The organism is Hymenobacter sp. 5317J-9, from assembly GCF_022921075.1.
GTDB lineage: Bacteria > Bacteroidota > Bacteroidia > Cytophagales > Hymenobacteraceae > Hymenobacter.
Map to the genome: position 1 here is coordinate 3545934 of NZ_CP095050.1, position 110129 is coordinate 3656062.

Consider the following 110129-nt stretch of genomic DNA (forward strand, 5'->3'; position numbering starts at 1 on the left):
ACGACCAATTGCCCTCAGACTTAGCCATGCTGCCGTGGCTGTTTTTGCAATACCTCAAAATGACGCTGCTGCTCGATTTCATTGTGTATCACAACTGCCGGCGCCAGGTAGAGCAGCACTTCGGGGCCATTCGGGCGGTGTACGAGGCCGTGGGCTACATCGACAGCGCCGTGGCGGTAGCCGGGTTTCGGGCGCGGCACAAATACTGCGCGCCGCAGTTCACGGCCGAAACCGGCCTGCGACTGACGGGCGCCTACAACCCGCTGGTGCCCGGCTGCGTGCCCAACGACCTGGCCGTGGCCGGGACCAGTGTGCTGCTCACGGGCTCCAACATGTCGGGTAAAACCACGTTCATGCGCGCCATTGGCCTGAACGCGCTGCTGGCCCAAACCGTGGCCACCTGCCCGGCCACGGCCTACGCCGCGCCCTTCCGCCGGGTGGTGTCCAGCATCAACCTCGCCGACAGCCTCACCGAAGGCAAAAGCTACTACTTTGCCGAGGCCGAAACCATTCTGGGCTTCATTCGGGCCGCCGAAGCGGGCGACAGCGGCTACCTGTTCATTCTCGACGAGCTGTTCAAGGGCACCAACACCGTGGAGCGCATTGCGGCCACGCAGGCCGTGCTGGCGTATTTGCAGCCGCGCAGCCTGGTGGTGGCCTCCACCCACGACGGTGAGCTGGGCGCCCTGCTCGCGCCCGCCTTCACCGAATACCACTTCTCCGAAACCGTGACCGAAACCGAGTGGTACTTCGACTACCTGCTCAAGCCCGGCCCGCTGCGCACCCGCAACGCCATCCAGCTGCTGGCGCGAGCCGGCTACCCGGCCAGCATTGTGCAGGCCGCGCAGGCCCTGACGCACACGCTGGAGGCAGCAACGCAGTAGAGACGCAATATTTTGCGTCTCGTCGTTGAACGACGACGTTCGAACGACATCCAGACGACTTACGAACGGCGCGGACGCAGAGACGCAATATTTTGCGTCTCTACACCAAGTCGCAGTACCAAAATCCCGTGTCGAACGGACTCGGGTCAGCCTCCTCGCCGCAATCGTACTGGGAGTCGTCGGCTTTGGGAGCCGGCGTGTAGTTGCGGTGCACGATTTCACCTTTCTCGAAAGTAATGGGCTCGCGGAACAGCGGCCCATCGAACACGAAGGTGTGGAATTCGCCGTTTTCGCCGCAGGGGTCCACGTTAGGCGGCAGGTCCTGCAAAAACTGCTCGTCAATCACGCGGCCCACAAAGCTTCGGTCGAGGTATTTCTCGTTGACGCAGGTGGTGATGGTTTTGAAGCCCAGCGCCAGAAACTCGCGAATGAGCTCGCCCGTGGGCACGCCCCACAGCGGAAACGCGGCCCGCCAGCCGGCTTCAGCCAGCTTGTTTTCGCGGTAGCGGCGCAGGTCTTCGAGTAAGATGTCGCCGAAAATGGCCACCTCGGCGCCCTGGGTTTGCAGCTCCTGCAGGGTGTTGCTCATCAGGCGTTCGTAGGCTTCCATGGTGGGCATTTCGGGCAGAAACAGCTTATGGCAGGGCAGCCCAAGGCTGGCGGCCTGCTGGTCGAGCAGCTCCACCCGCACGCCGTGCATAGAAATGCGCTGGTAAGGTTCGCTCACGGTAGTGAGCAGCGTCTGGATAGCATACTGGCCGCTTTGCCGCACCTTGTAGAGGGCCAGGGCCGAGTCTTTGCCCCCGCTCCAGTTGAAAATGGCCGGCTGCTGTGTCATGGAGCAAAGTAACCGTGGTAGCGCGGACTTTTAGCCCGCGGCTGGCGTGGCCGGGACTTTTTGGGCGCGGGCTAAAAGTCCGCGCTACAGCATCCGGCAACCTTTTCGGCCCGCGCCCGAACACACAGGCCATGCATTTTACCGTCATCACCCCCACCCACCAGCGCCGCGCGCTGCTGCCCGAAGCCGTGGCCAGCGTGCGCGCCACCGTGAGCGCCCCCCTCGATTTTTCCTTTGAGCACCTGATTTACGACAACGGCTCGCGCGATGGCACCGTGGCCTACCTGCGCGAGGCTGCTGCCCAGCCCGGCCCGCCCCTGCGGCACTGGCACTCGGCGGGCCGCCAGCTGGCCGGCCTGGCCCGCAACCTCCTCATCCAAGAAGCCCCCGCCGATGCCTGGCTGGTGCCGCTCGACGACGATGACATTCTACTTCAGCGCACGCTGCACAACTACGCCGCCCAAATTCAGGCCCACCCCGGCCGGCCCTGGTTCGTGGCCGACTTCCTGCGCGTGGACGAGCACGGCCGCTACCTGCCCAACGAGGACTACTACGCCTGGCAGTTTGATTCGCCCACGGCCATGCTGCAGGCCATTTTTCGGGCCGAGCACTTCATTCAGGGCAACGTGTGCTACCACCGGGCTTTCGTGGACGAGGTGGGCGGCTACGACGGCGAGCTGGCCATGGCCGAAGACCTGGACCTGTACGTGCGCTTCCTGCTGGCCGGGCAGCTGCCGGTGCTGTGCCCGCACATCAGCCACCTGCACCGCTTCCACGCCCGCAACGTGAGCATTGGGGTGGATGCGGCCACGCACAACGCCGACCTGCGGGTGATTTTCGACAAATACGCCCCGCAGCTGCAGGCCTTGGGCATTGAGGCGCCGGGGAATTAGCCGGCGCCTTATTTTTGGGCTTTTGCCCGCCACGTCCGCCCCCACGCCGCCGGTTTCCGAAGAAGTATACAGCATCCCGGCCGCCTACCGGAAGATGGAAAACACGCACATCCTGTTCTGGCTGCTGAAAGACATTGCCTGGTGCATGGTGTGGAAGCCCCTGGGCCTGCTCATGGTGGTGCCCACGCTCAGCATTGCCGTCATCATTGCCTGGCGCACCCGCGCCTACACCTCGGAGCTGGCCCACAACTTGGCCATTGTGTTCTGGATTACGGCCAACTCCTACTGGATGACCAGCGAGTTTTTCGGGTTCGATACTGTGCTGGTGGCGCCTCACGTCACGGGCAAGCACCTGGCCCTGGTGCCGTTTCTGATTGGGTTGGGCATATTGCTGTACTACTACCTGGTGACGAAACCGCGCGAAAACCGGGCAGAAACGGCCACGCTGTAGCGCGGACTTTCAGTCCGCACCCGAGAACCGCTGGAAGACGCGGACTAAAAGTCCGCGCTACATTTCGCCCATGAACCCCGACGAACAGCAGGCCCGCATCGAGCTCCGCGCCTGGCAGCTGCGCATGCAGCGCAAGCCTTCCTTCCTCAACAATTTTGCCCGGCGCGTGCAGGTGCGCATCAATGCCCTGCTGCCCGAAAAGGTGCACCAGGCCATCACCGCCGCCATCAAGCAGATGGTGCGCGGGGTGTTGTTTGGCTCACAGCACACCACCAGCCGCCCCTTGGCCGAGGCCACCTTCGCCACGCGCGAGGCCGAGGCGCGGGTCCGCATCCGCGACTACCGCACCATGGCCACCGCCGAAGGCGCCGTGACCGGCGCGGGCGGCTTCTTGCTGGGCCTGGCCGATTTCCCGCTGCTCATCGGCCTCAAAATCAAGCTGCTGTTCGACATCGCCGCCCTCTACGGCTACGACGTGAAGGAATTTCCCGAGCGCCTCTACCTGCTGCACATCTTCCAGCTGGCCTTCAGCAGCCAGCACACCCGCAACGCCACCTACCGCCGCCTCGCCACCTGGGACGAGTACCGCCACACCCTGCCCGCCGACGTGCACGCCTTCGACTGGCGCACCTTTCAGCAGGAATACCGCGACTACATCGACCTCGCCAAAATGGCCCAGCTGGTGCCCGTCATCGGCGCGGCGGTGGGCGCCGTGGCCAACTACAAGCTCATCGAGCAGCTCGGCGACACGGCCATGAACTGCTACCGCCTGCGCCACTTCGCCGCAGCCGCTGATGCACAGCTGCCCTCGCCAGCCACCGAAATTTCGCCCCCGCTCGTTTAGCCAGCTCCACCGCTGGCTCTTTGGCGTTGGGCTAGCGCGCCGGCGGCGACACGACTTTGGCTCGAAAAAACTCGTCCACTTTGCGATTGAACTCGTCGGCGTGCTCTTGCAGGGTGGCGTGGCCGCTGTTGGGAATTATCCAGAGCCAAGCGCGGGGCAGGTGGCGGTAGATGGCCACGGTGTGCTCGGGCACAATGACGTCGCGGTCGCCGGCCACGATGAGGGCCGGCACCCGCACACCTTTCAGCGCCGCGAGCGGAATGTTGGGCTGAAACACGTCGAGGCAAAATACCTTCCAGTCGTTCTTCCGCTTAGGGTCCGTGAATTTCATGTTTTTATTCTCATGGTAGCCGCGCTGCTGCTGGCGCCACAAGCTGGGCATGAGCGCAGTAGAGTCGGGCCAAAGATTGGCGCCGGTGGCCACCAGCCGCTTCACCTTCTTGGGGTGGCGCATGGCCAGCACCAGCGCGTTGATGCCGCCGTCGCTCCACCCTACCACGTAGGCCGAGTCGAGGCGCATGCTGGTGAGCAGGCCCGCAAAGTCGTCGGCCATCATCTCGAAGCTCAGCGAGTCGCCAGCGTCCACGGACTTGCCGTGGGCGCGGCTGTCCACGGCAATGACGCGGTAGCGCTGGGCCAGGTAGGGAATGTTCTTGGCAAAGGCCGAGATGTTGTCGCCGTTGCCGTGAATGAGGAGCAGCGGCGGGCCCTGGCCGTAGGTTTCGTAGTACAGCTTCACGCCGCGCACCAGCTGGTAGTGCCCGGCCGCGGGGTTGCGGCCGTAGGGGACGGCGGGCTGGGCGGTGGCCAGCAGGTGGCAAAGCAAAAAGCCAAACGCAAGCAGGCAGGCTTTCATCGCTGAGTACTTAATCATGGCCGTTACTTATGATGCTGCATGGTGCAAACCGTCCGAAAGCCTACTGTGGCCGATGGGCCGCTGTAGTGCCCCCGCGCTTTGATGGTGCAGCCTGCCAGGTCGTCGCGGTAGCTGCCGCCTTTGGCAATGCCTTGCTCCTCCACCATTTCCGCGGCATTGCCCAGCATTTGGTAGAGTCCGAAATCATTGGCCGGCCCCTGGTACACATATCCCGGCGAAGCCAGGCGCAGGAAATAGGGCTCCGCCTGTGCGTGGTTAATCCAGGAGCGCACGGGGTGCTGTTTGTTGTAAGCCGCAATGTCGGCTTTGATTTGCGCCACGGGCGTGGAAACGGCTGCCCGCTTCTGCAGATACGCGGCCGCTCCCTCGGCTACCTGCACCGGCAGTTGGGTGCAGGTGGTGCCATAAGGCTGCCCGCTGCGTACTTCGGCGGCCTCCTCCCATTCCGCCTCGGTTGGCAGGCGGTATTCGACGATGAGGTCAGACACTTGCTTGTCGCTGGTGCGGGCCAACGCCCTATTGACAACATCCGTGCGCCATTTGCAGAATAGCTTGGCCTGCTCGTAGCTGATGCCCACCACAGGGTAATAGGCATAGAAAGGGCTGGTGTAATAATCCTTGACCGGCAAGGCCGCCGCAGTCGGCAGAATAGTAGCCAGAATATCAGCCGAGGACGAGTCGGCCGGAAAGGCATCGGCCACGAACAGGCGCCAGTCCAGGTTCGTGATTTCGGCTTCGTCGATGGCCAGCCCGCTTGCCGAAAACACGATGACGCCCGGCGCAATCGGCCCACTCACCGCCTTGCTCAGGTCCGGCACGCGAAACGTGTCGCGGCACAGTTTCAGGCCAGAGGTGAATTTGACAACTTTGTAATCGTAGAAAGGCGCCGGGTTCGGCGTCGGCTGGCCTTCTATCGAGATTACCTCCGCATTGCCCAGTTGCTTCGGCGGCGTCTCGGTCACATAGCTGGCGGGCCACAGCGGAATTGCCGTGCTGGCACTGTAGTAACCGGGCCGCAGGCTGCTTGGCAGGCGCGCTCCACATCCCGAAAGCTGCAGAACCCCAACCAGAATCGATACGGAAAGGAATAGCTGTTTCATGGTGCGCAAAGCTCCACAAATTCAGCACATCACAAAACAGCCGCCCCGGTTTCCCGAGGCGGCCGTTGTTACCTAAGCGGCTGGCTGACGGTAATTACACCGTCTGGCCGGCTTCGCGCATGCGAATCAGGTTCAGAGCCGAGCCGGCCTTAAACCACTCAATTTGGCCCTCGTTGTAGGTGTGGTTGAGGGTGATGAGGTCGGTATCGCCGTCGGCGTGGTGCAGGCGGGCCTGCAGGGGCTGGCCTTCGCGGAAGGTGGTCAGGCCGAGGATGTCGATGGTGTCGCCTTCCTCAATCAGGTCGTAGTCGGCCTTGTTGGCGAAGGTGAGGCCGAGCATGCCCTGCTTCTTCAGGTTGGTTTCGTGGATGCGGGCGAAGCTCTTCACAATCACGGCGCGCACGCCAAGGTGGCGGGGCTCCATGGCGGCGTGCTCGCGCGAGGAGCCTTCGCCGTAGTTCTCATCGCCAATCACCACGGTGCCGATGCCCATGCTCTTGTAGGAGCGGGCCGACTGCGGCACGGTCATGTAGTCGTCGCCCTGCACGGCGAAGTTGCGCACCTTGTTGGCCTCGCCGTTGAAGGCATTGGTGGCCCCGATGAGCATGTTGTTGGAGATGTTGTCCAAGTGGCCGCGGTATTTCAACCAGGGGCCGGCCATCGAAATGTGGTCGGTGGTGCACTTGCCTTGGGCCTTGATGAGCAGGCGCAGGCCTTTCAGGTCCACGCCCTCCCAGGGCTTGAAAGGCTCGAGCAGTTCGAGGCGGTCGGAGCTGGGGCTCACCAGCACCTGCACGCCGCTGCCATCGGCGGCGGGCGCCTGGAAGCCGGCGTCCTGCACGGCGAAGCCTTGCGGGGGCATTTCCACGCCGCGGGGCTCGTCGAGCTTCACGGGGCCGTTGGCGCCCTGCAGGGTGTCGGTAAGGGGGTTGAAAGTCAAATCACCGGCGATGGCGAAGGCCGTCACGATTTCGGGCGAGGCCACGAAGGCGTGGGTGTTGGGGTTGCCGTCGTTGCGCTTGGCGAAGTTGCGGTTGAAGCTCGTGATGATGGAGTTCTTGCGCTTGGGGTCGTCGGTGTGGCGGGCCCACTGGCCGATGCACGGGCCGCAGGCGTTGGCCAGCACCACACCGCCCATCTGCGAGAACGTGTCGAGGAGGCCGTCGCGGGCCACGGTGTAGCGCACCAGCTCCGAGCCGGGCGTGATGGTGAACTCGGCGTTTACGGTCAGGCCCTTCTCCACGGCCTGCGCGGCAATGCTGGCGGCGCGGGTGATGTCCTCGTACGAGGAGTTGGTGCACGAGCCGATGAGGCCCACTTCCAGCTTGGCGGGCCAGTTGTGCTCCTTCACGGCAGCGGCAAACTGCGAGATGGGCCAGGCGGCGTCCGGCGTGAACGGGCCGTTCACGTAGGGCTCCAGCGTGTTCAGGTCGATTTCGATGAGCTGGTCGAAGTACTTCTCGGGCTGGGTGTACACCTCGTCGTCGGCGCGCAGGTGCTGGCGCACGGCGGCGGCGGCTTCGGCAATCTCGGCACGGCCGGTGCCGCGCAGGTAGTCGCCCATCTTCTCGTCGTAGGCAAACACCGACGTGGTGGCGCCAATCTCAGCGCCCATGTTGCAGATGGTGCCTTTGCCGGTGGCCGAGAGGCTTTCGGCGCCCTCGCCGAAGTACTCCACGATGGCGCCGGTGCCGCCCTTCACGGTCAGGATGCCGGCCACGCGCAGAATCACGTCTTTGGCCGAGGTCCAGCCGTTCATCTTGCCGGTCAGCTTCACGCCGATGACTTTCGGGAACTTCAATTCCCAGGCCATGCCGGCCATTACGTCCACGGCGTCGGCACCGCCCACGCCGATGGCCACCATGCCCAGGCCGCCCGCGTTGGGGGTGTGCGAGTCGGTGCCAATCATCATGCCGCCGGGGAAGGCGTAGTTTTCGAGCACCACTTGGTGGATGATGCCGGCGCCGGGCTTCCAGAAACCGATGCCGTATTTGTTGGAAACCGAGGCCAGGAAGTCGTACACTTCCTTGTTTTCGGCGTTGGCTTCGGCCAGGTCGGCCGTGGCGCCGTCTTTGGCCTGGATGAGGTGGTCGCAGTGCACGGTGGAGGGCACGGCGGCCGTGGTCTTACCGGCCTGCATGAACTGGAGCAGGGCCATCTGGGCGGTGGCGTCCTGCATGGCCACGCGGTCGGGGGCGAAATCGACGTAGGAAACGCCGCGCTCGTAAGCCTGCTTTACTTCGCCACCGTAGAGGTGAGCGTAGAGGATTTTCTCGGTAAGGGTGAGGGGGCGCGCCACGGCGGCGCGGGCTGCCTCAATGCGAGAACCCATGCCGGCGTACACCGCGCGAATCATTTCCAGGTCGAAAGCCATAGGATACTTAGGTAAAAGAGTGGTGGTGCAAATGTAGTACCCGCACGAAGTAGGACCTAGCCCCAACGCGGGGTTGCCCCGTTTGAAGGAGTAAACGTCGGTTTGGTAGGTGACGTTCGGGTGAGTTTTTGGAGCGGAGGCGCAACGGGCCGTTCCGAAGCGGCCGCCACCGACGCAACCTAAGCGGGCAGGGCGCGGTTGTGTAGCTTCCGTTTGCATTTTTGCCCCATCATGAAATCAACCTCTCTTTCCCTGCTGGCTGCGGCCGCACTGGGCCTCAGCTTCACCGGCTGCTCTTCCGATACTAAATCCACCTCGTCTGAAGCGGCCGGCGGCGCGGCCCCGGTGCTCACGCCCGGCCCTTGGCGCGGGGCGCTGGCCACCCAGGGCCAGGAAATCCCCTTCTTATTCGAAGTAAAAACCGAAGCCGGCAAGCCGGTGGTCTACCTTATCAACCAGGGCCTGAACGGCGAGGAGCGTCTGCGCTGCGAGGAAATCACCTCGGCCGGCGACTCCACCACCATCCGCATGCACGCCTTCGACGCCGCGCTGGTGGTGCGCGCCGATGGCAACAAAAAACTGAAAGGCACTTGGGTGAAGTACGACACCAAAGACCCGTACCGCGTGCCCATGACGGCCACAGCGGGCGCCCAGGAGCTCTTTCCGGCTGCCCAATCGACGGAGAAGGCCGGCAATTTTGCCGGCACCTGGCGGGCCACCTTCCACGACGGCGACGACAGCTACCCGGCCACGGGCATTTTTGCCCAGCAGGGCGGCAAGCTGACCGGCACCTTCCTCACCACCACCGGCGACTACCGCTACCTCAGCGGCCAGGTGAGCGGGCAGGACTTGCGCCTGAGCACCTTCGACGGCAGCCACGCCTTCCTGTTTACGGCCCACAACGGGCCGAAGGAGCCCATTGACATCACCAAGGAATACGCGCCCAATACGCTCATCGGCGACTTTTACTCCGGCAAGGCCGGCCACGAAACCTGGAGCGCCGTGCCCGACCCCAAGGCCAAACTGCCCGATGCCGACACCCTCGCCTACCTCAAAAAGGGCGAAAGCCGGCTGAATTTCAAGTTCCCCAACGTCATCGAAGGCGGAAGCATCTCCCCCACCGACCCCAAGTACCGCGGCAAAGTGGTGGTGCTGCAAATTCTGGGCTCGTGGTGCCCCAACTGCATGGACGAGACCAACTTCCTGGCGCCCTGGTACGAGAAGAACAAGCAGCGCGGCGTCGAAATCATCGGTCTGGGCTACGAGCGCAGCGGCGACTACAAGGTATCGGCGGCCAAACTGCGCAACATGCGCGAGCGGTTCAAAATCGGGTACGACGTGGCGTTTGCGGGCGTGTCCAACAAGGATTCGGTGGCGCGGTCGCTGCCGCAGCTGGCCAAGTTCCTGGCCTTCCCCACCACCATTTTCCTGGATAAGAAGGGCAACGTGCGCAAGATTCACACGGGCTTTTCCGGCCCCGGCACGGGCAAATATTATCAGGAAGAAATTGCCGGGTTTGAGCAGACGGTGGATAAGCTGCTAAAGGAGTAGGAGTTGCCCCCCTGTATAACGGTCATGCTGAGCGGAGTCGAAGCATCTCTACTGCTGTGACACTCCTTTCATAGGGATTAGTTGCGCGGGAGAGATGCTCCGACTCCGCTCAGCATGACCGTTTTTTCACCGTGCGCGAGCAGCCCTACGGACTTGACTTTCAAGTTTTAAATAGCTATATTAGGTAACATTCATCGGGGACAAGCGCTGGCTACGCAGCCGCACAGCCCCGGCGGATGAGACCTAATTTTTTTCAGCCATGAAAAACCTGCTGGTGCCCACCGATTTCTCGCCCGAAGCCCACCACGCCTACGAGGTGGCCTTGCAGCTGGCCCGCCACACCGGCGGCTCCGTGACGCTGCTCCACGTGCTCGAAGACCTCGACGAAGCCAGCGGCGGCATCAGCACGCTGGGCGGCAGCCTGGGCGGGCCGGGCATCGAGGCCATTTACCCCATCAAGCTCATGGAAGCCACCAAGCGCCGCCTGCTGGCGCTGATGGCCGAGGCGGCTCCGCTGGCCGGCAACGTGCCGGTGCGTGAGGTCATCAAAACCGGGCCCATCGGCGCGGGCATTCTGAAAGCCGTGGAGCGCCACCACATCGACCTGGTGGTGATGGGCGCGCGGGGCCACGGCGCCATGGAGCACTTTTTCGTGAGCTCGAACACCGAGCGCATGATTCGGCTGGCGCCCTGCCCGGTGCTGTCGGTGAAGCACCGGCAGGTACCGTATGCAGTGCGCACCATGGTGTTTCCGTCCGATTTTTCGGCCGAAGCCGCGCAGGCCATCGAGCCGCTGCACGAGGCGCTGGCGGCTTTCCCGGAGGCCAAGCTGCACCTGCTGCACGTGCTCGGCGACCGCGACGCTTTCGCGGCCCGGCAGCGCATGGAGGCCTTTGCCCAGCTTGCGCAGCTGCCCCCCTGCGAGATGAGCGAGGTGAACGCCAGCCGCACCGCCACGGGCATCGAGCAATACGCCGAGCAGGTGAAGGCCGACCTAGTGGTTATTCCCACCCACGCCCGCTCCGGGCTCAGCAGCTTCTTCCACACCAGCATTGCCGAGGCCGTGGCCACGCACGCCTTCCCGCCGGTGCTCACCTACCACTTCCGCAGCGTGGAGCCCGCCGCTGAGCCTAGCCTCGCCGCCGAATACGCCTATCCCATGTTTGTGTAAGTTGCTGAATTTAGCTGTCATCCTGAGCAAAGCGAAGGACCTTCTCACGCCAGCACAAAAGATGCAAACGTGAGAAGGTCCTTCGCTTTGCTCAGGATGACAGGCGGTTTGATTACTGCTGCACGCGAGATGCCTCGACTGCGCTCGGCATGACTAGTCCACACCGGAGGCCTACGTCAGCGCAGCCGCAGCCGCACCCGGAAATCGCCTTTGGGCCGCAGGGTAACGAGCGGCTGCATAGTCACGGGCGGCTGCCCGTCCACCCATTCCAGCTCGAACAGCCGCAGCAGCTCCAGCGTCACGAGCTGCATTTCGGTGAGGGCGAATTGCATGCCGATGCACAGGCGCGGCCCGCCCCGAAGGGCACGAAGGCGTTGGCCTGCACCGGCCGCGCCTGGCCGGGCGCGAAGCGGCTGGGGCGAAAATGTTCGGGTTCGGGCCAGTACTTGGGGTCGTGGTGCAGGCCGTGGAAGTAAAGCGAAAACAACGTGCCTTTCGGAATACGCAGGCCCTGGTACTCGTCGTCGGCCAGGGCCACGCGGTCCACCATCCAGGCGGGCGGGTAGCGGCGCATGGTTTCCTGCACGGCATATAGAGCCTGGCCCAGGCGCGGCAGGTCTTCGAAAGCAGGCGTGCGGCCGGCCAGCACGGCCTCGGCCTCGGCGCGGATGGCCACGGCCTCGGCGGGGTGGTGGGCCAGCAGGTAGCTGAGCCAGGTGAGGGCGTTGGCGCTGGTTTCGTGGCCGGCCACGAGCAGAATGAGGGCCTCGTCGAGTACGCGGTCGGGCGTCATGGGCTCGCAGGTGTCTTCGTAGCGCACGTCGAGCAGCATTTGCAGCAGGTCGTCGGGCGGGGTGGCGCCGGGCTGGGCGTTGGCCTGCTGGCGCTGGGCAATGAGGCGGCCTAGCAGGGTGCGCATCTCAGCAGCCAGCGCGTCGTGATACGTGAACCGGCCCCGCAGCTGAAACCAAGGCTTGAGGTAGGGCTGCCGAATGGAGCGCACAAAAAATGCCTGAATCTCGGTGATGAGACGGGCCAGGCGGTCAAGCTCCGCTTCCGGGAAATTGGTGCTGAACACCGAGCGCGCGATGATGCGGAAAGTCAGGCGCGTCATCAGCTCGTGCACTTCCACGGTGGTGGCGCCGCCTGCCTGCCGGGCCCGTGCCACCAGCGGGGCAAACGTTTCAGCCGTGATTTCCTGCATCAGCCCGGTGAGGCCGGCCACGCGCTGCCGATGAAAGCCGGGCTGAATGAGCCGGCGCTGCCGCAGCCAGTCGGGCCCGTCGTTGGTGAGCAGGCCGTGGCCGATGTAGCGCGAAAAGCCCTGCGTAAACTTCGATTTGGCGTAGTTGCGGTGGTTTTTCTGCAGGATGTGCTGCGTCAGGCCGGGGTCGCGGGTGAGGATGCTTTTCTCCACGCCGCCGATGTACAGCTCCACGGTGTCGCCGAAGCGCGCCAGCACCGCATCCAGCACGGGCAACGGGTCTTTGGCCAGGGCAAACGAGCGCAGCAGGGAGCGCCAGCGCGGCACCCGCGGCAGCTGAAACGCGGGAGCGGCGGCTTGTTCGGAGGCTTCCATTGTCATGTTTTTGAAGCCCGCAACGCGCCGGCCACTCAAAAATACCACCCGCCAGTGGCCACTTCATACTTTTTCGGTCCGGCCGCGTAAACCTCCACCGGGTTCCGGCCCACCTCTTTCTTTTCTTTCTCCCAACACCCGTTCTCTATGTGGATTCAGCAAAACCCCAGCACGCCCGCCCCGCTCGCCGATTTGCAGGGCCGCGCCGTCGGCCTCAAGTTTGAGTGCCAGCACTGCAACACCGAAGTCTTTACCGACCTCATCGGCGTGCCCGCCCCCAACGACCAGGCCGACTCGCCCGAGCACGCCGAAAACCACGAAATCGAGGAAATCAAATGCCCCGGCTGCGAGATTACCCACCAGCTGGAAGTCGACAGCACCTTCGACGGCGTGATGTTTAAAGTGAGCGACGCGAAACAGGTGAGCTACCAGGTAGCGGAGTAAAGCCCTGGAAATTTGTCATTGCGAGCGCAGCGCGGCAATCCTTCCTGTTCTCAGCGACTAGCTTCCTAATGTGAAAAGCCCCGGCTCTGCGCAGAGCCGGGGCTTTTTATTGGCTTGTCACGTCTCAGGGCTGGTCGCTCAGAGAGGACGGATTGCTTCGCTGCGCTCGCAATGACGGCTTTTTACTTCTCGCGCTCAATCGTGTAGTTAATCAGCTCCTCCAGCGACGTGCGGCTCGGCGATTCCGGGAAGGTGTGCAGGATGGCCAGCGCGTCGTCACGGTACCGCTTCATCGTGTTCACGGCATAATCCAACCCGCCCGACTTCTTCACGAACTCAATCACCTGCTGCACCCGGTCGCGGTGGCCTTCGTTGTTTTTCACATTGAAGATGACTTTGCGCTTTTCCAGCCAGGAGGCGTGCTGCAGGGCATAAATGAGCGGCAGCGTCATCTTTTTTTCTTTAATGTCGATGCCCACCGGCTTGCCGATTTCGGCGGTGCCGTAGTCGAACAAGTCGTCTTTAATCTGAAAGGCAATGCCCACCTTTTCGCCGAATAAGCGGGCCCGCTCAATGGCTTCCTTGTCGGCCCCCACCGAGGCCGCGCCCACGGCCGTACAGGAGGCAATGAGCGAGGCGGTTTTCTGCCGGATGATGTCGAAATACACCTCTTCGGTGATGTCCAGCTTGCGGGCTTTCTCGATTTGCAGCAGCTCGCCTTCGCTCAGCTCGCGCACGGCGTTGCTCACGATTTTGAGCAGGTCGTAGTCGTCGTTTTGCAGGGCCAGCAGCAGGCCACGCGAGAGCAGGTAGTCGCCCACCAGCACGGCAATCTTGTTCTTCCACAGCGCATTGATGGAGAAGAAGCCGCGGCGGTAGTTGCTTTCGTCCACCACGTCGTCGTGTACCAGCGTGGCGGTGTGCAGCAGCTCAATCAGGGCCGCGCCGCGAAAGGACGCGTCGGGCAGCGGGTCGCCGGTGTTGGGCTCGGGGCGGGCGGCGCGGGCCGTGAGAAACACGAACATGGGCCTAATCTGCTTGCCCTTGCGCTTCACAATGTAGCCCATTATCTTGTCGAGCAGCAGCACCTTGGTGCGCATCGACTGGCGGAACTTGTGCTCAAACTCTTCCATTTCGGCCGCAATGGGCGCCTGAATCTGGTCGAGGGAGAAAGTGGGTTGTTGGGGCATTTCGGCAACAATGATACGGCAGACGGGGTGGATTTGTGGGTTGGCGGGGATACGGGGCATTGAGCCCAAAGAAAGAACGTCATGCAGAGCGCAGCGAAGCCTCTTGCCTCCAGTAAGTAGCTTAACCGCCAAACCAAAGGATTAGTGGTGGCGGGCAAGATGCTGCGCTCTGCATGACGTTCTTTCACCATTTTGCCATCTCCCCTGCCCTACCTTCGTTTTATGCCCACTCACGCCTCTTTTTTGCTTACCGGCACCGGCCACGGCCGTCCTTTCGAGGCCGATGTTACTTTCCGGCCCGACGGCCAGCCGAAGCCGGTCGTACTGTTTGTGCACGGTTTCAAGGGGTTCAAGGACTGGGGACACTTTCCGCTGCTGGCTGATTTCTTCGCCGAGCGGGGCTTTGTATTCGTGAAGCTCAACCTGTCGCACAACGGCATCGTGGTGGGCGGCACCGGCGATTTGGAGGATTTGGAAGCCTTCGGCCGGAATAATTTCAGCATCGAGCTCGACGACATTGGGCAGGTCATCGACGCGTTGTTTGCGGGAGAGACGCCCGTGCCGGCCACTGAAATGAACCTGAACCGCCTGGGCTTGGTGGGCCACAGCCGCGGCGGCGGTCTGGTGCTGCTCAAAGCCGCCGAAGACCCGCGCGTGCGGGCCGTGGCCACCTGGGCCGCCATCGCCGAAGTACACCCGCACTGGCCCCAGGCCATTTTCGACGAGTGGCAGCGCACCGGCATCCTGCACGTGCCCAACACGCGCACCGGCCAGCAGCTGCCCATGCACTACCAGATTGTGGAAGACTACCACCGAAACCGCCCGCGCCTCGATATCGCCCACAACGTGCGCCGCAAGCTGCGCCAGCCGCTGCTGCTGGTGCACGGCGATGAGGACGAAACCGTGAACGTGTCCGCCGCCCATTCCCTGCACCAGCTCCGGCCCGACGCCGAGCTGCTGCTCGTGCCCGGCGCCATGCACATGTTTGGCGGAGCGCACCCCTGGCCGCACCAGCAACTGCCCGAGCCGGCCCGGTTGGTGGCCGAGAAAACCGCTGAGTTTTTCCTGCGCGCCACGTGAGCGCCGCCGTCACCGCCTACCTCCTGCTCGGCAGCAACCTCGGCGACCGGGCCGCGCTGTTGGCCACCGCCCGCGAGCAGCTAGCCGCCTCGGCTGGGGAAATAGTGGCAGCTTCGGCCCTGTATGAAACTGCCGCCTGGGGCCGCGAAGACCAGCCGGCATTCCTCAACCAAGCTCTAGCCCTACGCACCGCCCTGCCGGCGCAGGAACTGCTAGCGCTTTGCCTGGCCACGGAGCAACGCGCCGGCCGCCAACGACTGGAGCGCTGGGGTAGCCGCACGCTCGACGTGGACATTCTGCTCTACGGCCACGAAATCATCGACGCGCCGGCGCTGACGGTGCCGCACCCGCGCCTGGCCGAGCGGCGCTTTGCGCTGGTGCCGCTGGCCGAAATAGGCGGCGCGGTGCTGCATCCGGTGCTGGGGTTGAGCGTGGCTGAGCTGCTAGAGAATTGCCCGGACCCGCTGCCGGTGCACCGGCTGGAAATGTAGAGGCGGGGCTTGCCCCCGCCCGGTAATTGAACAAAACCAGAACAGGCTGTCCAACGACCGGGCGGGGGCGAACCCCGCCCCCACTTGTTCTGCAACTTAACCAATCGTGGCGGTGGGCACAATCTTCTTCACCAGGCCCTGCAGCACTTTACCGGGGCCGCACTCGATGAATTCGGTGGCGCCGTCGGCGGCCATGCGCTGCACCAGCTGCGTCCAGCGCACGGGGGCCGTGAGCTGGGCCAGCAGGTTGGCTTTGATTTCGGCCGGGTCGGTGTGCGGCAGGGCGTCCACGTTTTGGTACACGGGGCACTTGGCCGCGTGGAAAGTGGTTTTTTCGATGGCCTCGGCCAGGGCGGCGGCGGCGCTTTGCATGAGGGGCGAGTGGAAGGCGCCGCCCACGGGCAGCGGCAGGGCGCGCTTGGCGCCGGCGGCCTTCAGGGCTTCGCAGGCCTTGGCCACGCCTTCGGCCGAGCCGGAAATGACGAGCTGGCCGGGGCAGTTGTAGTTGGCGGCCACTACCACGTGGCCGCCATCGGTGATTTCCTGACAAATGCGCTCCACCACGGTATCGTCGAGGCCCAGAATGGCGGCCATGGTGCCGGGCTGCTCTTCGCAGGCGGCTTGCATGGCCTGGGCCCGGCGGGCCACCAGCGGCAGGGCATCTTCAAACCTGAGCACGCCGGCCGCCACCAGGGCCGAGAATTCGCCCAGCGAGTGGCCGGCCGTCATGCCGGGCTGCAGCTCGGGGCGGGCCACAAACTGGGCCACCGAATGCACAAAAATGGCGGGTTGGGTGACATCGGTGCGGCGCAGGTCCTCATCGGAGCCCGTGAACATGATGTCGGTGAGGCTAAACCCGAGAATGTCGTTGGCTTGGGTGAGCAGGGCGCGGGCGTCGAGGCTTTGGTCGAACAAGTCGCGGGCCATGCCCGGAAACTGGCTGCCTTGGCCAGGAAATACGATGGCGGAAGTCGAGCTCATGGATAGTGCTGAAGGAGGGAAAATGAATTGGGGGCGCAAGCTGCACAAAAACCCGCATTGCCCCAAAAAAACGGAGCGGGCCCTGGGGTCCGCTCCGAATGCTGTGGCGCCACGCGCCGCCCGCCGCGCCGGCTAGGTCGTTACCGCACAATCTCCACCCAGCCCTTGTAGGTACGCTTGGTGCTGGCCGCGTCGGCAAACTCCACCTCGGCCAGGTAGTAGTAGATACCATCGGCGGTTTTGCCATCCTTGCCCCCGAAACGTCGCCGCTAATGGGCCCGCCGCCGTCCCAGTTGATGAGGACGGGGTCGTCGGCCGTGGTCGTGTTCTCGAAGACCTTGCGCCCCCAGCGGTTGAAGGCCTGGAAGTGCACCCGGCGCACGGGCGAGTTGCTGCGGGGCCGGAACACGGCGTTCTGCGCGTCGCCGTTGGGGGTGAAGATGTTGGGCAGCGAGAAGAACAGGCAGTTGTCCTGGCAGGCCACGTTGCTCGTGTCGCTCACCGCGCCCCCCACGCCCACCGCCTGCACCGCGTAGCACCCGCCGGAGTTGGGCAGGTTGCCGTGGGTGAAGCTCGTTTGCGCGGTGGTGCCGATGAGCGCAAAGGCGCCCGAAGTGCCCGGCCGGTAGTACACGCGGTAGCTGGCAATGGCCGCGTCGCAGCCGGCCGGGGTGTTGCCCAGGGTCCAGCGCAGGGCGTTGGTATAGGTCTGGCTGCCCGAAGTCGGGGGCAGCGCCGCCAAGCTGTCGCAGTTGGTGGCTTTCAGGCTTAGCACGGGCGTGCAGGGCGGCGCAATCAGCTGGCGGCATTGCTCCTGGCTTTTGTTAAGCAGCGAGTTGAGGAAGCCAGTGAGCGTGTAGCGGCCTTCGGTCTGCACGTAGTAGCAGTAGGTCTGACCTTTCACCAGCGCGGGGTCGCTGTCGAGGTAGCTACCGCCGCTCAGGCCCGTGGGAGCCGTGGCCACTTGCACGTAGGTTGGGCTGCCCGTCAGCTTACGGTAGATTTTGACCGGCCGGGCCGTGTTGTCCCAGGGCACGTTCTGCGTCCAGCGCACCGAATAGGCCGTGGGCGGGTTGTTGGGCACCACCGTGACGCGCACGCTGCTGGCCGGCGCGCTGGTTTCGGTAATGGCGGGCTGGCCGTTGGGGAAGGTGCGCACAAACTCCAGCCGGTAGCTATACTGTAGGTCCAGCGTATTGAGGTTGGTGTCGACGAACGACGTGTCGTTCAGCGAAGTGAAGGTGCGCACCGGCGTGAAAGTCGTCGGCGCCAGCCCCACCCCGCGCGACAGCACGAAGCTGGGCGTACCCGCAAACGACGCGCCGGTGGCCGGCCGCGGCTGCGTCCAGCGCACGGCAATCTGGCCCGCGGTGGCACTGGTGGTTTCCACGTCCACGTTTTTCAGTTGGGCAGCACGCCCGGCAAAGGTCACGCAGGCCTCGTCCGAGGCCAGGCTGGCGCCGCCGGCGGGCAGCGGGAAGTCGGCGTAGAGGCGGTAGCAGTACGTTACGCCCCGGTCAAGACCGCGCCCACCGTTGTCGTCGGTAAACGTGATGGCGCCCGGCGAAACGGTGCCGATGCGCACGTAGCCCGACGAAGCCGGAATGCCCGTTTCGCAGGTGCCCGGCGCAGGCCCTGGCCCTACTTTGCGGTATATGTACATGTTGGCCGCATTGGTGCACGTGTACTGGCTCCACACCAGCACGGTGCTGTTGAGGCCGCCACTGGTCACGGCGGCCTGGGCCTGCACATTGCGCGGCGGCGACCCCACCACCCGAATGCTCCACACCTGCTCGTCAATCAGGGGCTGGTTGGAGGGCGTGGGCGCGCCAGGCGGTGTGTCCTGGGCCTTGAATACCACCAAGTAAGGCTGCTGGGCCACATTGTTGCAGCTGGTGCTCCAAGTGAAGGTGCCGCTGGCCTGCGGCGGGCCACTCGCGGTTTGGAAGAATGTAGCCGGCGGCTTGATGCCGGAGAAGGCAAACAGCGAAATGGGCGTGGGCGCGGCGCTGGTGCCCGACGAGCCATCCACGGCCGTCACGGTGCCGGTCACGGTTTGGCCGGCCACCACGCACAGGTCGGGCGGCAGTGTCAGAATGGGTCGCAGGTTGTTGGTATTGATGACCACAATCTGCATGTCGCGCACCACCTCCCCTATCTTACGCCAGCCCAACGGCGTGCGGCGCAGCTCTTCCACCCGGAAAGCGAAGTTGTAGGTGCCGGCCTGCACGGGCGCGTTCCAGGTAATCTGGCCCGGACTGGCCCTCCGGTTACTTATTTCAAAAATGGCGGGCACGTTGGGCACCTGCCCGGCCGGTATCCCATTGTAGGGCACCTGGTACGGCACGGTTGGCTGTGTGATGATGGGGTCGTTGGGGTAGCGAAAGTTCGGCACGTCGCTCACCTGCGGGTTGTTGTTGCCGGTGGCATTGGCGCAGGGCGGCGCCACAATCGCATCGGCCAGCAGCGTGGACTTCTGGCTGGGCTGCAGCGTGTACACCAACGAGTCGCCGTCGGCGTCGTACGCGCCGGGGTTGTGCACAAATACCTGGCCCACGGCGGCTTTGTCTACGGCCGGCGAAGTCAGAATCGGGGTGCGGTTGGCGGCGTAAACCGGCGCAATTTCAATGGTGGTGCTGATGTAGAACGACTGATTGCTAGAGGCAGTCATGTTCAATACCCCCGCCACCCGGTTTTCCCCCACGTACTTGATGGTGTATTGGCCAGCCGCAGGGAAAGTGTGCTCAAACAGATAAATGTTGTAGCTCGTGTCCGAAAGGCCCGGCAGGGGCCGCCGGCCGCCCACCCGGTCAACGCCCTTGTAGCAGCTGGATGTCCCATCGCCGAAGAAGATGGTGACCTGGTTTTCGTCCACCACGGCACTGGGATTGCTCAGGTTTTCCGTGGTGTAAAGCACCATCTTGAAAAAGATGCGGCGCGGGTTGCGCCCCGCCGTGGTGTCCACCTTGGCTTGAATGTCGCCGGCCCGGATGTGGCTGGCGCGAGCCAGTTCGGGCCGCGCCAGCTGCCCGGCCACGGCCAGCAACAGCAGAAGCGCCCAACGGGTACCGACGCTCAATCGAAAGAGGAAAAATGATTGCATATCAATGCCAGCAAGTGAAGCGCGGCCCGGCCCTGCGGCGGCCCCGAAAAACGGAAAGTAACGAACTAACTCAGCGCCCGGCGCCAGGTTTCGGCAAAGTAGGGCTTCCGCCCCAAAAATGTGCTTACCCAGCCCCAATTGTCTTCGGTAATGCCCCAAAAATCAAGCCCAAAAGGCACTTCCGAAAGAAAGTCCTTTTGGGCTTGTTCAGGGCGGACACGCGCCGAAGCTACCGGACTATTTCTACCCAGCCCTTATAGGTACGCTTGGTGTTGGCAAAGTCGGCAAACTCCACCTCGGCCAGGTAGTAGTACACGCCTTCCGATACGGCCTTGCCGGCTCCGGGGGAGGTGCCGGTTGGGCTGCCCGACTCCAGCTCGGGCCCGCCGCCGTTCCAGTTGATGAGCACGGGGTCGTCGGCCGTGGTCGTGTTCTCGAAGACCTTGCGCCCCCAGCGGTTGAAGGCCTGGAAGTGCACCCGGCGCACGGGCGAGTTGCTGCGGGGCCGGAACACGGCGTTCTGCGCGTCGCCGTTGGGGGTGAAGATGTTGGGCAGCGAGAAGAACAGGCAGTTGTCCTGGCAGGCCACGTTGCTCGTGTCGCTCACCGCGCCCCCCGTGCCCACCGCCTGCACCGCGTAGCACCCGCCATTAAAGGCCAGGTCGGTGTGCACGTAATTGGGCGTGATGGTGGTGCCTAAGAAAGCGAAGGCGCCGGTGGGCGTGGGACGGTAATACACCCGGTAGCCCGTCACGGTGGCATCGCAGCCGGTGGGCACGTCGCTCAGCGTCCAGCTCAGGCGGTTGGTGTACCGGTCGCTGGCCGAGGGGAAGTTGGGGCGGGTAGCCAGTTCGTCGCAGTTGGTGGGCTCCAGCGTGAGCTTGGGCGTGCACGGCGGGCTGCTGAGCACAAGGCAGCTTACCTGACTGCGGTTGATGAGCGAGCTGAGGTAGGCTACGCCCGGGTACTGACCTTCGGTCTGCACGTAGTAGCAGTAGGTCTGGCCTTTCACCAGGGTGGGGTCGCTGTCGGTGTAGGTGCCGCCGGTGGCCGTGGTGGGCGCCGTGCCCAGGCGCACGAAAGCGCCCGTGCTGCCGGTGCGCCGGAATATCACGGCCGGGCGGGCGGCGTTGTCCCAGGGCACGCTGTAGGTCCAGCTCACGCGCACGGCCGTAGCTGCAGCCGAGGTTGGCGCCGTGCTGGTGCGCACGCTGCTGGCCGGGGGCGAGGCTTCGCGCACAGGGGTGCGGGAGTCGCCGGCCGGGAAGGTGCGCACAAACTCCAGCTTATAAGTAAACTGCCCATCCTGGGTGTTGATGCCGGTATCGGTGTAGCAGGTATCGACCAGCGAGGTGAGCGTGGCAATGGGCGTGAAGGCAGCAGGCGCCAGCCCCGCACCGCGCGACAGCACGTAGCTGGGCGTGCCGTCGAAGGTGCCCCCGCCCACCGGCCGCGGCCGCGTCCAGCACACCTGAATCTGGCCGGCGGTGGTTGAGGTGTTTTCCACGTCCACCTTCACCAGGCGGGCCGAAGTGCCCTGAAACGACACGCAAGCCTCCTGCGAAGCAATGCTGGCCCCGCCGGCCGGCAGCGGAAACTCGGCGTAGATGCGGTAGCAATACGTCTGGCCCCGGTCGAGGCCCTGCGGGTTGCCGTTAGCGTCGAGGTTGCTGTCAGTGAAGGAGGTGGCCGAGGCGGGTACCGAGCCCACGCGCACATAGCCGGCCGAAGCCGGAATGCCCGTGTCGCAGGGCCCAGGCACGAAGCTCGACGGGTTCACCTTGCGGTAGATGTAAATCTGGGAGGCGTTGGTGCACACGTAAGGATTCCAGGTAAGCGTCGCGCTGGCCACCGCAGTGCCCGTGGCCGGCGCGGCACGCAGGTTCTGGGGCGGCGGCCCCACCACCGTAATGCGCCAAGCGCGCTCGTCAATCAGGGGCGAATTGGAGGGCGAGGGCGGGCTGGGGTTGTCCTGGGCCTTAAATACCACCAGATAAGGCTGGCGGGCCACGTTGCTGCAATCGGTATTCCAAGTAAACGTGCCGCTGGCCTGCGGCGGGCCGCTTTGCGTCTGACGGAAAGAAGCCGGCGGAATAATGCCCGAATAAGCAAACAGCGTAATCGGCGTTTGGGGGGCGCTAGCCGAAGCCACGTCCACGGCGGTCACGTTGCCGGTCACGGTCTGGCCGGCTATCACGCAGATGTCGGCCGGCACGGTGATGAGCGGGCGCAGGTTGGCAGCCGCCGTCACAATAATCTGCATGTCACGAATCACCGAACCGATTTTGCTGCGGCCCAGCGGCGTGCGGCGCCACTCTTCCACCTCAAAGGCCACGTTGTAGGGCCCGAGCGAGATGGGGGCGTTCCAAGTGATTTGCCCGGTGTAAGGGTCCTGCACGAAAATGGCCGGCGCGCCCGGCACCCCGGTAGGTGTGCCCGGAAATGCCACCTGCACCGGCCCCGGCGCAATGGCCGGGTCGTTGGGGTAGCGAAAATTGGTAATCTGCACCGCGGCGGGGTTGTTGTTGCCCGTGCCGTTGCACGGCGCCCCCTGCGTGCCCGTTATGCCCAGGGGCACCTGCTGGCTGGGCCGCAGGTGGAACGCCAGCGAGTCGCCGTCGGCGTCGTAAGCGCCTGGGTTGTGCAGAAACACCTGGTTAATGGCCGCATTGTCCACAGCGGGAGCCGTGAGAACGGGCGAGTGGTTGCGCCCCAGCGAGGGGTTGATGGTGAACGTGGTGCTGATGTAAAACGTCTGATTCACCGAGTTGTCGGTGTTGCGCACCCCAGGGTTCCGGTTTTCGCCAATGTAGCTCACCGTGAAGCTGCCGCTGGAGGGGTAGGTGTGCTCGAAGTAGAAAATATTGTAGCTCGTGTCGGGGTTGCCCGGCACGGGCCGCCGGTTGCCAAAGCGGGGCACCGCCGTGCAGGTAGACGTGCCATCGCCAAAAAAGAAGGTGGCGTTGTCGGCCGGCACACTCGAGCTGTTGTCGGTGTACAAAATCATCTTGAAGAAGATGCGGCGCGGATTGCCCGGCGAGGTGGTGTCCACCTTGGCCTGAATGTCGCCGGCGCGCAGGTGAGTAGCCTGCGCCTCGCGGGGCCAGCCGCCCAACAGCATCAACACCCCTAGCAGCAGCGCCGCCGGCGCCCACGCCCTTACCCGAAACGGAAAAAACTGTGTCATATAAAGCAGATAACGAAAGAAAAGAAGCCGGGCTGCGGCGCGGCAACGATTGCTGCCCTTCTCACACTGCCCTGCCTTAGCAAACCACACCGCGCCCGTGCGTGTTAACGATGCCGACGGCGGATAGATTCACCACGCCGGTTATAGTTTAGTTAAAATGCCCCGCCGCCAAGAATAAAGCCCGTGCGTTGCCCGGTTAGCAGGCGGGGGCTACCTTTGAGCCCTCAAAACACACCTCTTCACTTGCCCAGTTTGGCTACTATATGAGTTGGATAACAAAAACCTTAACCAGCAGCATCGGCCGGAAAATCATCATGTCGGTCACGGGCCTGTTCCTGTGCACCTTCCTGGTCGTTCACCTCATCGGTAATCTGCAGCTGTTTAAGCACGACCAAGGCGCTGCTTTCAACACGTATTCCCACTTCATGGGCACCAATCCGGTCATTCGCACCATCGAGTGGGGCCTGGTGCTGGGTTTTGGCTTCCACATCTTCGAAGCTTGGGCGCTCACCCGCCGCAACAAGGCAGCCCGCTCGCAGGGCTACGCGCAGTGGCACGCCGAGAAAAACTCGGAGTGGACCTCGCGCAACATGGGCATCCTGGGCACCATCATCCTGATTTTCCTGCTGGTGCACCTGTATAACTTCTTCTGGCGTGCCCGCTTCGGCGGCCTGCCCAAAGTGGGCGGCGCTAATCCCGAAGTGCGTGACCTCGATAACCTGTACCTGGCTGTGGTGGATTCTTTCCACGTGTGGTGGTATGTATTGCTCTACGTGCTGGCCCAGATTAGCCTCGGCTACCACCTGTGGCACGGCTTCCGTTCCGGCTTCCAGACGCTGGGCCTGAACCACCGCAAGTACACGCCCCTCATCAAATACGTGGGCTACGTGTTTGCCGTGGTGGTGTCGGCGGGCTTCGCCTCCATGCCGCTCTACTTCTTCCTGTTCACCAACGCCCAGGGCGAACTGGCGGCCAACGCCCCCAGCCTGCTGCACACCGTCGCGTCGGCTTTCTAAGCAATTCGGTTGGCCGGTAGAAACCCGCCGCGCGCCGCAACACCTTGGGCGCTCAGCTGTTCTACTACCAAACGTCACTCCATCACTCCGCTCCCAGTATGCTGTTGGATTCCAAAATACCCGAAGGCCCCCTCGCCGAAAAGTGGGAAAAGCACAAGTTCAACGTGAAGCTCGTGAACCCCGCCAACAAGCGGAAGTACGACGTCATCGTAGTTGGCACAGGCCTGGCCGGCGCTTCGGCCGCCGCCTCGCTGGCCGAGTTGGGCTACAACGTGAAGGCCTTCACCTACCACGACTCGCCCCGTCGGGCGCACTCCATCGCCGCGCAGGGCGGTATCAACGCCGCTAAAAACTACCAGAACGACGGCGACTCCGTGTTCCGTTTGTTCTACGACACCATCAAGGGTGGCGACTACCGCGCCCGCGAAGCCAACGTGTACCGCCTGGCCCAGGTGTCGGTCAACATCATCGACCAGTGTGTGGCCCAGGGCGTGCCCTTTGCCCGCGAATACGGCGGCCTGCTGGCTAACCGCTCTTTCGGCGGGGCCCAGGTGAGCCGCACGTTCTACGCCCGTGGCCAAACCGGACAGCAGTTGTTGCTGGGCGCCTACTCGGCCCTGAGCCGCCAGATTGCCTACGGCAAAGTGAAGATGTACACCCGTTCCGAGATGCTCGACGTGGTGGTGATTGACGGTCAGGCCCGTGGCATTGTGACGCGCAACCTGATTACGGGCGAAGTGGAAACGCACGCGGCCCACGCCGTGGTGCTGGCCACCGGCGGCTACGGCAACGTGTTCTACCTGAGCACCAACGCCAAGTACTGCAACGTGACCGCCGCTTGGCGCGCCCACAAGAAGGGCGCCTACTTTGCCAACCCCTGCTTTACGCAGATTCACCCCACCTGCATCCCGGTATCGGGCGACTACCAGTCGAAGCTCACGCTGATGTCGGAGTCGCTCCGCAACGACGGCCGCGTGTGGGTACCCAAAACGGTGGAGATGGCCGAGCGCGTGCGCCAGGGCCAGATTAAGCCGCAGGACATTGCCGAAGATGACCGGGACTACTTCCTGGAGCGCAAATACCCTGCCTTTGGCAACCTGGTGCCGCGCGACGTGGCTTCGCGCAACGCCAAATTGATGTGCGACGAAGGCCGCGGCGTGGGCAGCACTGGCCTGGCCGTGTACCTCGACTTCTCCGAAATCATCAAGCGCACGGGTGCCGAGGCGGTGAGCCAGAAGTACGGCAACCTGTTTGCCATGTACGAGAAAATCACCGATGAGGACCCGTACAAGCAGCCCATGCGCATTTACCCCGCCGTGCACTACACCATGGGCGGCCTGTGGGTGGACTACAACCTGCAAACCACCGTGCCCGGCCTCTACGCCACCGGCGAGTGCAACTTCTCCGACCACGGCGCCAACCGCCTCGGCGCTTCGGCCTTGATGCAGGGCCTGGCCGACGGCTACTTCGTGATTCCCTACACCATCGGCGACTACCTGGCCCAGACGCCGCCCAAGCCCGTGAGCACCGACCACCCGGCCTTTGCCGAGTCGAAAGCTTACGTGCAGGCTCGCACCGAACGCCTGCTCGGCATCAACGGCACGCGCACGCCCGACCAGTTCCACAAAGCCCTGGGCCACATCATGTGGGAGTATTGCGGCATGGCCCGCAACGCCGAAGGCCTGCGCCACGCCAAAGCCGAGATTCAGAAGCTGCGCTCGGAGTTCTGGAGCGACGTGAAAATCGTGGGCTCGGGCGAGGAGATGAACCAGGTACTGGAGAAAGCCGGCCGCGTGGCCGACTTCCTGGAGCTGGGCGAGCTGATGGTGGACGACGCCCTGAACCGCAACGAGAGCTGCGGCGGCCACTTCCGCGAAGAGTACCAAACCCCCGAAGGAGAGGCCCTGCGCAACGACGACGAGTACGCCTACGTGGCAGCTTGGGAATATCAGGGTGAAAACCAACCCGAGAAACTCAACAAGGAAGAGCTGACGTTTGAAAACGTGAAGCTGACCCAGCGCAGCTACAAGTAAGCTGCAAGCTTACTGCTACAAGCTACAAGCTTTGTCTTTTAGCTTGACAAAATCAGGATTTAAAATAACAGCTTGCAGCTTGTAGCTAGCAGCCTGAAGCTCAAAAGAAAATGGCCGGTTCCAACCCCAATGCTAAACCGATGAACCTGACCCTGAACGTGTGGCGGCAACCCAACCGCCAGACCCAGGGGAAAATGGTGGAATACCACGTTAAAGACATCTCGCCCGACATGTCCTTCCTGGAGATGCTGGACGTGCTGAACGAGGACCTGCTGCACGCCGGCCAGGACCCAGTAGCTTTCGACCACGACTGCCGCGAGGGCATTTGCGGCTCGTGCGACCTGTTCATCAACGGCCGTTCGCACGGTCCGGAGAAGGGCACCACCACCTGCCAGCTGCACATGCGCAAGTTCTCGGATGGCGAAACCATCACCATCGAGCCTTGGCGCGCCAATGCTTTCCCGGTGAACAAAGACTTGAGCGTGGACCGCTCGGCCTTCGACCGCATCATTCAGGCCGGCGGCTACGTGAGCGTGAACACCGGCGGCGCCCCCGATGGCAACGAGATTCCGATTCCAAAAGAAATTTCGGACCGCGCCTTTGAGGCGGCTACCTGCATTGGCTGCGGCGCCTGCGTGGCGGCTTGCAAAAATGCCTCGGCCATGCTGTTCGTGTCGGCCAAGGTGTCGCAGCTGGCGTTGCTGCCCCAAGGGCAGGTAGAGCGCAAAACCCGCGTTGAAAACATGGTGGCGCAAATGGACAAGGAAGGCTTCGGTGCCTGCACCAATATCGGCTCTTGCGCCGCCGAGTGCCCGGTGGGCATTTCGCTCGAAAACATTGCCATCCTGAACCGCGAGTTTCTGGCGGCCAAAGCCGTTTCGAATAACCTGGCGTAAGCGGGGCATAAAGATTGCGAAAAGCGCGACGGGCAGCCGTCGCGCTTTTTTTGTGCGCTACTTCTCCCCTTCTACCCGCAGTTTGGGCACCACCCACACCACCAGCAGGCCCAGCACCGACACCAGGGCGAACGACCACCGCAGACTCGCCGCTTTGGCCACAAAGCCCACCAGCGGCGGTACCATCAGAAAGCCGAAATAGCTGACCGTGGACACCGAAGCAATGGCCGCGCCCGCGCTCAAAGGGTTGGCGCGGCCCACCAGGCTGAATACCAGCGGCACCACGCACGACACGCCTAGGCCGCCCAGCACAAAGCCCAGCCCGGCCACCACCGGCGTGGGAAAGGCGGCGGCCAGCAGCAGCCCGGTGCTCATGAGCAGGCCGCTGGCTTGCAGGATTTGCTTGATGCCGAAGCGGCCCACCAGCCAGTCGCCCAGGAAGCGGCCCGACGTCATGGCCACCATGTAGAGGGTGAAGCCCAAGCCGGAAATGGCTTTGGGCGCGTGAGCGGCCTGGGAAAAATATACGCCGCTCCAATCATAAAACGTGCCTTCGCAGGCCATGGAGGCGAAGGTGATGAGGCCGTATTTCAGCACCGTTTTCTCGGGCCAGGTGAAAAAGGACTTTTTTTCGGACGCCGGTGGCAGGGCTAGGGTATTGGAAAAGAAGGCGAAAGCCAGGGCAGTGAGGCCCATGGAAACGGCCGCAAAATGCACGGTGGTACTTACGTCGTGGCTGATGAGCAGCGCTCCGAGTCCTGCTGCCGCAAAGCCCGCCACACTCCAGATGCCGTGAAACGTGGCGATGATGGACCGGTCGTACAGCGTCTGCACGCCCACCGACTGCGCATTCACCGACAGATTGAGCAGGTTGCGCGAACAGCCGAAGCAGAACAGGAGCACGGCCAACTGCCAGGTATGCGCCGCAAACCCCAGCAGGCCCAACGCCAGATTGTAGAGCACGGCCCCAACCAACATTACCTGGCGGCTGCTGAAGCGCTGCAACAGCTGCCCGGTCACGGGCAGCGTAAGCATGAGGCCAGCCGGCAGGGCCAATAGTACGCCGCCCAGCTCGGCCGCGCTTAGCCCCAGACGGTGCTGAATGACAGGAATGCGCGAGGCCCAGGTGGCAAACCCAAACCCCGACACGAAGAAGAACAACGCAATAGCCACGCGGGCCCGCGTTGGCGACACCCGCAACGGCGACTCAACCAATACTTCACTCATAATCCAGGGTGGCCGGGAGGCCCTGCGGCGCAAAGTAATGCCACAGCAGCAGCGGAGGCCCCTTTTCCTGCGGCTCTGGGCGGACATAAGGGCCAAACCTGTTCCTCGCAAGGGCCCTCCTTTACGGCGGTTGCGCCTTGAAAGTGCCGCCGCCGGCCGATAATGGCGTTATTTTGTAGCAATGCCGCCCCTCCCCCGCCGAACTTTACCGCTGCTGTACGCTCTGATTCTGGTTGACGTAGTGGTGGGGGCCGCCGTGGGCCCGGTGCTGCCCGATTTTGTGCGCGGCCTGCGCCAGCCGCAGCTGTGGCTGAGCGTGGGCACGGGGCTGTTTCTGGGGGTGCAGCTGTTTTCGGCTCCGCTGCTGGGGCGGCTGGGCGATGGCTACGGGCGCCGGCCCATCTTCATCCTATCGGCGGTGGGCACGCTGCTGGCCAATGCCCTGCTGCTGCCCGTGCGCGCGGGCCTGTACTTCGCCAACCGCGTGTCTGACGGCCTCACCAACGGCATGTACGCCACGGCCCGCTCGGCCATCACCGACGCGTCGGCGCCCGAGCGGCTGTTTCGCAATCTGGGCATCGAGGGCGCCATCATTTCGCTGGGCTTCGTACTGGGGCCCATGGCGGCGGGGTTGCTGCTCACGGCCCTGCAGGTGCCCGCCGGCCAGCAGGCCACCTACGTGGTGCGCCTCGCCCTGGCCCTGGCCGCCCTCAACGTGCTGCTGGCCCTCGCCCTGCCCGAAACCCACCAGCAGCGCAACGGCGTGCGCGGCGCCGAGCTGCGCACCGAGCTGGCCCGGAGCATCAACCCGCTCACGCTCTGGGCCCGGCTGAGCGCCAAGAATGCCAGCAACCCCGGCATCCGGCGCATTGTGCTCACGCAGGTGGCCCTCACGCTCAGCACGGGCTACTACTTCTACTTCGTGCCCTTTGCCAGCCTGAGCGCGCTGCGCATGGATGCGCGCGCCATCTCCTATTTTTTCATGTTTTTCGGAACACTGAGCATAGGGCTTAATTATGTGTTTTACACCTACTTTGCCGACCGCATCAACCAGCGCCGGGCCATTGTATGGCTGGCGGCGCTGGGCACGCCGGTGCTGGCCGGCTACGGCTTGGTGGGCACGTCGCGCGCGGCGCTCTACGTCCTGGTTACCCTCGATTGCCTCACGCTTTCGCTCATTCAGGGCCTGCTGGAAGGGCTGCTGGCCCGCCGCACCACCGATACCGACCGCGGCGAGATTTTCGGCTTGAACCAAGCCTTTCAGGGCCTGGCCAGCTTTGGCACCACGCTGGTGTTTGGGGCGCTGTCGGTGCTGGACTTGCGGCTGCCGTGGGCATGGTTTGCGCTGTGCCTGGCCGCAGTGGCCTGGCTGGCCGCGCGCCGCAGCGATGCGCCAGCCGCCAGCTGACATTGCTGCGGACGGGCCGTTTCTCAACCGAATCCGGCATCGGACAGGCCACGCGGCACGGCCAATTGCCGCCCGTTCGTAACCTCTGACCGGCCCAACGGGTTAGACCTGCACAACCTCTCGCCAGTCCCGCTATTCCGTTTTGATTACGCTCCTCTCCGGTACCAACCGGCCTAACTCGCGCGCGCGCCGCATTGCCAACTATTACCGCACCGTGCTCACCGGACTTGGGTCCGAAAGCCAGATCCTAGATTTGGCCGAGCTACCGGCCGACTTTCTGGCCACGGCCCTCTACGCCAACGTAGGCACCAACCCCGAGTTCAACCGCCTGGCGGCCATGCTCGATGCCGGCGACAAGCTGGTCATCATCACGCCCGAATACAACGCCTCGTTTCCCGGCGCGCTCAAGGCGTTCATTGACGGCTTGGCGTATCCGGGCGGCATTGCGGGCAAGAAGGCGGCCTTGGTGGGCCTGAGCAGCGGCGGGCAGGGCGGTCTGCTGGCCATGGCCCACCTCACCGACGTGCTGATGTACCTCGGCACCTCGGTGCTGCCCCAGCGCGTGCGCCTGCCCTTCATCAACCAGGACCTGAATGCCGAAGACGGCCTCAACCACGACCTGTCGCGCCAGCTGCTGCAGGAGCAAGCCAAAGCACTGCTGGCGTTCTAGCATCCAGACCGTCGCAAAGGGCCTCTCACCACCGAATGACTTATTCAGGCGTGGTGAGGTCCTTCGCTCCGCTCAGGATGACAGCTGATTATGGACAATACCTACTCACCAGTTCGGGTGCTCTGCCGGGCCAGCACCCGGCCAAATACAGCCCGCAGCACAAAATAGAGCACCAGCACCAGCGGCACGCTGGCCAGCGCCCAAATGAGCAGCGCGCCCAGCTCGGCGCGCCACAGGAGTTGGCCTACGGCGCCCCACCCTTCCTGCGCAATGAGCTGGCGCAGGCTGGCCAGGGTGAGATGGGCCACTTTATCGCCCTGGCCCATGATGATGGCCCCGCCCCGCAGCAGCGGAATAAGCAGGGCCAATTGAAACGCCGTCATCAGATGCGTGGCCAGCTGCATGGCGGCCACGTTGAGGCGCAGGCGCAGGGCCACCAGGGCACTCAGGACGGTGGTGGTGCCCAGGGCGGGTATCAGACCAATGGCCGCGCCCAGGCCCACGGTGAGGGCCAGCTGCCGGGGCGATAGACCGGCCTTGAGCAGGTCCAGCAGCGGGTCGACCACGCGGCGCCGGAACCATGAGCGGGAGGAACTGGCGGCGGGCACGGTCAGAGGCTCGGGCTGGAATTCGGGAAGCGGCATAAAGAAAATTAGCGGGCGCGTGCACCGGGCCATACGGCAGCCCGTACCTTCGCCGGAAGGCGCTGACCAACCGGCGGCGCCCCAAAAAGTTGCCTTTCGGGCGTTATGACAAAGTTAGGTTCTCCGGCCGAGCTGCCGGGCCCCTGGTGGCGCGAGCTGCCCATTCTGCTGCACCGCGCGGGCCGCGAGCTCGGCGCCAACGACCCGCTCCGGCTGGGGGCGGCCACGGCGTTTTTCACGTCGTTTGCGCTGCCGCCCATCCTCATCATCCTCATCGCGGTGCTGGGCTCGCTGTATTCCACGTCCATGGTGCGCCTGCTGCTGCTCAACAAAATCAGCACGGTGCTGGGGGCCTCGGCGGCGGGGCTGGTGTCGCAGATTGTGATGAACGTGGCCGACCCGCAGCGCAGCCGCTGGGTGACGTGCGCGGGCTTTGCGTTTCTGGTGTTCGTGGCCACCACGCTGTTCACCGTCATTCAGCATTCGCTCAACCAGCTCTGGCAAATTCGGCCCAAGCGCGGCACGGGCAAAGTGTCGCAGGCCCTGCGCGAGCGGGCGCGCTCGGGAGGCATTTTGCTGGCCACGGCGGTGCTGTCGCTGCTGGCGTTTGGGTCTGATGCGGCGCTGGGGCTGTTTGCCGAAAGCATCCGGGACTTCGACGCCACCTTCGGCTACTACGTGGTGCGGGGGCTGAACGGGCTGGTGGCGTGGCTGATACTGGCGGTATGGTTCGGGGTCACGTTTCGCACGCTGAGCCTGGCCAAAGTGCCGTGGCGGGCCGTCACGCGCGGGGCGGCGCTCACGGCCGTGCTCATCAGCCTGGGCGAGGTGGTGCTGGGCCAGTTCTTGGTGGCCCGCGACCTGGGCCCGGTCTACGGGCCGGCATCGAGCCTGGTGCTGGTGCTGCTGTTTGTGTTCTACTGCGCCATGATTTTCTACTTCGGCGCGGCGTTCACCAAGGCCTACGCCCACCGCATTGGGCTGGACATTCGGCCCAAGAAAACCGCCGTGCGCTACCGGCTGGTGAACGTGGAGGACGAGCCCTAGTGCCTTGCTCTCATCCTTCGACACACTTTAGAATGACAGCTATGGCCCCTCAAATGCCGACGCTGCCCACTCGCCGTACCTTTGCCCCGTGCAAAACCCCGATACCTCCGCCGCTGGCGCCGCCCCGCAAGGCGCCCCGGCCCCCAAGCCCGACCTGCAATTCGCCGATTTCGCCCTCGCCCCGGCCCTGCTGGCTGGCGTGGCCGACCTAAATTTCACTCAGCCCACCCCCGTGCAGCAACTGGTGCTGGCCCCGGCCCTGGAAGGCCAGGACGTGGCCGGCCAGGCGCCCACCGGCTCGGGCAAAACCGCCGCCTACGGCCTGGCCGTGCTGCAGCAGGTGGATGCCACTTCGGCCACGGTGCAGGCCATAGTGCTGGTACCGGCCCGCGAGCTGGTGCTGCAGGTGCGCGACGCCCTGCAGCGCCTGGGCAAGCACGTGCCCAACCTGCGCGTGGCCGGTTACTACGGCGGCCACGCCATGCGCGAAGAAGTGAAAGGCCTGCAGCAGATGCCCCACGTGGTGGTGGCCACCCCAGGCCGCATGCTCGACCACCTGGAGCGCCGCACCATCATCCCGAACCGTTTGAAGGTGCTGGTGCTGGACGAGGCCGACAAGCTGCTGGAGCTGGGTTTTCAGGAGGAAATGGCCACCATCATCAGCCGGCTGCCCCAGCGCCGGCAGACGCTGCTGTTCTCGGCCACCATGCCGGACAAGGTGCTGGCGCTGGTACGCGAGTACCTCACCCGGCCCCGGGTGATGAACGTGGGCGGCTCCAACGCCACCACCCTGCCCGAGAGCTTGGTGCTGCGCGGCCACGTGGTGAGCGCCGCCGACCAGAAGCCCGCCGCCCTCTACCACCTCATCAGCCAGCCCACGGCCGGCCGCTCGCTGGTGTTCGCCAACACGCGCGACCGGGTGGAGGAACTGACCCGCTTCCTGCGCGGCCGCGGCCTGGCCGCCGAGGCACTGCACGGCAAAATGCTGCAGCCGGAGCGCGACAAATCCATGATGAAGCTGCGCAACGGCTCGGCCACGGTACTGGTAGCCACCGACGTAGCCGCCCGGGGCCTCGACGTGAACGACCTCGACACCGTGGTGCAGTTCGACCCGCCGCACGAGACCGATACCTTCCAGCACCGCGCCGGGCGCACGGCCCGGGCAGGCGCCGTGGGCACGGCTCACCTCATCGTGACGCCTTTCGAGCAGGAAAAAATCAAGAACTGGCCCACGGCCAAGAACGTGCAATGGGCCGGCCTGCGCCCGCCCGCGCTGCCGGCCGCGGCCCCGAAAGCGCCCCGCCCGAGCACCGTCACGCTGCACGTGTCGGCGGGCAAGAGCGGGAAAATCAGCCGCGGCGACTTGGCCGGCGCCTTCGTGAGCGTGGGCGGGCTGGAGCGCGACGCCGTGGGTCGCATTGAAGTATTCGACCACCACAGCTTCGTGGCCGTGCCCGAGGCCCAGGCCGAAGAGGTGCTGGCCCGCATGCAGGGCGCCAAGGTGAAAGGCAAGAAAGTGAAGGTGGCCCTGATTCGGTAGACTGTTTAGGACTATTAAGCACGTCATGCTGAGCGCAGCCGAAGCATCTCGCGTGCGGCAGTAAACCAATCGATTGAGTTACTACCACACGCGAGATGCTTCGGCTGCGCTCAGCATGACGTGCTTTTTATTTTATTAGAATACTACTTACCCATGCGCCTACTCTTTATCTGTAGCCAGAACAAGTGGCGCAGCCTCACCGCCGAGCGGCTTTTCGACGACCACGCGCACTACGAAGTGCGCTCGGCCGGCACCGAGCCCGGCGCGCGGGTGCGCGTGACGGCCGGGCACCTGGGCTGGGCCGAAATCATCCTCGTGATGGAGCGCCGCCACGCCGACCGCCTCCGCGAGAAGTTTGCCGAAGAGCTGCGGGGCAAAACCGTCGTGGTGCTGCGCATTCCGGACAAATACCCGTTTGGCGACCCGGCCCTGATTGCGCTGCTGCGCACGAAGCTGGCGGCGCATTTGCCGTTACTTTAGGGGCTTCATTCTACCATTTTGCCCCATGCTGCGCCGGCTACTGCTTTTGCTTGCTGTCTTTTTCTGCTACACCTTTCAGGGCCGCGCCCAAGCCTACGAGCCTGGCCTGCTGGTGCGCGCCAGCGGCGACACCCTGCGGGGCGAGATTGAAAACGGGTTTTGGGTGGAACCGCCCGCGTTCATCCGGTTTCGGACGGCGGCCAATGCACCCAGCCAGCTTTTCCAGCCGCGGCAGCTGCGGGCCGTGCTATTTGCGCAGGGGCGGTATTTCCGGTACGAGGTGCTGCCCATCAACCACGCCGCCGAAACCAACCTGGCCAAGCTACCCCGCGGCAATTATTTCGACGTGAAAATGGACTCGGTGCTGGCCGAAGTGCTGGTGGACGGCCCGGCAGGCTTGCAGCGCGTGGTGCGGCCCGGCGCGGTGCACTACTTCCTGACGGCCCCCAACCAACCGGTACAGGAGCTGAGCGACCGGAAATACCTGCGCATGAGCCAGAACGGCTCGTGGGAAGTGGCCGACGGCAACAACTACTTAAACCAACTAGCATTGTACTTCGGCTCCTGCCCGGCGGCGGCGCAGGCGGCCGAGCGAGCCCCCTTCACGGCTGCCGGGCTGGCCGCGGTGGTGCAGGCCTACAACGCCACGTGCAGCCCCGCCAAGCAGCCGGGCCGCAGCTGGTTGGCCACGGCCCGGCCGCGCCGCCGCGTGTCGCTGCAGGGCGGGGTGCTGGCCGGGGCGCGCTACAACCGCGTCGAGAACGGAACCGGCTTCACCAGCGGGGCCTGTGTCGACTGCCAGGTGCGCCCGTTTGGCGGCCTCTACGCCGAGCTTTTTCAACCCAGCCGCACGGCGGCGGTGTATGGCGAACTGAGCGTGAGCAGCTTCAGCAACCAGCTGCTGTACTACAACGGGTATGCGCCCGGCGCCGGGCCCAGCTACATCCCCGTCGATTACCGGGCGCTGCTGGGCACGGCCCGGCTGGGCCTGCGCTTCTTCTACCCCCTGCCGCACGAAAACCAGTTTGTGGTCGGCTTTGGCTTTGAGATGAACCGGCTTATTCGTGCCCGCTTGAGCGCCACCGGCGCTCCGCTCACCACCGAGCTGAGCACCCGCGAGCTGTTTGCCGACCCCACCATCTTGCCTAACCTCACGCTGGGTTGGCGCACCGGCCACACCACGCTTAGCCTCGACGGGCAGAGCTACCACAGCAGTGGCAGCACCAACGAATTCCTTTCCAACCTGGTCGGTTCCAACTTCGCGCTTCGCCTGGCCCTCAGCTACCGCCTGGGCCGCAACCACGACACCGTGGCGCCGCCCCCCAACGAGGCCAGGTAGCTATAGCTTTACCCTTCCCTTACTACTGCCCTCTTTTCCTGTTGCGCATGCCCGCACGTCTACTTTTTCTGTTTCTCTTGCTGGTGGGCGCTTGCACCCAAAGCATGGCGCAGGCCTACGAGCCCGGCCTGCTGGTGCAGGCCAACGGCGACACGCTGCGCGGCGAGGTTGAAAACAACTTTTGGACGGAGCCGCCTGCCTTCATCCGCTTTCGCAAGGCCGCTGGCGAAACAGCACAGCTCTTCAAGCCCCGCGAATTGCGAGAAGTCACGACCGGGGGACGGCATTTCCGCTACAGAGCGCTGCCCATTGACCACGCCGCCGAAACCAGACTCGACCGCCTGCCGCGTGCGTACAGCCCGAACGTACGCGTAGATTCGGTCCTGGCCGAGGTGCTGGTCGAAGGCCCGGCCAGTTTGCTACGCGTGGGGCGCATCAGCGCCACGCACTACTTGGTGGAACGCCCCGGCCAGCCAGTGCTCGACCTCAGCGAACGCAAATACCTGCGCACCGGCCGCTACGGCACACTGGAGGTGCAGGACGGCAACAACTATCGGGCGCAGCTGGAGCGCTATTTTGGCGATTGCCCGGCGGCAACCCGTGAATCGGCCAGCGCCGCGTTTACCGCCGAAGGGGTGGGTGCGGTGGTGCAAGCCTTTAACGCAGCCTGCGCCCCGGCCGGTGAGCCCGCGCGCTCCTGGCTCACGCAAACCACGCCTCGCCGCACGGCCGCCGCTCATTTTGGGGTGATGGCAGGTGGGCGCTACCTCTTGTACGAATCCTACGACGGCCGCAAGTGGATGGCGCCGACCGGGGGCGTCTACGGCGAAATCCTCCTGCCCGACCGCACGGCTTCGCTGTACGGCGACCTAAACCTGGGCCGCAGCGGTGGCCGGGGCGGCCAGGTTCAAACCGGGTCTGTGCCCGGTTCAACCACAATTAGCGGCGTGGTATACAACTACACCACGCCCATATACAGTGATTTCACCTACCAGGCCTGGCTGATAACGGCACGTTTGGGGGCGCGCCGCTACTTTCCGCTGGTACACGAGCAGCAGGCTTTTGTGGGCATCGGGTTTACGATTGATGCCACGGCCGGCCGCACGTTCGACTTGCCCGCCGGCGCGATGTCCACGCCCAGCAACCAGGATTTCGACAACGTGAGCCTTTTGCTGCCGTACTTCAGTGCCGGCTGGCGCACCCGTCGGCTTACCATTGGCTTAGAATCTTGCTTTTTCGACCGTTTCTATGACCTGCGGTTGGGACTGGCCTATCGCCTCAGCCGCAACCCCGACGTGGCCAAAGCCGCCCCGACCGCCCGGCCCTAGCCCAACCCCCGGGGCCGCGCGCCGTACTAGCGGGCCATGGTTTACCTGATTTCGCTGGCCGTGCTGGCCGCCGTGCTCTACGCTTTTTACCGCTACGCTACCGCCGACAGCCGGCGCCGCACCGAGGCCCTGGCCGAAGAATTTCCGGCCGCCTGGCGCCAGATTCTGGCCGAGCGGGTGGCCTTCTACCTCTCGCTCACAAAGAAGGAAAAGGTGCGGTTTGAGAAGCAGGTGCAGGTTTTTCTGGCCAGCACGCGCATTACGGGCGTGCAAACGGAAGTCGACGACGTGACGCGCCTGCTGGTGGCGGCCTCGGCCCTGATTCCGGTGTTTGGCTTTCCGGAGTGGGAATACGGCAACCTGGGCGAGGTGCTCATTGTGCCCGATGCCTGGAAGCTGGAAAACGACCCCGACAAAGAAGTGAAGCCGCTGCAGGGCACCCTGCTGGGTTCGGTGCAGAATTTCCAGAACCAGCACTACATGCGCCTTTCCAAGGCCTCGCTGGAACAGGGCTTCCGCGACGGGCTGGACCGGCAGAACGTGGGCATCCACGAGTTTGCCCACATGCTGGACGAAGCCGACGGCGTGATTGATGGCCTGCCCAAAGCTGCCCTGCCGCCCGAGCTGCTACAGCCCTGGACCGCCGTGATGCAGCGCGAAATCGCCGCCATTCAAGCCGGCAAGTCGGAAATCAACCCCTACGCCGCCACCAACGAGGCCGAGTTTTTCGCCGTGGTGACGGAGTACTTTTTCGAAAAGCCCGAAAAACTGCAGGAAAACCACCCCGAGCTGTACGAACTGCTCAGCCGGGCTTTCCGCCAGAACCCCAAGAAGCGCTTCCTGCGCTTCGCCGTGGACCCGCGCGAGTGGCTGAAAACCCTGCGCAGCCGCCGCAAATTTGGCCGCAATGACCCGTGCCCCTGCGGCAGCGGCAAGAAGTACAAGGAATGCCATTTGGCGCAGGCCCAGGCGGCGTAGGTCTTTAAAACGTCATGCAGAGCGCAGCGAAGCATCTTTACCGCGCAACGTAATTCATTTACTCTTGCGGTAAAGTTGCTTCGGCTGCGCGGACGCCAGATGAGCATGACGTTCTGCTTTTCATTGGCAAAACGCATTTCTTTGCCCCATGAAAAAGCACCTGCTTCCCCTCATGGCCGCTGCTACGCTGGCGGCCTGCGCACCCACCGCGAAAACACCTGTGGCCACCACGCCGACGGCCCCGACGGCTCCCACCGTGCCGCCCACGGCTCCAGATTACCGAGCCCAGGCCCAACAGTTTCTGGACGGCTACAACGCCGAATACGTGCGCCTCTACACCGCTTCGAGCGAGGCCGAGTGGCGCTCGAACACGCACATCGTGGCCGGCGATACGGCCAACGCCGGCGCCACCACCCGCGCCAACCAGCGCATGGCCGCCTTCACGGGCAGCGCCGAAAACATTCGGCAGCTGCGCGAGCTGCTGAGCCACAAATCCGAACTCACGGAGCTGCAGGTGAAGCAGCTGGAAACGGCCCTCTACAACGCCGCCAACAACCCCCAAACCGTGGCCAACGTGGTGAAAAAGCGCATCAGCGCCGAAGCCGCCCAGACCGAAAAGCTCTACGGCTTCGACTACAAATACGCGGGCAAGTCCGTCACCACCAACGACCTCGACGAGCTGCTGCGCAAGGAAACCAACCCGCAGAAGCGTCAGCAAGTGTGGGAAGCCAGCAAGGCCATCGGCCCCACGCTGAAAGACGGCCTGCTCAACCTGCGCGACCTACGCAACCAGACCGTGCAGGCCCTGGGCTACCCCGACTATTTCACCTACCAGGCCAGCGACTACGGCCTGACCCGGGATGAAATGATGGCGCTGGTGCGCAAAATCAACGACGAGTTGCGCCCGCTTTACCGCGAGCTGCACACCTACGCCCGCTACGAGCTGGCCAAGAAATACAAGGTGAAGCAGGTGCCCGACTACCTGCCCGCCCACTGGCTGCCCAACCGCTGGGGCCAGAGCTGGGGCTCGATGGTGGACGTGAAAGGCCTGAACCTCGACGCTGTGCTGGCCAAAAAAGGCGCCGAGTGGCAGGTGAAGCAGGGCGAGCGGTTCTACCAGAGCCTGGGCTTCCCGGCATTGCCGGCCTCGTTCTACGAGAAAAGCAGCCTTTACCCCCTGCCCAAAGACGCTGGGTATAAAAAGAACAACCACGCCTCGGCCTGGCACATCGACCTCAACAACGACCTGCGCAGCCTGATGAGCGTGGAGGCCAACACCGAGTGGTACGAAACCGCCCACCACGAGCTCGGGCACATTTTCTACTACCAATCCTACTCCAACCCCGACGTGCCGCCGCTGCTGCGCCAGGGCGCCAACCGCGCCTACCACGAAGCCATTGGCTCGATGATGGGCCTGGCCGCCAAGCAGCAGCCCTTCCTGGAAGGCCTGGGCCTGGTGAAGCCGGGCACCAAAACCGACCAGACCCAGCAGCTGCTCAAGGAGGCGCTGGACTACGTGGTGTTCATCCCCTTCGCCTCGGGCGTGATGAGCGAGTGGGAAAACAGCTTCTATGCCGAGAGACTACCCGCCGACCAGCTCAACGCCAAGTGGTGGGCCCTGAGCAAGCAGTACCAAGGCATGGTGCCGCCCACCACGCGCGGCGAAAACTACCTCGACCCCGCCACCAAAACCCACATCAACGACGACCCCGCGCAGTACTACGACTACGCCCTGAGCTACGTCATCCTGTTTCAGCTGCACGACCACATTGCCAAAAACATTCTGCACCAAGACCCGCACGCCACCAACTACTTCGGCAGCGAGGAAGTGGGCCAGTTTCTGCGCGACATCATGCGCCCCGGCTCCAGCCGCGACTGGCGCGTGGTGCTGAAAGAGAAAACCGGCGAAGAACTTTCGGCCCGCGCCATGGTCGACTACTTCCAGCCGCTGATGGCCTATCTGAAAGCACAAAACAAAGGCCGCAAATACACCATGTAGAAACGGCTAACTGGTCGGTAGACGGACAAAAGAAGAACGTCATGCTGAGCGCAGCCGAAGCATCTCGCGTGTGGTAGTAATCCAATAGTTCGGATTAGTCAAGCACGCGAGATGCTTCGGCTGCGCTCAGCATGACGTTCTCGCTTTAGGAGCGGCTACCTACGGCAGCAACACGCGGTCAATCACGTGCACCACGCCGTTGGTGCATTGCACGTCGGGAATCACCATGTTGGCCGGAGCGGCGTTGCCGTTGCCTTTGGCCGTGAGCACGCCGTTGGTGAAAGCGCCGAGGGCGATGGGGCCACCGGCGGCGGCGATGCTGGTGTTTTCGGGTAGCTCGGGCGTGAACTTGCCGCCCTGCGTGCCGCCAATTACCACGTGGTTGAGCAGCACGGCCGTCACGGTGGCCACGGGCAGCTTGCGGATGTCGGCGGGCACGTTGAGCGGCACGTTCAGCAGCGTGCCCAGGTCTTTAAAGGCTTGGTCGGTGGGCGCGAAAACGGTGAGTTTGGCGCTGCCGGGCGTGCCCGTCAGGGCCGACTGCAGGTTGCAGTACACCACGGCTTCAACCAAAAAAGTAAGCTCGGGCTTTACGAACACGCTGCCGCTTTGCAGGGCCAGGGCCGAGTTGAGCACGTCGGCGCCCGTGGCCAGCAGCACTTTGTCGATGGGGTGAATGAGGCCGTTGGCCGCCTGCACGTCTTTGCCCAGAATCTTCGAGCCATTCACGTACTGGCTGCCGTCGGGGCGCTGAATGATGCGGCGCGTGAGGCCCAGCGCCGAGGCCGACGTGCTACCTGACGCCAGGGCGCTGCCCGGCAGCGTGCCGCTGAATACGTGGTAGAACAGCGTGTTGCGCAGGAACGGCTGCTGCAGGGCCGTGAGGTCCGAAGCCGAATTGAGGCCCAGGCGGGCAAAGGCCGCATTGGTGGGCGCAAACACGGTGAAGTTGCCCGACGGGTCGGCTTCGTTTTTGTTGCCGAGCAGCACGGCCACGTCGCCGCGAATGGCGGCGTCTTCCAGGGTCTGGAAGTCGGGATTGGTAACGGCGATGTTGGTGATGGACGGGGCTATTTCTTTATTCTTGGCGCAGCCGCCAAGCGTCAAAAGCGCCAGGAGCAGCAGACCGGCTTTAGTAGGTAAAAAATTTTTCATCGGGTAAATGGTAAGGTTCATCGGGCAAATAGAAGAGTTGACCATACTATGCTGAATACAAACGCATTTCGTGGGCCTTCGGATTGCGCTAAGGTAAATCCAAGGCACTGGATATGCCCGTAGATTGCAGCCTTAACGCTTTGCAGCAACTTAACACCCGGCGGCAAACGCCCTTTTACTTCTTAAGCATTCTTGCTATTATGCAAAAATATTCTACACTGGTGTGCACTGCCATTCTGCTGGCATTTTCTTCCGGGGTTGCACAGGCGCAAAGTCTGGTAAGCGGCTTTATGGCCGGCAAGCACCACGGTTCGGTGGTGGTGTCGGGCACCACCGAAAGCTACACCAGCGCCTACCTGGCCCCGGAAAAAATTGAGGGCGTGCCCATCTTCCAGGAAGTGCGCGTCAACTCCGTGAACCTGTACGGCACCTACGGCCTCTCCGACAAGGTCGATTTCGTGCTTAGCATTCCCTACATTCAGTCCAAGGGCAAGGCGCCCGGCACGGTCATCAACGACCTGAACGCGCTGTATTCCACCCAGGGCTACACCAACGTGCGCCAGGGCTTTCAGGACGTGACGGCGTTGCTCAAGTTCAAGGCTTACAGCCGCGAACTGGGCAGCAGCATTCTCGACCTGCTGGGCACGGTGAGCTACAGCACGCCGCTGAGCAACTACCAGAGCAACACTGGCTACGGCTACATCATCGCCATCGGCAACCGCGCCACCAAATACACTGCCTCGGGCGTGGCGCACCTCAAAACCGCATCGGGCGTGTTTGCCACGGGGCAGATAGGCTACAGCCTGCGCACCGGCCCCGTGCCCCACGCCCTCATCGGCGAGGCCAAAATCGGCTACGCCGGCCCCAAAACCTACGTGGAAGGCTTCGCCGCTTTTCAAGAATCGAACGGCGGCACCGATATTTCGGAAGCGGGCTTCACCGGATTTTTCCCGTCTACGCGCGTCAACTTCGTGCGCCTCGGGGCCAGCGCCTACCGCCCCATTGCCAACGGCTTCGGCCTCACGCTGGGCGCCAGCACCTACGTGGCCGGCCGCAACATCGGCAAGTCGACCGGCTTCTCGGCCGGCGTCACCTACAATTTCTAACCTGCTCCCGCACAACGCAAAAAGCCGGCCCCATGAGGCCGGCTTTTTGCGTTTTATGGTTTGATTGTTTAATAGTTGGATTCGCTCGAAGGCAAGTCAATCAGAATGAATTGCGCGTCTTTATTGGCGCGAATCTGGACCACGTCGTCGTTGGTCATGCGGGCCTGGTCGTTGGGGCCGAGCTCGGTGCCGTTTACGAAAATCACGCCTTCCTTCACATAAATGAAGGTGAGGCGAATAGGGAAGGTCTTAAACTCGATTTCCTTGCCGCAGTCGAGGTTAGACCAATACACGGTGCTGTTGGAATTCATGTATACCACGTCTTCCAGCACTTTCTGGCCGGTCACGAGGGGTACCAATTCGTTTTTATTGCCGTCGATGAAGCCAATGTCCTTCTGCTCGTAGCTGGGCGCCAGGCCTTTCTGGCCGGGAATGAACCACAGTTGGTACAGGTGCAGGGGCTTGTCGTTGCGGTTGAATTCGGAGTGCGCCAGGCCGGTGCCGGCGGTCATGCGCTGCACCTCGCCGGCCTTGATGGTGGTTTTGTTGCCCATCGTGTCTTGGTGCTGGATTTCTCCCTCGAGCACCAGCGTCACAATTTCCATCTCCGAATGCGGGTGCTGCGGAAAGCCCGACTGCGGGGCCACGCTGTCGTCGTTGAACACCCGGAGCGGGCCAAAATGCATGTTGTCGCGGTCGAAATAATCGGCGAACGAAAACAGGAAATAGCTGCTGAGCCAGGCGGCAGGGGCCGCGTGATGGCGGTCGGCGGCGGAGATGTATTTGAGCATGGAAAGGGGCGCGTAAGGTTGGGCGTGCCCCGCATACGGGCCGGTGGCTTCAGAAGTTAGGCCCTTTAAACAGCAAGGCCCTTCCGCAGCTACGGAAGGGCCTTGTGTTCCGTACTCCGAAGCTGCGCTTCGGCCCGGCGGAAAGCGTTCTACGTCGTGCCGCTGAACCGAAGCACAGCTTCGGGATACGGCGCTATGCCTTTTTCAGCAAAGCCACCTGCTGCTGCAGGTCGAGCACGAGACTGGCTACGCGCTCCAGCGAGAGCTCGGCAATGGGGAAGGTGCTGCTGATGTAGCTCTTAGCCTCCCAGATTTCGAGCACGTCGTCCACGTTCAGGTCGTAGGGCGAAAAGTTGGGGTTGTCGGAATGCAGCACAAACATGGCGCCGGAGCGCAGCTTGTTGAAGAGGCGCTTGAACACGATGCCTTCGCGCTTGCTCACCACGATGCAGGGCGTGCCATCCTTAATGGTGCTCCATTCCTCCACGTAGCGGCCCACGATGACCGTGCCGCTGGCAATGGGCAGCATGGAGTCGCCCGCAATTTCAAAGGCCCGGTACGTGCCCGTGTTCGAGAGCATGGGCAGGCGAAACTTGGGCAGCACCTCCAGGTACTCCGGGTCGGCGTAGCCGTTGAGGTAGCCGGCAGCGGCCTTTTGGGGCACCCACTCAATGTTTTCGTTCTGGTCCTTGTCCACGGTCAGGGCCAGGATGCGGAGCTTGCCGCCGGCCGGCGAGGTGGGCGGGTCGGTGTCGTCTTCGGCGCTGGCCGCGTCGGGGGCGGGCACGGAGCCAATAATCTTGGCGTTCTTCTTCTTGCTGAAGTCGGTGGTCACGAGCTGGTCGAGCGTGATGCCGAACAGGCGGGCCATGTTGACGAGGGTGGCGAGGCGGGGCTCGGCGCGGCCCTCTTCGTAGGCGCCCACCAGGGAGCGTTTGATGCCGAGTTTGTCGGCCATCTGGGCCTGCGTGAGGGCGAGCTCGCGCCGGCAAAATTTCAGGTTCGTATTAATCATGGGGAGGGCAGCCGCCGGGAATGGCGTTGTGTTCAACGCGAATTCGGCTGGTGAAGTTAGCAACGCAAGCGCGAAGTTACTAATTCACTTAGCTAATAATTTTCTGCCCACCACTTTAGCGTTGCGCCACCGTTTTTCCGGCCCACCATTCGTCGTTCGCCCAGAAGTTATTCCAGCCCACGCGGGCGTATTTGGGGTTGACGTGGGCGTCGCGCTCGCCGATTTCGAAACGGGTGAGAATCTGGCGCGTCACGGCTATGCCCTGCTTCCACACGGCGGGGATGGCGGTTTCGGCCACGGCCTCTTCGCGCCACTCGCCGTCGAAGAGCAGGCCGCCGTTGCGGGTGGCGGGGTTGTGGGTGTAGGTGGCCAGCTCGGGCCGGTGGCCGGGCGGCAGCTTGAAGTCCAGGGCCACGCGCCCGCCGAACTGCCCGCCCAGGCCGACGCTGCTGCTGGCCCGCAGGGCAAAGCTGCCCGTGGCGCAATAAATCGGGGCCTGGGCTTTGTCGTTTTCGTAATAGCCGGCTTGCTCGGTGGTGAGGCGCTGCACCTGCTGCAGCTCAATGCTGCCGCGAAAGGGCGTCACGTCGCCGTAGCAGCGGAACTTGCCGGCCACTAGGTAGCGGCCGGGGCTTTTGGCGTCGGCCTGCACGGTGGTGAACACGAACTCTAGCCGGCGCCCGTCGTAGCCGAAGCAGCCGTTGAGCACGTCCTCGGTGCCGCTTTGCGGCTGGTGCTGCCACAGCTTGCCCAGGTTGGTGCGGGCCAGCAGGGCTTGGCGGGCTGCATTGCTGAGCACAGCGCCCGGGGCGGCCAGGGCCGCCGGTGCGGGCGCTACCAACGAACGGGTGAGGGTGGCGGGCTGGCTCAGGGGCCGCGCCGCGCCGAGCAGCAGCGCAGGAGCCGCCAGCAGCAGATGAAAACGCATAAAACCGCGAAAAACAGTGAGCGAAGGCCGGCTAGGGAGTGGGCTGGTACTTCGGTGCTTCTAACGGCGCATGGCTATGTTTTAGTATTACAGGCTGAGCGAAGGCTTGGGCGAGGCGGCCCACCATTCTTCGTTTTCCCAGTAATCTGTCCAGCCCTGCTTGGCATATTTGGGATTGACTTGCGTTCCCCGGTCGCCCACGCCAAAGTCCGAATAGACTTCCGGGGCGATGACAAATAAGTCGTTTGCTACCAGAAACGGCTTGGAATCGCCGGTTCCATAGCCGGTCCACGCGCCCCTGAGCAGACGGCCGCTGCCCTTAGTGGGGGTGTGTTTGTCAATAATTCCACCCATCACCACCTCCGGCGTCCGACAATACCCTTTGTTGGTGATGTAGAAGTCTAGAAAGGCTTGGCCTGAGAAAACGCCCGCGCCCTGGCGCTGCTTCGCCTGCTTGAAGGTAAACACTGCACTTGCTGTGTACACTCGAGCCGAATCTTCTTCGGGAGCCTGCACATAGCAACTATCAAAATCGGCAATGCGCTGAATTTGAATGGTCCCTTCAAACGGGGTGATGATTTTGTGAAACCGGTCCCGACCACGCACATGAAAAAGCTGCGGCTGGTTGATGTCCCGTGCTACTTCATCGAAGAGCAGCGAAACACTGTAGTGGTCGTGTCCCAAAAAACCAACCATTGTGGGATATCCGTCGGAAAAAGCCGTGTCAGCAGCCCACAGCGGGGCCAAATCGAAATTCTGCAGCAGCGCCAGCATCTCCGGTGTCAACACGTCGGCGGGCGCAATGTCATTATTAGTTAATTTGGCCTTCTGCAGCGCAGCGGTTGGAACCGCAGTCGTAGCGACAGTTTTTGCAACGGGTGGTGCAGTGTGTTGGCAAGCAGCAAGGGCCGCCAGCGTAAATGGGTAGAGGAAGTTTTTCACGCCACCAATTTACTGCGCAGCTCCGGCATAAACTCCCGCAGGAAATACCGCCCCAACCCTACTTCGAGCAGGATTTCCATCAAAATCAGATTGCCCACCCACGAGAGCCAGGTCACCGTCAGGTAGGTTTCTATCGGCTTGGTTTCGAGCACGTAGTACATCAGGTAGCTCTCGCCGCGCAGGGCCAGGGCGGCCAGCGTCACGGCGAAGCTGCGCAACATCCAGTCCACGTGCAGGCTCCACTGGCGCTGGCGGGCGGCGCGGTAGGCCTTCCAGGTGCAGAGCCACCACACCAGGCACTGCAGCGTGAAGCCTACCCGCGCCGCCAGCCCGCCATTGGCGAAGTGCGCCAGGATGAGCCCCGACGGCGCCGCCAGGGCCAGAATGCCGATGACGTAGCCCTTGCCCAGCTGCCGGTGCAGCCCCGGCCCCAGCCGCGCCAGCACCGGCAGAAACTGCAGCAGCCCCAGCACCAGCACCACTAGGCTGGTGGTGATGTGCACGTAGAACCCGAACCGGAACACCGGGTCGTCGTTGGTTTCGTCGCTTTTGGTGGTGAGGAAATGGATGCCCTTTTCGAAAGTATAGTAGGGCAGCGTTTTGGTGAGCATGAGGCCGGCGAAGGCGGCGATGCAGGCAGCGGCAACAAAGAGGATGACTTTTCGGAGCATGAAGGCAGCGGGTTCGGGCGGCAACCTGCAAATAAAAGGCCCGCCGTGGGTAACGGCGGGCCTGCGTAAAATATTGGCTGAGTAGCGCTGGGCTACTGTCCGCGCAGGCGCTTGTGGTAGAGCCCGGCCATGCGCAGCTGGAAGTAGTCGTACTTCTCGCGCAGGTGGTCGAACAAGTCGCGCAGGGTGGCGTCGTTGCCGAGCTGGGCGCGGGCGGTGAGGATTTCGGCCAGCTCCGAGTCGCTCACGAAGTCCTGAATGCGCAGCTCACGGCCTTTGGCGTAGGCCGTGTAGAGGTGGGTTTTCACAGTGCTCAGGGCCAGGCCGCGGCGCTCGGCAATGTCTTCCGGCGCGAGGCCCATCTGGTGGAACTGCACGGTGGCTTCTTCAGAGTCGCCCACCGACTTTTCGGCTTTCTCGGCCTTGGCCAGGCGCGGGCGCGGCTCGTTGAACATGCTGTCCGAATCGGAAGGCACGTACTGGCCGCCGCCGTGCTCCATGATGAGCTTGATGAAGGCTTCGCCGTAGGTTTCAAACTTCTTCATGCCCACGCCCGAAATGCCCAGCATGCCCACGCGGCTCACGGGCCGCTCGGCCGCCATTTCCTGCAGCGTGGCGTCCGAAAACACCACGTAGGGCGGCACGCCCTGCTCGTCGGCAATGGCTTTGCGCAGCCGGCGCAGCTTGTCGAACAGCTGGGCTTCGGGCGTGCCCACAGCAGCCGCAGAGGCGGCATTGGCGGCTTTCTTGCTGGCGCGGGTGGGCTTTTCGGCCTTCTCGGCGGGCTGGAATTTCTTGAGCGGCAGCGTGAGTTGGCCCTTCAGCACCTGGTGGCCGCGCTCCGTGATTTTCAGGGCGTAGCCTTCCTCGTAGGCGATGTAGAACAGGCCGTCGTTCAGCATCTGGTGGATGTAGCTGTACCAGTCGAGGTAGGGCAAATCCGAACCGGCGCCGTAGGTCTTAATCTGGTCGTAGCCGCCTTGCAGCACGGCCTGGTTGCGCATGCCGCGCAGGATGTCAATCAGCAGGTTGATGGCCACCCGCTCGCGGCTGCGGAACACGGCCGAGAGGGCTTTCTGGGCAATAAGCGTCCCGTCGAAGGTGGTGGGCGGGTTGCGGCAGATGTCGCAGTTGCCGCAGTCCTCGCCCAGGGTCTCGGAGAAGTAGTTGAGCAGGATTTTGCGGCGGCAGCTGGCGGCTTCGGCAAACTGCTGCATGCGCTCCAGCTTGGCCGTGTTGAGCTGGGCCTGACGCGCGGGCACGTCCTTGGTCACCATCTCGCGCATCTGCATCACGTCGGCGAAGCTGTAGAACAGGATGGCCGTCGACGGGGCGCCGTCGCGGCCAGCGCGGCCGATTTCCTGGTAGTAGCCCTCGATGTTTTTGGGCAGGTTGTAGTGCATCACCCAGCGCACGTTGCTCTTGTCGATGCCCATGCCGAAGGCGATGGTGGCCACGATGACCTGCAGGTCGTCCTGCAAAAAGGCTTCCTGCACCTTGCCGCGCTGCAGGGGCGTCATGCCGGCGTGGTAGTGCCCGGCCTTGATGCCCTTGGCGCTGAGCTTCTGGGCAATGGTTTCGCAGGTTTTGCGCGAGAGGCAATAGATGATGCCGGGGTCCTGCGGGTGCCGGGCAATGTAGTCGAGCATGGCCCCCACCCGGTCCTGGCCGCCGCGCACCAGCAGGTTGATGTTGGGCCGGTCGAAGCTAGACAGGAACACCCGAGGCTCGCGCATGTTGAGCTGGGTGATGATGTCGCGCTTGGTCAGGCGGTCGGCCGTGGCCGTGAGGGCGATGATGGGCGTGTTGGGGAAGTGGTTCCGCAGCTGGCCCAATTGGGTGTACTCGGGCCGGAAATCGTGGCCCCAGCTCGAAATACAGTGCGCCTCGTCGATGGCGAAGAGGCTGATGTTGACCCGGTTCAGAAACTGCAAAAAGCCGTCGCTCAGCAGCTTTTCCGGCGACACGTACAGCAGCTTCAGGTGCCCGCTCACGGCGGCCCGGGCAATGTCGTTGGACTCCGACTGGCCCACGCTGCTGTTGATGTAAGCCGCCGCAATGCCGTTGGCTTTCAGGGCTTCCACCTGGTCCTTCATCAGGGCGATGAGGGGCGACACCACCACGCAGGTGCCCTGCGATACCACCGCCGGAATCTGGAAGCAGACCGACTTGCCGCCGCCGGTGGGCATGAGCACCACGGTGTCTTTGCCCCCAGAATATTCTGGATGATGTCGGCCTGCATGGGGCGGAAATTGTCGTAGCCGTAATACCGTTTCAGGGCCTGTTTGGCGGCGGGCAGCAGGTCGGGAGGAGCGGTAGTTAAGGTATCGGACATGACGCGGACAGAGTAATTAGATAAAAATAATAGGCGGGGCCGGGAAGTTCCAAGCAGATTAGTTTTGAGCCGGACCCTCGGCCGGCTTCGGTTCCCGCCGTGAGCCCCGGTACAATTCGTACTTCAGCAGCCGGCAGTCAATGGGCCCGTTAAACAGCGGGATGCGCCGCGCGGGCTTCAGCCCCACGCTCTTCGCCGCTTCCAGATTGCCGGTAAACACAAAGGCGTTGTAGCCCTGAAAATTCGTTTTCAGCGTGTCGCCGATGGTCTTGTAGAGCGCCGCCATCTGCGCCTCCTCCCCTATCCGCTCGCCATACGGCGGGTTGGTGAGCACAATGCCGGGCTCCTCCTTGGCCGGGGCTTGCGCGTCCTTCACGTCGCGCACCGAGAGGCGCACGCAGTCTTCGAGGCCGGCGGCCGTGATGTTGGCGGCGGCCATCTCGATGACTTTGGGGTCAAGGTCGGAGCCGGCCAGGTAAGCCTGCGGCTCTTCGAGGCGCTGGGCTTTGGCCTCTTCGCGCACCTGCTCCCACAGTTTGGGGTCGAAGTCGTACCAGTTTTCGAAGCCGAACTTGCCTTGGTGAAACAGGCCCGGCGCGATGCGCTGGCACATCAGGCCCGCCTCGGTGAGGATGGTGGCCGAGCCGCACAGGGGGTCGATGAGGGGCTTTTTGCCATCCCAGCCCGAGAGCAAAACCAAGCCGGCGGCCAGCACTTCGTTCAGCGGGGCCTCGTTGGTGCCCTGGCGGTAGCCGCGGCGGTGTAGCGAGTCGCCGGCCGCGTCGAGGCTGAGGATGACCTCGTTCTCCGTCATGCGCAGGTGCAGGCGGATATCGGGGTTGCGGGTGTCGATGCTGGGCCGCTCGCCGGTACGCTTGCGGAACTGGTCCACGATGGCGTCTTTGGTGAGCTGGGCCACGAAGAGCGAGTGCTCGAACGTGGAGCGGTTTACCACGGGCGTGATGGCGAACGTCTGGCCCGGGCCGATGAAATCCTGCCAGTCGATGCGGCTCACTTCGCGGTACAGGGCCTTTTCATCGGCGGCATAAAAGGCGGCGAAGGGCCGCAGCAGGCGCATGGAAAGCCGACTCCAGAGGGCCACTTCGTAGAGCAGCCGATGGTCGCCGATGAACTCGACGGCGCGCGAGCCCACGTGCGTGATGTCGGCCCCGAGGTCGTATAGTTCGTCGGCGAGGAGTTCTTCCAGGCCGAACTGGGTAGTGGCGGTGAGGTGCATAAGTAGCGCGGACGTTTAGTCCGCGTCCCCGCGCCGCCAGAAAATCCCTGCGGCACCGAAACGCGAACTACAAAGTTCGCGCTACTTTCGCCTTTCGCCGTCCCACTCCTGCATTTATGGCCCTCGCTCCTTCCTCTCCTTCCCTTACCGCTGCTGCCCCTGCCCGCTCCTACGCCGGCCCCATGGTGCTGATGACCACGCTGTTCTTCCTGTTCGGCGCCGTCACCAACTTCAACGACGTGCTGATGCCGTATTTGAAAGACGTGTGCCAGCTCACCGATTTGCAGTCCTCGGCCGTGCAGTCGGCCTTTTTTGGGGCTTATTTTCTGATGTCGCTGCCCGCGGGCTGGGTACTCAAGCAACTGGGCTACCAGCGCGGCATCGTGGTGGGCCTGCTGGTGATGGCCGTGGGCGCACTGCTCTTCATTCCGGCAGCCGATTCCCGGGCTTTTGGGCTGTTTCTAACGGCGCTGGCCACGCTGGGCGCGGGCATCACGCTGCTGCAAGTGGCGGCCAATCCGTACGTAAGCATCTTGGGGCCGGCACGCGGCGCGGCGGCGCGGGTGAGCGTAGTGGGCGTGGCCAACAATTTCGGCGGAAGCCTCTCCCCGCTGGTGGGCGGCTTGGTGCTCTTCGGCGGCTCGGTGGCCCTGAAAGCGCGGCTGGCCGCCCTCCCACTCAGCGAACGCCTGGCCGAAGAATCGCAACTGGTGAAAGGCCCCTACATCGGCCTGGCAGTGTTTCTGGTACTGCTGGCGGCCATGTTTTTCTTTCTTGTAAAGCTGCCCGACATCGAAGGCATTCCGGAAGAAGCTGCTGAGGAAGCCCGGCCCATGGCACCGGGGCGCACGTCGGCGCTGGCGTTTCCGCACTTGGTGCTGGGCGTAGTGGCCATTTTTGTGTACGTGGGCGTCGAAGTGGGCCTGGGCTCCTTCCTCATTCGCTACGGCGAGTCACAGGGCATTCAGCAGCTCTCAGCCTTCACCCAAAGCCTGGTGCGCGGCCTCAACGTAGCCACCAACTACGTAGGCGTCCTCTTCGGCCAGGACCCGGCTCCCATCGACACGGCCGCCGGCTTCACCAAAGCCGTGGGCGCGGTGCTGGTGTCCTCCTACTGGTTTGGCTCGCTGATTGGGCGCGTGGTGGGCATTCCGCTGCTGCTCAAATTCCACAACCGCGCCCTGCTGGTGGCCGTGTGCGCGGCCGGCGTGGCGCTGGTGGGCGCGAGCATCCTGAGCACCGGCGAAACGGCCCTGTGGCTCATCGTGCTCTGCGGCCTGATGAACTCCATCATGTGGCCCGTCATTTTCCCGCTGGCCATCACCGGCCTGGGGCCCTTCACCAAGCAGGGCTCTTCCTATCTGATTATGGCCATTGTGGGCGGGGCGCTCATTCCGCCGCTCATGGGCTGGCTGGCCACGCATGGCGGCGGGCTGCGGGTGGCGTTTGTGGTGCCGGCGCTGTGCTACCTGTACCTGCTGTTTTATGCCATGAGCGGGTACCGGGTGAGGTAAAAGCGGCAAGCAGCCGTTCCCGTACAATTTCCCGCGCTACAGCCCGCCCAGATACTGCGGCGGCACGGCATCGACCAGCCACACGCCGTTGCCAGACTCATAGAAAACCGCGCCGGCCGCGTGCATGGCGGCAGCATCCACGGTCAGAATGTGGGGCTGGCCCCGGCGGGCGCCCACGCGGCGGGCGGTTTCCACGTCGGGCGAAAGATGCACGTGGTGGCGGCTCATTTTCTGCAAGCCGTCGCGCCGGATGGCGGGCAGCGCGGCCGGTGCCGTGCCGTGGTAGAGCACCGCGGGCGGCGTGGCAGGCCGCAACTGCAAGTCGACGGCCACGCTGTGGCCCTGCTGGGCGCGAATGCGGGTACCAGCCTCGTCGAAGGCAAAGCGCTGCTTATCGTTACGGGCCACTATTTCCTGCAACTCGTCCCGGCTGATGGGCACGCCCTTGGCCGCGCAGGCAGCCAGCAGCTCATCCACACTCACCCAGCCGCCCGCCTGTAGCTTCAGGCCAATGGCTTCGGGCCGGTGGCGCAGGTGCAGGCTCAGGAATTTGCTCAGGCGGGTAGTTTGCTTGGAGTGCATGAGGCGAAGTTCGTGGAAGTCGGACAGTACTATCATGCCTGGAATCACTTTTCAGGTCGAGTGACTCGCAACACAGAGATGTGGAAATGCTACTTGCTCTGGCTATGGAATCAGGTACAAACCTTTATTTTCAAGCACAAACACTTTCGTTTTAGCACAAATTTGTCGAGCTGCAGCACAAGAGGCTGCGCCGCGGCACAAACCCACAATACCCGGCACAAGCTTTCGGCGGTCAATGCATCGGCTGGGAGCATCGCCGGCCACGCGCCACGGCCGGTACCTTTGCGCCATGCTACTCGAAGAAAACGTCTCCCTCCGCCCCTACAACACCTTTGGCCTCGACGTGAAGGCCCGCTATTTCGCCCGCTTTGCCTCGGCTGATGAGCTGCGTGAGCTCCTGAAGCTGCCCCAAGTGCAGGCTGCCGACAAGCTCATTCTCGGCGGCGGCTCCAACCTGCTGTTCACCCGGGATTTCGACGGCGTGGTGCTCAAGAACGAGATTCGCGGGCTTGAAATCATGAGCGAAGATGCCGACGACTCAACGGCCCTTGTCCGCGCCGGGGCTGGCGAAAGCTGGCACGGCCTCGTGGAATACTCGCTGGACCAGCAGCTGAGCGGCATCGAGAACCTCTCCCTCATTCCCGGCACGGTGGGCGCGGCGCCGCTGCAAAACATCGGCGCCTACGGGGCCGAGCTGCGCGACACTTTCGACCACCTCGAAGCCGTGGAAATGGGCACCGGCGCGCTGCGCGTGTTCACGGCCGGCGAGTGCGGCTTCGGCTACCGCGAAAGCGTGTTCAAAAACACCCTAAAAAACCAGTTTGTGGTCACGGCCGTGGTGCTACGCCTGCACCGCCAGGCCCGGCCCAACGTGCGCTACGGCGCCATTGCCGAAACGCTGGCCGAAATGGGCATCGAGGGCGAGCCCACCCCGCACGACGTGAGCCGGGCCGTGGTGCACATCCGCCGCAGCAAGCTGCCCGACCCGGCCGAAATCGGCAACGCGGGCTCTTTCTTCAAGAACCCCGAAGTGTCGCAGGCCAAATTCGACCAACTCAAAAGCCAGTACCCCGACCTGCCCGGCTATCCCGTGCCCGGCGGCGTGAAGGTGCCGGCCGGCTGGCTCATCGAGCGGGCCGGCTGGAAAGGGCTGCGGCGCGGCGCCGGCGCCGGCACCCACGGCGTGCACGCCCGCCAGGCCCTGGTACTGGTGAACCACGGCGGTGCCACCGGCGCCGAAGTGCGCGCCCTGGCCGAAGAAATCATTGCTTCGGTGCGCGAGCAGTTTGCGGTCGAGCTTCACCCGGAAGTTAATATTTTGTGATAAAATAGCATTGCAGCAAAGTCGGTCATTTATTGTGAATGAGTGCAGCAAATGAAGAATTTATAACGAGATTTGCGTAAGCTCTTCTTTCTCGGTCTACATATTCTTCAATTCACGCCATGACCAAGCTGCTCACTTTCGTTTCGCTTTTTGCCGGCCTGACGGCCACCGCACAGGCCGCCCCCGGCCCCGCCGCTCCTCCCGTTCTCACCGTGAAAGCCGCCCGCGCCCTCGGGGCCGGCAGCACCGTCACGGTGCGCGCCGTGGTGATTAACGGCGCCGAGATGGGCAACATTCGCTACATCCAGGACGCCGAGGCGGGCCTGGCCCTGTATGCCCAGCCGGCCAAACTGCCGGGCTACGGCGAGCTGCACGCCGGCGACAGCATTCAGGTGACGGGCCAGCTCAAGCTCTACAACGGCCTGCTGGAAATGGACCCCATAACCTCGTTTCACAAGCTGGCCGGCGGCGTGCGGGTGCGCGCCTTGCAGGTGCCCCTGGCCCAGGCCACCAGCGCGTTTGTGGAAGCCAACGAAGGCCGCCTGCTCGAAATAACGGGCGTACCGCGCCTGCTCACGCCCACGGGCACCCCCGTCACGGCCCTGGCCGGCAACGCCAACTACCTCCTCAACGGGCAGCCGGGCACGCTGGTGCGGGTGGGCGCGGCCAGCACCGGCCCGGGCGGCCTTGTCGACGCCACGCCCCCCACCGAAACGTTTGACCTGCGCGGCGTGCTGAGCCAGTACTCGCCCAGCGGCACGGGCGGCTACCAGCTGCTGCCGCGCCTGGCCTCCGACCTGGTGCTGGGCGGCGGCCTGCCCCGCCTCACCGAAGAGCCCGTGCCGGTGGACGTGAGCCCGACGGGCTTTACGGTGGTGTACTCGACGCTGAACGCCGGCGACACCCGCGTGCGCTACGGCCTCAACGCCCAGGAGTTGAAGGAAATCCGGACCGATGCCACCCTCACCACCCGCCACAGCCTCACGCTGAGCGACCTGATTCCGGGCACCACTTACTACGTGGAGGTGAGTTCGCGCAACGCCGCCGGCACCGAAACGGCCGCGCCCGTGCCGTTCATCACCAGCAGCGGCAAACGGAGCCGGCCGGGCACCAAAAATTAAGCGGCAGTGTTGGGCCGGCCGTGGGGCGCGAGGCCGCTGGTTTCGTTGAAATTCAGCATCTTTGTAATTCGGCTTCCCACATTTTTAAAGACCTAACCGTTTCATCACACTCGCTTCTTTATGAAGAAATTTACCCTGCTGGCGCTGCTGGCGTGCGCCACCTCGTGGCACGCCGTGCAAGCCCAGACACCCATTACCATTGCGGCGGCGCGGGCCCTGGCCCCCACCACCAACACCACCCAAGGGCCCACCGTGACGGTGCGCGGCACGGTGACGAACGGCGACGAGCTGGGCTCGTCGGTGAGCATCATTCGCTACATTCAGGACGGCACGGCCGGCATCGGGGTGTACACGACGGGCGGCGCCACGGGCCCGCTGGTGTCGCAGCTCGTGCCCGGCGACAGCATTCAGGTGACGGGCGGCCTCAAGATGTTCCGCGGCCTGCTCGAAATTGACCCCATCACGTCGGTGACCGTGCTGGCCGGCAACCGGCCCATTCCGGCGCCGGTGGTATTTCCTTCGGCCCAGGCGGCTTCGGCCTACGCCGAGCAGTACGAGGGCATGCTGGTGCGCATCAACGGCCTGACGTCGGTGAACACGACCGGCGGGGCTTCAGTGACGTCGTTCACGGCCAACACCACCTACCGCCTCAACAACAACTCGACGCTGGTCACTTACGTGCCCACCAACTCCAACGGCCCCGACGGCCTCATCGGCAAGCCCAGCCCCACGGGCACCTTCGACGCGGTGGGCATCATGAGCCAGTATAGCTCGTCGGCCACGTCCACCACGGGCGGCTACCAGCTGCTGAACCGCAAGTACCCGGACTTCATCCAGGGCCTGACGCCTAACCTGACCAGCACGCCCAAGCCGACCAACATCAGCACCACCGGCTTCACGGTCACCTTTAACACCGCCAACGCCGGCAATACGCAGCTTTCGTACGCCACCAGCCCCACCGGCACGTTCACGACGGTGGCCGGCAACACGGCCCTCACCACCGCCCACACCCAAACCCTGACCGGCCTGCAGCCGGCCACCGTGTACTATGTGCAGGCCGTGTCGGTGAACAGCGTGGGCCGCTCGGAGTCGCGCGTGGTGCCCATGATTACGGCTTCGCTCTCGTCGGGTCGCATGCGCACCTACTTCACCCGCCCCGTGGATAACACGCTGGCCCTGGCCGGCAACGCCGCCGTGTACGCCCCCAACGGCAGCGTGGCCGACACGCTGGCCCGCTACATCGGCCGCGCCACCCAGACCCTGGACATCACCATCTACAACTGGAACAACGCCGCCATTCTAAATGCGGTGAACGCCGCCCAGGCCCGCGGCGTGGCCGTGCGCGTGATTTACGAAGACGACAACGCCAACGTGAGCATTGGCAGCCTGAACGCGGCCATCCCGCGCATCTTCCGCCCGGCCCAGACCGGCAGCAGCGGCAGCTCCATCATGCACAACAAGTTTGTGGTGATTGACGCCAACAGCACCAACCCCAACGTGCCCATGGTGTGGACGGGCTCGACGAACTGGACCCCGGCCCAGCTCAGCACCGACCGCAACAACGTGGTGACCGTGCAGGACCAGAGCCTGGCCCGCGTGTACGCCTTGGAATTTAACGAGATGTGGGGCAGCGCCACGGCCACGCCCGGCACGCCCTTGTTTGGCTCGCGCAAAACCGACAACACGCCCCACTACCTCGTCATCGGCGGCAAGCAGGTGGAATCGTGGTTTTCGCCCACCGACAACGTGAACGCCCACCTCATCGAAACCGTGCGCACGGCTGACTATGACATGCACATCCTCTCGATGCTGGTGACGCGCACCGACATCGGCCGCGCCATTGCCGACCAAGTGATGCAGCGCAACATCGCGCAGTGCTCCGACGGCCTCACCAACGACACCAGCGGCGTGGCCGGCTTCGTGTTCCGCACCATCCGGGGCGGCATGGGCACGCGCTACCTGCTCGACAACCGCACCGGCATCATGCACCACAAAACCCTGATTGTGGACGCCAGCGCGCCGCAGTCGGACCCGACGGTGTTCGTGGGCTCGCACAACTGGACGGCTTCGGCTGACACCGAGAACGACGAAAACACCCTCGTTATTCACGACCAGCGCATTGCCAACCAGTACTATCAGGAGTACGCCGCCCGCATTGCCGAGCAAAACCAGGGCGTAACGGCCTGCCGCATTGCCCTGGCCACCCGCACCGGCACGGTGCAGGCCAGCACCATGCAGCTCTACCCCAACCCCGCCAAGGGCAGCTTCAACCTGCACCTTGCAAGCACCTCGGCCCGCACGGCTACCGTGGTGCTGCGCGACGCCACCGGCCGCGTGGTGCTGACGCAAACCCAGCCCCTGACCGGTGCCGACCTGACCATCGACGCCACGTCGCTGAAAGCCGGCCTGTACATGGTGCAAGTGACGACCCCCGAGGCCACGCAGGTGAGCCGCGTAGTGGTGCAGTAACCTCTTGCCTACCCATAAAAAAAAGGCAGCTTCCCTTTGGGAGCTGCCTTTTTTTATGCGCCTTTCGGTGACGCTGTATCCCCCTTAGCCAACCGCCGGTCGAGCGCGGCGCAGGTACCAACCGCCCAGCAGCACGCCGGCTGCCAGCAGCAGGGCGGCGCCGCCGTCCACGGGCGTTTGGGCCGGTGGCGGAGCATCCTTTTCCACCGTATCGAGTGAGGCATTTGCCGCCAGCGTCTCGGCCTGCTTACGGAATAGCGCAGCCTTCTGGGCGTCGTTTTCCAACGCCAGGAAAGAAGTGAAAGGCGTGAGAATGCCCACCCGGAAACTGGCCTGAATGAAGGGTATCCGCTCCTGCTCGGTCGCCTCGGGGTGGAATGTTTGCCACTGGTGGTAGCCGCTCAGCAGCAGGCCCATGAGCCAGCGGTTGCCGGGCGCGGCGGTGGGGGCGGGCACGGCCGGGCGCTGGCTGAGCACGATGCTGGGCGTGCTGGTATTGGGAAGGTAAGCGCGGGGCCGGACAGCGGTAGGCCAGGCCCGCACGGCCACTGCCGCGCCTGCGGGTGGGGCCGTCGCCAGCGGCGTGCGGGCATCGTGGCGCAGCGAATGCGGCACGAGCTGCCCATCGGCGCCCAACACGTAGAACACGTCGCTTTCGGGGAAGGCGCTGCTGAACTCTTCGAAATCCGGGGCCAGCACGGCCTGGGCCAGGTCATCGGTCACGGCCACCAGCACCGGGTAGGTGGCGGCCGGGTGCTCCTGCGCCTCAAACAACACCCGCCGTATGGCGCCCGTGAGGTAAAAACCACCGGTAAGGGGCGTCCGGCTCAGTTGCGCCGCCCAGTCGGCCCCCGCGGGCACGGGCGTAGTGGCCGCATTCACGGTGCTAAAACGGGCAGGCACCCCGTTGGGCAGCGGCTGGGCTAACACGCCCGCAACGCGTGCTTCGTAAGCCGGCACTGAAGAGTGCCCGGCCGAGGCATCGAGCAAAAAATGGTAGTACGGCCTGCGTTGCACCAGCGGCAGGCGCTGCTTAGCCAGGGCACTCACGTAGGCCACGCCGCTGCCGGGCAAGGCCACGGGGGCGGCCACGGGCGGCGCGGAAGTAGAGTCGCCCAAGGTCAGCACGCGGCCATCGATGGTGAGGGTGCACGGCTCCTTGTGCAGCAGTTGAATGCGGGTGCGGCGCACCTCGCTGCCCGACACAGGGTACACGCGCAGCGAAATTTCGTTGGCCCGGCGGTAGGCCAGCAGGCCGGGGTCGCGGCTGCGGTTTTCGTTCAGAATCTGGGCGTAGACCCAGGTAGCCGCCCGCTTTTCGGCCAGAATGCCCCGCTCCTGCCGGTGGCCGATGGTCAGGTAATAGTCGCTCACCCAGCAGCCGGTGGGCAGGGTGATGGCCGTGCTGTATTCGCCGTTTTGAATATCGGAGACAGGGTTGGCAATCTCCAGGTTTACCCAGCTCACCCAGGCTTGCTGGCGAGCGTCGTAGGTGCTGCTGGCGGTTGCCTCGCGCAGCTGCGGTGCCGAGGAGGCGGGCTGCGGGGTGTCGTTTGCCCACCCCGGCGCCCACCGGTAGCCTGACGAGGCGCCCATGAAAATGCGGTCCAGCTCGCTGAGCTTCTCCTCCGACAGCATGAGGTTGTCGAGCACCAGCCAGTTGAAATACGTGGACAGGTAGGGTTGCTGCGAACCGAAGAGGAAATCCATGTTTCGGTCTTTGTTCTGGCGCACCACGGTGAGCGTGGCGGCCAGCGCCGATGGGTCGACGGGCTCGGTCTGGCTAAAATCGGGGGTGTATACGTAGGCCAGTGCCTCATGCAGCACCTGCCGCCGGTGCCAGAAGCTCGCCGTGACCACCAGCGGCAATACCGCCAGCCCGCCCAGCAGCGCCGCGCGCACCGTACCCCGCGCAAACACCGTTTGCAGAGCAGCCACGTCCTCGTGTAGCTGGCGCACGTGCACCACAAACAGCATCAGCGGCGCCAGTAGCAAAAACCCGGTGCCGATGAGGATGATGGCCGGAATTGCCAGCGGCAGAAACGGCAGAAACACCAGAAAAAAGTAGAACGTGTAGCCAAACAGCGCGCTGCGGCCCAGCAGCTGCAACAGCCGCACGCCGGGACGGGGACTGTCGGTCAGGCACAACAATATGCTGTTCAGCACGGCCAGCGCATAGAACCACGGGCTGGTGAAATTGCCAAAAATGCCGCTTTCCTGCCGCGGCGAACCGTCCCCGAACAACGAGCCATTGTTGACGACCAACCCTAGCAGCGGCAGCACGAGCGTGATGATGACTTTCCAGAACAAGCCGGTATCTGCCCAGAAGCCGCTTCGCCGCTGCGTGATGATGAACAGCGCCCGCACCAGAAAGAAAAAGAAGCTAAGCGTGCTCAGCACCAGGCCCACCACCAGCAGGAAGCCGCCGATGACATCCCAGCGGCTGGACGCATATGGTGCAGTCGAAGCACCCCGGGTGTGGTCCTCAATCCAGCTTAGCACCGCGAACACCAGCCACCAGCCAAACGGCGTGACCACCGCCAGCAGGATATTAGGCGCCGCGTGATGCGGCTGGTCGTCGGGGGTTAACCTGGCCACCAGCACCAGCATCGCATACGCCAGCGTGGGCATCAAAAAGGTCCAGGCCATCAAGAGGGGCTCGGTGGGCAGCATCCAGCGCGGCACCGCGCCCGGGGGCAGCAGCTTGCCTGACTCCGCCGTGACCAGACACAGCCACACGCTGTAGCCCACCAGCACTGCCACGCTGAACCAGCCCCCCAAAGGCCGTTCCTGGACTAACTGCGTGCCCGCGTAGCAAGCGGCTATTACCCCCATGGCCAGCAGCGCCAGCCCGTACCCTTGCCACAGGTCCACGCTGCTGGCGGGCAGCAGCGTGTGCACCACCGCAAACTCGCCGGAACAGAGCAACAGCAGCAGCGCTATGGGGAAGGTATTGGTCAGGAAAAGCCATTTTGGGTTGCGTAAGCTGTGCATAGGGCAAAGGCCGGAACAGGGTGAGAAAGCCGGTAGCCGATGGGCAACCGCAAAGCGGGCGAGCATTAGACCCGGGTGCGGCAAAAGTATTTTAAAGAACTTTGAATTTCAAAGTATTATTTGGTGAATTGAGTATGACTCACGAAAAAACGGCGTTTCCAACCTGGAAACGCCATTTTAATTTTACCCATTCAGCAGCTTGCGCCGCCTGATTGGCTGGTTCTGCCTACTGGTCGGAAGCAGGCCGCTCAGCTTTCTCGTTGCGCAGGCTGTCGCGGGTGTTTTTCTGCACGGCAATGGCGGCAAAGAGGCTCAGCACAAACGACATGGCGTAGAAACCCTTCTCGCTCAGCGTGAGCGTGGCGTTCCAGAGGCCCACCGTCAGGAGCACCACCGTTAGCAGCACAGAAATCCAGCTGATGCCGTAGTACAGGTTGGTGACCGGAATACCTTCGAGGCGGTCGCGCACGCTTTTCTGCACCGAGATGGCGGCAAACAGGCCGTACATCAGCACAGTGAAGTAGTAGCCCTTCTCGTTGAGGGCCATTTGGGCATTCCAGAGGCCAATGTTGAAGGCCGTGAAGCCCACGAGCAGGGCGGCCCAGGACGCGCCGATGAAGGCCGAGGAAGTTTGCGTGGCGGGTTGCGTGGTTTGCGGGTTCATGCTGCGGGGCGGGTAAGGATTTTGACCGAGTGCCGAAAGCTACTGAGCAGCTTCCAACACTGCTGGGCAAACCTACGACTAGCCACCACCGGTCGTCAAGCCGATTTTGACATCATCTGACTTTTCAGACTGTGTAACTTCCCTGTTGCCAATCCAGGAACCGGCCCAAAAAACAAACCCAGGCCACATTATGACTTGGGTTTGTTTTCTATAAAGGACATTAGGGATGCATTGATTTAAAGCAGCACCGGTTACTTCAGCACCGCAATGGTCACGCCGTCTCCGCCCCGGTCGGCGTGCTCGTCGGCCACGCTGGCTACGGCGCGTTGCGAGCGCAGGTAGTCGCGCACCACGTTGCGCAGCACGCCGTTGCCGCGGCCGTGCAGGAACTTGATTTCGGGCATGCCCAGCATCACGGCGTCGTCGACGAAGCTCATGGTTTTGGTGAGGGCGTCTTCGGCGCGTTCGCCGCGCAGGTCGAGCGTGGGGCTGAAGCCGGCCATGCGGTCGGTGATGTTGACGCTATTGCCGCCGCCGCCGCCGCTGCCGCCACCGAGGCGGCCGGCTTTGGACTTGGCGGCTTGCTCCCGCTCGCGGATTTCGGCCCGGCCGAGCTTTTCAAGCTGGTTGAGCTTGGTCAGCGTCTTCATGCCGCCGAACATTACTTCGGCGGTCTGGCCCTTCACGCTCACGACTTCGCCATACCCGTCCTGGCCGAAGAGAGCTACCTTGTCGCCGGCCTGCACGGCCCCGGCCACGGCGCGCTCGCGGGTTGGCTTGGGCTTGGGCGGCTCAATCTGCAGTTCGGTGCGCACGAAGGTGTCGAGCTTCTCGCGGGCGGCCTTGTTGGTTTCCTTCTCGGCGTTGCCCCGGCGGATTTCGCCAATGGTGGCCTCAATCTGCTTGTTGGTGTCGACGAGCAGGGCTTTGGCCTGCTGCTTGGCGGTGCGCAGGGTTTCGAGCTTGGTGTCTTCGAGGTGCTGCTTGAGGTCCTGGTATTCCTGGGCGGCTTTTTTCAGGCGGCGCTCGGCTTTGGCGGCTTCGGCGGTGCGCTGCTCGAGCTCGGTTTTCTCCTTTTCGAGGCCTTCGAGCAGGCGGTCGTAACGGATTTTGTCCTTGCCCACCAGCTGGGTGGCGCGTTCTACCACGTCTTTCGGCAAGCCGATTTTGCGGGCTATTTCGATGGCAAACGACGAGCCCGGCTTGCCCACCTCCAGACGGTAGAGCGGCTGCAGCTTCTCGGGGTCGTAGCGCATGGCGCCGTTAATGAGGTGCGGCGTGCGCTCGGCAAAATTCTTGAGGTTGGTGTAGTGCGTGGTGATGACGCCGAACACGCGGGCCCGGTTCAACTGGTCGAGCACGGCCTCGGCGATGGCGCCGCCCAGGCTGGGCTCGGTGCCGGTGCCGAATTCGTCAATCAGCACCAGGCTTTTCTTGCCGGCCAGCGTCAGGAATTGCTTCATGGCCAGCAGGTGCGAGGAGTACGTCGACAGGTCGTTTTCCAGACTCTGCTCATCGCCGATGTCGAGGAAAATGTCCTCAAACACGCCGGCTTCGGAGTTGTCGGCGCAGGGAATGAGCAATCCCATTTGCAGCATAAACTGCACGAGGCCCACGGTTTTAAGGCTCACCGACTTGCCGCCCGCGTTCGGGCCCGATATCACCAGAATGCGCTGCTCGTGGCTCAGCTCCAAATCCAGGGGCACCACTTCGCGCGGGTCGCCGTTGTCGCGCTTGTGCTGGGCAAAGGCCAGCTGCAGCAGCGGGTGGCGCACGCCGTGCCACTTCAGCAGGGGCTTGTTGTGCAGCTGGGGCAGCTGGCAATCGAGCGTGACGGCCAACCGCGCCTTGGCCCGGATGAAGTCAATCAGCCCCAGGTAGCCGTAGGCCTTGCGCAGGTCCGGAATGTGGGGACGCAGCTGGTCGGTCAGGGCCGTGAGGATGCGAATCAGCTCGCGGTGATAGGCGTTGTCGAGGTCCTTGATGTCGTTGTTGAGTTCAAACACCTCGGCCGGCTCGATGTACACGGTCTGGCCCGAAGCCGATTCGTCGTGAATCAGGCCCTTCACCTTGCGCTTGAATTCGGCAATGACGGGCAACACCAGGCGCCCGCCGCGGATGGTGGGCTCGGCGTCGCCAGGAATCCAGCCCTCGTTTTTGGCCTGACGCAGGATGCCGGCAATCTGCCGGCGCAGCTGGCCCTGGCGGGCAATCAGCTCCTGCCGAATCTGGCGCAGCAGGGGGCTGGCGTCGTCGCGCACGGCGCCGTCGTCGTCCACCACCTTGTCCAGGGCGGCCAGCAAATTGCGGTCGACCTGCACGCCAATGCCCAGCAGGCGCAGCGTGGGGTACTGGTCCTCGTCGGCCTGCGAGAAGAAGGTGAGCGCCTGCCGGATGGTGCGCAGGCTCATCTTCACCTCAAAAAAGGCGGCCACGTCGAGGTAGGCGCCCGGCAGGGCCGCGCGCTTGAAATGCACCTTGGCGTCGTAGTAGTGCGAGGCTGGGAAGTCGGCGCCGGAGCGCAGCAGATAGGCAAATTCGTTGGCCTGTTGCAGCAGTTTCAGCAGGGGCTCGTGCTTGGTTTGGAACTCCATGCGGGCCACGTACTGCCGGCCCAGGGCCGAGAGGCAGTTGGCCTCCAGCTGCTCGCGGAGCGTGCTGAAGCCAATCTTTTGTTCGAAATGTTGGGGTAAAAGCAAGAAAGTCGTCTTTCGGTATTTCGGGAATAGGATACGAAGGTAAACAGCAGGAACGGCGGGAAGATTCGCCGGGATTGGGAGTTGTTTATGCTTTCGCGAGCCGCGCGTCGCTCCAGCGGCGCACGCGTGCCGCCGGTTTTCCTATTCTCTGTGCGCATCAGCGCTTAGGCGGCGGTCGGGCGCTGGTTGCGGCGGTACAAGCCCAGGTACAGCCCCGTGAACGTGAACAAGCGAAGCCCCACCGTCCAGTCGACGCCGGGCACAAACAGCAGCACTACGCCCAAGGCCATCAGAACGTAGCACAGGCCTGCCAAAGCGCGGCCCAGCCCACCCTGGTAGAAATTGGGGCGGTGCAGGCTTTCGGCGGGGGCACCGGCTTCGGCCGTCTGACTTTGCATGGCCTGGCTCAGGGTGAGGGCATCTACCAGGCCGGGCAGGTCGGCTTCGTCGGCCGGCACGGCGCGTTTGGGGCGGTCGGCAAGTTGCAGCATGGGCGCCTCGCGGCGGTAGAGCTTGATGTGGTTGCCACCTTCCGACAAAATTTCGCCGTAGCCCGTCACCTCACTCACCGGGCACTCCACCGGCGCCAAGCCGTAGATGAGGCTGCGCCCGCGGGGCTCCAGGCGCAGGGCCGCGGGCGTGAGAGTGGCCAGCACCGGCAACATGCTGCGCCGCAACAGCGGCCACGCCGCAGCCAGCAGCGGCAGGCTGCCCAGCAGCAAGCCCCCGCCCCAGGTCCGGTCGCCATCGCTGAGAAACAGGCAGCCCGCGATGAAGACCAGCAAGCCCAAGGTGGGCAGCAAGATGCCGGCCAGCATCAGGCCCATGCGCACCAGCACCAAATGGCTGCGCAGCGCGGTGGAAGGAATAGCCGGCGAAGAAGCCGTTGCAGCAAGAGGCGCGTCCATGGAAATGCGTTGGGAATAAAGCGTCCCAAATTATTTGACGGCCCGGGTAAATGCAAGCGGCTGCTAATTCCGTCCAAGGCTATTGCCTGATTGCCTTCCGATGACGTCGCCAGAGCAGTGCATACACGCTAAAACCCAGACAGCCCAAGAGAAAACCGCCCCAAGCAGCTTCACTGGCAAAAGGCTGAAAAGCGCGCCAACCAAACCCCACTAGAATAACAGCAAATATCACCAGCCAGAACGTTGCCAATGGCCTATCGAAATACCCTAGCTTGCGAATTGGTGAGTTTTCCGGATGTTGCTGCTGATATATAGCAACAGCTTTTTCAAAGTGCTGCCACATAACGGCGAGTGGCGTTATACCATGCGGATGCAGTTTGGCATTGAGGTGCAGAATCAATTTGCCTCCCCGATGAGGCTGCACATTGAAGTCGTGATTCAGGTCGGAATAGTAGTAAGCCATATCTGCGAAGTTGATTCGCCGCGAAATACCGGGGATATAGTGCACGCTGAGGCCTTCTGCATCGATGCGAACAACGGCAGATTTTGCTGAGAACTTCCGGGCAATGATTTCGGGCAGAAAGACAAAGCCGCTTATCACCATAATCAGCGACCCACTACCGAGCCATTTGGACTCGGAAAAAACATTCAGTGCGCCAACTAGTAGCCACACGAATGCTATGACAATTGCGAATGCCACTAAGGTCGCCCTCCAGCGGCTCGTCAGAATGAGATTAAATTGTTTTTCCTGCATACGAGCAAGCGCGTTCTCACAAATTCCTAGCTGTTCCTATGAACAAGCCACCGAAGACGTTAATCAGCAGAACTCGAGCTTTATTACACTTGCCGTATTGGACTGACTACTTATCAACCCCCGCCCCAAACAGCGCGAAGTCGTATTTCACGGGGTCGGTGGGGTCGAGCTTGCGCAGGTTGGCGGTCAACTCCTCGGCCGCTTCCCAGTCCACCAGCTTGCGGGTGAGCAGGCCCAGCGGGCGGGCCTGGCGCTCCACGTGCAGGTCGATGGGCATGATGAGGTCGGCGGGCGAGAGGCGCTGCCAGAGGCCGAAGTCCACGCCCTTGTCGTCGCGGCGCACCAGCCAGCGCAGGTACATGTTCACGCGCTTGCAGGCCGATTTGCGGGCTGGGGTGGCCACGTGCTTGCGGGTGCGCTGCGGCGCATCGGGCAGGCTGAAGAAGCGGTTGTGGAAGTTGATAAGCCGCTCCCGCTGCGAGTGCCCCACCAGAAACGCGGTTTCCAGGGTGTCGTGCTGCCGGTACCAGTCGCGCAGGAAGTGCACGAAGTACAGCAAGTCGGTATCGCAGAAAGTGCGGTGGCAGAAGCCTAGCAGACGTTTCAGGTCCTCGTCCTGGTGCTGGGTGATGAACTGGTGGGGCGCATCGTCCATGCGGCGCAGCAGCTCGTTGCACTTGTTGATGATGGTGGGCCGTTGCCCCCAAGCCAGCAGCGCCGCAAACAACGCGGCTATTTCCACGTCCTGCCGCTGGGTGAAACGGTGCGGAATCTGGATGGGGTCGTTTTTAATGAATTCGGGCCGGTTGTAGCGCTCGTACTGGGCGTCGAGCTGGCGGCGGAGCTGGGTGATGTTCACGGAAGAGTGGGAAATGAAACGCCTGTCATCCTGAGCGGAGCGAAGGACCTTCTCACGTTCGAACAACGATTGTCATACGTGAGAAGGTCCTTCGCTGCGCTCAGGATGACAGGCGTTTTTGAACACTAAGCAATGGCTGCCTATTCAACTGCCGCCCTACTGCGGAATGTAGTTCGTCTCGACCCGGAAGCGCGAGTCGGTGGTGCCCAGCTTCTGCACGGCGCGGGGTGAGAGGCGCACCAGAATGTTGTTGTTTTCGCCCGTATCGGGCAGCTTGCCGATGACGCGCACGTACACCGACAGGCCGTTCATGCTGTTGCGCACCTGCATGATAGTGCCCACGGGCGCCGTTTTGTGCAGGGCCAGGTACTTGTCGGTCACGCTCTTTTCGATGGGCGCGCCCAGACCCGATTCCACCACGCGCGACAGCAGCTCGCCGGCGCGAGTAGGTGTGCGTTCCTCTTCTTTTTCTTTCTCCTTTTCGGCCGGGGCCGTGGGCGTCACCGTCGCAATCTGGGCGGGCTTGTCGGGGGCCGGCGGGGGCGTTTTGGCCACCGTGGTGGCGGGCACGGCTTCTACCTCCACCGGACGCACCGGGGTTGTGGCCGCGGGCGCAGCGGGGGCCGGCGTGGGTGCTGCGGCTTCGGCGGCGCCCGCAATCTGGAGCTGCTGGCCCACGCGCACGGCCCCGTTGCCGGGCAGCTTGTTCAGGCGAATGAGCTCGTCGGGCGTCACCTGGTACTTGCGGGCAATGGCAAACAGCGTTTCGCCCTTGGCCACCGTGTGTTTGGCGGGCAGGACGCCCGAGGCCGGCGGAGTTTTCGCTGCGGAGCTGGCGGCTGCGGCTTTGCCGGCCGGCGGACGGGGCACAAACACTATCTGCCCGATGCCGAGGCCGTTTTTAATCTGCGGATTAGCAGCGGTGAGCTGTTCGAGGGTCACATGGTAGCGGCGCGTGAGGGCCGTGAGGGTTTCCCCGGCAGTCACGCGGTGCTTCACAAAACGCTGGCCGCCGCGCATTTCCACGCCAATGGAGTCGCTGGGCGTGCCTTTGGCGGCGCCCTTGCCGGGACCAGGGCCCCCAAGGGCCAGCACCGTGAACAAGGAAAGTAGTATCGTCATAAAATCAACCTGGCAAAATCAGCACCACAACTGCCCAAAAAACAACCGGGCAGGCAGCGCAGGCAAAATAACGCAAAAACGCGCGGGTAATTGGCCGGGCCGCAGCCACCTTCCGCCCGAAACCCGGTATTTGCCAGTTAATTTTGGTGCTTTCTGTCGAATCCCCTTCTCTTTCCCGCATGGTTCTTGGCCTGATTCCCGCCCGTTTTGCCTCCACCCGCCTGCCCGGCAAGCCCCTCGTCGACCTCGGCGGCCAAAGCATGATTCAGCGGGTGGTGGCGCAGGCGCAGCAGGCCAACCTGGCCCGCGTGGTGGTGGCCACCGACGACGAGCGCATCCTCCGGCACGTGCAGGAGTTTGGGGGCGAAGCCGTGCTCACCCACCCCCACCACCCCAGCGGCACCGACCGCCTGTGGGAGGCGTTCCAACTGCTCGGCAGCCCCGCCGACGTGCATTGCATCGTCAACATCCAGGGCGACGAGCCTTTCATCAACCCCGCCCAAATCAACGCCCTGGCCGATTTATTCGCCGACCCGGCCACGGCGCCCGACATTGCCACGCTGGTGAAACCCGTGCTCACGGAGGAAGAATTGTTCAGTCCGCACCTGCCCAAGGTGGTGCTCAACCAGTTGGGCCACGCCCTGTATTTCAGCCGCCACCCCCTGCCCTACCAGCGCGGCCGCGAGCCCCACGAGTGGCTGGCCCACCACCACTACCTGCGCCACCTGGGCCTCTACGCCTACAAGCCCAGCGTGCTGGAACAGCTAACGCGCCTGCCGGTGTCGCCCCTCGAAGCGGCCGAAAGCCTTGAGCAATTACGCTGGCTCGAAGCCGGATTCCGCATCCAGTGCGCCGAAACCGAGCTCGAAGCCTTCGGCATCGACACGCCCGAGGATGCCGAGCGCGCCCGCGTGCGGCTGGGGCACTAGTCGGCGTCGGCGCGCTGCACCACGTGGTTTTCGGGCGTGGCTTCGTGGCGTTCCTCGCGCATTTCGCGGGAGAGGAAGTAGTTGAGTGCCGTCCGGATGACGGCGATGGCGCCCAGCTTGCCAATCTGCTCCCAGCTCGGCGCAATGGCCGTCGACAAAATATCGGCCCCCAGCTGAAACTCCAGCGCCAACGCCAGGTAGCGTGCCAGCGCCAGCCGAATGGCCGTAAAATCAGCCGTTTGGCGCTTCAGCAAGGCCTTCACCAGCAGCCAGCCCGCGCTGAGAATGCCCAGCGCAATGATGGTGGCGCCCACCGTTTCCACGCCTAGCTTCAGCCACAGCACGGCGCTGATGACGCCGCTTTCCGCCTGCCCGTGAATGGAGGTGACGTCGCGGGCCGCTTCGGGCAGGGCTGAGAATTGGAGCAGCATGGGCAGGTATTAAGGTGATTGTGGCAGCAGCGAAAAACAGAAAGCAGCCCTTTAGCCGCCGGCCTTTTTGGCTTTGTAGCCTTCTTTGAGCAGCACTTCCAGCACTTTGTCGCGGAAGTCGCCCTGCACCACCACTTCGCCGTCTTTGGCGCTGCCGCCCACGCCGCACTTGGTTTTGAGCAGCTTGCCCAGGGCCTGCAGGTCAGCATCGGTGCCCACGAAGCCGGTCACAAGGGTCACCTGCTTGCCGCCGCGCTGCTTTTTGTCGAGTTGCACGCGCAGCTGCTGCTGCTGGGGCGGCAGCGTGGTGGCCGCGGCCGGCTCGTCGGTTTGGTACGAAAAATCGGGATTGGTGGAATACACCACGCCGGTGCGGCTGGGCTTTTTCATGTTCTCTATAATCAAACTGCCACGGCCAGCGCCAATGGCATCATTTCAACGTTAAATTCGGTGGCGTGGCCCATGTAGTCGCCATCCACATGAAAGCCGATGGGCGACGCGGCCGTTACCTGACCTTCGGTCACCCGAAAGTATTCGGCGGCTGTGGTTTGGGGCAGGTTGCCGAGGGCCATGGCCAGGCTCACGCGGAAGGCCCGGCCCACGGGCAGGGCGTCAATCAGGCACACGTCGAGGAGGCCGTCGCGCAGGTCGGCGCGGGGCGCGATGTAGGCGTTGTTGCCGTACTGCGAGGCGTTGGCGAAGGCCAGCACGTAGCAGTCGGTCGCCCGCTCCTCGCCGTTGAGCAGCACGCGCACCGGCGTGGACCGGTAGCGGCGGTACTCGCTCAAAGTCACGCGCAGGTAGGTGGCCAGCCCGCGCGAGCCCGCCTGAGCAAAATGCTGGCTCACGTGCGCATCAAACCCCAGCCCGGCCGTGCAAAAGAACGGGTGCCCGTTCATTATGCCCACGTCCATGCGGCTGAAAGTGGGCGCAGCTAGGCGGCGCAGGGCCGCCGGCAGGGCCAGCGGCACTTTGAGGTGGCGGGCCAGACCGTTGCCGGACCCCTGGGGCACGATGCCCATAGCCGCGGCGGTGCCCAGCAGCCCGCGGCCCACTTCGTTCACGGTGCCGTCGCCGCCCACGGCCACCACCACCTTGTGGCCCTCGCCGGCGGCGCTGCGGGCTATTTCCACCGCGTGGCCCGCGTATTCGGTCAGCCTGATTTCGTAGTCCGCTTCGCGCGCCCCGAAGTACCGGTCGATGAGGGCCGGCATGTCGAGGCGGCGGCTGGGGCCGGCCATGGGATTCAGGATGAAGCAGGTTTTGGGCATTGCGTGCGCCAGGCTTGGCCCCGGCGAATGTAAGAAAAGGGGATATTTAGAATGAAAGGCCGAAATAACCACACAAAAAACGCCGCCCGCCTTGCCACGAGGGCAAAGCAGGCGGCGTCTTATGTACGCACTTGGTGCTTAACCGTTCATCCGCTCGCCGAGCTTCTGAATCAGGTCGGCGGTGCGGGTGGAGTAGCCGGTTTCGTTGTCGTACCAGCCAATTACCTTGGCCAGCGTGCCGTTGGCCGAAGTCAGCTCCGAGTCGAAGATGCAGCTGTGGGGGTTGCCCACAATGTCGATGCTCACCAGCGGGTCGGTGGCATACTCGATGATGCCTTTCATGGGGCCTTCGGCGGCCGCTTTCAGGGCGTTGTTGATTTCCTCCTTGGTCACTTCCTTCTTCAGGATAACGGTCAGGTCGGTCATCGAGCCATCGGGCACGGGCACGCGCATGGCCAGGCCGTCGAGCTTGCCCTTCAGCTTGGGCAGCACCAGGCCCACGGCCTTGGCGGCGCCGGTGCTGGTGGGGATGATGCTATAAGCAGCGGCGCGGGCGCGGCGCAGGTCCTTATGGGGGGCGTCCTGCAGGTTCTGGTCCGAGGTGTAGGCGTGCACCGTGGTGATGTAGCCTTTCTCAATGCCGAAAGCGTCGTCGAGCACCTTGGCCATGGGGGCCAGGCAGTTGGTGGTGCAGCTGGCGTTCGAGAGGATGGTTTCTTCGCCGGTGAGGATGTCTTCGTTCACGCCGAGCACCACCGTGGGGATGTTGCCGGTAGCAGGAGCCGAAATCACCACTTTCTTGGCACCGGCGGTGAGGTGCTGGCCAGCGCCGGCTTCGTCCACGAAGCGGCCGGTCGATTCCAAAACCACGTCGACGCCCATCGTGCCCCAGGGCAGCAGCTTGGGGTCGCGCTCGGCAAGGGCGGCAATTTTCACGCCGTTCACGGTGAGGCTTTCCTCGTCGTAGCTCACGGTGCCGTCGAAGCGGCCGTGCACGGAGTCATACTTCAGCAGGTGGGCCAACGTTTTGTTGTCGGTCAGGTCGTTGATGGCAACGATTTCCACGTTGTCGCGGCCCAGCAGCGACTTGAATGTGAGGCGGCCGATGCGACCGAAGCCGTTGATGGCGACTTTAATTTTAGCCATGGTGAAACAGGAAGGTGGTAAGTGACAGCCGCCACATCGGCGACTGGTTAAAAAGCGGGGCGAAGATAGTAGAATGGCGCGGGTTGGTGCCGCATTTCACGACACGAGGCAGCAGGGGTTCGATTCCCCTACGGAATACTGTATCCGGCAAGCGTCATTCAGCGTTGCCCCACGGCCTCATGGCCTGTCCAGCGACCACGCGTAAATTTTTTAGCCTGTAAAACAGGCTATTTCCGTTCGCAGGCCATTTTTTTTAGCCTTAGTACTTGCATCGAAAGCGGCGCGCCGTACCTTTGCATCATCAAAACGAACAACGGTCCGTTCGTCTAGGGGTTAGGACAGTAGATTTTCATTCTACCAACAGGGGTTCGATTCCCCTACGGACTACACAAAAGGCCCTCCTGGTAGCAGGAGGGCCTTTTTCTTTGTTGTCTGTGGCAGTTTCTGTGGCAGATTATTTAATCTGTGCCCCTTGCCGGTCGGCTTCCCGTGCCTCCAGCCGGTCTTCCACGTTAACCGTGTCCTCGTCGGTCCACTGGATATACTGCCGGCTGGGTAGACCGCGCACGGCCGATTCCACCCGGTTAATGGCCTGCACCACGTCCTGGCTGCCGGCACCCGGCGCCGCGGCCGCGCCGGTCAGCGCGCCGCCGGCCGTGCCCCCCTCGGCGTAATAACCCGCGTCGCGCCGGCGCACCGGGGCCCCGCCCCTATGCAAGCTGGTGTCAAGCAGCGCATCGACCAGCTCGCGGTTGTTGGCGTAGGTGTCGCGGCTCAGTATCATGTACGGCTCGCCCCGCTCCCACTCGCCCAGGTGCTGGCCGGTGGCTCCGTCAACCATCCGGATGCCGCCGCCGCCGTGCAGCTGGCCCACGCTGGGCACGCCGGCAACGGAGTTGATGCCGCCGGAAGCAAAGCGGCGCACCTTCTCGCGCCACGTGGGCTTCGGCGCCCCCGCCACGCCACCCAGGGCAAATTCCGGAATCGGCGTGGCAATGATTTTGGCCGTGGCCAGGCCGGCTGCAACGCCGGTGGCCGTGGCCAGAAACGGGTCGGGCAAGGCCTTCACCACGGCCAGCAAGCCGGCGATGATGGATTGGGCGATGTTGTTTTCCTTTTCCTTCTGGGCCGCTTCCCGCTTCAGAGCGCGGGTTTTCTGGTCGTAGTTGGCCTCGATGTTCGACTTCTGCTGCTCGTATTGTTCCTTGCTGATGGTGCCGGCCTTGTATTCCTGGTCAAGCTTCAGCAGCCGGGCCTTCTTGTCTTTTTCGGCTTTGGCCAGCTGCTTGTCGGAATCAATTTTCTGAAAGTCGGCAATAGCCTGCAGGCTCTGGCTGGCCAGGCTCGCGGCCAGCTCGAAGCCCGCCTTGGCCCGCTCCTGGCTGCGCAGGTTGTACTCCTCCTCCAAATCGTCCTTTTCCTGCAGGTAGCGCCGCGAAATGGCCAGCTTTTCCGCTTCGGAGAGGCCCTTCTGGAAATACTCTTCCGCGTACTGCTCATCGAGCTGCTTTTTGCGCACGGCAAACTCGTCGGCATCGGCCGCGGCCCGCTCCTGGCTGTAGTCGGCCGACTGCTGCCGGCGCCGGGCAATGCGGCGCAGGGCAATGTCTTCGTCGATGGCCGCGATGCGCTCGGCAATGGCCCGCTGCTGGGCCACCCGCTCCTCCTCGAGCGCCACCAGGTCGCGCTGCAGTTTGGCCTGGATGAGCCGGCGCTTCTCGGCCGCGGTGGCGTCGGTGTCGAGCACCTTCAGCAATTCGCCGGCGGCGGCCGTGCGCAGTTCCGCCGCCCGGCGCTGGTATTGGTCCACGATGAGGGCATTTTGCCGCTTCTCGATGTCTAGCTCCTCCTCGGCATTTTTCACCGCCTGCCGGCGGCGCTCCTCGGTCACGTCGGCGGAGAGCTTCTGCTCGATGAGCTTGCGCTGCTCGGCAATCTGCTCGGCCGTGCCTTTGGCCGTGGCTTTCTCTTTTTCGGCCGCCGCCTGCAGCTGGAGGATTTTCCGCTCGGTTTCGTCAGTGAGCAGGCCCGCCTTCAGGTCCGCAATCTTCTTCTCTACGTCGGCCTGCTCCTTGGCCCGCTTGTCGGCCGCGTCCTTGGTTTTCCGGTCGTATTCGTCCTGCAGCTGGCGCAGGTCGCGCAGGGCCTCAGCCCGAATCACTTTTTTGTCGCCGGCGGTTTTCTTCTCGTCGAGGAGTTCGATGTCCCGCTTGGTCACTACCTCCTGCTTTTTCAAGCGCAGCTCCTCGGCCGAGCCGGCCGCCACCAGGGCCAGGGCCGCTTTGATATTGGCTTCGCGCGCCTTCAACGACTCCAGGCTGGCTTTCACTTCTTCCTCAGCCGATTTGCGGGCCGCTTCCTGGGCTTTCTTGGTCCGTTCGGCCTGCTGCTGGCTTTCCCGGGCGGCCTGGGCAGCCTGCTCCTTTTTCTCTTGTTCCGCGTAGCCAGCATGGTAGGCGCCAGCTGCGTCGGTACCGGCTTTTTTCAGCGCTGGCCCCAACTCGTCCAGCCCTTTTTTGATGAGCAGCGGATTAAAGGTGAAGATGCCGGCCAACAGCGCGGCCACCGAGCCCAACTGGTTTACTACAATGTTCTTGATGCTGGCAAACACCGACTGGGCCGTGGCGCTCAGGCCCGCGATGGTTTCGCGCACCCGCTCACTTTTATCATAGAGGGTGATGAAGCCGCCCACCAGCAGCGCCACGGCCGCGATGATGATGCCGATGGGGTTAGCCGTCATAGCAGCATTGAGCAACCGCTGGGCGGTGGCACTGGCAAGGGTGGCCGCCGCGCGTCCCTTCTCGATGACGGTTTGAGCCAACACCAGCGAGTTAAGAATGACCTGCTCCGCATTGAGCGTGAGGATGGCCACGCCCAGACCCAGCAACACGCCCTTGTTTTCATTGATGAAGGCCGGCGTGCCCTTCAGCAGCTCGATGAAAAACGCAAACAAGCCGATGCCGGCCGAGAGCACCGGCTGCAGCGCCTGCAGGCCGTCGATAATCAGCTCACCCAACCCTTCCTTCACGTTGCCGATTTGCACCTGAAACTGCTTCAGCGGGCCAGTACCCGCTTTAGCAGCCGCCTCGGCCGAACCGGCAAACTCGGTTTTGAGCTCCTGCAGGATGATGGCCTGCGCGCCGGCCACGTCGCCGGTTTCCACCAACGACTTAATCATCGTTTTCTGGTCTTCCGAAAACGACACGCCGGCTTTGCCCAGGGCGGTGATGCCCTTCACCGGGTCGTTGAGGGCTTTGCCCACCTGAATGGTGGCGCCCTTCAGGTCGGCGGGGCCGTCGCCGCCCAGCTTGGTGGCCATGTCGACAATGGCCGGCAGCGCCTCCTCGTACACCCCCTTCTTAATCTTGGTGAAGGTCAGCAGCACGGATTGGGCCTGCGTGATGGCGTCACCGTCCAGAATGGTTTTGCCCTCCAGCGCGGTGCTCAGGTCGAGCAGCTCCTGCTTGGTGAGCCCGGCCGCGTAGCCGGTGCTGCTGAGCGAAGCCTCCAACTGGGCGGCCGCGCCCTGGGCCTGGGCAAACTCGTCGATGCTTTCCGAGCCCAGTTGCTTCAGCCCGCTCAGGATGGCTTGAAAGCCCAGCTGGATGCCGGTGAAGGCCACGGCCTTTGTGAAGAAATCCGCAAAGCCGCCGCCGACGTTGTCGATTTCCTCCTTCACGCCCTTGGCCTCGCGGCGCACCTGGGCCAGCCGCGCGTCGACTTCCGCCAACTCTTTGGCTTTGTCGATAAAGGACTGGGTGTTGGGAGTCAGCTGGCCCAACTCGCGGTTGAGCTGCCGCGATAAGTTGCCCAGCTGCGGAATGGTGAGCGAGGTAAGCCCGATTTCCTTGCGTAGCTCAGCCATGCGGGCATTGACCTGGCTCAGCTCCTTATTGGCCGCCACGTACTCTTCTGAGCCCTTTTTCAGGCCCTTCATGCCTTCCTGCAGCACGAGGGCCTTGCGGGTCAGGTTGTCGAGTTCGGTGCGCGACTGCGAGCCGTCGATTTCGAGCTTAATCTGGACGTTGTCCTGTCTTACTTGTGCCATTAGATGCGGATGCTGGCGGCGATGTGCTGGCCGGTTTGGGCGGCGTAGCGGGTGGTCACCCCCTCGATGAGGCGGTTGATGCTGGAGTAAAAAGTTTTGGCGAACCAGGCCTTGGGCTTCACCTGGGCGTTGTCGCGGAGCTTGGCCCGGGCGATGCCCCAGGCGATGCGGTTGAGAGCCACGGCCTTGGTGAGCGGAAACTGCCCGTATTTGTAGCCCGGCACGTAGTTGAACTTGTCGATGCCAACCTTCTCCACGAATTTCTCAATCTCCTCCAGCGGCGGGGCCTTGGTGCGATTGAGGCCCTTCATGTCGCGGATGCGGCCGTACTGCTCGAAGGCAATGCCCATGCTGGCCACGTGGCGGGCGCTGGCCGCCACCACTTCCGAGCGCAGCGACTGCAGCAGCTCCTCGGTGAACACCAGGCCTTTCTTCTGAATGGTGGCCGCCAGCTCGGCCAGCGACCGGGCGGCGTAGTCGCCCAGTTCCTCGTCGAGAATGCGCTGAAAGTCGGCGGAATAGTCACTCATGCTCTCAAGATGCGGGCACCGTGCACCGGGGCATAGGACGAAAAAGCCCCGCCGGTCGGGCGGGGCTTTTCATATTTATTCGAATGGCTCGTTTATTTGAATTACCCTTTTCCTGAACACGGATACTACCTTGCCCGGTGTTTTAGAAGGCCAATGAAGAATCCACAATTGCTTAAGGGCTTGTTTTTGACGACTGGCTTAGTGTTGGGCGTGCTGTGTCACCCCACAGGTCGGGACACGGAGGATTTGGGGTTTGGCTTGTTAAGCGCGGCCGTTTTTTACGGCATGTTTTACCTAGCTCAACGGCGTGGTATCAATCTGATTGCCGCGTACCTCATTGCGGGTGCGGTCTGGCTCGGTCTGTTTCTATTATTCCGCTCAGTTTCCTAAACTACACCAACAACTCGGCAAAAGGCTGCTAATAGGCCATTTGAGTCTATCCGGAGTTTAAGAAACTCGTCTACGAATTAAAGTTTACGAAACCCTCAATGGAGATGAGTTTCGTGAACTTGGTTGCAGCGCTAAAACTTGTCAACCCAACCGTCCAACCAGCCACCTGCGCTTCCACCAGGCCAGGCCCGCCACCGGCACCAACAGCCACCAGTAGCTCAGGCCGCTTTCGGTGGTTAGCTCCGCGTGGGCACCGTCGCCAATCGCGGGGGCACCACCGCGCTGGCCGGCCTTGCGGTTATCCGTCGCGCTGCCGGCACCGGTGGCCACCGGTGCGCGGGGCCGGGTGACGGTGGTGGCCATTGCACCCGGCCCCTGGGCCAGGCTGCTGTTTTTAAGCTTGGCCGGCAGCACGCCGGCGCGGGCCAGGTTGACGGCCTGGGCCTTCTGCCACTGGCGCTTCTGGCGCGGGGTGCTGCCCGCCGGCGCCGGCACCAGGTAGGGAGGCAGTTGGGCCAGCGAGTCGAGGGCCAGCGGCGTGCTCACCGGCGCGGGGTCGGGCTCAAAGATGGGACGCGGGGCCGCGCAGCACGCTAGGCTGAGCGCCACCAAGAGGAGGGACTTTCTCATCCGCGTAGGTACATGGCCGCCTCACGGCCGCGGCGCAGGGTCAGGCCCTTGCTCACGCGCAGCTGCTTGGTTTCGGGGTCGGTGTATTTGTTCCACAGCCCAAAGGCGGCCGTGATGGCGGCCGCATCGGTGCTGCCGGCGTTGGCCAGGCGCAGCACGCTCGACTTATCGAAGCCGCCCGTGCCGATGTTGAAGCACAGGCTCACCATCGCGTCGAACTGGTGCTGCGCCACGGCACGGGTCAGGCGTTTGGCCACGTGCGCGCCGTACTTGGCATCCACGTCGGCCTGCAGCAGCGCACTGGCCTGGGCCTCGGTGATGGCCTGGTAGAGGTAGCGCTCCTCGCCGTGCAGAATCACGTGGCCATAGCCGATGGTGGGCTTGCGGGCCGAGCACAGGTATTTGCGCGGCATAAACCGCTCCTCGCGTTTAATCAGGGCCAGGCCTGCAGGGGAAATTTTCATTCTACGACTTTCTTTCGGCTTCGCGCCGGTGGCGGGCCTGTTTGGCCAGGTTGAATAAAATGGTGTGCAGCGAGGTGTGCGCGACCTGCTCATAGGTGCCGTAGGTGCCGCGCTCGGCCACGTCGGCCAGCAGCTCCAGCATCTCGGTGCCGTCGCTGTGCTTGGGCGCGGCCGGCTTCGGGCCCTCGGGCACTTCCTCCGGCTTGAAGAGGTCGCGGTAGGCGCGGTGCACGAAGCGCTGCGCGGCCAGAAAATGGTGCAGCACCACGATTTTCACGCCTAGCGGCGCATCGGCCAGCTCCAGCGCCCGTTCCTCGGCCAGCTTGGCGTTGTACCTCTCGCGGGTTTGGCCGTCCCACTCGGGCCGCTGGCGCACCGTGGCCAGGTCGGCGCGGGCCGGCCGGCAGAGCGTGGCCACCAGCGCGTCGAGCGCGCTCAGCTTCGGGGCCCTGGGGTGAGCAAACTGCTGGAAGTACACCTTGGCCATCGCGTACTCGATGGCCACGCCGTCTTTCAGCACAGGCTCGGGCAGCTGGTACCGGCGGCCGCGGTGGGCAAACTCTTTCACCACGTCGGTGCTCATCTGCTGCTGCCAGGCCCAGCCCACCAGCGTGCACATATCCCAGAGCTGGTCGGGCGTGAGCCGGCGCACGTCTTTCTCGCGCAGCGCCGGGCACCAAGCGCGCAGCACGGCCAGCCGGTGGGCTACGGAATCCTGCGCCAGGTAGGGCGCGGCGAGTAGCAGCTGGGGGCCGGTGAGTTCGGCCCAGCCGCCCGGCACCTGGTGCGGGCGGCCATCGAGGCGGAAGGTGAGCATTAAGCGGGCGTGACGGGCTCAGCGGGGGGCGCTGGTACCACGGGGGGTTCGGGTTCGGGTACTGCTGGCTCCTCCGCCGCGCGGGAAATGCGCTTTTGCAGCAGGTCGGCTACGCTGGGCTCCACCAAATCGAGCTTGCCGAAGCTGATGATGAGCCGGCGCATGTGGACGATGACGAAGGGCGCCATGGCCAGCTGGGACAGGAAAAACAGCCCCTTTTCGTGTTCGGCGAAGCCGTGGGCGAACGCCAGCAGCACCGTGTAAGCCAGCAGGCGCAGGGCCAGGTTGCGCGGCATCAGGCGCTTGCCTTCGACCAGGTTGTTGGTCACCACGTCGAGCACCACCAGCACCAGCAGCGAATAGTAGCTGTAGGCCGGCGACCAGATGTGCACGTCGACGAAGCCGCTGACGCCGGCGGCCACCACGGCCACGGCCTCCAGGGTGAGAAAGCGCGGCGCCATCAGACCCAGAAAGCAGGTGAGCCGGTGTTGTCGCGCACCTCCGCCGACTTCGCGGCGGCGGCCGGATTCAGCGCGTCTAGGTGCGCCTGCAGGCGGGCCTGGTACTTGGTGGCGGCGGCTTGCGCCTGCTGGCTGAGCGCGGAAACCACCTCGGCCGGGGCGGCTAGGCGCTGGCGCACGGCCTCGTTGTCGGAGAGCAGGCGCAGGCTCGTGCCCATCAGGGCCACGCTCAGGCCCAGGATGCCGTTGGCAAATGCTTGGTGCGCGACGAACGGGCGCGCCAGGGCCAGCAGCTTGCGGGTGTCGGCCGTAGGGGCCTCGCCGCTGGCCAGGCCTTCGCGCACCTGCTCCAGCAGTGCGTCCCCCAGCACGTCGGCCAGCTCGAACTCTTCCACTTGGCGCAACGTGGGCAACAGGGCCAGAAAGAAGCGGCGGCTGCCGCCGGTGGCCACGTACTCGCCCAGCTGCGCGGCCGACGAAACCACCAGCTGCTTGCGGGAGCGGTACTCGGCCGAGTCTAACTCGTCGGTGTAGTCGGCCGCGTGGGCATCGAGCCACGCCAGGGCCACGTCGAGCAGCTTATCGCCGGCGGCGGCCGCGGCTTCGATGAAGTTGTTGTACACCCACTGCCGCGAGGGCGCTGCTTTCTCGCTGCTGGCCTCCAGCAGGCCCAGGTCGCCGAAGGCCACGCTCAGGAACGGGGCGGCCTCCAGCACCACGTAGTAAGCCAGTGCGTCGCGGAATTTGCTACGCAACGCGACCAATTTGGCCGGCGCCTGCTCCGCCGGCAGGTTGCCCAGCTGCTCCACCAGCCCCTCGCCCAGCACCGGCACCAGGTACAAGGCCTCGGCCTGGCCCACGAAGCTGAGCACCGTGTCGAGGTTCATGTTCTTGTGCACGGTGCCCAGGTGGGCCTTAATCTCTGCTACCGTATTGAACAGCATAAAACTTACCTTATAAGTGAAGCCGCGGGCGGCTACATGGATTTATTGGCCACCTTCTGCTGCCCGGTCGGGTTCTCGGCCAGCGTGGTCAGGTCCACGTCCTCGAAGCCGAATTGGTGGGCCGGGTTGAAGCCCATGATTTTGTGGGCCGCTTTCAGCGTCTGGAGCAGGATTTTGCGTTTGGTCGGCGTGCGCAGGGCGATGTGCAGCTGGTAGCTAATGCGCTTCTCGCTGCCGCTGCCGCCGAACTTGCCGCCGGTGTCGATGCCGGCCAGGCTCGGGTCGATGCCGTGGCCGCTGGTGTGGGCAATGTTGGCCTGGGTGTTCACCGAGTCGTAGGCCTTGTCGCTCATCTTGTTCTCGATGGGCACGATTTCCCAGCCCGGCAGCGCTTTGCCCATCGCGTCGACGGCGAACTTGCTCACGAAGGCCTTGTCGGCATTTTCCACGCCGGCCAGCATTTCGTTCATGCTGCCCATCAGCTCGCGCTCGGCTGCTTTCTGTTTGTCAGCGTCGCCAAACTGGTCGAAATAGCCCTGCGGTATCTTGATGTGGTACTTCAGGTTGTACCCGTTGTCGAGGCCGGAGCTGTGGAAGCGCGGGATTTTGTTGCTGACCTCCGTCCACTTGCGCGTGCCCCAGTAGGGCGGGATGTCGTAGTATTTCTGCCCCGGCGTCCAGTCGCGGCCGTGCAGCAGGCACTCGCCGAACTTGGTGGGGCTGAGCGGGTCGTAGGCCGGCAAAATTTTGGCCTCGTCGCCCTTAAAATTGCGCCAGTCGTGGTGCAGGGCGTACTTCTCGGGCCGGGGCTTGGTCGTCACCAGGGCGCGCACCACCGTGGCGTCGAAGCTCTGGATGCTTTCCACGTAGTTTTTCGAGGCCAGCGAAAGCACCGAGAAGTAGTTGGCGAAGCCTTCGAGGTTGTAAGCCAGCGACTGCATGGCCATGTCGCCGTCGATGGACTCGTACCACTCTTCCATCTCGGTGTCAATCACCGGCTCGACGACGATTTTGCCGTCCTTCACGCTGCGCGCGAAGCAGCCTACGCGCGAGCCCAGCAGAAAATCCCGGGCCGTGGTGATGAGCTGCGGCTTGATGTGATTGTTGTAAATCAACTCCAGCATCTGCTGCGGCTGCAGGTTGTCTTTGCCCCAGGGCGCCACCTTCAGCCCGCCGCTGGTGAGCGGCGCGGCGCCAAAATTGACGTCCTGCGCTTTGTCGCTCTTGGTGAGCTCGACCAGGGCCTGCGCGCCGGGCAGGATGAAGAGACCGGCCCCTACTTCTTTGATGTCTCGTCTCATGGGCTTAGCCGTGCAGGATGCGCTGACCGTTGAAATGGGTCAGCAGGATGATTTTAAGCGAGAAAGGCTGATTGTTTTGGCAGTTCACCAGCTGCAGCGTGCCCTTTTCCTTCACCTTGTAGCCAAAGGGGCGGGTGCTTGCGGTGCTTGGCCCGGTGCCCACGCCCGAGAGGCCGCCCTTGCGGACAGCCGCTTTGCTGCCCTTGGTGCCGCTCGTTTTGTAGTACTCCAGCGAAAAGGCGCGGCCCTGCCCGTTGGCTTCGTGCTGGTCGATTTCGGCCAGCACCGTCCGTATGTGAATCCGTTGCATGGACTCAAATTGCCGTTTTCACCCCCCGGCGGGTAGGACGGAAATAAATTATTGCGTGCTTTTGACCTACGGCGCACGAAATCAGGCACAACGCCCGGCGGCGGGTCGATTTTTTATTGCGTGACGCACGCGAGAGAGCGCGCCCTTTAGCGTTCGGCAATTGCCAAAACGGCAATTTTGAGGAATATATGAAAGGGGGCTGCCCGTTGGACTATAACACAAAAACGGCCCTGACAACTACGCCAGGGCCGTTTTTCGATAACTACAGATGGCAATTGCCAGTCGGCTCAGCTGGCCATGCTAATCACGGCCCAGGAAGTACACGGGCTCGAAGCTTTGCGCCTGGCCGAAGAGGTGGCCGTACTTACGATAAACGATGTTGTCAAAGCAGTCGCTGAGGTGAGTGGCCCGCTCCTGGTCAATGCTGCTCTTCTCGCTATTCTTGTTCTTGGTCCAGTCCGGATTGATGGGGGACTGCTGAATGGAGATGATGAGGAACTTGCACTTGTTGCGGTTGAAGCGCATCACGGGCAGGCGCGGGTTGTTCTCGGCCAGCAGCTGGTTGATGGCGATGTGCTTGAGGCGGTGGTCGGGGTCGAGGCCCTGCACCATCATGGTCGACTTCCACCCCCGGGCCGCGAGGCCCTGCTGGATGGTTTGGTAGAGCGTTAAGTTCGAGCCCACCTGCTTGTTGTTGCCGTTGCGGTCACCGTAGAGCAGCAGTTCTTTGCGCTCGTGGCTCTCGTAGGTGTCGCAGAATTTGTCCACCAACGCATCGAGCACGGTAGTGCTGCTTTGCTTGACCCACAACGCATCGAGGGCGCGGAACTCATTGCCATGCTCCTGGCATACGATGACGGAAGTAAAGGCCGCGTTAAAGTCGAAGCTCAGCTCCAGTAAGCGTTTGGGGTCGCGGTCCGAGTCGATGCTGAGCGTGAGCCCGGTTTCTTCGTCGTGCACGTAAGTGTACGTTTTCCAAACGCCGTGCTTTTCCTCCGAGAAGCTGGGGTAGAACGAATTGGGCAGCTTGGTCAGGCGCTTATTCATCACCTCCACGTCCCACTCCAGGGGGGTCATGCCGTTGCGCAGGTCACGCAGGTATTTCTCCCCCAGCACGTGCACGTTGTCGTAGGCCGTGGATTCGAGAAAAAAGTGGTTTCCGGGGTCTTCCTTGGCCAGGTCTTCGGTTTTGAACACCCACTGGCCCGAGGGCAGCCAGGGCACGGACGTGTAATCGCAGAAGGTTTGGTGGTGCTCGTCCTGGAAGCGGTAGATATTGCCCCGAATCATCGGGCGCAGGATTTTGTTGACGTGCTCCTCCTTCATCAGGGCCGACTCGTCGATGTGCCCAAAGTCGTAGTTGCCGCCGCGGGCCAGTTCGGCCCGGTCCATGCTCAGCAGCTGGATGGTGTAGCCGTTCAGGAACGAAATCACGTTTTCGTAATTGCTGGGCGGCTGGTAGGGCTTAATCCAGTCGGCCGGCGGCCGCTTGCCCTTCACGTAGTGCCCAAAGCCCGATTTTTGGTCGTACTCGCGCAGGCCGTGCGCCTGCCAGGCCCCTTCCATCGCCGGCAGCGTGTTGCTCAGCAGCTGCGTGTAAGTGAGGCCCGCCAGAAAGCCCTTGGCCCGGGCCAGGTAGTTCATCTGCACCCGCGTTTCGTGGCCGGCCACGGTGGTTTTGCCCGAGCCCCGGCCGCCCACGAAGCTGCGCCGCTTCTGCTTGGCGGCCAGAAATTGCCGCTGCTTCTCGTTGACGTAAACGCGCCGGCGCTCCTCCCGCTCGAAATTACTCCGCTTCATCGCTCACGTCCTCGTAATCGGTGTCCTCGGTCGATTCCTGCTCACGCAGCACGGCCGGGTCGGTGCTGAAGTCCATGGGCACCGGGATGAGGAAGGCCTTCGGGTCGAGCACCGTCTTTTCGGCCTCGAACAAGCCCAGCAGCTTGTCGGCGTTTTCCTGGGCGCGGATGGCCGCGCCGATGTCGCCGTTCTTGCGGGCCAGGTTGCCCAGCAGCTTGTAGTTCTCGTGCGAAATGACGCGCTGGCCCTTTTTATCGACCTCCTCAATCGAACCATAGAGCTTGATGCTCTCGCGCACGATGGCGTAGAGCTGCGGCTGGCTCAGCTCGTACTCCTTCTCCAGGGTGGCCAGCACCTGGTTGCGGCCGAAGCCCAGGCAGAGCAGGCCGTGGGCCTTGCGGTACTTGGCCAGCATCTCCAGCTCGTCGGGCTTGAGGTCGGCGCCGTCGACTAGGTGCGACCGGTATTTATCGAGCTTATCGCCCTTTCCAAGTTTCTTCATAAAAAAGCGGGGTTGCCACCCAAGTAGCAACCCCACTCAACGTGAACGTAGGACGTGATTTAGCGCACGCCCTAGCCATCCTACTAAAATTTTATTTATATCATTAATATCGCATACACTTTTAAAACATTAAAAATGAATGCTAAGCTCTTCTTTTGCACTTGGCTTTTAGCCCTACTACACTACGGTTGTTATGCTCAGGCCCAATACAATTCGACAGGAAATTGGACTGAGTTTAAAACCCTGACCAATGGCTTGCAGGCGCGTTGCATTTGTTCCCGTGGCGGTAGTTCATATAACCATTACAGGGTCCAGTTCATGAACGTGGGTTCAGCAGCAGTGGCCTTTACCTACCAAGTCACAGACAACACCAAGGTAACACCTTACAGCAAAGTCACCTTGTCCAATGGGGCTGTAACACCTCTCATTACATTGCAAACAAAATGCGGAAGTTTGAAAAGCCCTGATATATTCATTACCGCTTCACTCGTCCAAGCGGGCCTCAGACAAATATCGGCCACGAAGAGGTAAGCAAGCTTGCGCGCGAGCTTGTTGCTTGAATAAAGTATATCTTCGCAACTCATTCATCGGAGTTGAGATGCCGATGCGTGGACTGATAGAAAAGCTCGGCCTTGCTGGGCTTTTCGCGTTTCAGAAAGGTGGCTCCTTGCTAACTGATGCTGGTTGCCGGCCGTCCATAAGCCCAAGCAAGTTTACCGCGTACGTGTAGGTGAGGCGAAAGCCCGCGCTGCGCTGAAAGGCTTCGGCCAACCGGTGGCCGATGGTCTGGGGCTGGTAAGTGTGCGCGCCCCGTGGGTGCGCCACAATGAACTCCCACAGTTCCTCAGGCCTTAGCTCGGGCGCTTCGTGGCTGAGCACCTGGGCCTGCACGTCGAGGGGCGTTCCCTCCGGCCCGCAGTAGTGGCGCAGCAGCTGCGGCGTGAAGTGGTTCACGTCGCCCCAGCGGCGCAGGCTGGCCTCCGTGGTGCTCACGAGGCCGGCGGCAATGCGTCCCCAGGGCGTGAGGTCGGGCTGCTCGTCGCCGCCTACCTCCACGAAGGCCCGCAGCTGCGTCATGGGGCAATTGCTCTGCTCAATTATCCACTCCAGTATTTCTTCGCTGGGCAGCTGCGGCGGCTGGGGCCGGCCCTGGCCATCGAGCAGGCTCAGGGGCTCCAAGCCGTAGGCAGCCAGCAGCTTGGCCGTTTGCACGTTGAAATGCCGCTGCTGGCCGACTACGGAGGCGAAGGCGTAATATCCCGGCTCGTCGAGGGTGCGCTTGCGCATCACCCGCTTTTTCTGGTCACCCTTCGGCATCGGGCGCGGCTTCGGCTTCGGGAAACAAGCTCAGCACTTTAACCGGGGCGGGCGGCTCAGGCGGCGACTCGGGAGCGAACATCGACGGCGACGGGCTGCCCACGGCATCCATCGCCAATTGCCGGTACTCGTGTTCGCCGGGCACGCTGCCCGAGTCGGCCAGCAGCGTGCCAGTAAAGAAAAAATGCCGCCACCCCCGGCCCAGCCGCCGGCCGCGCTCGTTATGCTTGTCAAGCGCAAAATCCGGCACCTCCAGGTGCACGTGCTCGTGCCGCATCCAGTGGTAGAGCAGCGCGTGGTCGACCACGCGGCTCTTCGGGGCGCGGCAGAGCATGAGCACGGCGTGCGTGAGAAACAGGCGCTCGGGCTGGTTCTTGTCCTCCTTCTTGGTGGCCTGCAGCTTGTGGTGCTGGTAGAGGGCCTGAATCTCGGCCACGATGCCAGGCACGGCCAGGCCCACGTCTTCGCTGGCCATGATGCGCAGGCGTTTCCACACGTACTCTTGGTAGGAAGAGTTGAACAGCTCCACGGCCCAGTACATGGCCTCTTCCTCCATCCCGCGACGGATGCACTTCTGCAGGGCGCTCGATACTTCAAAGAAGTCGTACCCTTTCTTGGTTCTTAAATCGTACTTGCTCACTTTAGTTATGGCAAAGGCGTAGCCAGGCCTCCGACCGCAGCGCGGCCGGAGACACCGGTACACGGTTAGTAATGAGGGATTAGGCGCGCTGCATGTAAAACTGGTGCGCCTCGATGTGCCGGCCGATGATAAGGCCGCTGGGCGTGGTCTTCAGCGCCTCGGTGGTGTGGTTGTACAGGTCCCACAGGCTCCCATCGCCGAAGTTGGTTTGCTCGCGCAGCTCGCCGCGGATGATGCGCAGCTGGGCCTCGCTCACCACCGACTCGGAATAGAACAGCTCCCCGAGGATTTCGTGAATGAGGCGGGGGTTCACTTCCACCTGCTTCATCTTCTCCGAATCAAGCTGCAGCTTGCGGTAGTGCTCCTCGAGGCGGTCGGCGGCCTTGCCGAGCATGGTATTGAGTTCCTGCACCAGGTTGCCGTTGTGCATGGCCAGGGCCTTAAAGTCGCCGGCGAACATGAGGTTCGAGCAGACAATCACCCGCGAGCCGCCCACAACGCCCACCTGCATGCTCTTATCGTAGCTGTTGCGGAAGCCCAAGCACATATCCTGCTCGCCGTTGTGGCCGGCCACCGTCAGGTGGCCAAACATCTGTTGCCCCTTCCGATTTTCCTGGTAGCGCTCATCCTTCACCTGCAGCCCGCACTTGTCGAGTTGCTCCTTCACGGCGTTAATCAGGTCGAGGTGGCTCAGCGGCGAGTACGTTTTCGTACTCGCCGGCACCGCTGCGCTCAGAATGAGGTCCAGCGCTTCCGAGCGGAAGGCCTGGCGCTCCGGAGCACTTACCGGGTGCACCGGCTCCGGAGCCACGTCGCGCACGACGGCGGCATCGAGAATGCTCTGGGCCTCCGCCAGGGTTTCGTTGGCGAGGTCTTCGTCGGTGGGCTCGGGCAGCTCTACGCGCTCTGGCTGCTCGATGCGCGGCTGCTGAGCCGCAAATTCGGTTTCGGCCTGGTGCATGCCGGCCACGCTGTCGAGCACGGCGGGCTGCTCAGCTACGGGCACCACCTGGGCAGCCTTGCGGCCGCGGCGGGTGGCCAGCTTGGTCAGGGCCTCAGCGGCCAGTTCGTCGCGCAGCGTGTCGAGCGTCTTCCCGAGCTTGCTGCCGGCAGGCAGGTTGGCCTCGCTCCCGTACTGGCCGTTAATGTAGTCCAGCAGCAGGTCGAGCTTCTGGGCGGTGGTTTCGGCTGCCAGGGCAGTCTTAATGGCGGCGGTTGCGGTTACTTTTTTCATGGTTGTTTGAGATGTGTAAGTGGTGAACTGATGATGCAAAATTCTTCATACAGAACCAGTTACAGAAACCAAACAGCCTTTATTTTCTAATAAAATTCTGGCAAAAAAGCCGCTTGCAGCCCGCCAGGGCCGTATTTTTAGCCATGCCCCAAATCCAGCTGAAGACCGTGCATGACGGCGGCGTGAGTTTCATCTGGCTCTATAGCCCACTGCCAGGGCGCCAGCTCTACGAAGTGCGAAACACGCTGCTGCGCACGGAGGGAGTGCGCGTGATATGGCAAGGGAAGTTGGCCAGCGTAAAGGAGTACCAGGCGCTGCACTGGGTCGAGCCACAGCACAACGCCAATGGCGGTACCGGTATCGGGTACCGCGACTACCAGGTACTGCAGGGCTCCGGCTTCGAGGGCTACAGGTCGGCCGTGGAATCGCTCTACTCGGCCGTGGTGGCCATGCTGCCCAAGGGTGCAGCCGTCGGCGACGCTGAGGTGATTGTGGCCCGGCAATTAAAGTAAAAAAAGGCCCCGCAGCTGCGGGGCCTTTTTTTACTTTAATTTATCAATAGCTTCTTTTATCAAAACACGGTCGGCATAGTCTTGCATTACCGCCCAATGCTTAAAGCCATAATATGTGAGCACAGATCCGACTAGGATTGAAATAACACAGCCTATTTTCAATAACCTTTCTTGTCGTGTTTCAAAGGCGAGAAGGTCAATTTTACCTGCTAGCTCCGCGCTGATTATATCAAGTTCGTATCCTCCGTCATCCACTATTTCGCGATTAGCAGACATCTTTTTAAATAGTTCTTGGGCCTCTGGCGAGAAGTTTTTACCAGCATAAAGTCCTACCGGATTGTTATCTGTCGTCCGCACTGAAATAAGCTCTTTCTCCAACTCTCCTAACTGAATTCCCATAATATCCGCTGCCTCGCTTTTTATGGCCGCCATTCTTTTCAGGACACCCTCCCTATATTTTGCGCTTTTGACCTGGAAAACTGCTACGTCAGTTTGAACAGTGATTAGCTGCTTACCAATAGCTGTCAAGAACTTGTAAGCGTAAGCAGCAGTGCCAAAAATGATTATCAGGCCAGCAAAAGCCATGAATTTGTAAAGGCTTTCCGTTGGTAAACTAGTGACGTCCATAGAAGAAAAGGGGTTGATATTCTGCGTGAATATCAACCCCTTTTCTTTAAAACGGCAGCTTCATCGTCTTCTGAAACGGATGCTTCCGCTTAGCCAGCTTGCCATCCTTCTTCTCCTGAATCGCATCGCCGAAGCACCGCTTCAGCAGCTCGAAGTCGGCCCGCTCGGCATCGATGTTCCGGAACTCGGCCAGGCCGCCCTGCCCCACGAACGTATCCTTTTGAATGAAGGTGAAGCGCGTATCCTTCCAGATGAGGCGGTGGTGATAGGCGTTCAGGCAGCTAATCCAATAATCCTCGTTGCAGATGATGTCCGGATTGTACCAGAGCTTCGAGCCCTTCAGCAGCCCGGTGGCGCAGCCGGTGATATAGCCTGTGAGGCTAATCGGCGCCAGGCTCTTGTACATGGTGGGGTTGGGGTTGCTGGTGAAGCCCCAGAGGTAGGCGCCGGCCTCGCGGGCGGCGTAGGCCGTTTCCTGCACGATGGCCTGCACCCGCTCGGGTGCCACGCTCACCTTCTCGCCGGCCGGCAGGTACATGCGCCGGAAGTCGGTGATGTCGTCGTCGAGTTGCAGCATGTCGCCGAAGTGCTGGTACATCCAGTTGCGCTTGCGGGCCAGGCCCACCACCTCGTCCGGATGCGTCACCAGCTCCGCGTCCGGGTGCGCCAGCGCGTACTCGGCGCGCTGGCTCTCCGGAATGCAAAGGATAGCCGAGGGCACTACGCCCAGGGTCAGGATGCGGCCCGCGCGCTTGTGCGAGGGAATGACTATCGGGATTTCCATTTCTCGCAGAAGTCTTTCGCGTCCATGACGCGGGTTTGGCCCACCTCCTTGCTCTTGTAGCTCTGCTCCTTGGCCAGGCCCAGCACTTCCTGCAGGAAGTTGAAATCAATGGCGTTGCGGCAGACAATCACCACCGCGTCGTACTTCTCCGAGAACTCGGCCACGATGGGAAACTCCGGCTCGGCTTCCTTCGTGCCGCCGGCGGCTGCGGCCACGTCGGCATCGAGGGCGGCCAGCTGCAGGCCCACCTCGTCGAGCACGTCGGCGTACTGCTCACGCAGGATGTCATCAATCCACTCCCCTTCGTTGACGTTGGAAGCCAGGATGATTTTCTTGCGCTGGCTCTCGGTGAGCTCGCCGGTCGGCACCAGCACCGTTACCTCGTAGCTGGGCCCGAATAGGCCCAGCAGCAGGTTGTGGCGCTTGTTGAAGGTGAGCAGCACGCCGTCGTTGTCGACGGTGGCCGCCTCGAAGGTGCCGAGTTCGAGCAGCTTCTCTTCGAGGCGCCGGCGTTTCTCGGCGGTGATTTTGCCAAACGGATTATTTTCCAGCGGCGTGAGCTGGTCGAGGCGGCGCTGTTCGGGCCGCCACATGCGGGGATGGGCCATTTACTTGCGGTGGTAATGGTGGCGGCGCTCCTGGGCGTGCACGCGCTGCCGGTGTTGATAATAGCGCCGCGATTGGCGCGGCGCTTCCTGAAAACGAGGGGCCATGCACGAGTACACGCACAGGGCCAGCATCAGCCCTAGCAGGGCCAGGGCAATGCGGGCGCCGGCGCTCATGCCTGCGGCAGCGAGAGCTGCAGTTCCAGGTTGCTCAGTTCGGTGCTGAGCACCGCTACCTTCTGCGCGTATTCACTCCGCTTGGCCTCCGACTTAGCGGCCGCTTGGTTCTTCTTGGCCTTGCTCAGGTTCGAGCGCAGGTTGGCGCGCTGCTTCAGCAGCTCGGCCCGGTCGACCACCAGTACGGCGTCAGCGGCGGGCGGCTCAGCTTCCGGAGCCACGGCCTCGCCGGCCACCAGGCGCCGGCGCTTCTCGGACAGGGCGTTGTACTGGTTCTGCAGGCGTAGGATTTCGGCCACCACGGGCGGGGCATCGGCCGGCGCCAAGTCGGCCAGGCTGTTGCTCAGCTGGCAGCGCTGGTTATACACCCGCTGCATCAGCTGGGTGAGTTCGTCGACGTCGCCGCGCACGGCGTCGGGCACCACTTCCGGGGCCGGCTGCTCAGCCAGGGGCTCGACCAGGGCCGGCACCGCGCCCTGCACGGATTGAGCAAAATGGTTGAGCACTTCCTGCACTTCGCCCAAGCGTCCGCCACAGCCCACTTTCACCAACTCGTAGCGCAGCTTCTCGCGGTTGCTGGTCGAGTCTTTGCGCAGCAGCATGCCCACCAGGCCGCGCGGGCCGCCCTGCTCCTGCAGCAGCAGTACGCCGGCGCGATAGTCGGCCGCCTCGCCGGCCTCCAGCCAGCTAATCACCTTTTCTAGTTGTTCTCCCATGACTGGATTGCTTGGATTTCAGATTCGTTGAAATCCAAGCTAGCCGAATGGGCCGGCGGCCAATAGGACGGTTTTAGTCCTCGCCCAGCAGGTTGCGGAAGGTTTGCACCACCTCCAGCTGGTCACTCATGGCCAGCCATTTATAGGGGTCCGCAAACTCGTCTACCTCGAACAACGTCTGCTGGCCTTCGTGCAGCCACTCATCGAGCAAGGCCCGCAGCGCCGTGAGCATCACTTCGGCCCCTTCAGTATAGTCGGCCAGGCCGTCGTCGAGCGCCGCCTGCAGCGGCTCATTGGTTTGGGCACGCTGCACCAGAAAGGGCGCCAACGCGGGCAGGGTCGAGAGCCGGAAGCGAGTGAGGGGCATAGGCAGCGCGCGGCCGGAAAAGCCGGAGGAATCGCTGCGAATACTTGAAGTGCCAAAGCACCCTAGAATTACGGGACTTGCACCCGCACGCTCCCCCGGCCGAGTCCAGATGGCGCGGCCGTGGGTGCTTTGGCAATAAGGGTAACTTCAAATATTCGCGGAGCGAAGATAGCCTACCAGGTGGTAAGCCAGTGCCACCAGTGGGCCCAGGGCAATCGGTAAGCCAAGCGGGCCAAGAAGAAGAGGCCGGCCATCACGGCACCCATTAACGCAGTTCCCAGCAACGGGTGCATGTCGTCATCGTCGTAACCCATGGCCCGAACTTACGCAAAAAGCCCCGCCATAGGGCGGGGCTTTGCACTTAACTAGGGCTGCTTAGTAATTACCACGCTTCTGTTGAATGGCAATTCGGTACCCGTACCAGTAATAAAAATCATCGCTTTCGGGAACGGCATTTTGCTCATTCTGCAGCGCCACGGCCAGCTCGGCATCCGCGTGCTCTTTGTACGTCGTCGTGCCGCTGTACAGGCTTGCTTCATACTCCAGAAAAGCAATTCCGTCCGCAAACCCCCAGTCAAAGTAGTCATTCCGAGGATAGGCAGCGGCTACCCTGGAGGAAGCCTGCTTCACCGCGGCACTAGCCGTAAAGGAAGGTACGCTAACGAGCAGCGCCGCTAGGGAGAGCAATACACTAATCTTTTTCATAGAAAGGGAAACAGGAGGAAAGAAAGCCATTCGGGTCAGCGAATGGTAAGCAAATGAAGCCGTTCAGCCCCCCTCAAAAAAGGAAGATATAGGCCATTATCAGACATCTCTCCCTGCAACTATTCGCTTAATAAATAGCAGTTTCGGCTATTCTCTCACCTGCTGCAACGGGTAGCGAATGCCGGGGCGTTGACCAATCCTCTTCCTAGCAATTAGTTAGTGACGCGGCTGGGCCGCCCCAAAACAGACTTGATTGCGACAAACCCGGGATTGCTTTCAACTGAAAAAGCCCCGCTGGTGGGCGAGGCTTTTTTTAAGCTGCTGCGGGGCGACTATTTGGTAGCTTCGGCGGCCTCCGCCGCAAGGGCTTTCTGCACTTGGGCCGTGGTCTTGCGCTTCAGTACGTGGGTCTTGCCCTCCAACTGCTCGGCCAGCTCGTCGGTGATTTTCTCGAAGGGAATAAAATCACCCTTATAGTTCAGCCCTTTCAAACCCTCGGTATTAACCAAGTCAAATTTTTTCAGCGCCATAACGACTTGTTACTGATGAAACAATGATTGAAATGCCCGCAGGCCTGGCTTACGCCTTCAGCGGGATGGCGGCCGTGTAGTAGTACGGCACGTGGGTGAAGCCCTCGCCCGAGAACTTAAAGTCCGTGCCGTTCTTATCGTTGCCCTTCTTGCCCGACTTGTAATCGTGCTCGAACTTCACGCCACGGCGCTTATCGCCGGCGATGCGCTGGTTGCCGTTGCTGTCGCGGCCAATGACCACGAAGTCGCCATTGAGGGCGGCTTGAATCACGGCGTCGGTCGTGGCGCTGCCCCGGGGAATGTACACGCTCAGGTCGTGGCTGATGCTCTGGCTGCCAGCGTCGCCGCTCGACTTGTGGTTAATCTCGCCGGAATCGGCGGCAAACGCCCAAGGAACAAAGCCGCAGCCCGCTTTGGGCACCAGGGCCGTGCTGATGGTCACCTTATCCGCGTCCGGCTCGGGAAAGTCCTCCAGCTCGCGCCGGCGGATAACGTGCAGGTCGGTGAGGCCCCCCGGGTTGGGGCAATCGTCCTCGACGATTTCGGCGATGGGCACCACCACGCAGGCCAGGGCGCTGCCGCCGGTGCCCACCAGCACGGTGAGTAGTTCGGGGCCGTGGGGCACCGACATCGCCAAGGCGTGAGCCTGGGCGGGAAACTGCAGGGCGGCCATCGTGGCGATGCCCACCAGGAACATCAACACACTCAGCACCGGAAAAATCTTTTTCATGGTCAGGAAGTAAGAATTTGAAAAATGGGGGATATCGAACGGAGATGCGGAGAGGGAACTGATGGGTTACCACGGAGAGCCGGCGGCCACGTGGCCACCGGCTCTGCTCAGGCTTAGGCTTGGGGGTCGGGCTCAGCCGCCTCGGCCGTGATGAAGCCCTGACCCGCTTCGAGCGCCAGGTCGTTGCACCACACGTACTCGGCAATGCTGATGTCGGGCGCGGCCTGGAAGTCGCACATGATGTCCACGTTGCGCTTGCTCTTCTCGATGATGAACGAGTTGGGGCCACCGCCCAGGGGGCCGGTCAGCCACACCAGGTTCTCGGCCGGCGTCACAATCACGCCACCGGTATCGGCCAGGCCGGGCTCGGGCGTGATGGTGATGGTCGTGCCGTCAATCGTGGTGTGCGAGAAGCCGCCGGTGTTGTTCGTGTTGCCGCCGAACGTGTTGCGGTAGTCGCGGTTGTAGAACGTGGCCACGGTGGGCTCCACCAGCATCACCAGGTTGCGGTTGCGCAGGTGCGAGGGCACCTTGTCGGAGATGCCTTCGAGCTGGTCGATGGCGTTATTCTGCGTGATGGGCGCACCGGCGAAAATGTTGCCGGCGGGCACCACGCCCGCCTTCGAGAGCAGCGGCAACAGGCCATCAAACACGCGGTTGGCGGTTTTCTTGTCCTTGTTGTACACGCCCTTGAACACGGCATCGAGGTGCATTTCCTCCTTGGCGCGCTCGGCCAGCTTGTCGATGATGTACTGCTGGAACGGCACGTCGTACACCGACCCCTGCTTGCTCTTGGCAATGCGGCCCAGGTAGCCCTTCCACATGGCCAGGATGTCCGAGGGCTTGAGCGTGTAGTCGATTTTGCACTCGCGCACCTTGCCGATGCGGTTTTTGAAGCCCACCGTGCCCTTCGGGTCGAAGGTGTCTTTGCCGCCGGGCTGCAGCACGCTCGACACGAAAATCTGAGTCAGGGCCAGCTCGTCGGTCACGTCGGGGAACAGCCCCATGTAGTTGAGGAACGATTGGCCATCGATGAGCATCATCGAGAGCAGCGTTTCCGTTTCGCGCAGGGTGTAGCCCTGCATTTTGGCGGGCAAGCCCGAGAAATCAATGGGTACTGACATGCTAGTTATGCAGTAAAGCGAAAGCGTGAAAAATGAATTGAATGATGATTGGGGCGCCCCGGTCTACTTCTCGCCGACGCGCTTTTTGGCGGTGGCAATGGCCTTGGAAGCCGCTACTTCCCACGAAGCTTTCGGGCCTTCGTCCTCGGTATCGAGGTTGTTGCTGTCGTCTTCCTCGCGGCCGTCAGCTGCAGCTTGGTTTTTCTTCCATTCCTCCAGCGTGGCCACCTTATCCTGCGCCGTTTTCAGGTCGAGGCCGGCTTGGGTCAGGTTGGTGTTGGCAGTGGCCAACTCGCCTTTGGTGGTGTCGAGGGCGGTCTGAGCCGCCACACGGGCCGCTTCAGCCGCGTTGGCGCGGGTATCGGCGTCGGCCTTCTCCTGCGTCAGCAGCGCGATTTTGTCATCAGCGGCCTGCAGGTGGGCTTCGGTCACCGTGTCGGTGCTGGCCTTCAGGCCCATGGCGCTGAGGATGTTCTTAAATTCAAATGCCATTCTGTTGTAGGGTTTGAGTGATGGATGAAGCGAGTTTGCCCGCGCCACTGCCCGACTGGGCCAGTTGCGCGGCTTTGTTGACGGCATCCTGCAGGGAGCCGATGGCATCGACCAGGCCGTACTTTTTGGCATCGGAGCCGCGGTACACTTTGCCGGTGAAGACGTCCTCTTTCGTGCTCAGCTTGCCGGCGCGGCCGCGTTCCACGGCCGCGATGAAGGTTTCGCCAATCTGGTCGAGGTCGGCCTGCACCGAGGCGCGCACCACGTCGCTGAGCGGCTCCACCGAGTTCAGGCGGGCCTTGTCCACGGCGCGGCTGGAGCGCAGGATTTCCACCTTGTAGCCCTGCTTTTCCAGGAAGGCGGTTTGGTCGATGCTCATGCAGAGCACGCCCAGGCTGCCGGCGTAGCCGGTGCTGGCCGAGTTGATGTAGATGAAGCTGGCCTGCGAGGCAATCCAGTAGGCGGCCGACGCGCCCAGGCCGTCGATGTAAGCCACCACGGGCTTGGCGCTGAGCGCGCAGGCCTGGGCGAACTCCTCGGTGCCGTCGACCTGCCCGCCGGGCGAGTCGATGTCGAGCACGATGGCGGCAATTTCCGGGTCGCGGTTGGCCGCATTCAGCTGGGCCACCAGGTCTTTCGTGCCCAGACTGCAGTAACCGCCGCGCTTCTGCACGGTGCCCTGAATCGGCAACACGGCCACTTTCGAGCCGCTGGTGTTCGCCGAGCTGCCGCCCCGGGGGCCGGCCAGCACCTGGCTCATGGCCGAGGCCAGGCCTTCAACCGGGTGCAGGATGCCGTTGCCCACGGCTTCGGCCACGGCGTGCCACATGGTGGCGTAGCCGTCCTTGTCCACGTGCGGGTAGCGACGCGGCTTCGCCTCCTCCGCCGCCAAAGCCGGCAGGCCCTGGGCCCAGCGCGCCTGAATGCGCTGCTTGGCCAGGCCGTAGTACTTTGATTCGAGGGCCCAGGCGGAGCTGGTAAGCAGGTCTTCCATAGTCATACCGCCAGAGGAGCGGTATACAATGTTCGGATTTTAGCCTGCCGGCACATAGGACGAAAAAGCCCCGGTTTTTAAAGCATGTGAGGTTAATTTTACCCCCTACTCTTTTCTCCTTATGGAACCCGAACCCCACAAAGCTCCCATCCGCTTCTACGAAATCGACCTGCTGCGCTTCCTGGCGGCATTGTCAGTCGTCTTCTACCACTACACGTTTTGGGGGTACACGGTGCACCAAACCAACCCGCTGGGCTTTCCAGAGCTGGCCCCGGCCACCAAGTACGGGTACCTGGGCGTGGAGCTGTTCTTCATCATTTCGGGCTACGTGGTGCTGCTCAGCGCCCAGGGCAAAACCGTGACGCAGTTCCTGCGCTCCCGCATCACCCGCCTTTACCCTGCCTTTTGGGCAGCCGTCACCTTTACGTTCCTGGTGGTGCGCTTCGGCGGGGCCGGGCTCAACCAGCCGCTGCTGACTGTTGGCGCGGGCCAGTACATCTACAACTTGACCATGCTGCACGAATTCTTCGGCGTGGCCGCCGTGGATGCCTCGTACTGGTCGCTCACCGTGGAAATCACGTTCTACTTCTTGGTGTCGCTGCTCATCGGCTACAAGCTCATGCGCCACCTCGACCTGTTTATGTCGGGCTGGCTGGCCTGCATCGTGCTGAGCATGGCTGCCGCGAAGCTGGGCGCCGAGTCGCAGCTGGCTGGGTTCACCTATTTGTTCTTCCCAAAGTATGCCCCTTACTTCATTGCCGGCATGCTGTTCTATTTGTTTCAGGCGCCGGCGGGCCGCACCTGGCTGCGCTTCGGCCTGCTGGCGGCCGCCTATGCTCTGGCCCTGCGCAGCGGCATCAACCAAGGCAAGGAGCTAACGGCAGCTTTCAACACGCCCTTCTCCAACCTGGTGATTGGTGGCGCCATCACGCTGTTTTTCGGCATCTTCCTGCTGATTTCGTTCCGCGTGTTCAGCCTGAGCCGCTTCGCGTGGCTGAAGTGGGCCGGGGCCCTCACCTACCCGCTCTACCTACTGCACCAGGCTGCTGGATACGTCATTTTCAACCGGTTGGCGGGCCTGGCCAACAACTACGTACTGCTGGCCGGCGTCATCGCGTTCATGCTGGCCGCTGCAGCCGCGCTCCACGTATTCATCGAGAAGCCGGCCAGCAAGTGGCTGGGCAAGCGGCTCTCGGTGTGGATGGCGCGCTTTGACAGTGAGACACCCGGGGCCGCTGTTCCGGCTTTTAAAGCGGTAGAAGTATGAGCGCCTTGTTCTGGCAAGCCCTGTTTCCTTGGCCGATGCTACTGTTGGACACAGTGGCCTTTTTTGGCGGCCTCGCCCTCATCGCGTGGCTGGCGGGCCGCTACGGCATGAACAATTTCACGGTCGACGACGACGAGTTTTACGCCCGGCACGAAGACGAGGAATAGCCCGATTGACAAAAAAAGCCCTGGCCTCACCGGCCAGGGCTTTTTTTCTGATATCCAGAACTTACACCATTGAGTAGGCCCGGCTGCGCACATTGGTAATCACTTGCTGGTCACGGAAGCCAAGTGCCACGCGCAGGTTGCCGCTTTCGGTGCGGTTGATGCGGGCCTGCTCCTGGCCATTCTTATAAAAAATGACCTGCGTTTTGGTGAGTTTGTATCCCAGCTTGTCCGTGGGCACATAGGCAAAGTTGCCGCCGCTGACCGGAGTGGCGAAGCCTGGGCCCACCAGAAAGGCCACCGTACCGTTGGCCTGTGCATACATGGAATAGGCAAAATCACCCCAAGCGGCTACCATGTTCACGGACAGGCCCAAGATGCGCTCGTCGAGCGTTGGAATGAGAAACTCGGCCTCGCCCACCCAATCCGTACTCACCGGCGCGAAGGAATCGTGGCTGAAGGCCGTCAGGTTCAGCGTGCCGTCGTACACCAGCGACTGCACCCGGCTGCCGTCGCCGGTCGCCACCAGCACCTGGATACGGGCCGGGTCGTAGGGCGTCAACGTGGGGTTGGTAAAGGGCAACACGCTCGTGGACGGATTCTCCACGTAGGTGCCTGGCTGCCCACCGGGGTTGCTGATAATGGGGCCGGTCGGTTGGGCACCGTTTCGCTCGTAGGTGGCAACGGCTTGTGCGATGAGGTCGGCCAAGAAGGCCGAAAAGTGCAGCCCGTCCGTGGTATTGGCGGAATTGGTAGGCGACTGCGCTTCCACGATGCGGGCAATGTCAACGTACCCGTCATAGCCCATCGCCGCGTAGTTGGCTCGGATATAGGCGTTGAGGTCATTGATTTTGACCGTAATCCGCGCATCCATCGCCGCGCTGCCGCCGGCAACATTGGTGTAATAGCCAGCCGTCGCGGGCAGGGTCATCAGGTAATTCTTATCCCGCCCAGCTACCTGCGCCGTTTTGTAGCCGGCCACCAGCTGCGAGAGGCGGGCCACCACGTCAGCCACGCTCGCGCCCAACCGGGTTTCATCGAAGTCGTTGTAGCCCCCCAGGGTGTAGGTGTCGATGCCCGCGCGCCCAGTCGCATTGAAGCTGGCCTTGATGTCGGCGATGCGGGCCAGCATTTGCGCCGTGGTGTTGCCGCTGATGCCTTTGTTTACCACCAGGTCGTAGAGGTCGGCGCCCACCACGCCCAAGCGCGCCAGCCAGTTCTTGGTCTGGTAATCGGCGCCCAGGCCATACCCTTCCGTTTCGCTGTCACCGATGGCCACGGCTTGGCGCTTTGGCTGCGGGGCGCCCGTTGGGTTGGCGGTGAGCACCAACTTGCCATTCGTGACCGAAATAGAGACCTCCACGTTGGAAGCCGCCGTGTCGACGAGCGCCAGAAACTTAGCCGGCGTATCAACCATCGCCGTTGCGACGGCCGCGACGCGGTTTTGCAATGCCGTATCGTCGTAGCCAACGGCGGCACTTAGCGGCGCAAACGGTTTGTAGTACGGGTCAGAATCCAAGCCAGTGGGCAGCGGGTTCTGCGCAAAACTCATGTCGTTGCGCACTTCAACCAAGCGCGTGACCGGCGGCACCAGGTCCACAAAGGTGTACTGGTACACTTCGCCGGCAGACAGGCGCGCATCCTCCAGCGGCAGCACCGGGTAGCTGAGCACCCTGTCCTCTTCAGTCCCGCTGGTGCGCACAAAGGCGGCCTTCACCGTGGCGGTGGTGGCCGGCAGCTCGTCGACCAAGGCGTTGATGGTGCCGGTCGAATTGGCCAGCAGGCGGAAGTCCACCGGGTCGGCGCGCACGCCGGCGGCCGCACTGGTCTGGTCGGTGCCGTTCACGACCCGCACGTCCATGCCCACGATGCGAAAGCGGGCCGGAATCAAATTCGTGGGCACCGTGAGCGCGCCGTTTACCATCACCAGGTACGGCACGCGAAACACGCTGCCCTTGACCTGGTTCGTGGTCAGGGCATCAAGCCGGGCGTTGGCCGCGTTGATGGCGTCGGCAACCGAGCCCAGCACCAGCCGCGCGTCGGCGGGCGTTATGCTGCCCGTCGTATTGTCTTCAAAATATTGCCCAATGAGCGCGTAGAGCGCATCGGTTTGCTGCGAGGTATCGGGGTTGAGCATCAGCTGAAGCCAAAGGAGAAACCCGCCGACCAGGCCCGGCGCGCGGCCGGGGTCGGGAGTTCCTGTTCCAGGTAAAAGGGGGCCCGCACCGGCAGCACGCCGGTAAGGGTGAAGCTCAGGGCATTGCGGTCGGTGCCCTTGCGGCCGGTTTCGGTGCCGATGAGCAGCTTCAGCGGCCACTCGGGCGTGCCGGCCAGCTTGGTGCGGCCGTTGCCGTCGAGGAAGGCCACCAGGTAGCGGCCGCCGGCCAGCCGGGCCACGGCCTCGCTCACGTCGGGCGCATCGGCGGCAATGAGCAGCGGCAGCTTCACCTTATAGAAGTCGCCCTGGGCGTCCTCGTCGGGCTCCTCGGTGTAGCTGGCCGAGTCGGGCAGAAAGTACAGGTCGGCGTAGTCGGCCGGGTCGCGCAGCTCCAGCGCGGGCAGGATGCTGGCCACCGGCTCGGCATAGACCCGCACGTTGGCCGCCGGCCACAGCCGCACGCCGGCCAGCAGGCCGCCCACGTTCACGCAGTCGTCGGGCGGTATCGAGAGCAGCGGCAGCACTAGCGGACGGTGAGCGTGATGGCCTCGAAGCCGATGAGCAAGCCCATGAGCCGCTCGAAGGCCTCCACCGATTTGTAAATCTTGGGCTGGGCCGGCAGTTGGGCCAGGCCCACCAGCACGCAGGCGTCGCTATCCGCCGGCTTGGTGCCGCAGTGCAGGCGCACGCCCCACTTGGCCGGCACGCGCGGCCCCACCAGCAGCGGCATGAGCTTGCGAAACTTCGGGCTCACGTTGAGCAGCACCTGGTACACGTCGGCGGGGATGGCCACCCCGACGCGCTCCAGCGTGTAGCACACAAACGTTCCGTTGAGGAACAACTCGCCCAGGATGCCGCCGTGGGCCGGCGCGTGGCGGCGCAATTCCAGTTCTGCTTTCGTCATGCGGCCAAATAGCCACATTCGCCCCCCGGGTAGTAGGCCGGTTGCCGGGGCCGGGCGACGGCGCCTTTGCCTGGCAATTGCCAGTGCCGGCGCCGGGCCGGCCGGCAACTACCCCACCCCCTCCCCCTTGCCTCTGGAGGGGGGTTGGGGAAGAACTGGCAAAAGCTGGGGAAGAACTGGCAAATTTATTTTTAGCCCCACCGCCGTTTTTTCCGGCCGTTGGCGGCGCCTTCCTCGTATGCCCTGGCCTTTTCTACAAGCGCACCAGCTCGGCCGACGCGGGCTTGCGCAGGGGCGCCGTGGCCGAGAGCTTGCGCACCAGGTAGCGCACCCCCGCCAGGCGCACCGGCGTGGCCTGCTCGAGCGTGGCCAGGCCCAGCGGGCTCAGCTGCAGGGGCACCGTGTAGCGGGTGCCGCGCAGCTTCACCGCCAGCCAGGGGCTAAGCAGCCGCTCGTAGGTGCCCTGGGCCCCGGCCAGGCGCACGCTCAGCGCGCCGCTCGGGCTCTGGTGCGACAAGCTGGGGTACGCCGTGGTGCCGTCGCTGGCCAGCTGCAGCCCCCGGTAGAAGAGCAGCCGCAGCACGGTGCTGCGCCCCACGCCCTCGGCTCCGGCCCGAAACGGCGGCTGCTTCAGCGCCGGCACCGGCACGGTCAGGGCCGGGTCGCTCCCGATGCGCGTGGGCAGCTCCGCCACGTAGGCCAGGCGCTGGGCCAGCGCCTCGCCGCCGCCGTTGACCGGCACCACGGGCAGGCGCGGCACCAGCCGCTCCCAGCTCAGGGGCACGTGCACGCCGTCGAGCGACGGGGCCACGGTGCAGCGGTAATACACCTCCTCGTCAAGCACCAGGCGCACCTGGTCGGTTTGCGGGTTGTCGGTGAGCAGCACGGCAGAGGCCGGCAGGGCGGCCGCCGTCGCCACGGGCGCCAGCACCCGGCTGTCGTCGGGCTGCAGCGTGAGCCAGTCCTTGGTGAGCTCGTCGGCGCCATCGACCAGGGAAGTGAGCGTAAGGCCCTGCGGCTCCTCCACGGTGGTTTCCACGCCGCCGGCCACGCAGTCGCTCAGGTCGACGTAAGCAGCATCGGCGGCCACGGCCTCCACCAGGTAGGCGCTCCGGACGCGGCCGCTGGCCCGGTGCACGTACACCACGATGCCCAGGTCCTGCCGCAGCGCGGCCAGCAGTTCGCCCACGGTTAGCGCCGGCAGCACGTCGGCCAGCGCGAAGCGCAGCGTGGTGGCGTCGCCGCGGTCCACCAGCTGGGCGTTGCCCACCACCACGAGTTCGCCCAGCTCCCCCGGCAGCAGCTGGTCGGCGTCGACCACCAGCCCGCTTTCCTCCAGAATGGCCTGCAGCACGTAGCGCAGGCGCGGAAAGGGGCAGTACGGCGGTAGCGGCTCGTACCGCAGCACGTTCACGCCGCCCGGCACGGTGAAATCGAGGTTGTAGGTGAAGGTGCCGCCGGCGGGCATGCCCACCGACGCGACCGCGCCCACCACCCACCGGTTGACGGTGTTGAGGGGGTAGTTCAGCGGGTCGGGCGCCGTGCTCGACAGCATCTGCCACGGGGCCAGGTACTCGTTGCGCAGCGGGGCAAAGGCGTAAGGGTACAATGCCGGGTGGGCCACCACGTCGTTGGCGTGCGGCACCAGGCCCGGCACGAGCAGCGAAGCCGGGTCGGACGGGTCGATGGGCACCCAGCGCGGCACTTCGCGCAGCCCGCCGTACTCAAACGAGCTCAGTTGCCGCTCGTTCAGGCCGGCGCCGCTCAGCCCGCCGGCCACGGCCACGCTGTATTGCCGGGCTGAAGCCGAGCGCACGCGCTGGGTGCCCACCAGCAGCGGCACGCCCGACTCGCTGAGCTCCGCCGGCAGCGGAGCGCCCGGCTCCTGCGCCCGGTCGGGCCGCTCCGGATAGCTGTACAGCGGCCCGTTGGGCGGCGCCGGCACGGCAAACGAATAGGCGAACGTGCCCAGGATGGTGTCCTCGTCGAACAGCGGCGAGTTATACTCCAGCTGCACGCTGGTGCCGCGGTGTAGGTGCACCGGCCGGCCGGCGGAAGTCAAGGCAAGCATCAGAGAGCAGCGTAAGCAGTGGGCGCAAAAGCATAATCGTATTCCAGCGCCATCCCGCGCAGCGGGTTGGCGTCGGACAGGTAAGCCAGCTGGCGCTTGGCCACGTCGAGGGGCAGCACCCGCCCGGGCTGCCACTCCCAGATTTCACGCGCCAGCACCAGCTCCTGCAGCCAGCGCAGCTCCGAGGCCCGCAGCCAGCCGGTGGCCAGCTTCAGCTTGCGCACGGCCGTCACGTCGTAGGTCCAGCGGTCGGCGTGGGGCGCGGCCCCGCCCGCCGTGGGCGGCACCTCGCTGCTGCTGGCCACGCCTTCGAGCAGGCCCTCCAGCCGGCCCTCGGTGCGCAGCGTGTCGCAGCCCCCCAGCGAGTTGGTGAACAGCAGGTAGCGCGTTTGGGGCGTGGGGTCGACCATGGCGAAGGTCACGAGCGGGCTCAGGGCCGTTTCGTCGGCGTCATATAGGGCCAGGGTCACGGCATCGGTACCGGCCCGGGGCCGCACCGGAATGGCCAGCAATTGGCCCTCCGGCCCGCGCGGCCCGCTGAGCACCACGGCTTCGTCCTCCACCAGGGGCGCGCCGCCGGCAAAGCCCGTGCGCACGTAGCTGCGTCGCACGGTGAACACGGCCGGCTGGCCGGGCGGGCACAGCCAGAACAGCCACTCCGGCTGCTCGGGCGTCAGCCGCCGGTCGGCCGGCCGCCAGCTGAGAAACGGCGGCTGGGCAAAGGCATCGAGCCGGTACGCGAAGTACTCGATGTCGCGCCGCTCGGCCGGCAGCGCCCCCCGCAGGGCCGTGCGCAGCGGGCCGGTGGTGTAGGCCGGCGGCTGGCCGGCCGCGTACACCGTCGTGCGCACGAAGTAGTTCACGAGCTGGCCGCGGCAGCGGCTGGCCGTGCTGGCCACCGCCGGGGGCTCCCAGGCCCGCAGCAAGGGCCAGAGCAGGCCGTCGAGCTGAAAGGCCACCCGCCCTTGGGCATCGGCAAACTTGCGCAGCGTGAGCACCGCCGCAAAGTCCTCCTGGCCATGGGCGCTTTCGGCCCACAGCTCCAGGTGCACCTCGGCCCCGGCCGGCACGCCGGCGGGCTGGTACCAGAGGGGCTGGCCCACGAAGTCAAAGCCCTGGGCGGCACCGGTGGGCACCTGCAGCAGCGGCGCCGCCGACACCACCACCGTCACTTCCTGCCAGCAGCCGCTCAGGCCCGTGTCGCGCACGCGCACCGTGTGCGTGCCGATGGCCACGCCGGTGAAGTCGGCACTGGCCTGCTCGGGCCCGCGGTCGAGGGAGTAGCGCCAGGCGCCGTTGGGGGTGCCGGTCACCAGGGCCGTGAGCGTGATGCCGCCCGGCGTGCCGGTCTGGCTCACGCTGAGCGTGCCAATGTCACAAGTCAGGCCCGCCACCGGCGGCGTCCAGCCGCAGTACTGCGCGCTGGTGGCTTCGGTCTGGCTGCTCAGGCTCATGCCCCCGCCGTAAATCCAGAGCGTGGCCGTGAAATCGATGTCGCATTCGATGTGTATCACGTCGCCGGCCTGCAGGTGCACGCCCTGGGGCAAGGGGTCGAGCAGCGCGGCCGTGCGCGCCACGTTGAAGGCCACCAGCTGGTGCGTGTCGGTGTCGAACGCAATGCCGGTACCGAGGAAGGTTTTGCCGGCGCCGGCAGCGCCGGCACTGCTGACGGTCCACGTCGTGTTTACTTCGATGAGCATGGCCAGAAATTACAGGGTGTCGGGCGCCCACAGCGCCGGGTCGTACGCCAAATCGGGCACGTATTGCTCCAGCTCGAACTCCAGCCGGAACCCGATTTCGTTGTCGACCGTGAGGGTGGCCACCGGCTCCAGCGGGTTGGCGTTGAGCGTGAAGTGAAACCGGCGGCGCTTGCGGTCGCGCAGCATGCGGCTGAGCACCTGCAGGGCCAGGTGCTCGGCCTGGGCCCAGCCCGCGTCCTGCGCCTCGTAATCATCGGTGGGCACCTTCTGCAGCACCACCCAGGCGCACCGCCGTTTGCCCAGCGGGGCCGTGCCGTCCTTCTCCTCAAAGGCCAGGGTGGGCGTTTCCAGCCACAGGCACGGGTACTCGATGCCGCTGCGCGAGCCGGCCAGGATGCGGCCGGCCGCCCCGTGCACAAAGCTGCCGCCCAGGGCGAGGTTGGCCGTGGCCAGCTGCCGGAAGTAGTCAATAAAATCGGGGAGCTTGTTCGGTTCCATGAACCAAAGAAACCGCGCCGCCGGGCCCGCTTTTAGGACGCAACCGCGTAGTCCGACTGCAGCTGCATGCCGCCGCCCAGGTACATCAAATCGAAGTGGCCGTTTTCCTTCAGCACGCGGTCCTTGTAGTCGCGCCACACCTTGCGGGCCTCCTCCAAATCGTAATCGCTGGGGTTGATGTCGTACAGCTTATAAAAGGAGCGCAGCGCAGCCCGCTCGTTCTGCGTGACGGCCACCTGGCCTTTCACGAACTGTATCATCTGCTGCTGGAAAAACTTGTCCAGCATCTCCCCCACTTCCTTGGCCGACTCCACCGTGAGCGTGTAATGCTTCAGGGCCGTGGGCAGGCTCAGGCGCACCACCGTGCCGGTGGCCACCTCCGGCCGGCTCAGCTGCCGGTAGGGCAGCTTCTCCACCTTCATGCGCACCGTGCGCCCGAGGAAGGTGTTCTGGTGGATTTGCCAGATGTCGGGACCGAACTCTTTTAACAGAAACTGCCGCACGTGGGCACGCACGGGAATGGCGAAGACGGGCGAGGCGCTCAAGGAAAGGGACTAGAAGTAAAGTATCGTCAAAGGTCAATCGCTGAAACCCCTAAAATTAGGACGAAAGTGCACGCTTCACTTTCAGCACCGTGTTGGAAGAGCAGCCCGCGGCCTCGGCAATATCGCGCACGACGTTGCCCTTCCGCAACAGCTTTACCACCTTGGGGTATTTGGCCAGCAGCTTGTCGGCGTCCTGAGTGGTGCCGGCGGGCCGGCCCTTCTGCGCGCCGCCGGCGAAGGCCACGGCCTGGCCCGAGCGGATGCGGTGGCTGAGCCGTTCGGTTTCCATCTCGTCCACTTCCATGAGCACCGTCATCACCAGGCGCGCCATGGGGTTCACCTTGCCATCGGGCAGCAGGTAGCCCAATTGGATGTTGAGGGCAAACACCGACACGCCCAGGTCGGCCAGCTGCTCGACCACGGCGCGGGTTTCGCGGGCCCGGCGGCCCAGGCGGCTGAGCTCGGTGACGAGCACCATCCGGATGCGGCCCGACTTGGCCAGGTGCAGGAGCTCGTCGAGGTCGGGCCGCCGGGCCCGGCTGTTGCGCGAGCCGCTGAGCTTCTCGGCGATGGTGGCCACCACCTGCAGGCCGGAGCGGTCGGCGTGGCGCTGGGTGTCGAGGAGCTGGCGGCCGAAGTCCTGCTGCTCCTTACTCACGCGGGCGAACAGAGCCACCGGTATCAAAGCGTTTTGTCTCATTTTATGCAGGTGGTTTTCGAGTGACAATTTTCAGGGAGAAAAAACGCCCCGGGACCAGTCATTTTCAGGGTGTTTTTCGGCAATACTTTTTTTGAGACACGAAAGCGAAACCAAGAACCTACGTCAACTGACAAATACACTTTGTAATTCAAAGTACTTCATAATATCTTTGCTGGCGTTCCTTCTTTCTCTTACTTGGTTTACGCCCTATGACTGCTTCCTCTTTCAACAGCGCGTTCTGCGCCCTGCTGAGCGCGCTGCTCGTGAGTGTGCTGCTCGTTGGCTGCACCGACCCCACCGCTTTTCGGGTGGAGGGTCCCGTTGAAGTGCATGAGTCGGGCTTGGTCAAGCAACTCAACTACACCGTCTACAACTTCGCCCCCACCGACTCGTGCCTGACCGTGCTGCGCAGCATGGCCCATAGCGGCATTGTCGACGACGGCCACACTGGCACGTTTAAGGTCATCTTCACCGATGCCGCGACGAAGCAAACCCTACTGGGGCAAACGGTGGAGGTGTATCCTGATTTGCTGTTCGCAAACGAGCAGCCTGTTGTCACCAACTCTTTCGGTATTTACCGGTAGTCAAGGTGACACCTTACCGCCCGCTACCGAGGTGAAAAACCAGCCGGACAGCCGGGGAATCGGATGCACTGCTCCAGGTTGAGCGACTTCTGCTGCACCTTGCCCAGCGGCACGTGGCCCATGTGGCCAGGAGCCGACTCCGGCCACACGTGGAGCATGAGGGCCACCAGCTCGTCCACCTTCAGCCGGAACTTCTTCGGCTTGCGGCCGGGGACGCCCACGTGGTGCTGCTCCCGCTCGTCGATTCGCTTCAGGCGCTTGGCTATGCGCGCCAGCGCTGGCAGCGCAACGACTATGCCGGCCGAGTCCACCCGCGCCCCAAGCGGCCGGCTCAGCCGGGCCAGGTTGCGGCGGCCGACTTCGGATACGGCCCACCAGAGCTGCCCGGCCTCGCCGCGCTCGAGCTCGATGACTTGGTCCAGGTGCGCCAGATTCATTCCACCCATCCTTTCTGCGCGAGAAACTTGTGAATGGCCTGGTCGCGCTCCAAATCGATGATGACGGCGGTGGCCACCAGCTGCGGCCCCCACTTGTCAATCATGCGCCGCAGGCCCTCGATGCCGTACTGGCGGGGGTTGGCCACGGGGCGGTTGAAGTAGAGCTCCCTGGCGAAGAAGGTGCGCCCGGCCTGGCCCGGGCCGGAGATGAAGTAGACGATGGCCTTGGTGTGCGGCTGCTGGCGCTGCCAGCTGGCGGTAAGCGGCGTGGACATGGGAACGGAAAAGGGTTAGGCCGCGGCGGGCCGGGCGAAGTGTTGGTAGAAGCGCTCCAGAGCCTGCGGGCCCAGCTGGCGCAGCTTGGCTTCGTGGTAGCGGTAGAGCTCCAGGGTGGTTTTGGCCTGGGCCCGCTTGGGAGCCGTGCCCAGCGCGTGCTGGCGCAGCTCCCGCCGGGCCCGGCGCAGGGCGTCGGCTAGGGCACGCTGGCCGCGGTGGGCCAGGTGCGTAGCGTACCACTGCATGGTGCCGATGAATCCCTTGGCGTTTTCGGCGTCGAAGTAGCCCTTGCCGGCCACGTGCTCGGCGTAGGGCAGCGGCGGGTACTTGTGCGGGTTGCGGGCGAAGTAGCCGGCGGCCAGGCCCAGGCGTTCGAGGGCCTGCTCGTGGTATTGTTCCTGCCGGTGCAGGGGCCAGTCGGCTGGGAAGCCGCCGTACACGCCGAAGTAGATGGCATTGCAGGCCAGGCGGCCCTGCTCCTCGGTAAAAGATTGGTTCAACGGGGCATATAATTCGCGCTGGGCCGCCCACCAGAACTCTAGAACCATGCTGCGCTGGCGCTGGGCCACCCGCGTTTTCGGCCCCTGCGGCGCGGCGGATGGGGTTTTGGGCTCGGAAGGCTCGACAACGTCATTCGCGCGCCCCGTGCCCGGTTTCGTCGCTTGCGCGGCCTCCACCGGGCGGGCCGGCTGCCCCGTGTAGCCTGACGGTGTAGCCTGAGTGCTTACCGGCGGCGTCTGGACCCGTTGCGCAGCGCATTTATCCACCTGGCCGGTTTCTATTTCAGTAGCCTGAAGGGGTTCATGAACTCCTTTAGGCGGAAAGTTTGTGCCGGTTGGCGGCGGAAGCGCCGAAAAAGCGGCTTGTTGAAAACATGGTTTTTCGGCCGTTTGGGCCGGTTTTGCACCGGCCTCCCACAGGAACAGCGGGTTTATCCACACGTAGTAGTCGCGCAGCCGGCCCCGAAACTGCGTGCGGGTCACGATGCCGGCCCGCTGCATCTCGGCCAGGTGGTTGCGCACCGTGCGGCCGGCCACGCGCTTGCCCCGCACGCTCGTCCGGCACAGGGCCTCGCTGTTGGTGGCCACCGGCGGCGGGGCTAGCTCCGCGTCGTCCGCAGCGACGGCCCCGAGCTGGAGCAGCGGCACCTGGCGCACCTCGGCCACGGCTTTCAGGGCCAGGCGAATCAGGGCCCAGGCCGTCTTTTCGGCGCCGTCGGAGAGGATGCTGCCGCGCACGGCGTACTGCTGCACGGTGCCGTCCTTGAGGCGGCGGGTGCGCCAGGTTTTGGGCAGCTGCGCGCCGCGCTGGTCGATGTACTCGGACAGGGCAATGCGCGCCTTGGAAGGGCAATAAGGAGTTGGCAACATTCTCGGGAACGTGCTGGGGAAAACGGATGGTATGGAAAACGGTGGCGGTGCCGGGGGCCAAGGGCTGTCATCCCTGTTCCCGAGCAACCGCCGGGTAGCGTTTCGGCTAGCCCAGTGCGCACCCGGCCCGCTCCGATGCGGGCATTCATTGCCGGACCTGATTTTCCACCTGGGCGAGAAAACGGCAACGAGTCTTCGTTAGACGACGGGGCGGCTGCTCGGCGGCAGCGACAGACCAGCGGCCCGGGCGGGGCGCGGCCACGGGAGTAGTGGGTGCTGCTCATAGGGCCTGCGGCTCGTCGGGGCGGAAGTCGGTGATGGCCGCCGGCACCGGCCCGGGCCGGCGGCGCTCCAGCTCCTCGTTCACCATCCAGCGCAGGGTGAGCACGACCTTCTTGCTGGCCGCGTCGGTCGGGCGCAGCCGGCCCAGCCAGTCGAGCACAGCGGCCGGCTCGGCGCAGAAGCGGGGCCAGGTCGTGAGCGGGGCGGCACTCATTGGCCCCTCCCAGCTTTAAAGCCCATCAGCAGCAGGGCGCCGGTGAGCAGCGCCGCCCACGGCGCCCACACCGGCGCCGTCACGGCCCACCAGCTCCAGTGGGCCACCGGGGCCACGCCGGCCTCTTTGAGGCAGGCCAGCCCGAGCACCAGCAGCAGCAGCAGGCCCAGGGTGCGCGGCATCTTGCGTACCGGCTCAGCCATTGTGCAGCCCCCCTTTCCCCACGCGCAGCATGGCATTAATCGCCCGCAGGCGCGTTTTGGCGGCGTCGATGTCGGCCTTCAGGCCGTTCTCCCGGCCCGCGTCGGGCCCCCACTCGCCCCGGGCGAACTTGCCCAGCGCGAACTCCAGGTGCGGCAGGTCGGCCTCGATTTCGTTTTTCTCCACCCGCAGGGCCTGCAAGCGCAGCGGGTCGGGCGTGGGCAGCTTGGAGAGGGGCAGCAGCAGCACGTCGCGCTCCAGGTTTTGGCTCAGCGTGAAGATGAACCCGCCCAGGCCGGTGTTGCCGGCCGAGGAGTAGAGGTGAATGGTCTTTTTCATGCGGCGAGGAAAAAAATAAGGGGACAGACTAGGCCACGCGCAGCGCCTTCTCGGACGGCACGGCGGCGGATTTCACGGCTTTTTGGCGGGCGTTGCGGGGGGCGGCCTTCACCGGCTCGGGCCGGCCGCCGGGCCCCAGCGCGGGCGTAAGCACGCCGATGCCCAGGCCAAAGGCTTCGACCTCGCTGAGCTTGAAGCGCAGCCGGCCCGAGAACTTGTAGGCCGGCAGGTACACCCGCTTGCCGCGGGCGTCGAAGCGGCCCTCGGCCACCCACTGCTCCACCGTGCGGCGGTCGAAGTGCGTGTAGGCGGCCACGCGCTCCACGCTCACCAGCTCGTCGACGGCCGGCGGCCGGGCGGCTTGCAGGTGGGCCAGCACGGCGTCGAGCTTCTGCTGGAGGGCTTGGTAATCTTCGCGGGTCGGCAAATCGAGCAGGGCCATGGCAGGTTAGGCAGCGGGGGAAATAGACTTGGTGAGGGTGGCCCGCGCGGCGGCCAGGCGCTGGCGGGCGGCGTCGAACTGGTCGTTGCCCAGCACCAGCAGGCGCACCTCTTTGAGGCGGCGCACCTGCGTGGGGGCAAAGCAGACCTGGGGCTCGCGGGCCCCGGCCGGCCGCACGCCCATGCTGCACGCGGCCCAGCTGACGGGGCCGGCGGCCGGGTGGTGGTGGTGGGCGTACTGGAAGCTGAACTGCTCGCCCGTCAGCCCCGTCCACGTGCCGGTGACCAGCGAGAGGCTGGGCGTGGGCGTGGGCTGCTCCCACACCTGAAAGCCCAGCTCGCGCAGCCACCGGGCCACGTGGGGGCTCAAATCGCGGGGGCCGGGCGGCGAGCCGTAAGGGGCGCGGGCTTCCATCGCTCAGGCAGCTTGGGGGAGTAGCAGCTGAAACTCGCGGCGGCAGTCCGTCACGTCGATTTCGCGGATGCCGGCGGGCAGGTCCTTGACCAGCCACATCTCGGCCGCGGTGTGGCCCTCCTCCTGGGCCGTGCGCAAGTCCAGCGGCATCGAGCCGTTGACGTACACCGTCAGGTGGCCGGCTTGGTAGCAGTAGCCCAGGATGGGCTCCACGAGGGCCGCGCCCTCGGGCAATTCGACCACGCGCACGCGCTTGCCGGTGCGGGCATCGGTGAGGGAAACGGGGGAGGCAAAAGGCTGGGTGTCCATCTTAGTGCGTGCCTTCAATGTGGTGGCGCAGCTTGGCGGCCGTGTTGAGGCCGCCCATCATCATTTCCAGCATCCCGAGCTCAATCGTGCTGTTGCCGGCCGTCTCGGGGTGCTTGCCCAGGTCGCTCACGAAGCTGGCCCAGGCGTCGGTGAGGTTGCCGGCGTCGAGGTATTCGAGGGCGCGGGTTTTGGCCCATTGCAGGTGCTGGGCGCGGGTCATGGATTCGGGCATGGCAGAAGACTATTAGGCCACTTGGGCGCGGTTGGTGACGGTGACTGCCAGCTCGCCGCTCAGGCGCTGGCGGCGCTGCTCTTCCCAGGCCAGCACCAGCGGGGTTTCCTCCTGGTAGTGCGGGTGGGTGGCGTTGATTTCGCGCACCCTTCGGCGCAGTTGCTTCAGGGACGTGAGCTGCACCAGCGCCGGGGGCAGCAGCGTGGCGGTGAGGGTAGCCAAATCGCGGATGCAGGGCTTGCGCTTCGGCTCCAGAGGGGCGGTGTTGAGGTGCATGAGATGCTGGGAAATGGTGAACTGCTAGGAAAAGAGGGGCGCCAGCGCGGCGGCCGGCAGCAAATCGAGCGGAATCACGAAGGCGGGCAAGCCGGCCCGCACTAGGTCGATGAGCCAGGGCAGGTGGACTTTGCGGCACTGCCGCACGGCCGTGAGCTGCGCCGACGTGGCTTCGTGGCCGCTGCGCACCAGCGTGTCAATGGCTGTGGTGGGCAGGTCTTCGCACACCAGCGCCATGAGCTGGAAGTACTTCTGCCGGTCCGTGCTGAGGGGAGGGTGCATGCCGTGTTTGACACGATTCGCCGCGCTCTCGCTTTATTGCGTGAGCGTTGTCGTGACGTGACACAAACATACGTAATCAACTTACAATTGACAGCTTTCTATT

The 110129-nt window shown here is 63.5% G+C and carries 111 protein-coding genes and 1 tRNA gene (2 of these 112 cut by a window edge); 33 read left to right on the top strand and 79 right to left on the bottom strand.

The window, feature by feature from the left end; genetic code table 11:
- A protein-coding gene (locus tag MUN81_RS14985; protein WP_245111660.1) for a hypothetical protein crosses the window boundary here: on the top strand, window positions 1-884 show its 3' portion. It extends 703 nt beyond the left edge of the window; only the last 884 of its 1587 coding nucleotides appear in the window; the start codon falls outside the window, past its left edge; it ends in the stop codon at window positions 882-884.
- Between the two features lie 100 nt (window positions 885-984).
- Here MUN81_RS14985 and MUN81_RS14990 read toward each other — a convergent pair whose 3' ends face one another.
- Window positions 985-1722, bottom strand: a complete 738-nt coding sequence (locus MUN81_RS14990) for a diphthine--ammonia ligase (RefSeq protein ID WP_245111662.1) — start codon at window positions 1720-1722, stop codon at window positions 985-987.
- 131 nt (window positions 1723-1853) lie between these two features.
- Between MUN81_RS14990 and MUN81_RS14995 the strand changes: the two genes are divergently transcribed.
- The 3 genes from MUN81_RS14995 to MUN81_RS15005 all read left to right on the top strand — a co-directional run bounded on the left by MUN81_RS14995 (window position 1854) and on the right by MUN81_RS15005 (window position 3910).
- Complete coding sequence (locus MUN81_RS14995; RefSeq protein ID WP_245111663.1) at window positions 1854-2615, top strand: glycosyltransferase; 762 nt, start codon at window positions 1854-1856, stop codon at window positions 2613-2615.
- Window positions 2616-2637: 22 nt separating this feature from the next.
- Window positions 2638-3066 carry a hypothetical protein gene (locus MUN81_RS15000; protein ID WP_245111665.1) on the top strand — a complete coding sequence of 143 codons (429 nt, stop codon included), beginning with the start codon at window positions 2638-2640 and terminating at the stop codon, window positions 3064-3066.
- Between the two features lie 70 nt (window positions 3067-3136).
- The gene (locus tag MUN81_RS15005) at window positions 3137-3910 is read left to right on the top strand and encodes an EcsC family protein (protein ID WP_245111667.1); all 774 of its coding nucleotides are present in this window, start codon (window positions 3137-3139) and stop codon (window positions 3908-3910) included.
- Window positions 3911-3941: 31 nt separating this feature from the next.
- Here the strand turns inward: MUN81_RS15005 and MUN81_RS15010 are convergent, their stop codons facing one another.
- From MUN81_RS15010 to MUN81_RS15020, 3 genes are all read right to left on the bottom strand, one after another.
- A complete protein-coding gene (locus MUN81_RS15010) occupies window positions 3942-4784 on the bottom strand; it encodes an alpha/beta hydrolase (protein WP_245111668.1) in 843 nt (280 codons plus the stop codon).
- Between the two features lie 5 nt (window positions 4785-4789).
- Window positions 4790-5887: an SUMF1/EgtB/PvdO family nonheme iron enzyme gene (locus MUN81_RS15015; protein ID WP_245111670.1), complete on the bottom strand. Its 1098-nt coding sequence runs from the start codon at window positions 5885-5887 to the stop codon at window positions 4790-4792.
- 94 nt (window positions 5888-5981) lie between these two features.
- The gene (locus MUN81_RS15020; protein ID WP_245111672.1) at window positions 5982-8261 is read right to left on the bottom strand and encodes an aconitate hydratase; all 2280 of its coding nucleotides are present in this window, start codon (window positions 8259-8261) and stop codon (window positions 5982-5984) included.
- A 231-nt stretch (window positions 8262-8492) separates the two neighbouring features.
- Here MUN81_RS15020 and MUN81_RS15025 point away from each other — a divergent pair, with 231 nt between their 5' ends.
- A complete protein-coding gene (locus tag MUN81_RS15025; RefSeq protein WP_245111674.1) occupies window positions 8493-9812 on the top strand; it encodes a TlpA disulfide reductase family protein in 1320 nt (439 codons plus the stop codon).
- A gap of 259 nt (window positions 9813-10071) precedes the next feature.
- Window positions 10072-10983, top strand: coding sequence for a universal stress protein (locus MUN81_RS15030; protein WP_245111675.1), 912 nt, complete (start codon window positions 10072-10074; stop codon window positions 10981-10983).
- A gap of 176 nt (window positions 10984-11159) precedes the next feature.
- Here MUN81_RS15030 and MUN81_RS15035 read toward each other — a convergent pair whose 3' ends face one another.
- Both MUN81_RS15035 and MUN81_RS15040 read right to left on the bottom strand, forming a co-directional pair.
- Window positions 11160-11315, bottom strand: a complete 156-nt coding sequence (locus tag MUN81_RS15035; protein WP_245111677.1) for a cytochrome P450 — start codon at window positions 11313-11315, stop codon at window positions 11160-11162.
- A complete protein-coding gene (locus MUN81_RS15040) occupies window positions 11282-12562 on the bottom strand; it encodes a cytochrome P450 (protein WP_245111678.1) in 1281 nt (426 codons plus the stop codon). The genes MUN81_RS15035 and MUN81_RS15040 overlap by 34 nt, the downstream gene beginning before the upstream one ends.
- A 147-nt stretch (window positions 12563-12709) precedes the next feature.
- Here MUN81_RS15040 and MUN81_RS15045 point away from each other — a divergent pair, with 147 nt between their 5' ends.
- A complete protein-coding gene (locus MUN81_RS15045) occupies window positions 12710-13006 on the top strand; it encodes a hypothetical protein (RefSeq protein WP_245111680.1) in 297 nt (98 codons plus the stop codon).
- 182 nt (window positions 13007-13188) lie between these two features.
- Here MUN81_RS15045 and MUN81_RS15050 read toward each other — a convergent pair whose 3' ends face one another.
- Complete coding sequence (locus MUN81_RS15050; protein WP_245111682.1) at window positions 13189-14196, bottom strand: polyprenyl synthetase family protein; 1008 nt, start codon at window positions 14194-14196, stop codon at window positions 13189-13191.
- 222 nt (window positions 14197-14418) lie between these two features.
- Here MUN81_RS15050 and MUN81_RS15055 point away from each other — a divergent pair, with 222 nt between their 5' ends.
- Both MUN81_RS15055 and folK read left to right on the top strand, forming a co-directional pair.
- Window positions 14419-15276 (top strand): dienelactone hydrolase family protein, encoded by an 858-nt coding sequence (locus MUN81_RS15055; RefSeq protein WP_245111683.1) that lies wholly within the window; start codon window positions 14419-14421, stop codon window positions 15274-15276.
- Window positions 15273-15767 (top strand): 2-amino-4-hydroxy-6-hydroxymethyldihydropteridine diphosphokinase, encoded by a 495-nt coding sequence (gene folK / locus MUN81_RS15060; protein ID WP_245111685.1) that lies wholly within the window; start codon window positions 15273-15275, stop codon window positions 15765-15767. The genes MUN81_RS15055 and folK overlap by 4 nt, the downstream gene beginning before the upstream one ends.
- Window positions 15768-15863: 96 nt before the next feature.
- Here the strand turns inward: folK and fabD are convergent, their stop codons facing one another.
- From fabD to MUN81_RS15075, 3 genes are all read right to left on the bottom strand, one after another.
- The gene (fabD, locus tag MUN81_RS15065; RefSeq protein ID WP_245117403.1) at window positions 15864-16694 is read right to left on the bottom strand and encodes an ACP S-malonyltransferase; all 831 of its coding nucleotides are present in this window, start codon (window positions 16692-16694) and stop codon (window positions 15864-15866) included.
- Entirely contained in the window at window positions 16618-19851 is a 3234-nt protein-coding gene (locus MUN81_RS15070) for a gliding motility-associated C-terminal domain-containing protein (protein WP_245111687.1), read from the bottom strand. Before MUN81_RS15070 ends, fabD begins: the two co-directional genes overlap by 77 nt.
- Before the next feature lie 229 nt (window positions 19852-20080).
- A complete protein-coding gene (locus MUN81_RS15075) occupies window positions 20081-23038 on the bottom strand; it encodes a gliding motility-associated C-terminal domain-containing protein (protein ID WP_245111689.1) in 2958 nt (985 codons plus the stop codon).
- A gap of 263 nt (window positions 23039-23301) precedes the next feature.
- Between MUN81_RS15075 and MUN81_RS15080 the strand changes: the two genes are divergently transcribed.
- The 3 genes from MUN81_RS15080 to MUN81_RS15090 all read left to right on the top strand — a co-directional run bounded on the left by MUN81_RS15080 (window position 23302) and on the right by MUN81_RS15090 (window position 26983).
- Window positions 23302-24054 (top strand): succinate dehydrogenase cytochrome b subunit, encoded by a 753-nt coding sequence (locus tag MUN81_RS15080; RefSeq protein WP_190923642.1) that lies wholly within the window; start codon window positions 23302-23304, stop codon window positions 24052-24054.
- 98 nt (window positions 24055-24152) lie between these two features.
- Complete coding sequence (locus MUN81_RS15085; RefSeq protein ID WP_245111691.1) at window positions 24153-26087, top strand: fumarate reductase/succinate dehydrogenase flavoprotein subunit; 1935 nt, start codon at window positions 24153-24155, stop codon at window positions 26085-26087.
- Between the two features lie 140 nt (window positions 26088-26227).
- On the top strand, window positions 26228-26983 hold the full coding sequence (locus tag MUN81_RS15090; RefSeq protein WP_245111692.1) for a succinate dehydrogenase/fumarate reductase iron-sulfur subunit: 756 nt from the start codon (window positions 26228-26230) through the stop codon (window positions 26981-26983).
- Window positions 26984-27040: 57 nt separating this feature from the next.
- Here MUN81_RS15090 and MUN81_RS15095 read toward each other — a convergent pair whose 3' ends face one another.
- Entirely contained in the window at window positions 27041-28210 is a 1170-nt protein-coding gene (locus MUN81_RS15095) for an MFS transporter (protein ID WP_245111693.1), read from the bottom strand.
- A gap of 181 nt (window positions 28211-28391) precedes the next feature.
- Between MUN81_RS15095 and MUN81_RS15100 the strand changes: the two genes are divergently transcribed.
- Both MUN81_RS15100 and MUN81_RS15105 read left to right on the top strand, forming a co-directional pair.
- Window positions 28392-29618 carry an MFS transporter gene (locus MUN81_RS15100; RefSeq protein WP_245111695.1) on the top strand — a complete coding sequence of 409 codons (1227 nt, stop codon included), beginning with the start codon at window positions 28392-28394 and terminating at the stop codon, window positions 29616-29618.
- Window positions 29619-29760: 142 nt separating this feature from the next.
- Window positions 29761-30288 (top strand): NAD(P)H-dependent oxidoreductase, encoded by a 528-nt coding sequence (locus tag MUN81_RS15105; protein ID WP_245111697.1) that lies wholly within the window; start codon window positions 29761-29763, stop codon window positions 30286-30288.
- Between the two features lie 101 nt (window positions 30289-30389).
- Here MUN81_RS15105 and MUN81_RS15110 read toward each other — a convergent pair whose 3' ends face one another.
- Window positions 30390-30932, bottom strand: coding sequence for a DUF2062 domain-containing protein (locus MUN81_RS15110; protein WP_245111698.1), 543 nt, complete (start codon window positions 30930-30932; stop codon window positions 30390-30392).
- 105 nt (window positions 30933-31037) lie between these two features.
- On the opposite strand from MUN81_RS15110, the gene MUN81_RS15115 reads away from it, so the two are divergent.
- From MUN81_RS15115 to MUN81_RS15145, 7 genes are all read left to right on the top strand, one after another.
- Window positions 31038-31979, top strand: a complete 942-nt coding sequence (locus MUN81_RS15115) for a YihY/virulence factor BrkB family protein (RefSeq protein WP_245111700.1) — start codon at window positions 31038-31040, stop codon at window positions 31977-31979.
- A gap of 88 nt (window positions 31980-32067) precedes the next feature.
- Entirely contained in the window at window positions 32068-33519 is a 1452-nt protein-coding gene (locus MUN81_RS15120) for a DEAD/DEAH box helicase (protein ID WP_245111702.1), read from the top strand.
- A 153-nt stretch (window positions 33520-33672) separates the two neighbouring features.
- A complete protein-coding gene (locus MUN81_RS15125) occupies window positions 33673-33999 on the top strand; it encodes a protein tyrosine phosphatase (protein WP_245111703.1) in 327 nt (108 codons plus the stop codon).
- Between the two features lie 25 nt (window positions 34000-34024).
- Window positions 34025-35338, top strand: a complete 1314-nt coding sequence (locus tag MUN81_RS15130; protein ID WP_245111705.1) for a hypothetical protein — start codon at window positions 34025-34027, stop codon at window positions 35336-35338.
- 47 nt (window positions 35339-35385) lie between these two features.
- Window positions 35386-36666, top strand: coding sequence for a hypothetical protein (locus MUN81_RS15135; RefSeq protein ID WP_245111707.1), 1281 nt, complete (start codon window positions 35386-35388; stop codon window positions 36664-36666).
- Window positions 36667-36702: 36 nt separating this feature from the next.
- Window positions 36703-37644, top strand: a complete 942-nt coding sequence (locus MUN81_RS15140; protein ID WP_245111709.1) for a M90 family metallopeptidase — start codon at window positions 36703-36705, stop codon at window positions 37642-37644.
- A 148-nt stretch (window positions 37645-37792) separates the two neighbouring features.
- Entirely contained in the window at window positions 37793-39643 is a 1851-nt protein-coding gene (locus MUN81_RS15145; protein ID WP_245111711.1) for a M2 family metallopeptidase, read from the top strand.
- A gap of 159 nt (window positions 39644-39802) precedes the next feature.
- Here MUN81_RS15145 and MUN81_RS15150 read toward each other — a convergent pair whose 3' ends face one another.
- The gene (locus MUN81_RS15150) at window positions 39803-40798 is read right to left on the bottom strand and encodes a fasciclin domain-containing protein (RefSeq protein WP_245111713.1); all 996 of its coding nucleotides are present in this window, start codon (window positions 40796-40798) and stop codon (window positions 39803-39805) included.
- Window positions 40799-40998: 200 nt separating this feature from the next.
- On the opposite strand from MUN81_RS15150, the gene MUN81_RS15155 reads away from it, so the two are divergent.
- On the top strand, window positions 40999-41904 hold the full coding sequence (locus tag MUN81_RS15155) for a hypothetical protein (RefSeq protein ID WP_245111723.1): 906 nt from the start codon (window positions 40999-41001) through the stop codon (window positions 41902-41904).
- Window positions 41905-41972: 68 nt separating this feature from the next.
- Here MUN81_RS15155 and MUN81_RS15160 read toward each other — a convergent pair whose 3' ends face one another.
- From MUN81_RS15160 to MUN81_RS15190, 7 genes are all read right to left on the bottom strand, one after another.
- The gene (locus tag MUN81_RS15160; protein WP_245111725.1) at window positions 41973-42695 is read right to left on the bottom strand and encodes a pirin-like bicupin family protein; all 723 of its coding nucleotides are present in this window, start codon (window positions 42693-42695) and stop codon (window positions 41973-41975) included.
- 193 nt (window positions 42696-42888) lie between these two features.
- On the bottom strand, window positions 42889-43710 hold the full coding sequence (locus MUN81_RS15165) for a helix-turn-helix domain-containing protein (protein WP_245111727.1): 822 nt from the start codon (window positions 43708-43710) through the stop codon (window positions 42889-42891).
- A gap of 115 nt (window positions 43711-43825) precedes the next feature.
- Complete coding sequence (locus MUN81_RS15170) at window positions 43826-44638, bottom strand: hypothetical protein (RefSeq protein WP_245111729.1); 813 nt, start codon at window positions 44636-44638, stop codon at window positions 43826-43828.
- A gap of 87 nt (window positions 44639-44725) precedes the next feature.
- Entirely contained in the window at window positions 44726-45580 is an 855-nt protein-coding gene (locus tag MUN81_RS15175) for a hypothetical protein (protein WP_245111731.1), read from the bottom strand.
- Window positions 45577-46251: a DUF2306 domain-containing protein gene (locus MUN81_RS15180; RefSeq protein WP_245111733.1), complete on the bottom strand. Its 675-nt coding sequence runs from the start codon at window positions 46249-46251 to the stop codon at window positions 45577-45579. The genes MUN81_RS15175 and MUN81_RS15180 overlap by 4 nt, the downstream gene beginning before the upstream one ends.
- Before the next feature lie 92 nt (window positions 46252-46343).
- Window positions 46344-48440, bottom strand: a complete 2097-nt coding sequence (gene recQ, locus MUN81_RS15185; RefSeq protein WP_348533139.1) for a DNA helicase RecQ — start codon at window positions 48438-48440, stop codon at window positions 46344-46346.
- A 204-nt stretch (window positions 48441-48644) separates the two neighbouring features.
- On the bottom strand, window positions 48645-49823 hold the full coding sequence (locus MUN81_RS15190) for a THUMP domain-containing protein (RefSeq protein WP_245111734.1): 1179 nt from the start codon (window positions 49821-49823) through the stop codon (window positions 48645-48647).
- A 116-nt stretch (window positions 49824-49939) separates the two neighbouring features.
- Here MUN81_RS15190 and MUN81_RS15195 point away from each other — a divergent pair, with 116 nt between their 5' ends.
- Window positions 49940-51337: a sugar MFS transporter gene (locus tag MUN81_RS15195; RefSeq protein ID WP_245111736.1), complete on the top strand. Its 1398-nt coding sequence runs from the start codon at window positions 49940-49942 to the stop codon at window positions 51335-51337.
- Window positions 51338-51373: 36 nt separating this feature from the next.
- On the opposite strand, the gene MUN81_RS15200 is transcribed toward MUN81_RS15195, so the two are convergent.
- Entirely contained in the window at window positions 51374-51919 is a 546-nt protein-coding gene (locus MUN81_RS15200; RefSeq protein ID WP_245111738.1) for an RNA 2'-phosphotransferase, read from the bottom strand.
- A gap of 289 nt (window positions 51920-52208) precedes the next feature.
- Here MUN81_RS15200 and murB point away from each other — a divergent pair, with 289 nt between their 5' ends.
- The 3 genes from murB to MUN81_RS22730 all read left to right on the top strand — a co-directional run bounded on the left by murB (window position 52209) and on the right by MUN81_RS22730 (window position 56833).
- Window positions 52209-53243 (top strand): UDP-N-acetylmuramate dehydrogenase, encoded by a 1035-nt coding sequence (murB, locus tag MUN81_RS15205; protein ID WP_245111739.1) that lies wholly within the window; start codon window positions 52209-52211, stop codon window positions 53241-53243.
- A 119-nt stretch (window positions 53244-53362) separates the two neighbouring features.
- On the top strand, window positions 53363-54364 hold the full coding sequence (locus tag MUN81_RS15210) for a fibronectin type III domain-containing protein (RefSeq protein WP_245111741.1): 1002 nt from the start codon (window positions 53363-53365) through the stop codon (window positions 54362-54364).
- Between the two features lie 120 nt (window positions 54365-54484).
- The gene (locus tag MUN81_RS22730) at window positions 54485-56833 is read left to right on the top strand and encodes a phospholipase D-like domain-containing protein (RefSeq protein ID WP_280638200.1); all 2349 of its coding nucleotides are present in this window, start codon (window positions 54485-54487) and stop codon (window positions 56831-56833) included.
- Between the two features lie 84 nt (window positions 56834-56917).
- Here the strand turns inward: MUN81_RS22730 and MUN81_RS15220 are convergent, their stop codons facing one another.
- From MUN81_RS15220 to MUN81_RS15250, 7 genes are all read right to left on the bottom strand, one after another.
- The gene (locus MUN81_RS15220; protein ID WP_245111743.1) at window positions 56918-59827 is read right to left on the bottom strand and encodes an MSEP-CTERM sorting domain-containing protein; all 2910 of its coding nucleotides are present in this window, start codon (window positions 59825-59827) and stop codon (window positions 56918-56920) included.
- Window positions 59828-60053: 226 nt separating this feature from the next.
- Entirely contained in the window at window positions 60054-60491 is a 438-nt protein-coding gene (gene yiaA, locus MUN81_RS15225) for an inner membrane protein YiaA (RefSeq protein ID WP_245111745.1), read from the bottom strand.
- Between the two features lie 251 nt (window positions 60492-60742).
- Window positions 60743-63190, bottom strand: coding sequence for a Smr/MutS family protein (locus MUN81_RS15230; RefSeq protein WP_245111747.1), 2448 nt, complete (start codon window positions 63188-63190; stop codon window positions 60743-60745).
- A gap of 164 nt (window positions 63191-63354) precedes the next feature.
- Window positions 63355-64098 (bottom strand): hypothetical protein, encoded by a 744-nt coding sequence (locus MUN81_RS15235; protein ID WP_245111748.1) that lies wholly within the window; start codon window positions 64096-64098, stop codon window positions 63355-63357.
- 79 nt (window positions 64099-64177) lie between these two features.
- Complete coding sequence (locus MUN81_RS15240; RefSeq protein WP_245111750.1) at window positions 64178-64852, bottom strand: hypothetical protein; 675 nt, start codon at window positions 64850-64852, stop codon at window positions 64178-64180.
- A 106-nt stretch (window positions 64853-64958) separates the two neighbouring features.
- Window positions 64959-65711 (bottom strand): TIGR02757 family protein, encoded by a 753-nt coding sequence (locus tag MUN81_RS15245; RefSeq protein WP_245111758.1) that lies wholly within the window; start codon window positions 65709-65711, stop codon window positions 64959-64961.
- Between the two features lie 156 nt (window positions 65712-65867).
- Entirely contained in the window at window positions 65868-66833 is a 966-nt protein-coding gene (locus MUN81_RS15250; RefSeq protein WP_245111760.1) for a LysM peptidoglycan-binding domain-containing protein, read from the bottom strand.
- Window positions 66834-67012: 179 nt separating this feature from the next.
- Between MUN81_RS15250 and kdsB the strand changes: the two genes are divergently transcribed.
- Window positions 67013-67762, top strand: a complete 750-nt coding sequence (kdsB, locus tag MUN81_RS15255) for a 3-deoxy-manno-octulosonate cytidylyltransferase (RefSeq protein ID WP_245111766.1) — start codon at window positions 67013-67015, stop codon at window positions 67760-67762.
- Here kdsB and MUN81_RS15260 read toward each other — a convergent pair.
- The 4 genes from MUN81_RS15260 to gap form a co-directional block, all read right to left on the bottom strand.
- Entirely contained in the window at window positions 67759-68193 is a 435-nt protein-coding gene (locus MUN81_RS15260; RefSeq protein ID WP_198977883.1) for a DUF1622 domain-containing protein, read from the bottom strand. The genes kdsB and MUN81_RS15260 overlap by 4 nt on opposite strands.
- A 51-nt stretch (window positions 68194-68244) precedes the next feature.
- Window positions 68245-68583 carry a translation initiation factor gene (locus MUN81_RS15265; RefSeq protein WP_245111768.1) on the bottom strand — a complete coding sequence of 113 codons (339 nt, stop codon included), beginning with the start codon at window positions 68581-68583 and terminating at the stop codon, window positions 68245-68247.
- Between the two features lie 11 nt (window positions 68584-68594).
- Complete coding sequence (locus MUN81_RS15270; protein WP_245111775.1) at window positions 68595-69464, bottom strand: diacylglycerol kinase family protein; 870 nt, start codon at window positions 69462-69464, stop codon at window positions 68595-68597.
- A gap of 138 nt (window positions 69465-69602) precedes the next feature.
- Window positions 69603-70610: a type I glyceraldehyde-3-phosphate dehydrogenase gene (gap, locus tag MUN81_RS15275; RefSeq protein WP_245111776.1), complete on the bottom strand. Its 1008-nt coding sequence runs from the start codon at window positions 70608-70610 to the stop codon at window positions 69603-69605.
- Window positions 70611-70925: 315 nt separating this feature from the next.
- Here gap and MUN81_RS15280 point away from each other — a divergent pair.
- A tRNA-Glu gene (locus MUN81_RS15280) sits at window positions 70926-70997 on the top strand.
- Between the two features lie 67 nt (window positions 70998-71064).
- Here the strand turns inward: MUN81_RS15280 and MUN81_RS15285 are convergent.
- From MUN81_RS15285 to MUN81_RS15350, 14 genes are all read right to left on the bottom strand, one after another.
- The gene (locus MUN81_RS15285) at window positions 71065-74658 is read right to left on the bottom strand and encodes a hypothetical protein (protein ID WP_245111778.1); all 3594 of its coding nucleotides are present in this window, start codon (window positions 74656-74658) and stop codon (window positions 71065-71067) included.
- Window positions 74658-75188 carry a hypothetical protein gene (locus tag MUN81_RS15290; protein WP_245111780.1) on the bottom strand — a complete coding sequence of 177 codons (531 nt, stop codon included), beginning with the start codon at window positions 75186-75188 and terminating at the stop codon, window positions 74658-74660. Before MUN81_RS15290 ends, MUN81_RS15285 begins: the two co-directional genes overlap by 1 nt.
- Window positions 75189-75719: 531 nt before the next feature.
- Window positions 75720-76208, bottom strand: a complete 489-nt coding sequence (locus tag MUN81_RS15295; RefSeq protein WP_245111782.1) for a hypothetical protein — start codon at window positions 76206-76208, stop codon at window positions 75720-75722.
- On the bottom strand, window positions 76205-76672 hold the full coding sequence (locus MUN81_RS15300; protein WP_245111783.1) for a lysozyme: 468 nt from the start codon (window positions 76670-76672) through the stop codon (window positions 76205-76207). The genes MUN81_RS15295 and MUN81_RS15300 overlap by 4 nt, the downstream gene beginning before the upstream one ends.
- Window position 76673: 1 nt before the next feature.
- On the bottom strand, window positions 76674-77489 hold the full coding sequence (locus MUN81_RS15305) for a hypothetical protein (protein ID WP_245111785.1): 816 nt from the start codon (window positions 77487-77489) through the stop codon (window positions 76674-76676).
- The gene (locus MUN81_RS15310) at window positions 77489-77950 is read right to left on the bottom strand and encodes a hypothetical protein (RefSeq protein ID WP_245111786.1); all 462 of its coding nucleotides are present in this window, start codon (window positions 77948-77950) and stop codon (window positions 77489-77491) included. The genes MUN81_RS15305 and MUN81_RS15310 overlap by 1 nt, the downstream gene beginning before the upstream one ends.
- Window positions 77950-78894, bottom strand: a complete 945-nt coding sequence (locus MUN81_RS15315; RefSeq protein ID WP_245111788.1) for a DUF6712 family protein — start codon at window positions 78892-78894, stop codon at window positions 77950-77952. Before MUN81_RS15315 ends, MUN81_RS15310 begins: the two co-directional genes overlap by 1 nt.
- A 32-nt stretch (window positions 78895-78926) precedes the next feature.
- Window positions 78927-80195 carry a hypothetical protein gene (locus tag MUN81_RS15320; RefSeq protein WP_245111795.1) on the bottom strand — a complete coding sequence of 423 codons (1269 nt, stop codon included), beginning with the start codon at window positions 80193-80195 and terminating at the stop codon, window positions 78927-78929.
- A gap of 4 nt (window positions 80196-80199) precedes the next feature.
- Window positions 80200-80505 (bottom strand): hypothetical protein, encoded by a 306-nt coding sequence (locus MUN81_RS15325; RefSeq protein ID WP_245111798.1) that lies wholly within the window; start codon window positions 80503-80505, stop codon window positions 80200-80202.
- Between the two features lie 300 nt (window positions 80506-80805).
- Window positions 80806-82305: a terminase family protein gene (locus MUN81_RS15330; protein ID WP_245111799.1), complete on the bottom strand. Its 1500-nt coding sequence runs from the start codon at window positions 82303-82305 to the stop codon at window positions 80806-80808.
- Window positions 82292-82807, bottom strand: a complete 516-nt coding sequence (locus tag MUN81_RS15335; RefSeq protein WP_245111801.1) for a hypothetical protein — start codon at window positions 82805-82807, stop codon at window positions 82292-82294. Before MUN81_RS15335 ends, MUN81_RS15330 begins: the two co-directional genes overlap by 14 nt.
- 651 nt (window positions 82808-83458) lie before the next feature.
- Window positions 83459-84124, bottom strand: a complete 666-nt coding sequence (locus MUN81_RS15340; RefSeq protein WP_245111802.1) for a hypothetical protein — start codon at window positions 84122-84124, stop codon at window positions 83459-83461.
- Window positions 84111-84764, bottom strand: a complete 654-nt coding sequence (locus MUN81_RS15345) for a hypothetical protein (protein WP_245111804.1) — start codon at window positions 84762-84764, stop codon at window positions 84111-84113. Before MUN81_RS15345 ends, MUN81_RS15340 begins: the two co-directional genes overlap by 14 nt.
- 79 nt (window positions 84765-84843) lie before the next feature.
- Window positions 84844-85998, bottom strand: a complete 1155-nt coding sequence (locus tag MUN81_RS15350) for a DUF932 domain-containing protein (RefSeq protein WP_245111805.1) — start codon at window positions 85996-85998, stop codon at window positions 84844-84846.
- 143 nt (window positions 85999-86141) lie between these two features.
- Between MUN81_RS15350 and MUN81_RS15355 the strand changes: the two genes are divergently transcribed.
- Entirely contained in the window at window positions 86142-86510 is a 369-nt protein-coding gene (locus MUN81_RS15355) for a hypothetical protein (protein ID WP_245111806.1), read from the top strand.
- 30 nt (window positions 86511-86540) lie between these two features.
- On the opposite strand, the gene MUN81_RS15360 is transcribed toward MUN81_RS15355, so the two are convergent.
- From MUN81_RS15360 to MUN81_RS15420, 13 genes are all read right to left on the bottom strand, one after another.
- Complete coding sequence (locus MUN81_RS15360; RefSeq protein WP_245111808.1) at window positions 86541-87137, bottom strand: hypothetical protein; 597 nt, start codon at window positions 87135-87137, stop codon at window positions 86541-86543.
- 46 nt (window positions 87138-87183) lie between these two features.
- Window positions 87184-87921, bottom strand: coding sequence for a hypothetical protein (locus MUN81_RS15365; RefSeq protein WP_245111810.1), 738 nt, complete (start codon window positions 87919-87921; stop codon window positions 87184-87186).
- The gene (locus tag MUN81_RS15370) at window positions 87906-88529 is read right to left on the bottom strand and encodes a hypothetical protein (protein ID WP_245111811.1); all 624 of its coding nucleotides are present in this window, start codon (window positions 88527-88529) and stop codon (window positions 87906-87908) included. Before MUN81_RS15370 ends, MUN81_RS15365 begins: the two co-directional genes overlap by 16 nt.
- Entirely contained in the window at window positions 88530-88703 is a 174-nt protein-coding gene (locus tag MUN81_RS15375; RefSeq protein WP_245111813.1) for a hypothetical protein, read from the bottom strand.
- A complete protein-coding gene (locus tag MUN81_RS15380; protein WP_245111815.1) occupies window positions 88700-89419 on the bottom strand; it encodes a hypothetical protein in 720 nt (239 codons plus the stop codon). The genes MUN81_RS15375 and MUN81_RS15380 overlap by 4 nt, the downstream gene beginning before the upstream one ends.
- A gap of 73 nt (window positions 89420-89492) precedes the next feature.
- Window positions 89493-89786, bottom strand: coding sequence for a hypothetical protein (locus tag MUN81_RS15385; protein ID WP_245111816.1), 294 nt, complete (start codon window positions 89784-89786; stop codon window positions 89493-89495).
- Between the two features lie 173 nt (window positions 89787-89959).
- Window positions 89960-90100 carry a hypothetical protein gene (locus tag MUN81_RS15390; protein ID WP_245111818.1) on the bottom strand — a complete coding sequence of 47 codons (141 nt, stop codon included), beginning with the start codon at window positions 90098-90100 and terminating at the stop codon, window positions 89960-89962.
- 61 nt (window positions 90101-90161) lie between these two features.
- Window positions 90162-90491, bottom strand: coding sequence for a hypothetical protein (locus tag MUN81_RS15395; RefSeq protein WP_245111820.1), 330 nt, complete (start codon window positions 90489-90491; stop codon window positions 90162-90164).
- 332 nt (window positions 90492-90823) lie between these two features.
- Window positions 90824-91021, bottom strand: coding sequence for a hypothetical protein (locus MUN81_RS15400; protein ID WP_245111821.1), 198 nt, complete (start codon window positions 91019-91021; stop codon window positions 90824-90826).
- Window positions 91022-91070: 49 nt separating this feature from the next.
- The gene (locus tag MUN81_RS15405) at window positions 91071-91751 is read right to left on the bottom strand and encodes a hypothetical protein (protein ID WP_245111823.1); all 681 of its coding nucleotides are present in this window, start codon (window positions 91749-91751) and stop codon (window positions 91071-91073) included.
- A 113-nt stretch (window positions 91752-91864) separates the two neighbouring features.
- Window positions 91865-92875 (bottom strand): hypothetical protein, encoded by a 1011-nt coding sequence (locus MUN81_RS15410; protein WP_245111825.1) that lies wholly within the window; start codon window positions 92873-92875, stop codon window positions 91865-91867.
- A gap of 63 nt (window positions 92876-92938) precedes the next feature.
- The gene (locus MUN81_RS15415; RefSeq protein ID WP_245111826.1) at window positions 92939-93367 is read right to left on the bottom strand and encodes a hypothetical protein; all 429 of its coding nucleotides are present in this window, start codon (window positions 93365-93367) and stop codon (window positions 92939-92941) included.
- A complete protein-coding gene (locus MUN81_RS15420; protein WP_245111828.1) occupies window positions 93357-94361 on the bottom strand; it encodes a S49 family peptidase in 1005 nt (334 codons plus the stop codon). The genes MUN81_RS15415 and MUN81_RS15420 overlap by 11 nt, the downstream gene beginning before the upstream one ends.
- A 121-nt stretch (window positions 94362-94482) precedes the next feature.
- On the opposite strand from MUN81_RS15420, the gene MUN81_RS15425 reads away from it, so the two are divergent.
- Together MUN81_RS15425 and MUN81_RS22735 are read left to right on the top strand one after the other, a co-directional pair.
- Window positions 94483-95628 (top strand): acyltransferase, encoded by a 1146-nt coding sequence (locus MUN81_RS15425; RefSeq protein WP_245111830.1) that lies wholly within the window; start codon window positions 94483-94485, stop codon window positions 95626-95628.
- A 35-nt stretch (window positions 95629-95663) separates the two neighbouring features.
- A complete protein-coding gene (locus MUN81_RS22735; protein WP_280638203.1) occupies window positions 95664-95795 on the top strand; it encodes a hypothetical protein in 132 nt (43 codons plus the stop codon).
- 61 nt (window positions 95796-95856) lie between these two features.
- On the opposite strand, the gene MUN81_RS15430 is transcribed toward MUN81_RS22735, so the two are convergent.
- The 8 genes from MUN81_RS15430 to MUN81_RS15465 all read right to left on the bottom strand — a co-directional run bounded on the left by MUN81_RS15430 (window position 95857) and on the right by MUN81_RS15465 (window position 104368).
- Entirely contained in the window at window positions 95857-97929 is a 2073-nt protein-coding gene (locus tag MUN81_RS15430; protein ID WP_245111837.1) for a GDSL-type esterase/lipase family protein, read from the bottom strand.
- A complete protein-coding gene (locus MUN81_RS15435) occupies window positions 97929-98474 on the bottom strand; it encodes a hypothetical protein (RefSeq protein ID WP_245111838.1) in 546 nt (181 codons plus the stop codon). The genes MUN81_RS15430 and MUN81_RS15435 overlap by 1 nt, the downstream gene beginning before the upstream one ends.
- On the bottom strand, window positions 98474-98854 hold the full coding sequence (locus tag MUN81_RS15440; RefSeq protein ID WP_245111840.1) for a DUF5675 family protein: 381 nt from the start codon (window positions 98852-98854) through the stop codon (window positions 98474-98476). Before MUN81_RS15440 ends, MUN81_RS15435 begins: the two co-directional genes overlap by 1 nt.
- Window positions 98855-99107: 253 nt before the next feature.
- Window positions 99108-100925, bottom strand: a complete 1818-nt coding sequence (locus MUN81_RS15445; protein ID WP_245111841.1) for a hypothetical protein — start codon at window positions 100923-100925, stop codon at window positions 99108-99110.
- Window positions 100925-102625: a hypothetical protein gene (locus tag MUN81_RS15450; RefSeq protein ID WP_245111843.1), complete on the bottom strand. Its 1701-nt coding sequence runs from the start codon at window positions 102623-102625 to the stop codon at window positions 100925-100927. Before MUN81_RS15450 ends, MUN81_RS15445 begins: the two co-directional genes overlap by 1 nt.
- 9 nt (window positions 102626-102634) lie before the next feature.
- Window positions 102635-103123 carry a hypothetical protein gene (locus MUN81_RS15455; RefSeq protein ID WP_245111845.1) on the bottom strand — a complete coding sequence of 163 codons (489 nt, stop codon included), beginning with the start codon at window positions 103121-103123 and terminating at the stop codon, window positions 102635-102637.
- A 32-nt stretch (window positions 103124-103155) separates the two neighbouring features.
- Entirely contained in the window at window positions 103156-103668 is a 513-nt protein-coding gene (locus MUN81_RS15460; protein ID WP_245111847.1) for a hypothetical protein, read from the bottom strand.
- Between the two features lie 55 nt (window positions 103669-103723).
- Entirely contained in the window at window positions 103724-104368 is a 645-nt protein-coding gene (locus MUN81_RS15465) for a recombinase family protein (protein ID WP_245111848.1), read from the bottom strand.
- A gap of 209 nt (window positions 104369-104577) precedes the next feature.
- Between MUN81_RS15465 and MUN81_RS15470 the strand changes: the two genes are divergently transcribed.
- Window positions 104578-104952, top strand: a complete 375-nt coding sequence (locus MUN81_RS15470; protein ID WP_245111850.1) for a hypothetical protein — start codon at window positions 104578-104580, stop codon at window positions 104950-104952.
- A gap of 23 nt (window positions 104953-104975) precedes the next feature.
- On the opposite strand, the gene MUN81_RS15475 is transcribed toward MUN81_RS15470, so the two are convergent.
- The 12 genes from MUN81_RS15475 to MUN81_RS15530 form a co-directional block, all read right to left on the bottom strand.
- The gene (locus tag MUN81_RS15475; protein WP_245111852.1) at window positions 104976-105389 is read right to left on the bottom strand and encodes a hypothetical protein; all 414 of its coding nucleotides are present in this window, start codon (window positions 105387-105389) and stop codon (window positions 104976-104978) included.
- Window positions 105386-105664, bottom strand: a complete 279-nt coding sequence (locus tag MUN81_RS15480) for a hypothetical protein (protein ID WP_245111854.1) — start codon at window positions 105662-105664, stop codon at window positions 105386-105388. The genes MUN81_RS15475 and MUN81_RS15480 overlap by 4 nt, the downstream gene beginning before the upstream one ends.
- A gap of 15 nt (window positions 105665-105679) precedes the next feature.
- The gene (locus MUN81_RS15485; protein WP_245111856.1) at window positions 105680-107035 is read right to left on the bottom strand and encodes a hypothetical protein; all 1356 of its coding nucleotides are present in this window, start codon (window positions 107033-107035) and stop codon (window positions 105680-105682) included.
- 280 nt (window positions 107036-107315) lie between these two features.
- Complete coding sequence (locus MUN81_RS15490; RefSeq protein ID WP_245111858.1) at window positions 107316-107531, bottom strand: hypothetical protein; 216 nt, start codon at window positions 107529-107531, stop codon at window positions 107316-107318.
- Window positions 107528-107734 carry a hypothetical protein gene (locus tag MUN81_RS15495; protein ID WP_245111860.1) on the bottom strand — a complete coding sequence of 69 codons (207 nt, stop codon included), beginning with the start codon at window positions 107732-107734 and terminating at the stop codon, window positions 107528-107530. The genes MUN81_RS15490 and MUN81_RS15495 overlap by 4 nt, the downstream gene beginning before the upstream one ends.
- Entirely contained in the window at window positions 107727-108071 is a 345-nt protein-coding gene (locus MUN81_RS15500) for a hypothetical protein (protein WP_245111862.1), read from the bottom strand. Before MUN81_RS15500 ends, MUN81_RS15495 begins: the two co-directional genes overlap by 8 nt.
- A 28-nt stretch (window positions 108072-108099) precedes the next feature.
- A complete protein-coding gene (locus tag MUN81_RS15505) occupies window positions 108100-108513 on the bottom strand; it encodes a helix-turn-helix domain-containing protein (RefSeq protein WP_245111864.1) in 414 nt (137 codons plus the stop codon).
- 6 nt (window positions 108514-108519) lie between these two features.
- Window positions 108520-108927 (bottom strand): hypothetical protein, encoded by a 408-nt coding sequence (locus MUN81_RS15510; RefSeq protein ID WP_245111865.1) that lies wholly within the window; start codon window positions 108925-108927, stop codon window positions 108520-108522.
- A 3-nt stretch (window positions 108928-108930) separates the two neighbouring features.
- On the bottom strand, window positions 108931-109254 hold the full coding sequence (locus MUN81_RS15515; protein WP_245111867.1) for a hypothetical protein: 324 nt from the start codon (window positions 109252-109254) through the stop codon (window positions 108931-108933).
- The gene (locus MUN81_RS15520; protein WP_245111869.1) at window positions 109238-109468 is read right to left on the bottom strand and encodes a hypothetical protein; all 231 of its coding nucleotides are present in this window, start codon (window positions 109466-109468) and stop codon (window positions 109238-109240) included. Before MUN81_RS15520 ends, MUN81_RS15515 begins: the two co-directional genes overlap by 17 nt.
- Before the next feature lie 12 nt (window positions 109469-109480).
- Window positions 109481-109744, bottom strand: coding sequence for a hypothetical protein (locus MUN81_RS15525; RefSeq protein ID WP_245111871.1), 264 nt, complete (start codon window positions 109742-109744; stop codon window positions 109481-109483).
- A gap of 24 nt (window positions 109745-109768) precedes the next feature.
- The gene (locus tag MUN81_RS15530) at window positions 109769-110026 is read right to left on the bottom strand and encodes a hypothetical protein (RefSeq protein ID WP_245111872.1); all 258 of its coding nucleotides are present in this window, start codon (window positions 110024-110026) and stop codon (window positions 109769-109771) included.
- A gap of 3 nt (window positions 110027-110029) precedes the next feature.
- On the opposite strand from MUN81_RS15530, the gene MUN81_RS15535 reads away from it, so the two are divergent.
- Window positions 110030-110129: the beginning of a helix-turn-helix domain-containing protein gene (locus MUN81_RS15535; RefSeq protein WP_245111874.1), read on the top strand. The gene runs 491 nt beyond the window's last position; the window shows 100 of its 591 coding nt (coding positions 1-100); its start codon is at window positions 110030-110032; the stop codon falls past the right edge of the window.

What these genes read in the sequence shown, in the direction of transcription:
- MUN81_RS15010 (WP_245111668.1), bottom strand. Translation starts at nt 4,784, where the DNA reads ATGATTAAGTACTCAGCGATGAAAGCCTGCCTGCTTGCGTTTGGCTTT.
- MUN81_RS15475 (WP_245111852.1), bottom strand. Translation starts at nt 105,389, where the DNA reads ATGAATCTGGCGCACCTGGACCAAGTCATCGAGCTCGAGCGCGGCGAG.
- MUN81_RS15190 (WP_245111734.1), bottom strand. Translation starts at nt 49,823, where the DNA reads ATGCACCTCACCGCCACTACCCAGTTCGGCCTGGAAGAACTCCTCGCC.
- MUN81_RS15425 (WP_245111830.1), top strand. Translation starts at nt 94,483, where the DNA reads ATGGAACCCGAACCCCACAAAGCTCCCATCCGCTTCTACGAAATCGAC.
- MUN81_RS15035 (WP_245111677.1), bottom strand. Translation starts at nt 11,315, where the DNA reads ATGCAATTCGCCCTCACCGAAATGCAGCTCGTGACGCTGGAGCTGCTG.
- MUN81_RS15365 (WP_245111810.1), bottom strand. Translation starts at nt 87,921, where the DNA reads ATGGAAATCCCGATAGTCATTCCCTCGCACAAGCGCGCGGGCCGCATC.
- MUN81_RS15085 (WP_245111691.1), top strand. Translation starts at nt 24,153, where the DNA reads ATGCTGTTGGATTCCAAAATACCCGAAGGCCCCCTCGCCGAAAAGTGG.
- MUN81_RS15265 (WP_245111768.1), bottom strand. Translation starts at nt 68,583, where the DNA reads ATGAAAAAGCCCAGCCGCACCGGCGTGGTGTATTCCACCAATCCCGAT.
- MUN81_RS15055 (WP_245111683.1), top strand. Translation starts at nt 14,419, where the DNA reads ATGCCCACTCACGCCTCTTTTTTGCTTACCGGCACCGGCCACGGCCGT.
- MUN81_RS15495 (WP_245111860.1), bottom strand. Translation starts at nt 107,734, where the DNA reads ATGGCTGAGCCGGTACGCAAGATGCCGCGCACCCTGGGCCTGCTGCTG.
- MUN81_RS15090 (WP_245111692.1), top strand. Translation starts at nt 26,228, where the DNA reads ATGAACCTGACCCTGAACGTGTGGCGGCAACCCAACCGCCAGACCCAG.
- MUN81_RS15150 (WP_245111713.1), bottom strand. Translation starts at nt 40,798, where the DNA reads ATGAAAAATTTTTTACCTACTAAAGCCGGTCTGCTGCTCCTGGCGCTT.
- MUN81_RS15370 (WP_245111811.1), bottom strand. Translation starts at nt 88,529, where the DNA reads ATGGCCCATCCCCGCATGTGGCGGCCCGAACAGCGCCGCCTCGACCAG.
- MUN81_RS15285 (WP_245111778.1), bottom strand. Translation starts at nt 74,658, where the DNA reads ATGGCACAAGTAAGACAGGACAACGTCCAGATTAAGCTCGAAATCGAC.
- MUN81_RS15300 (WP_245111783.1), bottom strand. Translation starts at nt 76,672, where the DNA reads ATGAAAATTTCCCCTGCAGGCCTGGCCCTGATTAAACGCGAGGAGCGG.
- MUN81_RS15220 (WP_245111743.1), bottom strand. Translation starts at nt 59,827, where the DNA reads ATGCACAGCTTACGCAACCCAAAATGGCTTTTCCTGACCAATACCTTC.
- MUN81_RS15210 (WP_245111741.1), top strand. Translation starts at nt 53,363, where the DNA reads ATGACCAAGCTGCTCACTTTCGTTTCGCTTTTTGCCGGCCTGACGGCC.
- MUN81_RS15525 (WP_245111871.1), bottom strand. Translation starts at nt 109,744, where the DNA reads ATGCACCTCAACACCGCCCCTCTGGAGCCGAAGCGCAAGCCCTGCATC.
- MUN81_RS15350 (WP_245111805.1), bottom strand. Translation starts at nt 85,998, where the DNA reads ATGAAAAAAGTAACCGCAACCGCCGCCATTAAGACTGCCCTGGCAGCC.
- MUN81_RS15160 (WP_245111725.1), bottom strand. Translation starts at nt 42,695, where the DNA reads ATGCTCAAATACATCTCCGCCGCCGACCGCCATCACGCGGCCCCTGCC.
- murB (WP_245111739.1), top strand. Translation starts at nt 52,209, where the DNA reads ATGCTACTCGAAGAAAACGTCTCCCTCCGCCCCTACAACACCTTTGGC.
- MUN81_RS15445 (WP_245111841.1), bottom strand. Translation starts at nt 100,925, where the DNA reads ATGCTTGCCTTGACTTCCGCCGGCCGGCCGGTGCACCTACACCGCGGC.
- MUN81_RS15130 (WP_245111705.1), top strand. Translation starts at nt 34,025, where the DNA reads ATGCTGCGCCGGCTACTGCTTTTGCTTGCTGTCTTTTTCTGCTACACC.
- kdsB (WP_245111766.1), top strand. Translation starts at nt 67,013, where the DNA reads ATGGTTCTTGGCCTGATTCCCGCCCGTTTTGCCTCCACCCGCCTGCCC.
- MUN81_RS15305 (WP_245111785.1), bottom strand. Translation starts at nt 77,489, where the DNA reads ATGCTCACCTTCCGCCTCGATGGCCGCCCGCACCAGGTGCCGGGCGGC.
- MUN81_RS15240 (WP_245111750.1), bottom strand. Translation starts at nt 64,852, where the DNA reads ATGCAGGAAAAACAATTTAATCTCATTCTGACGAGCCGCTGGAGGGCG.
- MUN81_RS15260 (WP_198977883.1), bottom strand. Translation starts at nt 68,193, where the DNA reads ATGCTGCTCCAATTCTCAGCCCTGCCCGAAGCGGCCCGCGACGTCACC.
- MUN81_RS15295 (WP_245111782.1), bottom strand. Translation starts at nt 76,208, where the DNA reads ATGAGAAAGTCCCTCCTCTTGGTGGCGCTCAGCCTAGCGTGCTGCGCG.
- MUN81_RS15340 (WP_245111802.1), bottom strand. Translation starts at nt 84,124, where the DNA reads ATGCCGAAGGGTGACCAGAAAAAGCGGGTGATGCGCAAGCGCACCCTC.
- MUN81_RS15095 (WP_245111693.1), bottom strand. Translation starts at nt 28,210, where the DNA reads ATGAGTGAAGTATTGGTTGAGTCGCCGTTGCGGGTGTCGCCAACGCGG.
- MUN81_RS15405 (WP_245111823.1), bottom strand. Translation starts at nt 91,751, where the DNA reads ATGAAAAAGATTTTTCCGGTGCTGAGTGTGTTGATGTTCCTGGTGGGC.
- MUN81_RS15325 (WP_245111798.1), bottom strand. Translation starts at nt 80,505, where the DNA reads ATGCAACGGATTCACATACGGACGGTGCTGGCCGAAATCGACCAGCAC.
- MUN81_RS15080 (WP_190923642.1), top strand. Translation starts at nt 23,302, where the DNA reads ATGAGTTGGATAACAAAAACCTTAACCAGCAGCATCGGCCGGAAAATC.
- MUN81_RS15015 (WP_245111670.1), bottom strand. Translation starts at nt 5,887, where the DNA reads ATGAAACAGCTATTCCTTTCCGTATCGATTCTGGTTGGGGTTCTGCAG.
- MUN81_RS15395 (WP_245111820.1), bottom strand. Translation starts at nt 90,491, where the DNA reads ATGAAAAAGATTAGTGTATTGCTCTCCCTAGCGGCGCTGCTCGTTAGC.
- MUN81_RS15430 (WP_245111837.1), bottom strand. Translation starts at nt 97,929, where the DNA reads ATGCTCAACCCCGATACCTCGCAGCAAACCGATGCGCTCTACGCGCTC.
- MUN81_RS15330 (WP_245111799.1), bottom strand. Translation starts at nt 82,305, where the DNA reads ATGAAGCGGAGTAATTTCGAGCGGGAGGAGCGCCGGCGCGTTTACGTC.
- MUN81_RS15440 (WP_245111840.1), bottom strand. Translation starts at nt 98,854, where the DNA reads ATGACGAAAGCAGAACTGGAATTGCGCCGCCACGCGCCGGCCCACGGC.
- MUN81_RS15135 (WP_245111707.1), top strand. Translation starts at nt 35,386, where the DNA reads ATGCCCGCACGTCTACTTTTTCTGTTTCTCTTGCTGGTGGGCGCTTGC.
- yiaA (WP_245111745.1), bottom strand. Translation starts at nt 60,491, where the DNA reads ATGAACCCGCAAACCACGCAACCCGCCACGCAAACTTCCTCGGCCTTC.
- MUN81_RS14990 (WP_245111662.1), bottom strand. Translation starts at nt 1,722, where the DNA reads ATGACACAGCAGCCGGCCATTTTCAACTGGAGCGGGGGCAAAGACTCG.
- MUN81_RS15200 (WP_245111738.1), bottom strand. Translation starts at nt 51,919, where the DNA reads ATGCACTCCAAGCAAACTACCCGCCTGAGCAAATTCCTGAGCCTGCAC.
- MUN81_RS15170 (WP_245111729.1), bottom strand. Translation starts at nt 44,638, where the DNA reads ATGCGTTTTCATCTGCTGCTGGCGGCTCCTGCGCTGCTGCTCGGCGCG.
- gap (WP_245111776.1), bottom strand. Translation starts at nt 70,610, where the DNA reads ATGGCTAAAATTAAAGTCGCCATCAACGGCTTCGGTCGCATCGGCCGC.
- MUN81_RS15470 (WP_245111850.1), top strand. Translation starts at nt 104,578, where the DNA reads ATGACTGCTTCCTCTTTCAACAGCGCGTTCTGCGCCCTGCTGAGCGCG.
- MUN81_RS15250 (WP_245111760.1), bottom strand. Translation starts at nt 66,833, where the DNA reads ATGACGATACTACTTTCCTTGTTCACGGTGCTGGCCCTTGGGGGCCCT.
- MUN81_RS15320 (WP_245111795.1), bottom strand. Translation starts at nt 80,195, where the DNA reads ATGAGACGAGACATCAAAGAAGTAGGGGCCGGTCTCTTCATCCTGCCC.
- MUN81_RS15530 (WP_245111872.1), bottom strand. Translation starts at nt 110,026, where the DNA reads ATGCACCCTCCCCTCAGCACGGACCGGCAGAAGTACTTCCAGCTCATG.
- MUN81_RS15030 (WP_245111675.1), top strand. Translation starts at nt 10,072, where the DNA reads ATGAAAAACCTGCTGGTGCCCACCGATTTCTCGCCCGAAGCCCACCAC.
- MUN81_RS15480 (WP_245111854.1), bottom strand. Translation starts at nt 105,664, where the DNA reads ATGTCCACGCCGCTTACCGCCAGCTGGCAGCGCCAGCAGCCGCACACC.
- MUN81_RS15115 (WP_245111700.1), top strand. Translation starts at nt 31,038, where the DNA reads ATGACAAAGTTAGGTTCTCCGGCCGAGCTGCCGGGCCCCTGGTGGCGC.
- MUN81_RS15510 (WP_245111865.1), bottom strand. Translation starts at nt 108,927, where the DNA reads ATGGAAGCCCGCGCCCCTTACGGCTCGCCGCCCGGCCCCCGCGATTTG.
- MUN81_RS14995 (WP_245111663.1), top strand. Translation starts at nt 1,854, where the DNA reads ATGCATTTTACCGTCATCACCCCCACCCACCAGCGCCGCGCGCTGCTG.
- MUN81_RS15505 (WP_245111864.1), bottom strand. Translation starts at nt 108,513, where the DNA reads ATGGCCCTGCTCGATTTGCCGACCCGCGAAGATTACCAAGCCCTCCAG.
- MUN81_RS22735 (WP_280638203.1), top strand. Translation starts at nt 95,664, where the DNA reads ATGCTACTGTTGGACACAGTGGCCTTTTTTGGCGGCCTCGCCCTCATC.
- MUN81_RS15415 (WP_245111826.1), bottom strand. Translation starts at nt 93,367, where the DNA reads ATGGCATTTGAATTTAAGAACATCCTCAGCGCCATGGGCCTGAAGGCC.
- MUN81_RS15145 (WP_245111711.1), top strand. Translation starts at nt 37,793, where the DNA reads ATGAAAAAGCACCTGCTTCCCCTCATGGCCGCTGCTACGCTGGCGGCC.
- MUN81_RS15355 (WP_245111806.1), top strand. Translation starts at nt 86,142, where the DNA reads ATGCCCCAAATCCAGCTGAAGACCGTGCATGACGGCGGCGTGAGTTTC.
- MUN81_RS15125 (WP_245111703.1), top strand. Translation starts at nt 33,673, where the DNA reads ATGCGCCTACTCTTTATCTGTAGCCAGAACAAGTGGCGCAGCCTCACC.
- MUN81_RS15040 (WP_245111678.1), bottom strand. Translation starts at nt 12,562, where the DNA reads ATGGAAGCCTCCGAACAAGCCGCCGCTCCCGCGTTTCAGCTGCCGCGG.
- recQ (WP_348533139.1), bottom strand. Translation starts at nt 48,440, where the DNA reads ATGCCCACCGGCGGCGGCAAGTCGGTCTGCTTCCAGATTCCGGCGGTG.
- MUN81_RS15050 (WP_245111682.1), bottom strand. Translation starts at nt 14,196, where the DNA reads ATGCCCCAACAACCCACTTTCTCCCTCGACCAGATTCAGGCGCCCATT.
- MUN81_RS15375 (WP_245111813.1), bottom strand. Translation starts at nt 88,703, where the DNA reads ATGAGCGCCGGCGCCCGCATTGCCCTGGCCCTGCTAGGGCTGATGCTG.
- MUN81_RS15380 (WP_245111815.1), bottom strand. Translation starts at nt 89,419, where the DNA reads ATGGGAGAACAACTAGAAAAGGTGATTAGCTGGCTGGAGGCCGGCGAG.
- MUN81_RS15455 (WP_245111845.1), bottom strand. Translation starts at nt 103,123, where the DNA reads ATGGAACCGAACAAGCTCCCCGATTTTATTGACTACTTCCGGCAGCTG.
- MUN81_RS15500 (WP_245111862.1), bottom strand. Translation starts at nt 108,071, where the DNA reads ATGAAAAAGACCATTCACCTCTACTCCTCGGCCGGCAACACCGGCCTG.
- MUN81_RS15100 (WP_245111695.1), top strand. Translation starts at nt 28,392, where the DNA reads ATGCCGCCCCTCCCCCGCCGAACTTTACCGCTGCTGTACGCTCTGATT.
- MUN81_RS15155 (WP_245111723.1), top strand. Translation starts at nt 40,999, where the DNA reads ATGCAAAAATATTCTACACTGGTGTGCACTGCCATTCTGCTGGCATTT.
- MUN81_RS15290 (WP_245111780.1), bottom strand. Translation starts at nt 75,188, where the DNA reads ATGAGTGACTATTCCGCCGACTTTCAGCGCATTCTCGACGAGGAACTG.
- MUN81_RS15490 (WP_245111858.1), bottom strand. Translation starts at nt 107,531, where the DNA reads ATGAGTGCCGCCCCGCTCACGACCTGGCCCCGCTTCTGCGCCGAGCCG.
- MUN81_RS15140 (WP_245111709.1), top strand. Translation starts at nt 36,703, where the DNA reads ATGGTTTACCTGATTTCGCTGGCCGTGCTGGCCGCCGTGCTCTACGCT.
- MUN81_RS15110 (WP_245111698.1), bottom strand. Translation starts at nt 30,932, where the DNA reads ATGCCGCTTCCCGAATTCCAGCCCGAGCCTCTGACCGTGCCCGCCGCC.
- MUN81_RS15385 (WP_245111816.1), bottom strand. Translation starts at nt 89,786, where the DNA reads ATGCCCCTCACTCGCTTCCGGCTCTCGACCCTGCCCGCGTTGGCGCCC.
- MUN81_RS15310 (WP_245111786.1), bottom strand. Translation starts at nt 77,950, where the DNA reads ATGGCGCCGCGCTTTCTCACCCTGGAGGCCGTGGCCGTGGTGGCCGCC.
- MUN81_RS15180 (WP_245111733.1), bottom strand. Translation starts at nt 46,251, where the DNA reads ATGCTCCGAAAAGTCATCCTCTTTGTTGCCGCTGCCTGCATCGCCGCC.
- MUN81_RS15165 (WP_245111727.1), bottom strand. Translation starts at nt 43,710, where the DNA reads ATGATTAATACGAACCTGAAATTTTGCCGGCGCGAGCTCGCCCTCACG.
- MUN81_RS15520 (WP_245111869.1), bottom strand. Translation starts at nt 109,468, where the DNA reads ATGCCCGAATCCATGACCCGCGCCCAGCACCTGCAATGGGCCAAAACC.
- MUN81_RS22730 (WP_280638200.1), top strand. Translation starts at nt 54,485, where the DNA reads ATGAAGAAATTTACCCTGCTGGCGCTGCTGGCGTGCGCCACCTCGTGG.
- MUN81_RS15360 (WP_245111808.1), bottom strand. Translation starts at nt 87,137, where the DNA reads ATGGACGTCACTAGTTTACCAACGGAAAGCCTTTACAAATTCATGGCT.
- MUN81_RS15485 (WP_245111856.1), bottom strand. Translation starts at nt 107,035, where the DNA reads ATGTTGCCAACTCCTTATTGCCCTTCCAAGGCGCGCATTGCCCTGTCC.
- MUN81_RS15005 (WP_245111667.1), top strand. Translation starts at nt 3,137, where the DNA reads ATGAACCCCGACGAACAGCAGGCCCGCATCGAGCTCCGCGCCTGGCAG.
- MUN81_RS15070 (WP_245111687.1), bottom strand. Translation starts at nt 19,851, where the DNA reads ATGCAATCATTTTTCCTCTTTCGATTGAGCGTCGGTACCCGTTGGGCG.
- MUN81_RS15450 (WP_245111843.1), bottom strand. Translation starts at nt 102,625, where the DNA reads ATGCTCATCGAAGTAAACACGACGTGGACCGTCAGCAGTGCCGGCGCT.
- MUN81_RS15075 (WP_245111689.1), bottom strand. Translation starts at nt 23,038, where the DNA reads ATGACACAGTTTTTTCCGTTTCGGGTAAGGGCGTGGGCGCCGGCGGCG.
- MUN81_RS15335 (WP_245111801.1), bottom strand. Translation starts at nt 82,807, where the DNA reads ATGAAGAAACTTGGAAAGGGCGATAAGCTCGATAAATACCGGTCGCAC.
- MUN81_RS15390 (WP_245111818.1), bottom strand. Translation starts at nt 90,100, where the DNA reads ATGGGTTACGACGATGACGACATGCACCCGTTGCTGGGAACTGCGTTA.
- MUN81_RS15045 (WP_245111680.1), top strand. Translation starts at nt 12,710, where the DNA reads ATGTGGATTCAGCAAAACCCCAGCACGCCCGCCCCGCTCGCCGATTTG.
- MUN81_RS15410 (WP_245111825.1), bottom strand. Translation starts at nt 92,875, where the DNA reads ATGTCAGTACCCATTGATTTCTCGGGCTTGCCCGCCAAAATGCAGGGC.
- MUN81_RS15025 (WP_245111674.1), top strand. Translation starts at nt 8,493, where the DNA reads ATGAAATCAACCTCTCTTTCCCTGCTGGCTGCGGCCGCACTGGGCCTC.
- MUN81_RS15020 (WP_245111672.1), bottom strand. Translation starts at nt 8,261, where the DNA reads ATGGCTTTCGACCTGGAAATGATTCGCGCGGTGTACGCCGGCATGGGT.
- fabD (WP_245117403.1), bottom strand. Translation starts at nt 16,694, where the DNA reads ATGGCCCGCGACTTGTTCGACCAAAGCCTCGACGCCCGCGCCCTGCTC.
- MUN81_RS15465 (WP_245111848.1), bottom strand. Translation starts at nt 104,368, where the DNA reads ATGAGACAAAACGCTTTGATACCGGTGGCTCTGTTCGCCCGCGTGAGT.
- MUN81_RS15195 (WP_245111736.1), top strand. Translation starts at nt 49,940, where the DNA reads ATGGCCCTCGCTCCTTCCTCTCCTTCCCTTACCGCTGCTGCCCCTGCC.
- MUN81_RS15400 (WP_245111821.1), bottom strand. Translation starts at nt 91,021, where the DNA reads ATGGCGCTGAAAAAATTTGACTTGGTTAATACCGAGGGTTTGAAAGGG.
- MUN81_RS15270 (WP_245111775.1), bottom strand. Translation starts at nt 69,464, where the DNA reads ATGCCCAAAACCTGCTTCATCCTGAATCCCATGGCCGGCCCCAGCCGC.
- MUN81_RS15235 (WP_245111748.1), bottom strand. Translation starts at nt 64,098, where the DNA reads ATGGACGCGCCTCTTGCTGCAACGGCTTCTTCGCCGGCTATTCCTTCC.
- MUN81_RS15315 (WP_245111788.1), bottom strand. Translation starts at nt 78,894, where the DNA reads ATGCTGTTCAATACGGTAGCAGAGATTAAGGCCCACCTGGGCACCGTG.
- MUN81_RS15420 (WP_245111828.1), bottom strand. Translation starts at nt 94,361, where the DNA reads ATGGAAGACCTGCTTACCAGCTCCGCCTGGGCCCTCGAATCAAAGTAC.